The sequence below is a fragment of the Sphingomonas sp. BL-S-30 genome (assembly GCF_055521475.1).
Genome location: NZ_CM145481.1, coordinates 2884167 through 2999509, shown reverse-complemented (window position 1 = coordinate 2999509; position 115343 = coordinate 2884167). Strand labels below are relative to the sequence as shown.

The 115343-nt window shown below is 65.5% G+C and carries 105 protein-coding genes, 2 tRNA genes, 1 pseudogene and 3 riboswitches (2 of these 111 cut by a window edge); of the genes and pseudogenes, 36 read left to right on the top strand and 72 right to left on the bottom strand.

Features of this window, described 5'->3' with window-relative positions; all coding sequences use genetic code 11:
• From ACZ1I5_RS13905 to ACZ1I5_RS13850, 12 genes are all read right to left on the bottom strand, one after another.
• A protein-coding gene (locus ACZ1I5_RS13905; RefSeq protein WP_465169838.1) for a cobyric acid synthase crosses the window boundary here: on the bottom strand, positions 1-139 show its 5' end (the start). It extends 1331 nt beyond the left edge of the window; 139 of the gene's 1470 nt are visible here — the first part of the coding sequence; it begins with the start codon at positions 137-139; its stop codon lies beyond the left edge, outside the window.
• Complete coding sequence (gene cbiB / locus ACZ1I5_RS13900) at positions 127-1065, bottom strand: adenosylcobinamide-phosphate synthase CbiB (protein WP_465169837.1); 939 nt, start codon at positions 1063-1065, stop codon at positions 127-129. The genes ACZ1I5_RS13905 and cbiB overlap by 13 nt, the downstream gene beginning before the upstream one ends.
• Positions 1058-2029, bottom strand: a complete 972-nt coding sequence (locus ACZ1I5_RS13895) for an aminotransferase class I/II-fold pyridoxal phosphate-dependent enzyme (protein WP_465169836.1) — start codon at positions 2027-2029, stop codon at positions 1058-1060. The genes cbiB and ACZ1I5_RS13895 overlap by 8 nt, the downstream gene beginning before the upstream one ends.
• Positions 2026-2745: an adenosylcobinamide-GDP ribazoletransferase gene (locus ACZ1I5_RS13890; protein ID WP_465169835.1), complete on the bottom strand. Its 720-nt coding sequence runs from the start codon at positions 2743-2745 to the stop codon at positions 2026-2028. The genes ACZ1I5_RS13895 and ACZ1I5_RS13890 overlap by 4 nt, the downstream gene beginning before the upstream one ends.
• Entirely contained in the window at positions 2742-3311 is a 570-nt protein-coding gene (locus tag ACZ1I5_RS13885) for a histidine phosphatase family protein (RefSeq protein WP_465169834.1), read from the bottom strand. Before ACZ1I5_RS13885 ends, ACZ1I5_RS13890 begins: the two co-directional genes overlap by 4 nt.
• Positions 3308-4324, bottom strand: a complete 1017-nt coding sequence (gene cobT, locus ACZ1I5_RS13880) for a nicotinate-nucleotide--dimethylbenzimidazole phosphoribosyltransferase (RefSeq protein WP_465169833.1) — start codon at positions 4322-4324, stop codon at positions 3308-3310. The genes ACZ1I5_RS13885 and cobT overlap by 4 nt, the downstream gene beginning before the upstream one ends.
• The gene (locus tag ACZ1I5_RS13875; RefSeq protein ID WP_465169832.1) at positions 4321-4728 is read right to left on the bottom strand and encodes a DUF1636 domain-containing protein; all 408 of its coding nucleotides are present in this window, start codon (positions 4726-4728) and stop codon (positions 4321-4323) included. The genes cobT and ACZ1I5_RS13875 overlap by 4 nt, the downstream gene beginning before the upstream one ends.
• A gap of 22 nt (positions 4729-4750) precedes the next feature.
• Complete coding sequence (locus ACZ1I5_RS13870; protein WP_465169831.1) at positions 4751-5299, bottom strand: hypothetical protein; 549 nt, start codon at positions 5297-5299, stop codon at positions 4751-4753.
• Complete coding sequence (locus ACZ1I5_RS13865; RefSeq protein ID WP_465169830.1) at positions 5299-7257, bottom strand: TonB-dependent receptor plug domain-containing protein; 1959 nt, start codon at positions 7255-7257, stop codon at positions 5299-5301. Before ACZ1I5_RS13865 ends, ACZ1I5_RS13870 begins: the two co-directional genes overlap by 1 nt.
• 140 nt (positions 7258-7397) lie before the next feature.
• Positions 7398-7581: riboswitch (cobalamin riboswitch) on the bottom strand.
• A 46-nt stretch (positions 7582-7627) separates the two neighbouring features.
• A complete protein-coding gene (locus ACZ1I5_RS13860) occupies positions 7628-8320 on the bottom strand; it encodes a phytanoyl-CoA dioxygenase family protein (protein ID WP_465169829.1) in 693 nt (230 codons plus the stop codon).
• Positions 8317-9093 carry an ABC transporter ATP-binding protein gene (locus ACZ1I5_RS13855; RefSeq protein WP_465169828.1) on the bottom strand — a complete coding sequence of 259 codons (777 nt, stop codon included), beginning with the start codon at positions 9091-9093 and terminating at the stop codon, positions 8317-8319. The genes ACZ1I5_RS13860 and ACZ1I5_RS13855 overlap by 4 nt, the downstream gene beginning before the upstream one ends.
• Positions 9087-10079: a FecCD family ABC transporter permease gene (locus tag ACZ1I5_RS13850; RefSeq protein ID WP_465169827.1), complete on the bottom strand. Its 993-nt coding sequence runs from the start codon at positions 10077-10079 to the stop codon at positions 9087-9089. Before ACZ1I5_RS13850 ends, ACZ1I5_RS13855 begins: the two co-directional genes overlap by 7 nt.
• Positions 10080-10150: 71 nt before the next feature.
• On the opposite strand from ACZ1I5_RS13850, the gene ACZ1I5_RS13845 reads away from it, so the two are divergent.
• Positions 10151-10975: an ABC transporter substrate-binding protein gene (locus ACZ1I5_RS13845; RefSeq protein WP_465169826.1), complete on the top strand. Its 825-nt coding sequence runs from the start codon at positions 10151-10153 to the stop codon at positions 10973-10975.
• On the opposite strand, the gene bluB is transcribed toward ACZ1I5_RS13845, so the two are convergent.
• The 5 genes from bluB to ACZ1I5_RS13820 all read right to left on the bottom strand — a co-directional run bounded on the left by bluB (position 10962) and on the right by ACZ1I5_RS13820 (position 18121).
• Complete coding sequence (bluB, locus tag ACZ1I5_RS13840; RefSeq protein WP_465169825.1) at positions 10962-11612, bottom strand: 5,6-dimethylbenzimidazole synthase; 651 nt, start codon at positions 11610-11612, stop codon at positions 10962-10964. The two genes, ACZ1I5_RS13845 and bluB, sit on opposite strands and share 14 nt — an antisense overlap.
• Positions 11609-12217 (bottom strand): cob(I)yrinic acid a,c-diamide adenosyltransferase, encoded by a 609-nt coding sequence (gene cobO / locus ACZ1I5_RS13835; protein WP_465169824.1) that lies wholly within the window; start codon positions 12215-12217, stop codon positions 11609-11611. Before cobO ends, bluB begins: the two co-directional genes overlap by 4 nt.
• A complete protein-coding gene (cobN, locus tag ACZ1I5_RS13830) occupies positions 12214-15939 on the bottom strand; it encodes a cobaltochelatase subunit CobN (protein WP_465169823.1) in 3726 nt (1241 codons plus the stop codon). Before cobN ends, cobO begins: the two co-directional genes overlap by 4 nt.
• Entirely contained in the window at positions 15939-16973 is a 1035-nt protein-coding gene (gene cobW, locus ACZ1I5_RS13825) for a cobalamin biosynthesis protein CobW (RefSeq protein ID WP_465169822.1), read from the bottom strand. The genes cobN and cobW overlap by 1 nt, the downstream gene beginning before the upstream one ends.
• A 281-nt stretch (positions 16974-17254) precedes the next feature.
• Positions 17255-17493, bottom strand: a riboswitch (cobalamin riboswitch).
• 70 nt (positions 17494-17563) lie between these two features.
• Positions 17564-18121 carry a histidine phosphatase family protein gene (locus tag ACZ1I5_RS13820; RefSeq protein WP_465173968.1) on the bottom strand — a complete coding sequence of 186 codons (558 nt, stop codon included), beginning with the start codon at positions 18119-18121 and terminating at the stop codon, positions 17564-17566.
• Between the two features lie 32 nt (positions 18122-18153).
• Positions 18154-18314, top strand: a riboswitch (cobalamin riboswitch).
• Positions 18315-18333: 19 nt separating this feature from the next.
• Here ACZ1I5_RS13820 and ACZ1I5_RS13815 point away from each other — a divergent pair.
• Together ACZ1I5_RS13815 and ACZ1I5_RS13810 are read left to right on the top strand one after the other, a co-directional pair.
• Positions 18334-18561 carry a CbtB domain-containing protein gene (locus ACZ1I5_RS13815; protein WP_465169821.1) on the top strand — a complete coding sequence of 76 codons (228 nt, stop codon included), beginning with the start codon at positions 18334-18336 and terminating at the stop codon, positions 18559-18561.
• Between the two features lie 9 nt (positions 18562-18570).
• Positions 18571-19296: a CbtA family protein gene (locus ACZ1I5_RS13810; protein ID WP_465169820.1), complete on the top strand. Its 726-nt coding sequence runs from the start codon at positions 18571-18573 to the stop codon at positions 19294-19296.
• A gap of 400 nt (positions 19297-19696) precedes the next feature.
• Here the strand turns inward: ACZ1I5_RS13810 and ACZ1I5_RS13805 are convergent.
• The 6 genes from ACZ1I5_RS13805 to ACZ1I5_RS13780 all read right to left on the bottom strand — a co-directional run bounded on the left by ACZ1I5_RS13805 (position 19697) and on the right by ACZ1I5_RS13780 (position 26507).
• Positions 19697-19771, bottom strand: a tRNA-Glu gene (locus ACZ1I5_RS13805).
• Positions 19772-19833: 62 nt separating this feature from the next.
• On the bottom strand, positions 19834-20976 hold the full coding sequence (locus tag ACZ1I5_RS13800; RefSeq protein WP_465169819.1) for an L-lactate dehydrogenase: 1143 nt from the start codon (positions 20974-20976) through the stop codon (positions 19834-19836).
• Between the two features lie 68 nt (positions 20977-21044).
• Positions 21045-22205: a lactonase family protein gene (locus tag ACZ1I5_RS13795; RefSeq protein ID WP_465169818.1), complete on the bottom strand. Its 1161-nt coding sequence runs from the start codon at positions 22203-22205 to the stop codon at positions 21045-21047.
• 73 nt (positions 22206-22278) lie between these two features.
• On the bottom strand, positions 22279-23295 hold the full coding sequence (locus ACZ1I5_RS13790; RefSeq protein WP_465169817.1) for a hypothetical protein: 1017 nt from the start codon (positions 23293-23295) through the stop codon (positions 22279-22281).
• 201 nt (positions 23296-23496) lie between these two features.
• Positions 23497-24870 (bottom strand): class II 3-deoxy-7-phosphoheptulonate synthase, encoded by a 1374-nt coding sequence (locus tag ACZ1I5_RS13785; protein WP_465169816.1) that lies wholly within the window; start codon positions 24868-24870, stop codon positions 23497-23499.
• Positions 24871-25088: 218 nt separating this feature from the next.
• Complete coding sequence (locus tag ACZ1I5_RS13780) at positions 25089-26507, bottom strand: 8'-apo-carotenoid 13,14-cleaving dioxygenase (RefSeq protein WP_465169815.1); 1419 nt, start codon at positions 26505-26507, stop codon at positions 25089-25091.
• A 63-nt stretch (positions 26508-26570) separates the two neighbouring features.
• Here ACZ1I5_RS13780 and ACZ1I5_RS13775 point away from each other — a divergent pair, with 63 nt between their 5' ends.
• On the top strand, positions 26571-27149 hold the full coding sequence (locus ACZ1I5_RS13775; protein ID WP_465169814.1) for a TetR/AcrR family transcriptional regulator: 579 nt from the start codon (positions 26571-26573) through the stop codon (positions 27147-27149).
• A 287-nt stretch (positions 27150-27436) separates the two neighbouring features.
• On the opposite strand, the gene ACZ1I5_RS13770 is transcribed toward ACZ1I5_RS13775, so the two are convergent.
• Positions 27437-29029, bottom strand: a complete 1593-nt coding sequence (locus ACZ1I5_RS13770) for a hypothetical protein (RefSeq protein ID WP_465169813.1) — start codon at positions 29027-29029, stop codon at positions 27437-27439.
• Between the two features lie 262 nt (positions 29030-29291).
• Between ACZ1I5_RS13770 and ACZ1I5_RS13765 the strand changes: the two genes are divergently transcribed.
• Genes ACZ1I5_RS13765 through ACZ1I5_RS13745 form a run of 5 tightly spaced genes read left to right on the top strand, consistent with a single transcriptional unit; the run spans position 29292 to position 37641 of the window.
• On the top strand, positions 29292-31415 hold the full coding sequence (locus ACZ1I5_RS13765) for a multicopper oxidase family protein (RefSeq protein WP_465169812.1): 2124 nt from the start codon (positions 29292-29294) through the stop codon (positions 31413-31415).
• Positions 31408-33435 carry a tyrosinase family protein gene (locus tag ACZ1I5_RS13760; protein WP_465169811.1) on the top strand — a complete coding sequence of 676 codons (2028 nt, stop codon included), beginning with the start codon at positions 31408-31410 and terminating at the stop codon, positions 33433-33435. Before ACZ1I5_RS13765 ends, ACZ1I5_RS13760 begins: the two co-directional genes overlap by 8 nt.
• A gap of 38 nt (positions 33436-33473) precedes the next feature.
• Positions 33474-36128, top strand: a complete 2655-nt coding sequence (locus ACZ1I5_RS13755) for a LodA/GoxA family CTQ-dependent oxidase (RefSeq protein ID WP_465169810.1) — start codon at positions 33474-33476, stop codon at positions 36126-36128.
• 3 nt (positions 36129-36131) lie between these two features.
• Complete coding sequence (locus ACZ1I5_RS13750; RefSeq protein WP_465169809.1) at positions 36132-36548, top strand: hypothetical protein; 417 nt, start codon at positions 36132-36134, stop codon at positions 36546-36548.
• On the top strand, positions 36529-37641 hold the full coding sequence (locus tag ACZ1I5_RS13745; protein WP_465169808.1) for an FAD-dependent oxidoreductase: 1113 nt from the start codon (positions 36529-36531) through the stop codon (positions 37639-37641). Before ACZ1I5_RS13750 ends, ACZ1I5_RS13745 begins: the two co-directional genes overlap by 20 nt.
• Before the next feature lie 124 nt (positions 37642-37765).
• Here ACZ1I5_RS13745 and ACZ1I5_RS13740 read toward each other — a convergent pair whose 3' ends face one another.
• The 6 genes from ACZ1I5_RS13740 to ACZ1I5_RS13715 all read right to left on the bottom strand — a co-directional run bounded on the left by ACZ1I5_RS13740 (position 37766) and on the right by ACZ1I5_RS13715 (position 43049).
• Complete coding sequence (locus ACZ1I5_RS13740) at positions 37766-38572, bottom strand: DUF2189 domain-containing protein (RefSeq protein WP_465169807.1); 807 nt, start codon at positions 38570-38572, stop codon at positions 37766-37768.
• A 619-nt stretch (positions 38573-39191) separates the two neighbouring features.
• Positions 39192-40013 (bottom strand): alpha/beta fold hydrolase, encoded by an 822-nt coding sequence (locus tag ACZ1I5_RS13735; RefSeq protein WP_465173967.1) that lies wholly within the window; start codon positions 40011-40013, stop codon positions 39192-39194.
• Between the two features lie 144 nt (positions 40014-40157).
• Positions 40158-40505 (bottom strand): hypothetical protein, encoded by a 348-nt coding sequence (locus ACZ1I5_RS13730; RefSeq protein ID WP_465169806.1) that lies wholly within the window; start codon positions 40503-40505, stop codon positions 40158-40160.
• Positions 40502-41371 carry an alpha/beta fold hydrolase gene (locus tag ACZ1I5_RS13725; RefSeq protein WP_465169805.1) on the bottom strand — a complete coding sequence of 290 codons (870 nt, stop codon included), beginning with the start codon at positions 41369-41371 and terminating at the stop codon, positions 40502-40504. The genes ACZ1I5_RS13730 and ACZ1I5_RS13725 overlap by 4 nt, the downstream gene beginning before the upstream one ends.
• Before the next feature lie 154 nt (positions 41372-41525).
• Positions 41526-42422, bottom strand: coding sequence for a helix-turn-helix domain-containing protein (locus ACZ1I5_RS13720; protein WP_465169804.1), 897 nt, complete (start codon positions 42420-42422; stop codon positions 41526-41528).
• 93 nt (positions 42423-42515) lie between these two features.
• Complete coding sequence (locus ACZ1I5_RS13715; protein WP_465169803.1) at positions 42516-43049, bottom strand: hypothetical protein; 534 nt, start codon at positions 43047-43049, stop codon at positions 42516-42518.
• A gap of 482 nt (positions 43050-43531) precedes the next feature.
• Here ACZ1I5_RS13715 and ACZ1I5_RS13710 point away from each other — a divergent pair, with 482 nt between their 5' ends.
• The gene (locus tag ACZ1I5_RS13710; protein WP_465169802.1) at positions 43532-44116 is read left to right on the top strand and encodes a hypothetical protein; all 585 of its coding nucleotides are present in this window, start codon (positions 43532-43534) and stop codon (positions 44114-44116) included.
• A 115-nt stretch (positions 44117-44231) separates the two neighbouring features.
• Here ACZ1I5_RS13710 and ACZ1I5_RS13705 read toward each other — a convergent pair whose 3' ends face one another.
• A complete protein-coding gene (locus tag ACZ1I5_RS13705) occupies positions 44232-45167 on the bottom strand; it encodes a D-2-hydroxyacid dehydrogenase (protein WP_465169801.1) in 936 nt (311 codons plus the stop codon).
• Between the two features lie 187 nt (positions 45168-45354).
• On the opposite strand from ACZ1I5_RS13705, the gene ACZ1I5_RS13700 reads away from it, so the two are divergent.
• Positions 45355-45693, top strand: coding sequence for a hypothetical protein (locus ACZ1I5_RS13700; protein WP_465169800.1), 339 nt, complete (start codon positions 45355-45357; stop codon positions 45691-45693).
• 55 nt (positions 45694-45748) lie between these two features.
• Here the strand turns inward: ACZ1I5_RS13700 and cysS are convergent, their stop codons facing one another.
• A complete protein-coding gene (gene cysS, locus ACZ1I5_RS13695) occupies positions 45749-47182 on the bottom strand; it encodes a cysteine--tRNA ligase (RefSeq protein ID WP_465169799.1) in 1434 nt (477 codons plus the stop codon).
• A gap of 157 nt (positions 47183-47339) precedes the next feature.
• On the opposite strand from cysS, the gene rpsU reads away from it, so the two are divergent.
• From rpsU to galU, 8 genes are all read left to right on the top strand, one after another.
• On the top strand, positions 47340-47546 hold the full coding sequence (gene rpsU / locus ACZ1I5_RS13690) for a 30S ribosomal protein S21 (RefSeq protein ID WP_034160206.1): 207 nt from the start codon (positions 47340-47342) through the stop codon (positions 47544-47546).
• An 86-nt stretch (positions 47547-47632) separates the two neighbouring features.
• The gene (locus ACZ1I5_RS13685; protein ID WP_465169798.1) at positions 47633-48229 is read left to right on the top strand and encodes an FKBP-type peptidyl-prolyl cis-trans isomerase; all 597 of its coding nucleotides are present in this window, start codon (positions 47633-47635) and stop codon (positions 48227-48229) included.
• Positions 48230-48291: 62 nt separating this feature from the next.
• A complete protein-coding gene (locus ACZ1I5_RS13680) occupies positions 48292-48900 on the top strand; it encodes an FKBP-type peptidyl-prolyl cis-trans isomerase (RefSeq protein ID WP_465169797.1) in 609 nt (202 codons plus the stop codon).
• 122 nt (positions 48901-49022) lie between these two features.
• Positions 49023-50429 (top strand): cytochrome ubiquinol oxidase subunit I, encoded by a 1407-nt coding sequence (locus tag ACZ1I5_RS13675; RefSeq protein ID WP_465169796.1) that lies wholly within the window; start codon positions 49023-49025, stop codon positions 50427-50429.
• Positions 50426-51433 (top strand): cytochrome d ubiquinol oxidase subunit II, encoded by a 1008-nt coding sequence (gene cydB / locus ACZ1I5_RS13670; RefSeq protein WP_465169795.1) that lies wholly within the window; start codon positions 50426-50428, stop codon positions 51431-51433. Before ACZ1I5_RS13675 ends, cydB begins: the two co-directional genes overlap by 4 nt.
• Entirely contained in the window at positions 51433-51552 is a 120-nt protein-coding gene (locus ACZ1I5_RS13665) for a DUF2474 domain-containing protein (RefSeq protein WP_465169794.1), read from the top strand. The genes cydB and ACZ1I5_RS13665 overlap by 1 nt, the downstream gene beginning before the upstream one ends.
• Positions 51553-51651: 99 nt before the next feature.
• On the top strand, positions 51652-52680 hold the full coding sequence (locus ACZ1I5_RS13660; RefSeq protein WP_465169793.1) for an acyltransferase family protein: 1029 nt from the start codon (positions 51652-51654) through the stop codon (positions 52678-52680).
• A 116-nt stretch (positions 52681-52796) separates the two neighbouring features.
• Positions 52797-53666 (top strand): UTP--glucose-1-phosphate uridylyltransferase GalU, encoded by an 870-nt coding sequence (gene galU, locus ACZ1I5_RS13655; protein WP_465169792.1) that lies wholly within the window; start codon positions 52797-52799, stop codon positions 53664-53666.
• A 9-nt stretch (positions 53667-53675) separates the two neighbouring features.
• Here galU and ACZ1I5_RS13650 read toward each other — a convergent pair whose 3' ends face one another.
• Complete coding sequence (locus ACZ1I5_RS13650; protein ID WP_465169791.1) at positions 53676-54674, bottom strand: GDP-mannose 4,6-dehydratase; 999 nt, start codon at positions 54672-54674, stop codon at positions 53676-53678.
• 240 nt (positions 54675-54914) lie between these two features.
• Entirely contained in the window at positions 54915-55355 is a 441-nt protein-coding gene (locus ACZ1I5_RS13645; protein WP_465169790.1) for a FecR family protein, read from the bottom strand.
• Between the two features lie 585 nt (positions 55356-55940).
• Here ACZ1I5_RS13645 and ACZ1I5_RS13640 point away from each other — a divergent pair.
• From ACZ1I5_RS13640 to ACZ1I5_RS13615, 6 genes are all read left to right on the top strand, one after another.
• The gene (locus ACZ1I5_RS13640) at positions 55941-57233 is read left to right on the top strand and encodes a sugar transferase (protein ID WP_465169789.1); all 1293 of its coding nucleotides are present in this window, start codon (positions 55941-55943) and stop codon (positions 57231-57233) included.
• Positions 57234-57240: 7 nt separating this feature from the next.
• On the top strand, positions 57241-58512 hold the full coding sequence (locus ACZ1I5_RS13635; RefSeq protein WP_465169788.1) for a glycosyltransferase family 4 protein: 1272 nt from the start codon (positions 57241-57243) through the stop codon (positions 58510-58512).
• A 29-nt stretch (positions 58513-58541) separates the two neighbouring features.
• Positions 58542-59321, top strand: a complete 780-nt coding sequence (locus ACZ1I5_RS13630; protein WP_465169787.1) for a metallophosphoesterase family protein — start codon at positions 58542-58544, stop codon at positions 59319-59321.
• 197 nt (positions 59322-59518) lie between these two features.
• Positions 59519-60445 (top strand): UDP-glucuronic acid decarboxylase family protein, encoded by a 927-nt coding sequence (locus ACZ1I5_RS13625; protein ID WP_465169786.1) that lies wholly within the window; start codon positions 59519-59521, stop codon positions 60443-60445.
• Between the two features lie 18 nt (positions 60446-60463).
• Positions 60464-61942: an oligosaccharide flippase family protein gene (locus tag ACZ1I5_RS13620; RefSeq protein ID WP_465169785.1), complete on the top strand. Its 1479-nt coding sequence runs from the start codon at positions 60464-60466 to the stop codon at positions 61940-61942.
• 52 nt (positions 61943-61994) lie between these two features.
• Positions 61995-63023 carry a glycosyltransferase family 4 protein gene (locus ACZ1I5_RS13615; protein ID WP_465169784.1) on the top strand — a complete coding sequence of 343 codons (1029 nt, stop codon included), beginning with the start codon at positions 61995-61997 and terminating at the stop codon, positions 63021-63023.
• Positions 63024-63081: 58 nt separating this feature from the next.
• On the opposite strand, the gene ACZ1I5_RS13610 is transcribed toward ACZ1I5_RS13615, so the two are convergent.
• The 27 genes and pseudogenes from ACZ1I5_RS13610 to ACZ1I5_RS13480 all read right to left on the bottom strand — a co-directional run bounded on the left by ACZ1I5_RS13610 (position 63082) and on the right by ACZ1I5_RS13480 (position 92072).
• Positions 63082-63918 (bottom strand): glycosyltransferase family 2 protein, encoded by an 837-nt coding sequence (locus ACZ1I5_RS13610; RefSeq protein WP_465169783.1) that lies wholly within the window; start codon positions 63916-63918, stop codon positions 63082-63084.
• Between the two features lie 2 nt (positions 63919-63920).
• Complete coding sequence (galE, locus tag ACZ1I5_RS13605) at positions 63921-64913, bottom strand: UDP-glucose 4-epimerase GalE (RefSeq protein WP_465169782.1); 993 nt, start codon at positions 64911-64913, stop codon at positions 63921-63923.
• Positions 64910-65479, bottom strand: a complete 570-nt coding sequence (locus ACZ1I5_RS13600; RefSeq protein ID WP_465169781.1) for an LbetaH domain-containing protein — start codon at positions 65477-65479, stop codon at positions 64910-64912. The genes galE and ACZ1I5_RS13600 overlap by 4 nt, the downstream gene beginning before the upstream one ends.
• Before the next feature lie 2 nt (positions 65480-65481).
• A complete protein-coding gene (locus tag ACZ1I5_RS13595; protein WP_465169779.1) occupies positions 65482-66654 on the bottom strand; it encodes a glycosyltransferase in 1173 nt (390 codons plus the stop codon).
• Positions 66651-67913, bottom strand: a complete 1263-nt coding sequence (locus ACZ1I5_RS13590) for a glycosyltransferase family 4 protein (RefSeq protein ID WP_465169778.1) — start codon at positions 67911-67913, stop codon at positions 66651-66653. Before ACZ1I5_RS13590 ends, ACZ1I5_RS13595 begins: the two co-directional genes overlap by 4 nt.
• A 33-nt stretch (positions 67914-67946) precedes the next feature.
• Positions 67947-69074, bottom strand: coding sequence for a glycosyltransferase family 4 protein (locus tag ACZ1I5_RS13585; RefSeq protein ID WP_465169777.1), 1128 nt, complete (start codon positions 69072-69074; stop codon positions 67947-67949).
• Complete coding sequence (locus ACZ1I5_RS13580; protein WP_465169776.1) at positions 69071-69871, bottom strand: FkbM family methyltransferase; 801 nt, start codon at positions 69869-69871, stop codon at positions 69071-69073. Before ACZ1I5_RS13580 ends, ACZ1I5_RS13585 begins: the two co-directional genes overlap by 4 nt.
• Positions 69872-70054: 183 nt before the next feature.
• Positions 70055-71002: a glycosyltransferase family 4 protein gene (locus ACZ1I5_RS13575; RefSeq protein ID WP_465169775.1), complete on the bottom strand. Its 948-nt coding sequence runs from the start codon at positions 71000-71002 to the stop codon at positions 70055-70057.
• A complete protein-coding gene (locus ACZ1I5_RS13570; RefSeq protein WP_465173966.1) occupies positions 70959-73220 on the bottom strand; it encodes an acyltransferase family protein in 2262 nt (753 codons plus the stop codon). The genes ACZ1I5_RS13575 and ACZ1I5_RS13570 overlap by 44 nt, the downstream gene beginning before the upstream one ends.
• A 107-nt stretch (positions 73221-73327) precedes the next feature.
• Positions 73328-74629 carry a hypothetical protein gene (locus ACZ1I5_RS13565; RefSeq protein WP_465169774.1) on the bottom strand — a complete coding sequence of 434 codons (1302 nt, stop codon included), beginning with the start codon at positions 74627-74629 and terminating at the stop codon, positions 73328-73330.
• A gap of 27 nt (positions 74630-74656) precedes the next feature.
• Positions 74657-75475, bottom strand: a complete 819-nt coding sequence (locus ACZ1I5_RS13560; protein WP_465169773.1) for an FkbM family methyltransferase — start codon at positions 75473-75475, stop codon at positions 74657-74659.
• Positions 75476-75485: 10 nt separating this feature from the next.
• Positions 75486-76532 carry a glycosyltransferase gene (locus tag ACZ1I5_RS13555; RefSeq protein ID WP_465169772.1) on the bottom strand — a complete coding sequence of 349 codons (1047 nt, stop codon included), beginning with the start codon at positions 76530-76532 and terminating at the stop codon, positions 75486-75488.
• A gap of 42 nt (positions 76533-76574) precedes the next feature.
• Positions 76575-77915: an O-antigen ligase family protein gene (locus tag ACZ1I5_RS13550; RefSeq protein ID WP_465169771.1), complete on the bottom strand. Its 1341-nt coding sequence runs from the start codon at positions 77913-77915 to the stop codon at positions 76575-76577.
• Positions 77916-77979: 64 nt separating this feature from the next.
• Positions 77980-79047, bottom strand: a complete 1068-nt coding sequence (locus tag ACZ1I5_RS13545) for a tetratricopeptide repeat protein (RefSeq protein ID WP_465169770.1) — start codon at positions 79045-79047, stop codon at positions 77980-77982.
• A 149-nt stretch (positions 79048-79196) separates the two neighbouring features.
• Entirely contained in the window at positions 79197-81302 is a 2106-nt protein-coding gene (locus ACZ1I5_RS13540) for a GumC family protein (protein ID WP_465169769.1), read from the bottom strand.
• 158 nt (positions 81303-81460) lie between these two features.
• Positions 81461-82162, bottom strand: a complete 702-nt coding sequence (locus tag ACZ1I5_RS13535) for a polysaccharide biosynthesis/export family protein (RefSeq protein WP_465169768.1) — start codon at positions 82160-82162, stop codon at positions 81461-81463.
• Between the two features lie 161 nt (positions 82163-82323).
• The gene (locus ACZ1I5_RS13530; RefSeq protein ID WP_465169767.1) at positions 82324-83289 is read right to left on the bottom strand and encodes a GDP-L-fucose synthase family protein; all 966 of its coding nucleotides are present in this window, start codon (positions 83287-83289) and stop codon (positions 82324-82326) included.
• A 237-nt stretch (positions 83290-83526) separates the two neighbouring features.
• Positions 83527-84627: a GDP-mannose 4,6-dehydratase gene (gene gmd / locus ACZ1I5_RS13525; protein WP_465169766.1), complete on the bottom strand. Its 1101-nt coding sequence runs from the start codon at positions 84625-84627 to the stop codon at positions 83527-83529.
• A 168-nt stretch (positions 84628-84795) separates the two neighbouring features.
• Entirely contained in the window at positions 84796-85032 is a 237-nt protein-coding gene (locus tag ACZ1I5_RS13520) for a hypothetical protein (RefSeq protein ID WP_465169765.1), read from the bottom strand.
• A 170-nt stretch (positions 85033-85202) separates the two neighbouring features.
• Complete coding sequence (locus ACZ1I5_RS13515) at positions 85203-85952, bottom strand: HesA/MoeB/ThiF family protein (RefSeq protein WP_465169764.1); 750 nt, start codon at positions 85950-85952, stop codon at positions 85203-85205.
• The gene (locus ACZ1I5_RS13510) at positions 85949-86326 is read right to left on the bottom strand and encodes a hypothetical protein (RefSeq protein ID WP_465169763.1); all 378 of its coding nucleotides are present in this window, start codon (positions 86324-86326) and stop codon (positions 85949-85951) included. The genes ACZ1I5_RS13515 and ACZ1I5_RS13510 overlap by 4 nt, the downstream gene beginning before the upstream one ends.
• Positions 86326-86772, bottom strand: a complete 447-nt coding sequence (dut, locus tag ACZ1I5_RS13505; RefSeq protein WP_465169762.1) for a dUTP diphosphatase — start codon at positions 86770-86772, stop codon at positions 86326-86328. Before dut ends, ACZ1I5_RS13510 begins: the two co-directional genes overlap by 1 nt.
• A 95-nt stretch (positions 86773-86867) precedes the next feature.
• Complete coding sequence (locus ACZ1I5_RS13500; protein WP_465169761.1) at positions 86868-87251, bottom strand: VOC family protein; 384 nt, start codon at positions 87249-87251, stop codon at positions 86868-86870.
• Between the two features lie 63 nt (positions 87252-87314).
• Positions 87315-88486: pseudogene (gene coaBC / locus ACZ1I5_RS13495) on the bottom strand (bifunctional phosphopantothenoylcysteine decarboxylase/phosphopantothenate--cysteine ligase CoaBC).
• A 9-nt stretch (positions 88487-88495) separates the two neighbouring features.
• Positions 88496-89614 (bottom strand): hypothetical protein, encoded by a 1119-nt coding sequence (locus ACZ1I5_RS13490; protein ID WP_465169760.1) that lies wholly within the window; start codon positions 89612-89614, stop codon positions 88496-88498.
• Positions 89615-89794: 180 nt separating this feature from the next.
• Positions 89795-91330 (bottom strand): 2-polyprenylphenol 6-hydroxylase, encoded by a 1536-nt coding sequence (gene ubiB, locus ACZ1I5_RS13485; RefSeq protein WP_465169759.1) that lies wholly within the window; start codon positions 91328-91330, stop codon positions 89795-89797.
• A gap of 10 nt (positions 91331-91340) precedes the next feature.
• Entirely contained in the window at positions 91341-92072 is a 732-nt protein-coding gene (locus ACZ1I5_RS13480) for a class I SAM-dependent methyltransferase (RefSeq protein ID WP_465169758.1), read from the bottom strand.
• An 80-nt stretch (positions 92073-92152) separates the two neighbouring features.
• Between ACZ1I5_RS13480 and mutM the strand changes: the two genes are divergently transcribed.
• The 4 genes from mutM (at position 92153) to dnaA (ending at position 95484) form a co-directional block, all read left to right on the top strand.
• A complete protein-coding gene (gene mutM / locus ACZ1I5_RS13475) occupies positions 92153-92962 on the top strand; it encodes a bifunctional DNA-formamidopyrimidine glycosylase/DNA-(apurinic or apyrimidinic site) lyase (RefSeq protein WP_465169757.1) in 810 nt (269 codons plus the stop codon).
• Positions 92963-92978: 16 nt separating this feature from the next.
• Complete coding sequence (locus tag ACZ1I5_RS13470; protein ID WP_465169756.1) at positions 92979-93239, top strand: pentapeptide repeat-containing protein; 261 nt, start codon at positions 92979-92981, stop codon at positions 93237-93239.
• 134 nt (positions 93240-93373) lie between these two features.
• Positions 93374-93637 (top strand): 30S ribosomal protein S20, encoded by a 264-nt coding sequence (gene rpsT, locus ACZ1I5_RS13465; RefSeq protein WP_272627889.1) that lies wholly within the window; start codon positions 93374-93376, stop codon positions 93635-93637.
• 494 nt (positions 93638-94131) lie between these two features.
• Positions 94132-95484, top strand: coding sequence for a chromosomal replication initiator protein DnaA (gene dnaA / locus ACZ1I5_RS13460; protein WP_465169755.1), 1353 nt, complete (start codon positions 94132-94134; stop codon positions 95482-95484).
• Between the two features lie 39 nt (positions 95485-95523).
• Here the strand turns inward: dnaA and ACZ1I5_RS13455 are convergent, their stop codons facing one another.
• The 4 genes from ACZ1I5_RS13455 to secB form a co-directional block, all read right to left on the bottom strand.
• Positions 95524-96174: a DUF4136 domain-containing protein gene (locus tag ACZ1I5_RS13455; RefSeq protein WP_465169754.1), complete on the bottom strand. Its 651-nt coding sequence runs from the start codon at positions 96172-96174 to the stop codon at positions 95524-95526.
• Positions 96175-96331: 157 nt separating this feature from the next.
• On the bottom strand, positions 96332-97336 hold the full coding sequence (gene trpS, locus ACZ1I5_RS13450; protein WP_465169753.1) for a tryptophan--tRNA ligase: 1005 nt from the start codon (positions 97334-97336) through the stop codon (positions 96332-96334).
• Between the two features lie 12 nt (positions 97337-97348).
• Complete coding sequence (gene murJ / locus ACZ1I5_RS13445; protein ID WP_465169752.1) at positions 97349-98917, bottom strand: murein biosynthesis integral membrane protein MurJ; 1569 nt, start codon at positions 98915-98917, stop codon at positions 97349-97351.
• Between the two features lie 152 nt (positions 98918-99069).
• Complete coding sequence (gene secB / locus ACZ1I5_RS13440; RefSeq protein ID WP_465169751.1) at positions 99070-99579, bottom strand: protein-export chaperone SecB; 510 nt, start codon at positions 99577-99579, stop codon at positions 99070-99072.
• Positions 99580-99756: 177 nt separating this feature from the next.
• Between secB and ACZ1I5_RS13435 the strand changes: the two genes are divergently transcribed.
• Genes ACZ1I5_RS13435 through ACZ1I5_RS13425 form a run of 3 tightly spaced genes read left to right on the top strand, consistent with a single transcriptional unit; the run spans position 99757 to position 102267 of the window.
• Positions 99757-100401 (top strand): Tim44/TimA family putative adaptor protein, encoded by a 645-nt coding sequence (locus ACZ1I5_RS13435; RefSeq protein ID WP_465169750.1) that lies wholly within the window; start codon positions 99757-99759, stop codon positions 100399-100401.
• A 5-nt stretch (positions 100402-100406) separates the two neighbouring features.
• Positions 100407-101657 (top strand): murein transglycosylase A, encoded by a 1251-nt coding sequence (gene mltA, locus ACZ1I5_RS13430; protein WP_465173965.1) that lies wholly within the window; start codon positions 100407-100409, stop codon positions 101655-101657.
• Between the two features lie 25 nt (positions 101658-101682).
• A complete protein-coding gene (locus tag ACZ1I5_RS13425) occupies positions 101683-102267 on the top strand; it encodes a Smr/MutS family protein (protein ID WP_465173964.1) in 585 nt (194 codons plus the stop codon).
• 207 nt (positions 102268-102474) lie between these two features.
• On the opposite strand, the gene ACZ1I5_RS13420 is transcribed toward ACZ1I5_RS13425, so the two are convergent.
• From ACZ1I5_RS13420 to ACZ1I5_RS13405, 4 genes are all read right to left on the bottom strand, one after another.
• Positions 102475-105966 carry an autotransporter domain-containing protein gene (locus tag ACZ1I5_RS13420; protein WP_465169749.1) on the bottom strand — a complete coding sequence of 1164 codons (3492 nt, stop codon included), beginning with the start codon at positions 105964-105966 and terminating at the stop codon, positions 102475-102477.
• Between the two features lie 540 nt (positions 105967-106506).
• Entirely contained in the window at positions 106507-108114 is a 1608-nt protein-coding gene (locus ACZ1I5_RS13415; RefSeq protein ID WP_465169748.1) for a terminase, read from the bottom strand.
• Positions 108101-108568 carry a helix-turn-helix domain-containing protein gene (locus ACZ1I5_RS13410; RefSeq protein WP_465169747.1) on the bottom strand — a complete coding sequence of 156 codons (468 nt, stop codon included), beginning with the start codon at positions 108566-108568 and terminating at the stop codon, positions 108101-108103. Before ACZ1I5_RS13410 ends, ACZ1I5_RS13415 begins: the two co-directional genes overlap by 14 nt.
• Before the next feature lie 199 nt (positions 108569-108767).
• Positions 108768-108920 (bottom strand): hypothetical protein, encoded by a 153-nt coding sequence (locus ACZ1I5_RS13405; RefSeq protein WP_465169746.1) that lies wholly within the window; start codon positions 108918-108920, stop codon positions 108768-108770.
• Positions 108921-109207: 287 nt separating this feature from the next.
• Here ACZ1I5_RS13405 and ACZ1I5_RS13400 point away from each other — a divergent pair, with 287 nt between their 5' ends.
• From ACZ1I5_RS13400 to ACZ1I5_RS13390, 3 genes are all read left to right on the top strand, one after another.
• Entirely contained in the window at positions 109208-109852 is a 645-nt protein-coding gene (locus tag ACZ1I5_RS13400; protein WP_465169745.1) for a transposase, read from the top strand.
• Positions 109853-109881: 29 nt separating this feature from the next.
• Positions 109882-110535 (top strand): Rossmann-fold NAD(P)-binding domain-containing protein, encoded by a 654-nt coding sequence (locus ACZ1I5_RS13395; RefSeq protein ID WP_465169744.1) that lies wholly within the window; start codon positions 109882-109884, stop codon positions 110533-110535.
• A gap of 98 nt (positions 110536-110633) precedes the next feature.
• Positions 110634-110710 (top strand) — tRNA-Pro (locus tag ACZ1I5_RS13390).
• Between the two features lie 50 nt (positions 110711-110760).
• On the opposite strand, the gene ACZ1I5_RS13385 is transcribed toward ACZ1I5_RS13390, so the two are convergent.
• From ACZ1I5_RS13385 to ACZ1I5_RS13375, 3 genes are all read right to left on the bottom strand, one after another.
• Positions 110761-112068 (bottom strand): FAD-dependent oxidoreductase, encoded by a 1308-nt coding sequence (locus ACZ1I5_RS13385; protein WP_465169743.1) that lies wholly within the window; start codon positions 112066-112068, stop codon positions 110761-110763.
• A 181-nt stretch (positions 112069-112249) separates the two neighbouring features.
• Positions 112250-112795, bottom strand: coding sequence for a peroxiredoxin (locus tag ACZ1I5_RS13380; RefSeq protein WP_465169742.1), 546 nt, complete (start codon positions 112793-112795; stop codon positions 112250-112252).
• A 120-nt stretch (positions 112796-112915) separates the two neighbouring features.
• On the bottom strand, positions 112916-113710 hold the full coding sequence (locus ACZ1I5_RS13375; RefSeq protein WP_465169741.1) for a CsgG/HfaB family protein: 795 nt from the start codon (positions 113708-113710) through the stop codon (positions 112916-112918).
• A gap of 335 nt (positions 113711-114045) precedes the next feature.
• Between ACZ1I5_RS13375 and lepA the strand changes: the two genes are divergently transcribed.
• Positions 114046-115343 carry the 5' portion of a translation elongation factor 4 gene (gene lepA, locus ACZ1I5_RS13370; protein WP_465169740.1) on the top strand. 514 nt of this gene lie beyond the right edge of the window, so 1298 of the gene's 1812 nt are visible here — the first part of the coding sequence; the start codon lies at positions 114046-114048; its stop codon lies off the right edge, out of view.

Genomic DNA, 115343 nt, shown 5'->3' with positions numbered 1-115343 from the left:
CCGCCGCATTGTTCGACATGTTCTGGGGCTTGAACGGACGGACGCTGAGCCCGCGATTGGCGAAGGCGCGGCAGAGGCCCGCGACCAGCACTGACTTGCCGACGTCCGAGCCGGTGCCCTGGAGCATCAGAGCGCCCATGCGACGCCTCCCGCGATCAGCCAGAGAAGGAGGCACGCCCGCCCATAGATTGCGAGCGCGCGGGTGATGTCGCGCGTGTTCGCGTCAACGCGTCCGTCGCCGATCCAGGGCTTGTCGTGCATCACGCCGTCATAGGCGATCGGGCCTGCGAGGCGCAGCCCCAGCGCGCCGGCCATCGCCGCTTCGGGCCAACCGGCATTGGGCGAGGCGTGCTGAGCGGAATCGCGCCACAGCGTCCGCCAGCCGCCGGCACCGGCGATGCAGAGCAGCACGCCCGAGAGACGGGCGGGGATCAGGTTGAGCAGATCGTCGGTGCGTGCCGCCGCCCAGCCGAACGCGCGCCAGCGTTCCTCGCGGTGCCCGATCATCGAGTCGGCGGTGTTGATCGCCTTGTAGACCCAGACGCCGGGCAGGCCGAACAGCAGCAGCCAGAAAAAGGGCGCCGTAACCCCGTCGCAGAAGCTCTCGGCGAGGCTTTCGATCGCAGCGCGGGCCACGCCGGTCTCGTCCAGCGCAGCAGTGTCGCGGCCGACGATCATGCCGACCGAGCGGCGCGCGTTGGGCAGGTCGTTGGCGGCAAGGGCCCTCGCGACGGGGCGGACATGGTCGAACAGGCTGCGCTGGGCCAAAGCGGGCCAGGCGAGCAGGGCCACCGCAAGCCAGCCCCAGGCGCCGAGATGGCTCAGCAGCAGGTGCTGAGCGATCCAGGACGCTCCGCCAATCGGGACGATCAGGAGCAGGACGGTCGCAATGCCAAGCAGGCGTCGGATCTCGAAGCTGCGTTCATCCCGGTTCCAGCGTCTCTCGCAGGCCTGGATCAGCCAGGCGAAGAAGCCGACCGGGTGGCCGATACGGGCATAGAGTGCGCCCGGCCACCCAATCGCCGCATCCAGTGCCAGCGCAGCGAGCGTCACCGGTTCAGCCACGGCCGAGCGCCACTTCCAGCCGCGCCAGTGCGTCGTCGGTCGTCGGGAGGCCGATGCGCAGCCATTGCGGCTGGTCGGCGAAAGGGCGGGTAAGGATAGCGTGGCAGGCGAGCTGCTCGAACAGCTGCATGCCGTCCGCAGCGTTGATGAGGCGGAACAGCGGACAGGCGCCGATAGTCTCGTACCCGGCCCTGGCGAGCACCGCGTCGAGCGCGGCGGCATCCTGTTTCAGCTGGGTGCGGGTCTCGGCAATCCACGCCGCGTCGCGATAGGCGGCGGTGCCGATCGTGATTGCCGCGGCGGATACCGGCCAGGCGCCCAGCGAGCTGCGGACTTTCGCGATGAGCCCGGCAGGCCCGAGCACGAAACCGAGCCGCACCCCGGCAAGGCCGAAGAACTTGCCGAAGGAACGGAAGATGACGAGCCGGCGTGCGTCGGTGATCGCACCGGCGATGCTGAGCGCCGGATCGACATCGGCAAAGGCTTCGTCGAGCAGCAACCATGCGGCGTCCGCGCGGTGGTCGGACAGTTCGACCAGGCGGTCGGGCGCGAGCACGCGGCCATCAGGGTTGTTGGGATTGGCCAGGATGAGCGTCCCGTCATGGGCATCTAGATCATCGAGCGCGATCGGCGTGCCGGCGATCATCTCACCATGCGTGCGGTAGGTCGGTCCGAGAGAGCGGGCCGGGCCGCCGATCAGGCTACCGGCGAAGCGAAGGCCAACCTCGGTGCCCGGCACCGCGCAGACATGGCGCGGATCGAGGCCGAAGCTGGCCGCCGCGGCGGCTTCGAGCTCGGCGAGCGCATGGGCCTCGGGGAGGCGCTGCCAGTCGATCGCAGGCGCATTCACGACAGGCCAGGGATGCGGGTTGATGCCCGTAGAAAGGTCGAGCCAGTCGCTCCCGCCGAAATGCCGCCGCGCCGCTTCGAGTCCGCCGCCATGCCAGGTCCAGCTCGCACTCATATGAGCCTGGCCAGAATCAGCGCGGCGAGCAGCAGGCCGCTTTCGGTGATCTCGATCCCCGCACCATGGCCGTCGCCCGAAATTCCGCCGAGCCTGGCGCGGAGCCAGGCGCCCCAACCGAACAGGAAGAGCGGAGTCGTCAGCAGGCTCGGGGAGACCCAGGCCGCGACCAGCAGGAGCAGGCCCCAGATCGCGAAGTCGATCGGCCGCGCCACATTGCGGAAGCGCGAGGCGAGGCCGGAATGAAGATCGGGCAGCCAGCGTGACCAGAGCAGCGGGCCGATCCGCGCTGCGAACGGCACCAGCGCAATTGCCGGCCAGGCGCCGAGATCGACCAGCCCGTGCAACAGCACCAGCTTGGCGAGGAGCTGGACGCCGATCGCCACGGCACCAAAGCTGCCGAGATGCGGATCGGCGAGCACGGCGAGGACGCGCTCGCGGTCCTTGTGCGCCGCTCCGCAGGCATCGGTGACGTCGCCGAGGCCGTCGAGATGCAGCGCGCCGGTAACGAAGACCCACAGCGCGAGCCCGAGCAGCGCACCCGTCCAGGGATCGACGCGTGCGCCGGCCCAGGCACCGCCGGCGACGATGACGCCGACGAGGAGGCCGACCGTCGGGAACCAGCGCATCGACGCAGCGAACTCTTCGCTGCTGACCGAGAGGCGCGGCGTTGGCAGACGCGTCAGGAACTGGATCGCGATGATCAGCCCCTTCACGGGTAGACCCCCACTATCTGTGCGCTCGGCTGTTCGCCCGGCCACACCCGGAGCGAGACGAGCACGTTATACGGAAGGTCGAACGCCCAGAGCTGGCGCTGTTCGAAGCCGCACAACAGGTGCAGCGCCGCGCGGATCGCGCCGCCATGCGTCACCACGAGGGTGGTGGCCGGCTCCAGCGCGCCAAGGGCTCTCCCGACCCGCGCGACCAGGGCTGACCAGCGCTCGCCGCCGGGCGGGGGGTTGGCGTCGGGGTCTTCCCAGAACCGGCCGAGCGCGGCGGCATCGACGTCGCTCGCCGCCTTGCCGTCCCAGTCGCCGAAATCAAGCTCGCGCCAGCGCGGATCGATCGTGGCTGCAACCCCGCTTGCGCGTGCGATCGCATTGGCGGCACAGTGCGCGCGCTGAAGGTCGGAGGTTACCAGGCGTTCCAGGCCCAGGTCACTCGCCTGATCGACGCACGCGGCAATGCCCTCGGGTGACGATGCTTCGTCCGTGCGTCCCATCAGCCTGCCCGGCTGGGCCGGGGCGCCATGGCGCAGCAGATGGAGCGCGAAGGGATTCACAGCGAGGCGGAGACCTGGGCTTCGGCGAAGGTCGCCATCTGGTCGTGCGCGGCGAGCGCGGCACGGATCACGCCGACGGCGACCGCTGCGCCGCTTCCTTCGCCGAGCCGCATGCCGAGCGACAAGATCGGGTCGAGCCCGAGCGTCGCCAGCAACCGTGCATGGCCGGGCTCGGCCGAGCAATGGCCGGCAATGCAATGCGCGGTGATCGCAGGGTTGTCGGCTGCAAGCGGCGCGATCGCGGAACTGCTGATGAAGCCGTCGAGCACCACCGGGATGCTGAGCTGGCGGGCGCGCAGCACGGCACCAGCAATCGCGACGATCTCGCGCCCGCCGACCCGGCGCAGCGTCTCGAACGCATCGCCTGGCGCGTCGGCGTGAAAGGCGAGGGCAGTTTCGACAACGCGGATCTTGCGGGCGATGCCTTCGGCATCGACGCCCGTACCCGGGCCGACCCAGTCGGCGACGGCACCGCCGAAGCTGCGCGCGCTGAGCGCCGCGGCGGCGGTCGAGTTGCCGATACCCATCTCACCGACCGTGAGCAGATCGAGATCTTCGGCGACATTCACGGCGCCGACATTCAGCGCCGCGAGGCATTCTGTCTCGGTCATTGCCGGCGCGACCGTGAAATCCGCAGTCGGCGTGTCGAGGTCGAGCCCGGTCACCTGGAGTTCGAGCCCCGAGGCCTGGGAGAGCGCGTTGATCGCAGCGCCACCGGTCTGGAAATTCGCGACCATCTGTGCGGTGACGCTTGGGGGAAAAGCGCTGACCCCGTGCACCGTCACCCCGTGATTGCCGGCGAAGATTGCGGCGCGCGCTCGATCGATCCGCGGGCGGGAATTGCCGTGCCAGCCCGCGACAAAGACCGCGAGCTCTTCGAGCCGGCCGAGCGAACCCGCGGGCTTGGTCAGCTCGGCCTGTCGGGCACGAGCCGCTGCGATAGCATTCTCGTCGGGCGAGGAGAGGGCGGCGAGCGCGGCGCGGAAGGCGGCAGGAGAGGGAAATGGGGTCATTCGGCAACGAATCCCGGAGGCGGGGTGCGGGTGATGAAATGGCCCTTCACGCCCTGTGGCCAATTCTTGAACGGCACACGGCCATGCTCGCTCGCGGCATATTCGACGGCATAGTCGAGGATCGCGCGCGCCGCGTCCTCGTCAGGCGTGAAGCGGCCGAGCACATAGCCGACCTTGCTGGGTGCGCGCAGATGGACGGTACAGAAGTCCTGGCATGCGAACAGGCACGGCATCTCCTGCACCGCGACACCGGCATAACGAGGATCGCCTTCCTTCACCGCGCGCAGCGCCGCGACCAGCTTCTGGCCGCCGCGCACGCCCTCGGCATCCTCGCGCGCTTCGGTCGAATGCCTGCAGGTGTTGCAGGCGACGACCGCCGGCCCGTCCTCGACACGGGTCAGCATCGCTCGCGCTCCTGCTTCACGGTCATGCGACAGCCGCCCCGCGCCGCGGTGCGGGCACGCCGAGCGCAACCAGCACCCGATAGAGCAGGTAGAGACCGACCAGGATCGCGCCGTTGCGCAGCAGCTGGTTGAGCAGGATGCCCGGATTGAACGTGGTGGCGACGCCGCCGAGGAAGAAGGACCAGACCAGCACGGCCGCCTTGAAGGCGAGGAACGCTGCGGCATAGGCGACCGCCAGCCGGACCAGGACCGGCGCGCGTTCGACCGCCCGCAGTGCCGCATAAGCGCCCAGCGCCGACGCGACGGCGGCGGTAGCGAGCGCGGCACCCCAGGCAAGCGTCCTGGGATCATGCGGATAGTGGAGCATCGTGAAGCCAACGACCTGGCTGGCGAGCCAGGCGAGCAGCATCAGGGCGACGCCGTCGCGCTGGCGCATGTGCACCGCGGCGAGCGCCGCGAGCGCGGGAAAGGGCGTTGCGCAGGCGAGCGCCAGCGTGGTCGCGGTGCTCGCTGCGGTCAGCAGCACGATCCAGAGCGTCGAGGCGTTGCGGGCCGAAATCGCATTGGTCATCAGAACCTCCCCCGAATGCCGGCATAGATGCTGCGGCCGAGCGTGCCGTAGCGATAGGTAGTCATATATTGCTCGTCGAACACATTCTCGGCGCGCGCGAACAGCTTGAACCGCGGCGTGACCTCGAATTCGGCGCGCAGATCGACCAGCGTGTAGGGATCGAGCACCTGTGCGTTCGAGGCATTGTCGTAGCTCTTGCCCGACCAGCGGACTGCGGCGCCGGTCGTGAGGCCGAACGGGAAGCGATAGCTGACCGAGCCGTTGGCGGTATCGCGCGGCCGGCGCGGCAACCATTTGCCGAAAGTGGCGGTGCCCGGCGAGCGGTCCTCGGCCACGGTCCAACTGTAATTGCCGTCGATCGTGAAGGCGCCGAAACTGGCTGCCGCCTGCGCCTCAATCCCGTGTGCCTCGGCGCGCGAGACATTCTGGTAATAGCCCGAGCGGCGGGTCGTCGAGCCGGGCTGGAAGCACAAAGGCAGGGTCGAGGTGGCGGTGCAGCTGTTGAAGATAATCTGGTCGCTGGTCTTGCGCTCGAAATAGGTCCCGCTCAGGCTGACATGGCGGCCGAACAGATGCTGCTCGACACTCGCCTCCCAGCCATGGGCCTGTTCCGGGTTGAGCGTTCTGTTCCCGAACTCGGAGAAGAGTTGATAGAGCGTCGGCGCCTTGAAGCCTTCGCCATAGCTCGCGCGCAGTGTCGTGCCGGTCTCGAGGTTAAGCACGCCGCCGGCCTGGAACAGCGTCTTGCTGCCGAAGCGGCTGTGATCATCGTTGCGCACACCGCCAGTCAGCGTCACGCCCTTGAACGGCTGCGCGCTCAATTGTGCATAGAAGCTGGTGATCTCGGCCTTGCCGATTGCCGGCGCCGGCACGGGCGTGGCCAGCGATGCGGGCGGCGACACGCTGCGGAAACGCGAGCGCTCATTCTCGGCACCGGCGAGCAGGGTCCAGCCCTTGGCGATCGCGAAGGTGCCCTGATATTCGAGGCGCTCGTTGCGGCCGGCGGCATCGAAGGTCTGCGGTCGCGCCCGACTCGGATTGTAGTTTTCGCGATCGGTGTTGGTGTAGCCATAGCCGAAGCGGTTGCGGAACCGGCCACCGAGCAGGTCGATATTGGCGCCGGCATAACCGACGAATTCCTTGTTGAGCGAATACTCGGGCGTATCGCCGGTCGTCGCGTCGATGTCGGTGCGGCCGCTCGAATAATAGGAACGCAGGTCGAGGCTGATGTTGCTTGCCACGGCGACCTCTACGCGTGCCGACGCGTTTTGATTGGCATAACCGTCCGCTTCCTTGCCACCAAACGCCGGAGCGATGGCCGAGATGCCACCCGTGGTGAAGGTCTGGCCGCCGAACCGCCAGGTAACGGGTCCGGTCTTGCCGCCGATCGCGGCACGCGCGCTGACCGTCTCGCGCGAACCCGTCTCGATATCGAAGCTTCCCTCCAGCGCCTTTTCCGGCATCGCGGTCACGACATTGACCACGCCGCCGATCGCCTGGCTGCCCCACAGGATCGACTGCGGGCCGCGCAGCACTTCGATCCGCGAGGCGTCGCCGACCAGCAGATTGGCGAAATTATAGCCGCCGCCAGTCGAGGACGGGTCGTTGAGCTTGACGCCGTCGATCACCACCACGGTCTGGTCGGTCTCGGCGCCGCGGATGCGCACCGAGGTCGAGGTGCCATAGCCGCCGTTGCGCGAGATGCTCACCCCAGGCGTGCGCAGCAGCAACTCGCTGACGCCGATGTCCTGGCTGCGGTCGATCGCGGTCGTGTCGAGCACGGTCACCGAAGCGGCGACCTGATCCGCCGGGGTCGGGACGCGCATGGCGGTGACGACGATCTCGCCGGCGTCCGCATCGGCGGCCGCGTCGGGCGCCGGCGCTTGCTGGGCATAGGCGGTGGAGGCCGCGCCGAGCGCAGCGATGGAGACGGTAACGCGGAAAACGAATTTCAACATGCAAACCCTTATTCGACAGTGCCGCGGGTCGCGCGACCGATGCCGAGCCGTTCCAGGCAAGCGACATCGGCCGCGCGCGCGCGGTCGTTATCGTCGTCGCTCGGGTTTACCCCCGTCCGCCCGGAACACCCTGTCCGCACGAAGGACGACCGCGACGGGCAGGTCTCCTGGCTCGCGGGTCTATGCCGGTCCGGCCGCCTTCTCGGGATCGCTCCCAATGGCATATGGCCGGTGGCTCGCCGCTTACAGTTGCAGGGGCAGCCGGGTTCTTCCCGTTCCCATTTTAATCCCCGTCTCCAGGGAACCTGTCGCAAGGTGGGCCATACGCATTGCGCACGGCCAAGGCAATCGCTGCGGTGCAGCGTCGCGGTCAGGCCGCTTTCATCCAGACGACCAGCGCGAAGCGCGCGGGGCCCGCGGGAAGGGTACGATGCGGGGTGAAGCGGTCGAGCAGCAACACGGTACCGGCCGGGCATTCGGGCTGGAGCCGGGGCAGGCCGGCGATCGCCTCGTCGGGGATCTCGAAGCCCTTGTCGGTCAGGCGGGCAAGCGGTTCCGGGCGGCGGCCGGGAATGAGTTCGAGTCCGCCATTGTCGGGTCCGGCGTCGCTCAGCGGAATCCACGCCGTGGTCCAGACATTGCCACAGGAGGTGCCGTCGTCGCGCGCCACATCGGAATGCCAGGCATGGCGATGCTCGGGAAAGCTCGCAATGCTCGCCCGCACGCGAACGACCGAGCCGGAGAGGGAGCGTTCGCTGATCCGCTCGGCCTGGGCGAGCAGGCGCGGATCATTGGCGATTGCCTGAAGCCGGGGCCCGCGATGCGCGTCGGTGCAGATCGCGATACGCAGGAGATTGGCCTGGCTCTGGTCGGTCGCGAAGATCCGGTCGAGCCGCTCGTCGAGCGGAGCATCGGGACAGCTCTGCTCGAAAGGCAAATAGAGCGCGCGCGAGACGCGGTCGATATGCTCCGCGATGTCCGCCTGGGCAGCTTCGACCAGCGCGGGATCGAACAGCGGTACCGTCGCGTATCCCTGCTCGCGGTAGAAGGCCGCGTCGCTCATGGCCTGCTCCGCCCCAGCGTCGTAATTGACGGCCAGTCGCCACCCAGCTCGACGCGCGCGTCGATACCATAGACTTGTCGGAGATTAGCCGGGGTGAGCACCTCGGCGGGCGTGCCATCCCCGACCAGCGTGCCGCCATCGATCAGCACCAACCGGTCGCAATAGCGCGCCGCCATGGTGAGATCGTGCAGCACCGCAATCACCAGGGCGCCGGCACGGGCCTCGCCCTGGAGCAACTCCATCACATCGATCTGATGGCCGGGATCGAGGCTCGCGAGCGGTTCGTCCGCGATCAACGCAGGCGCCTGCACCGCGAGCGCGCGGGCGAGCAGGACGCGGGCGCGCTCGCCGCCGGAAAGTTCGGTGGCGACCCGCTCGCGCAGATACAGCACGTCCGCCCGTTCCATCGCGCGATCGATCGCGGCGGCGTCATGCGCCCCGATCCGCGACATGGGGCCGAGATGCGGCAGGCGACCGAGCCCGACCAGCCGCTCGACGGACAGCGGCCAGTGCAGGGTCTGGCCTTGCGGCAGATAGGCGAGCTGTCGGGCGAGCTCGACGCGCGTCATCGATGCGGCGTCCGTGCCTTGGACGAGGATCCGGCCGGAATAGGGCACCAAAGCCAGCATCGCGCGCGCAAGGGTCGACTTGCCGGCACCATTGGGGCCGACGATGCCGGTGAGTGTCCCGGGCTGCAGCTCGGCGCTCACGCCGCGCACGACACTCCGGCGGCCGAGACTCACCTCGACCTGTTCGAGGCGAATGCTCACCACAGGCGCCGCTCCCGCATCAGATGGACAAGGAAGACGGGAACTCCGAGGAACGCCGTGACCACGCCCAGCTTGAGCTCGTTGGAGGTCGCGATCAGTCGAACGGCGAGATCGGCGAGGGTGAGCAGCGCAGCGCCGCCGATCGCCGAGGGCAGCAGGATCGCCGAGGGGCTGCGATCGGTGAGCGGACGGATGAGATGCGGGACGATCAGCCCGACGAATCCGATCGCGCCCGAGACCGCCACCGCGCCGCCGACCCCGATCGCCGTGCCCAGCAGCAGGCGCAGCCGCGTGCGCTTGAGGTCGACGCCCAGCGCCTGCGCGCCATCTTCGCCCAGGGTCAGCGCATCGAGTGCGCGCCCGTTCCAGAGCAGCAGCGCCATGCCGATCGCGATGCAGGGCAAGGCGATCCAGACATGCTCGAATGAACGGTTCTCGAGGCTCCCGAGCAGCCAGGTCATGATCTCCATCGCCGCGAAGGGATTGGCCGAGAGGTTGAGCGCGAGGCTGATTCCGGCGCCGGCGAGCGTCGCCACCGCAATGCCGGCGAGGATCAGGGTCAGCGGGCTTTCCGATCGGCCGGCAAGGACGAACAGCAGGATAAGCGAGACCATCGCGCACAGTATCGCCAGCAACGGCAGGATCGCTGGATGAAGCTCGGACAGGCCGAAATACAGCGCAGCGACCGCGCCGAGCGCCGCGGCGTTGGAGGTGCCGAGCACCGAGGGTTCGGCGAGCGGATTGCGCAAATAGCCTTGCAGCGCCGCGCCGGCGAGCCCGAGCATCGCGCCGACCGAGAGGCCGAGCAGCGTGCGCGGCACGCGCAGGTCGAACAGGATCGCATGCGCGATCTTGTCGCCGTGCCCGGCAAGGGCCGCCAGCATCCTGGGGAAGGAAAGGCTGACCGGCCCGAGCAGGAGCGAGGCGATGGCGGCCAGCAGCATCAAACCGATCAGGCCGGCGAGGAGAAGGGAGCGGGAATTGGTCATGCGGGGACTCTGAGGCGCTTGCTGGCAGGATCGCGGCCGCTATGGAAGCGGTGATGTACTGGAATAGACTTGTGGCGCTTGCCTTGCCGTTGCTGGCCCTGGGTGGCGCCGGGCTTTGGGCGCGCGGGGGCACGGACCCTGCGCCGGCGGGCAAGCCCAGGCGGATTGTCTCGCTGAACCTCTGCGCGGATCAGCTCGTCCTCGCGCTGGCCGATCGCGATCAGATTGCCGGCCTCACCCATAATGCGGCGGACAAGAATATGTCCGCGGGCGCGGCCAAGGCGCGGGGGCTTCCGATCCTCTCGACCTCGGCGGAGCAGGTGCTCGCGATCGATCCCGATCTTGTGATCGGCATGCCGGCGCGGCGCAGCGCGGCGATGGGCGTGCTTAAGGGGCAGCATTACCATATGCTCGACCTCAAGACCGCCAACAGGCTCGAGGACATCTATGCCTCGATCCGCAAGGCAGCGGCAGCGGTCGGGCATCCCGAGCGTGGCGAGGCGATGATCGCGCAGATGGACGTCGAGCTCGCGAAGATTCCGCGTCCCGGTGCCGGCAAGGTCGCCGCCTATTACCAGCGCCGTGGCTTCATGACGGGCACAGGCACGCTGATCGACGACCTGATGAAGCGCGTCGGACTGGTGAACCTCGCGGGCAGGCTCCACAAGCCGGTGCTCGCGCAGGTCCGCATCGAGGAGATGGTCGCCGCCCAGCCCGACTTCCTCATCGTCGAAAGCGCTACCGATACGGTCACCGACCAGGGCACCGAGATGCTGCACCATCCGGCGCTGGCCGGCATTCCCCGGATCAGCATCCCCCAGGCCTGGACGGTGTGCGGCAGCGCCGCCTATGTTCAGGCGGCGCGCGCGATGGCGGAGCAGATCAGCGCACACTGACATTGCCGCGCCAATCGAGGCGTCCCTGCCAGCCGCGCCGCTCCAGTTCGGGAACGGGCAAATCCTCCACGGGGTGCCCGAGACAGAGCAGGGCGATCAATCGCCAGCCCGTCGGGACCTCGAGCAACCGTTCCACGAATTTGGGATCGAGGATCGACACCCAGCCCAGTCCGATCCCGCGGGCGCGGGCGGCGAGCCATAACGTGTAGATCGCCAGCACCACCGAATAGGCGCGGGTCTCCGTCATCGTTGCAGCGCCCAACCCGTGACCGGCCTGCGTCGTCTCGTCGCAGAACACGGCCAGGATTTCGGGCGCTTCGCGCAAGCCGTGGAGCTTGAGCGCGGCATAGGCGTCGTCCCGTCCGTTCACATAGGCCGCGCCCGCGCGTGCCACTTCGATATCGACATGATCGGCCAGGCACTCGCGCAGCGACGGCGAGCGTACCCGCACGAAGCGCCAGGGCTGCGCATTGCCCACGGACGGCGCCTGTTGCGCGGTCTCCAGCAGCGCCAGCACGGTCTCGTCGGATAAGGCGTCGGTACGGAAATGGCGCACGTCGCGGCGCCAGGCGATCAAGCTGTCCAACTGGTCGAGAAACGCTGCATCGAAACGCGGTGGCGCGGCGTGGGCGTTCAAAATTCGATCCCGGCCTGCGCCTTCACGCCCTGCTCGCGGAACGGATGCTTCACCAGGGTCATCTCGGTGACGAGATCGGCCACATCGATCAGTTCCTGTTTGGCGTTGCGGCCCGTGATGATGACATGGGTCATCTCCGGCTTGGCGGCGAGCACCTCGAGGACTTCCTCGACCGGCAGATAGTCGTAGCGCAGCACGATGTTGAGTTCGTCGGCGAGCACCAGCTTGTAGCTGGGGTCTGCGATCATGCGCTTTACTTCTTCCCATGCCTCGCGTGCGACGGCAATGTCGCGGGCACGGTCCTGCGTATCCCAGGTGAAGCCTTCTCCCATCGGCTTGAACTCGATCAGCTCGGGGAAGCGGTCGAACACCGCCTTCTCGCCAGTCGCCATCGCGCCCTTCACGAACTGGACGACGCCGACCTTCATGCCGTGCCCGATCGCGCGGACGACCATGCCGAGCGCTGCCGAGGTCTTGCCCTTGCCCGGGCCGGTATGGACGATGACCAGGCCTTTCTCGAGTGTCCGGGTGGCCAGCTTCTTCTCGTGCGCCGCCTGGACCTTTTCCATCTTGGTCTTGTGTTCTTCGTCGCTGCGCTGCTTCATGACGTTTCTCCAGCTAGCTCGGCGAGCAGGACGCCCGCGCTGTTCGATTTGGGCTTCCATAGCCCACGCGACAGCGCCTCGGCGAGGCGGCTGGCCGTCTCGCGCAGCGCCGCGGGGTTCGCATCGGCCATGAAGCCGCGCACGGCCTCGTCCTCGATAAAGGCGGCGTGGACCGCGTCGAAATGATGGTCGCGCACCGCATGGGTGGTGGCCGCGAAGGCGAACAGATAGTCGACGCTCGCGGCGATCTCGAACGCGCCCTTATAGCCGTGGCGCATCACGCCGGCGATCCATTTGGGATTGGTGACGCGGGCGCGGACGACGCGGCCAATCTCGTCCTCGAGCGTGCGCACGACCGGGCGCTCGGGGCGGCTATGGTCGTTATGATAGCTGAGCGGCTTGCTGCCCTTGAGATGCTCGACCGCCGCGGCGATGCCGCCCTCGAACTGATAATAATCGTCGCTGTCGAGCAGGTCGTGCTCGCGATTGTCCTGGTTTTGCACGACGGCATCGGCCTGGGTAAGGCGCTCGGCGAACAGGTCGCGCTCGGCATCCCCCTCGACCCCGGCGCCATAGGCATAGCTGCCCCAGTCGAGATAGACGTCGGCGAGATCGGCGCGGCTATGCCACAGCCGTTCGTCGATCATCGCCTGGAGGCCCGCGCCATAAGCGCCGGGCTTCGACCCGAATACGCGGAAGCCGGCACGCAGCGTTGCGGCCTTGGGCTCGACGCCCCGATCGATCAGCCTGGCCGTCTCGAGCCGGTGGCGCGCGGCGGCGGGATTGTCATGGTCGCTTTCGTCGAGCGCCATCACCGCGCGCGCCGCGCTGTCGATCAGGTCGATCTGCTCGGGGAAGGCGTCGCGGAAGAAGCCCGACACGCGGAAGGTGACATCGACGCGCGGGCGGCGAAGCTCGGTCACCGTCATCATTTCGAACCCGATCACCCGGCCCGAGGTCCAGTCCCAGCGCGGCCGCACGCCCATCAGCGCCAGCGCCTGGGCGATGTCGTCGCCGCCGGTGCGCATGTTCGCAGTGCCCCACGCGCTGAGCGCCATGGCTCTGGGATAAGCACCCTCGCGCTGGAGATAGTCGTCGACCAGCAATTGCGCGGAGCGCTGGCCGAGATCCCAGGCGGTCGCGGTCGGGACTGAGCGCGTATCGACCGAATAGAAGTTGCGCCCGGTCGGCAGCACGTCGGGCCGTCCCCGGGTGGGAGCGCCCGAGGGGCCGGGCGCGATGAAGCGCGCATCGAGGCCGGCGAGCAGCGCGGACTGTTCGGCATCGCCACAGGCGTCGACCCGCGCGGCGAGATCGCCGAGCACGGCCTGCAATACCGTCGCTGACGCGGGCCCCGGGGCTTCCATGCCCTCGACCAGCGCGATCGCCAGCAGTTCGAGGCGCTCGACGGTGTCCCCGAACGTCCGCCACAGGTCATTCGATATCTCAGCAAGCGGCGCCGGTTTCGGTCCGTCCCAGACATCGCCCATGATGCAATCGAGCGGATCGAAGCCGAGCCGCAGATCGTCCGCCATCGATCGCAGCAGCGAGGCCTGGCCGGGACTGTCATAGCCGCGCGGGGTGCGCGACAGCGCGATCAGCAGGTCGGTGCGCAGCCGGCCTTCGGGCGAGCGGGTGAAGATGTGCAGCCCGTCGCGGATCTGCATTTCCTTCAGCTCGCACAGATAATTGTCGAGCGCGGCGAGCGCATCGTCGCCATCGCCGACCGCGCCGGCATCGGTATCGAGACCCTGCGAGCGCGCGAGGTTGAGAATCTCGCCCTTGAGATGCGCGATCCGGCGCGGGTCCATGCCGGCGGCGAGATAATATTCGTCGACCAGCGCTTCGAGCTGCTTGAGCGGCCCATAGCTTTCCGCACGGGTCAGCGGCGGGGTGAGGTGGTCGACGATCGCTGCGCCGATCCGGCGCTTGGCCTGGGTGCCCTCACCGGGATCGTTGACGATGAACGGGTAGAGTTGCGGCACCGGGCCGGCGCAGATCTCGGGAAAGCACGTCTCGGACAGCGCCAGTGCCTTGCCCGGCAGCCATTCGAGATTGCCGTGCTTGCCGACATGGACGACTGCATGCGCGCCGAAATGCCGGTTCAGCCAGAAATGGAAGGCGAGATAGGCGTGTGGCGGCACCAATGCCGGATCGTGATAGGTCGCCTTGGGATCGACATTATAGCCGCGCGCCGGCTGGACCGCGACCGCGATATTGCCGAACCGGTGCACCGCGAGGCGGAAAGCACCGTCCCGCACGAACGGGTCTGCCTCGGCTGCGCCCCAGCGCTCGCTCACCGCGTTGCGCACGGCCTGGGGCAGGGTGTCGAAGGCTTGGGCATAGTCGGCGATCGCCAGTGCGATCTCGCCCGGCCGGTCGATCGAATCGAGCGCATTGGTGACGCCCGCCAGCATCGTGTCCATCAGCGCGACACCGTCGGTGGGCGCTGCGCCGATCGCGTAGCCTGAACCGCCGAGTGCGGCGAGGATCGCCGCCGCGCTGGCTGGCGTGTCGAGGCCGACGCCGTTGCCGATCCGGCCGTCGCGATTGGGGTAGTTGGCGAGGACCAGCGCGATCCGGCGTTCCGCTGCCGGCGTTCGGCGCAACCTCGCCCAATTGGCGGCGAGTCGGGCGACGAAGGCGACCCGGTCGGGAGCAACCCTGGGCACGATGATGCCGCATTCGGTGCGCGCGTCGAACCGCTCGGCGGCCTTGAACGCGACCGCGCGGCTGAACAGCCGGCCGTCGATTTCGGGCAGCGCGACGTTCATCGCGAGATCGCGCGGGCCGAGACCGCGTGGGGAGTCTGTCCAGGCCGATTGCTCGACACCGGCGAACACGGTCTGGAGGATCACGCAGTCCGCGGTCTCCAGTACGCCGCCGATCCTGTTCTCGCCCGGCGACGATGCGGCGAACGAGGTGGCGTTGAGGATGACGTCGGGCCGCAGTTCCGTAATCAGCCCGCGCAGCCAGTCGACCGCGAACGGTTCGCGCAGCGCCCGGACATAGACCGGGGCGACGTTCAGGCCCTGCGCCTCGAGTTCGGCGACCATGGCATCGACCGCGTCGAGCGTGCCGGCGATAGTCAGGGCGCGGTAGAAGACGAACAGGGCGACAGGCCGTCCTTCGGTCCAGCGCGCATGCAGATCGGCCAGGGCAGGGCGATCGACCCCCTTCACATACAATCCCGCATCGGCAACCGGAACCGGATCGTCGGGTGTGCCGATGTCTCGGGCGATCAGGCGAGCGGCGGTGCGCAGGAAACCGATTGCGTTGGCGACCCCGCCCTGGCGCAGATAGTCGCGCAGCCGGGCACAGGTCTCGGGCGGCAGGGTCGAGGCGGCGTCGAGCGCCGGATCGTCCTCGCGTCCATCGGCGATCGCGGCGAAGGCGATGCCGTGCGCGCGGGCAACCGCGGCGATCTCGTCGATCCCATAGGGCCAATAGGCCTTGCCGCCGAGCAGGACGACGCAGACGAACTTCGCCTTCGCGATCACCTTCTCGACATAGAGATCGACCGAATAGGGATGCTTGAGCTGGAGCAGGTTCGCCAGCCGGATACGCGGCGCGCCATCGCCCAGCGCCTCGGCCGCCCGCGCGAAACACGCCAGCTCGCTATCCGCCACGGTCAGGAACACGATATCGCCCGGCGACTGGTCGAGGTCGATTGCCTCGTCGCCGTTCGAAACCGTCCCCGGCGTGGCGGACAGCAGATGCATCAGCCGAGGACGCTCGCGAGTTCGGTTTCGATTCCCGCGCGGTCCAGCCCCTTCTGGCCGATCACCACCAGCTGAGTGCGGCGCGCTTCTTCGGGCTTCCACGCGCGATCGAAGAAATGCTGGACGCGCGGGCCGACCGCCTGGATGACGAGGCGGCTGGGCTTTCCCGCGACCGCGACCATGCCCTTGACGCGCAGTACATCGTGTTTGGCGATGACCTCGCCCAGCCGGGCGACGAGCGCGTCGAGATCGGCAACTTCACCGCCGGTCGCGACGAAGCTGTCGAAATCGTCGTGATCATGCTCCTCGCCATCGTCGATATGCGACTTGCGCGAATCGAGATCGTCCTCGGCTGCCGCGGTGATGCCGAGCAACGCGGCGATATCGACCGCGCCGTGATCGGCGCGCACGATCCGTACGCCGGGCCGCGTCTCCGCGTCGACCAGCGCCTCGACCCGCGCAAGCGTCTCGGCATCGACCAGGTCGGTCTTGTTGAGCACGACCATGTCGGCACAGCCGAGCTGCTCCTCGAACAGCTCCTCCAGCGGCGAATCATGGTCGAGATTGGGGTCGGCCGCGCGTGCAGCCGCCAGTGCCGCCTCGTCGGTGGCGAAGCGTCCGGCCGCGACCGCATCGGCATCGATCAGCGCGATGACGCCGTCGACGGTCGCACGGGTGCGGATGTCCGGCCATTGGAACGCCTTGACCAGCGGCTTGGGGAGCGCGAGCCCGCTGGTCTCGATGATGATGTGCTCGGGCGGGTTGGGCCGGTCGAGTAGCTTCTGCATCGTCGGCAGGAAGTCGTCGGCGACGGTGCAGCAGATGCAGCCATTGGCCAGCTCGACGATGTCATCTTCCGGGCAGGCCTCGTCATTGCAGCCCTTGAGCAGCTCGCCATCGACGCCGATATCGCCGAACTCGTTGATCACGAGCGCGATGCGACGCCCCTGCGCATTCTCCAGCAGATGGCGGATCAGCGTGGTCTTGCCGGCCCCCAGAAATCCGGTGATGACGGTAGTGGGCACTTTGCTCACGCTGCTTCTCCTTCTTCGACGTCGACAGGTGCGCGATCATGGATCGCACGCCAATGGGAAACTCTTGCGTCGCCCGCAGCCGCGAGGCGCCGCGCACGATCCGCGAAGGCGTCATGAGCAACATCGGTGGCGGGGGCGTGCCGTTCGCCTGGGCGAACGGTCGATGCACGACGACGGGCGGACGCCAAAAGCACCCGGCACCATGCACCGATGCGGCCCCAGCCGCATGGTTCGTCGCTCAGACGGAGTTCCGTGCCTTGGCCATTCCCTGGACCAGGGCAAGAGCGACCGGTGCGCTGGCAGGTCTCCTGGCTCGCGGGTCATAGCTTGATGCACGGCCTTCCCAGGCCTTCGCGCTCTCGCGCGATCGGCCCAGTGGCTTGCCTCTCGAAGAGAGGCGGTGTGCATCGCGCTCGCCGCTTACAGTTGCAGGGACAGCCGCGGAGTTGGGCGGCTGAAGCCGTCCGCACCGCATTCCCGATTAAGCCCCTTTCGGGGCACCGGCGCGATCACGAGGCGCGGGGGCAACCCCGTTCCTCAAGCGCGCCAATAGGCGGTTGCCAACCCATCGGCAAGATATGGAGATTTCTTTATCCGCTGCCGGTGACCGGGCCGAGCGACTGCAACCGCCAGATGCGATTGAACGACAAGACCGTCACCGAGAGGGGCGCGACATCGATCCGCCACGTCGCGCCGATCGGCAGCGACAGGGCAGCGGCGATCGCCGCGCGCACCACGGCCGGGTGAGTGATCGCCAGCACGGGCACATCCCGTCCGGCCTGGCTGGCGAGCCACTCGGCGACACGCACGCTGACCGCCGCCATCGTCTCGCCGCCGGACGCGCCCGCCCCGGGATCGGCGATCCATGCGGCAGCAGCCTCGGGATCGGCGGCATTGATCTCGGCAAGGCTTTTCCCGCTCCAGTCGCCATGATCGATATCGCCGAGCGCCGCATCGATATCGGCGGTCAGACCAAGCGCTTCCGCCGTCTGGCGCGCGGCCGACGCCGGGCTGGTGGCGACACGCCGTGGGGAGGGCCCCGGGATGCGCAGGCCGGTCGCTGCGCGCAGCCCCCCCGTGTCGAGCGGCTCGGCGGGATCGGCGAACCCGCCGACGCGGCTCATGGCGGTGGCGGCATGGCAGAGCAGGGTCAGTCGCGTGGCCAGGCGGGCCTCCCGATATCGTTGACGTTGCGCTCGGTTCCGTCCTAGGGCGATGCCGAAGGACCGAGGAAGAAGCCGGTGGAATTCCGGCACGGTCGCGCCACTGTTATCGGCAGCACCTCCCTGCTGTCGAGAGTCAGACCTTCCTCGCGACATTATCCCCGCGGGACGCGCACATCCCGGTCAAGGAGCTGAACATGCCGGCCACGACTCTCTTCGCCGACGACGTCTTCATCCCCGTCCGGGGCGAGACGGCCATTCCGATCGGCGAGATCCTGCCCTGGGCCGTCTTCGGCACGCTGCTCGCCCTGATCTTCCTTTATTTCGTCAGCACCGAGCAGGGCGCGGTGTCGCTGTTCAGCGGCAAATATGTGCACGAGCTCGTCCATGACGGGCGCCATCTGCTCGGCTTTCCCTGCCACTAAGCGTCGAACATGGCGCGTACCCTGTTGATCCGCGGCATGCTGGTGGGCCTGGTCGCTGCCTTGCTGGCGTTCCTGTTCGCCCGTGTCGCCGCGGAGCCACAGGTCGATCTGGCGATCGCATTCGAGGCCGCGCGCGACCATGCGATGGGCGCGATGGACGAGCCCGAGCTGGTCAGCCGCGCGACTCAAAAGGGGTTCGGCCTGATCATCGCCGTGCTGCTCTACGGCGCGGCGATCGGCGGGATCTTCTCGCTGGTGTTCGCCGGACTCTATGGGCGCTGGTCGCGGCTCGGGCCGCGCTCGCTCGCCTTGCTGCTCGCCCTGGCGGGTTTCGTCGCGATCGCCCTGGTGCCGGCCTTGAAATATCCGCCGAACCCGCCCGCGGTCGGCCTGCACGAGACCGTGGCGTTTCGGACGATCACCTATTTCGCGATGATCGCCTTGTCGGTGGTGGCGCTGATCGTCGCCGCGAAGCTCGGGCGCGGCCTGACCCGGCGTCTCGGCGCCTTCAATGCGATGCTCTGCGCCGCCGGCTGCTATGTCGTGCTGGTGACCGCGGTGCAGCTCGCCTTGCCCGCGATCAACGAAGTGCCGACGGATTTCCCGGCAGTCGTGTTGTGGAACTTCCGCATCGCGTCGATTGCCATGCAGGCGGTGCTGTGGACGGCGATCGGCATCGGCTTCGGCGCTGCGGCCGAGCACGCGCTGCGTCATGGGGCGAGCCGCCGCGGCTAGCGGCGCGGCGTCCGTCCAATTGGGCTCTTGATGACCAAGCGATGCAGCGGGAGGATACAGAAACGTCGCCATCCGCCCGGGAAGCTCACATGTCGAGGCCGCCTCGACGCCAAAAGCGTCGGCACATGTCTCAACTGGATTTCCATAGCCCGACCCTCGATGGAGCCCATGACGATGCTCATCGTCGCGGGCCTCGACACGTTCATCGAGCGCAATCTAGTCGAAGGGATATCCGCGAGGCAGTGCCCGCCGGGCAAGGAGCCGAGACGTCCGATTCGCAGCCGATTCCGTCTCCATTGGTCGCAGTTTACTGCTCCCAAAAACGGAAGTGCCATTCTGCACCAATATTCGACGGCGCGAGATTCTGTCTCGACAATGGCCCGTAAGCCAGTGAAATCGCTGGTGACCCCTACGAGAATCGAACTCGTGTTTTCGCCGTGAGAGGGCGACGTCCTAACCGCTAGACGAAGGGGCCATACCTTGCGGAGCGGCGCATCTACGGTGAGCGGGGCTCACCGTCAAGATGGCGCACGCCTGTCAGCGCAGAAGCATGTCCGGCGACAGCGTCTTCACATCGGTCTGGCCGGTCAGTGCCATCGCCACCGCCATTTCATGGCGCAGCAGCTCGAGCATCTGCGCCACGCCCGCGCCGCCCTTGGCCGCCAGCGCATAGGCCCAGGCGCGGCCGAGCAGCACGCCCTTCGCGCCCAGCCCCAGCGCCCGCAGCACATCGACGCCCGATCGGATACCGCCATCCATCAGCACGTCCGCCCGCCCCGCCACGGCGTCGACCACGCCGGGCAGCGCCGCGATGGAGGAGGGCGCACCATCGAGTTGCCGCCCGCCATGGTTCGACACCACGATCGCCGAGGCGCCGATGTCGCACGCGGCGACTGCATCGGCCGGGTCCATCACGCCCTTGATCACGATCGGCCCGTCCCAATGCTGGCGGATCCAGTCCATGTCCTTCCAGGTGATCGACGGATCGAAATTGCGCGCGACCCAGGCGGTGAACTGGTCGAGCCCGGCACCCTCGGGCATCACCGGGGCAAAATTGCCCAGGGTATGCGGTCCGCCGAACAGGCCGACATCGAACGCCCAATGCGGATGCGTGGCGATCTGGGTGAAGCGCTTGATCCGCGCGCCTAGGCCCTGCTTGCCGGTCAGGCTCGATCGCACGTCGCGGTACCGCGCGCTGTGCACGATCAGGTCGACGGTCAGCACCAGTGTCTCCACGCCGATCGCCTTGGCCCGCGCCAGCATGTCCTTCATGAACTCGCGGTCGCGGATCATGTAGAGCTGGAAGGCGAAGGGCTGGGTGACGCCCGCCGCTACCTCTTCCATGCCGCAACAGGCGGAGGCGGAGAGGATGAAGGGCACGCCCGCCGCCTCCGCCGCGCGCGCAGCCTGCACTTCGCCGCGCCGCGCATACATGCCCGCCAGCCCGACCGGCGCGAGCGCGACGGGCAGCGATGCGGGACGGCCCAGCAGGGTGGTGGACAGGTCGATCTGCGAGACGTCGGTCATGACCTTCTGGCGCAGCTTCAGCCGCTGCAGGTCCTCGACATTGCTGCGCATGGTCGATTCCGAATAGGAACCGCCGTCGATATAATCGAACAGGAACAGGGGCAGGCGCGCTTTCGCGAGCAGCCGGAAATCATCGATGCAGGCCGGTGTCACCGTGTCGATCTAGGTCGCGCGCCCGGCCCCCGCAATGTCATTGTTGCGCGGGAGCCGGGCCCATTTCCTTACCGGCTGCTCGGGGTTGCGATCGCGCCCGGTCGGGCGTCGAACTTCAGCGTCGCCGCGTCGTCGCGGGCCAGCGTCCGGCCGTTGAAGCGATAGACCTCGATGTCCTTGTCGACCGCGCATTGCAGCAGCACGGTCTTCGCATTGTCGCTGAAGGTCGCGCCCTGGCACCAGGCGCCGGTCTCGGTCTCGGTGATCGGGGTCAGCGTCATGCCCTTCACGCCATAGATCTTCAGCGCGCCATGCGGCCAGTAACCCGCCGAACCCGGCGCGCCGCCCGATCCGTTATGCACCACGACCGCGAGATAGCGCCCGTCGCGCGACAGGGTCAGATGCTCCGGCGTGAAGCCCACCTCGACCGGATTGACCTTGCCCGTCGCCAGCTCGACCGCAGTGACGGTGCCGACGCGCGGGCCGCGGGGCGGGGTGGTGCCGGCCGGCGGCGTGTTGCCCTGCAGGTTGGTATTATAGGCATAGCGCCCGTCGGGGCTGAACGAGATGCCATAAGGCTGAACGCCGGTGGAGATCGGCTCGCCGTCGAGCGTCACGCTGTCGCCCGATACGGACAGGCGCATCAGCTGCCCCGCGCTCTGCGCCACCGCGACGGCGCCCTTGCCGTTGGGCAGGAATGCCACGTCGGTCGGCCGTGCCTTGGCGGGCAGCTGCACCTTGCCCGCGGGCGTCAGGCGCTTGTCCTTGATCGTGAAGATCGAGACCGTGTCGTCGCCGGTGCTGACCACCAGCGCCAGCGTGCCGGCGCGGTTGATCGCGACGCCGCTCGCGCCCGGGCCCGCCTGTACCGTCTGCGCCAGCGCCGGCGCGGTCGGGTCGGCAAGGTCGATCACCGAGACGCCGTCGTTCAGTTCCAGCGTACCGTCCGTCTTCAGGCGCTGCGCGGCGGATACCAGCGCGAAGCCGCCATTGCGCGCGACCGCGACCGCCGCCGGCGGGCCGATCATGCTCGCGGGTGCCGCGACCGTGCCGATCGTCTTGGGCGGATAGCTGCGCAGGTCGATCACCGACACGCTGTCGGCGGTGCGCCCGGCGTCGCCGGGGCGCAGCTGCTTGCCGTCATTGGCCGACACGGCGAGCTGCGCCGAAACTGCGCCGGGCACGGCAAGTGCGATGACGGCGGCGGCAAGGCTGATGCTGGTCTTCATGGGCGTCCCTCTCTTCTCATGAAGCAGGCCGCGCCTCCCGGCGCGGCCTGCCGATGTCGGTATTCAGGTCGGATCAGAAGGGATCGGTGCGCTTGGTATAGGCACGGCCCTTGTCGGCAGCGGGTGAATCGCCGCCGGTGCAGATCATCACCCCGTCCTTGATCTGGTCGATCACGTCGCGCTCGCTGCACGAATTGAGGAAGCGCAGGCCGTTCGCCTTGGTCGCGGCGAGCACGCGCGCGCGCACCGCCAGCATCGATGGCGGATACCCCTCGAAGGTGGCGCCCGGCGCGCGCGGCTTGGGCGCGCCGACCAGATAGAAGCCGTGATCGCCCGGGCCCCATTCGGCAAAGGCCAGGCCCGGGGTGCGCACGGTCGATTCGACATTGGCGTCGGCGCGGGGATTCTCGATCTTCACGCCGAAGATCAGCTCGCCGTCCGGGTTGAGCGGCCATGGCTCGGCCAGGCGGAGATAGTCATTCTGGGAAACCCCCCAGATCTCCGAGGCGAAGGCCTGGCTGCCATTGCCGCGAAAGCCCTGGGCGAGGCCCTGCACCACCGGCGCGAAGGGATAGCGCGAAGCCTCGACCATGATCTTGGCCGCCTCGGGCGACTCGGCGTTGCACAGCAGGATGCCGTGGACGCCGGCGGCGAGCGCCTGCTGGATCATCCAGGCATTGGCGCGGACGGCGTCGGGCGTGCCCTGGATCGGCAGTGTGACGATCACGGCGGGGGTACGGTGCCCGGTACGGGTCGGCCCCGCATCGACCAGGCCGCGCATGAACTCGCGCAGCTCTTTGAAGTCGAGCGGGCCATGCTCCATCTCATAGGTGATGTAATCGGCCTTGGTCGCCGCCTGCTTCTTGCCCTCTTCATATCCGCCGCCGGAAATCTGGGTGTAATAGACCGGCTGGCCCTTCATCCACATGTCGATGATGCGGTTGATATGTTTGCCGGTGCGTGTGGTCTTGGCCGGCATCGCCGGCTGGGCATCGACCGCAAAGGCCTGGCCGGGCGCCTGTTGAGCATGGGCCGGCATCGACATCAGCGCGAGCGGCGCAGCGGCGGCAAGCAGGAACAACCTGTTCATATAGCATCTCCCCTGGTGTTGGTTCTTTACTGAACCCTATAGGATATAGCATGTCACGCACGACTCGCGGGCGCAATGGGGAGAATTGCATCCAAAATCGCTTTTTTGTGTACTTTATTTTTCGGGGCGCACGAAGCCGAGGCGCTCAAGTCTCGGACTCGAGCGCCTGACCGATGATTGTCGTTGCTTAACCTGAGCCGGTCAGGCCGCTGCCCGACGCCGCTCCGCCATTTCGACGTTGAGCATCTCGGCCAGCAGGAACGCGAGTTCCAGGCTCTGCCCGGCGTTGAGCCGCGGGTCGCAATGCGTGTGATAGCGGTCAGCCAGCGACTGCTCGGTCACGTCGACCGCGCCGCCGGTGCACTCGGTCACATTCTGCCCGGTCATCTCGGCATGGATGCCGCCCGCGATGCTGCCTTCGGCACGGTGTACCGCGAAGAAGCCGCGCACCTCGGCTAGGATCCGCTCGAAGGGCCGCGTCTTGTAGCCGTTCGACGCCTTGATCACGTTGCCGTGCATCGGGTCGCAGCTCCACACAACGGGATGCCCTTCGCGCTGGACGGCACGGATCAGCTTGGGCAGGCCGGCCTCGATCTTGTCATGGCCATAGCGGGTGATCAGCGTCATGCGCCCCGCAACGCGTGCCGGGTTGAGCGTGTCGAGCAGGCGCAGCAGCGCGTCGGGCTCGAGGCTCGGGCCGCACTTCATGCCGATCGGATTGCCGATCCCGCGCAGATATTCGACATGCGCCGAATTCTCGAAGCGGGTGCGGTCGCCGATCCACAGGAAATGCGCGCTGGTGTCGTACCAGTCGCCCGTCAGCGAATCCTGCCGGGTCAGCGCCTGCTCGTACTTCAGCAGCAGCGCCTCATGGCTGGTGTAGAAATGCGTCTCCGCCAGCTGCGGCACCGTTTCGGGGCTTATCCCGCATGCCGCCATGAACTCCAGTGCCTCACCGATCCGGTCGGCGGTCTCGGCGAACTTCTTCGCCCAGGGGCTGCGGCCCATGAAGTCATGAGTCCAGCGATGCACCTGCGCCAGATTGGCGTAGCCGCCGGTCGCGAAGGCGCGCAGCAGGTTCAGGGTCGCCGCCGATTGGCTGTACGCGCGGATCATCCGCTGCGGATCGGGCGCACGGCCTTCGGCGGTGAAGGCGATGTCGTTGACGATGTCGCCGCGGTACGCCGGCAGCTCGACGCCGTCCTGCACTTCGGTATCGGACGAGCGCGGCTTGGCGAACTGGCCCGCCATGCGGCCCAGCTTCACCACCGGCAGCTTCGACGCATAGGTCAGGACCACCGCCATCTGCAGGATCACGCGGAACGTGTCGCGAATGTTGTTCGCGCTATGCTCGGCAAAGGACTCGGCGCAGTCGCCGCCCTGCAGCAGAAAGGCCTTGCCCTCGACGACCTTGGCCAGGTCCGCGGTCAGGTTGCGCGCCTCGCCGGCGAACACCAGAGGCGGAAAGCTCTCCAGCGTCGTCGTCGCGGCGTCGAGCGCTGCGCTGTCGGGATAGGTCGGAAGCTGGCGGGCTTCTGCCTGAGTCCAGCTGTCGGGGGCCCATTTGGCGGCCATGATGCGAGTCCAGTGGTGAATGAGGGCGGTTCCCTTGCGGGAAATCGCCTCTTCGCGCAATCAAGGAAAACTATTCCTCCCCGGCACGGGGAGGGGGACCGCCCGCTTCTTCAGCGGGCGGTGGAGGGGCTTGGAGCGCGGAACACCCGTCCCGCGCTCCAATTTCCCTCCACCAGCTTCGCTGGTCCCTCTCCCCATCTGCGATGGGGAGGAACGAGTCAGGCAGCTACCCAATTCCCATGGAAGCCCGGCGGCACCCGGTGCGGGATACGGATGCTCGCCACTGGCGCGCCCCCGAAATCCTGCGCATCAAGGATCACAAGATCGGTCGTCTCGTTCGGCAGATCCACGACCAGCCCGATCATCCAGCCCTCGCCTTCAGCCGCCGCATCGGACGCCGGTACGAACACGAACTCACCGGGATAACGGCCCTCGCCGAAATCATGCACGGTGCGCGCGCCGGTCTCCAGATCGTGTTTCAGCAGGTAGCTCTCCCCGATGAACGCCTTGTCCGCCTCCGGCAGTCCCATCGTCCAGGCATAACGATAGGGCTGGCCGAGACGCCGTTCGTCCGGCCGCGGGAATTCCTGCGGCGTCGCGTCGATCGTACGCCGCTCGACCGTCTTCGCGACAGGGTCGATCGTCCAGCGCTCCAGCCCGCGGGATTTCGCGTCCGGCCCCTGCGAACTGTCGGCGAACATGGTGTTATAGACACAGGCGTCGAGGATCACCTTGCCGTCCGCCGTGTCGAACGCATTGGCGACATGGAAGATATAGCAGGGATCGACATCGACCCAGATCGTCTCGCCGCCGCTGCCGTTCCGCGGCAGCAACCCGATCCGCGCCTGATGGTCCGGGTTCCAGCGATAGGGAAAGCTGTGCCCGCCGATCAGCGCCTTCATCGAGAAGGTCACCGGCAGGTCGAGGATCAGCACGTACCGCGCCGTGATCGCGCAGTCATGGATCGACGGCCCGTGCTTCACCGCGATCGGCTCTTCGCGAACCACCTTGCCGTCGGGCGAGATCACCACATGGCGCACCATTTCGGGATTGGTCGCCTCATAGGCGATGGCATGCTGCTCGCCGGTCAGCGGGTCGAGATGCGGGTGCGCGGTGAAGCTGCCCAGCAGCGTGTCGTCGAACGGGTTGAAGGTCTGCTCCTCCAGCGTGTCGGACAATTCCACCGGATAGCTGCCCGCCTCGACCAGCGCGAAGGTGCGCCCGCCGATCGCCAGCACATTGGTGTTGACCGTCTCCGACATGCCGTGGCGCGGCCCCGGCGCCGCGGCCACGCCCATCGCGGCGGCAACCTTCTTCGACCGGATCCAGCGGTTGCGATACCACAGCGCCTTGCCATCCTTCACCGCCACGCCGTGCACCATGCCGTCGCCGGTGAACCAGTGATGCCCGGCGGGATCGGGGGCGATCGGGTTCGGCCCGATGCGCAGGTAACGGCCGTCGAGCGCAGCAGGGATCGTGCCGGTCACGGGCAGGTCCTCCAGGGTCAGCTCCTGGTCCATCGGCTTGTGGATGCCGGTCAGGAAAGGATGGTCGGTCGCCACCAGCCGCTTGCGATTATACTCGGCGACCACGCCGATGCCCTTCGTCACCGTGCTGCGGATTGCGGTTTCGATCATGCTTGCCATTATGGCCTCCACGTCTAGAAGTTGACGGTGTTCACATACGACTCGAAGGTAACAGTGTCAACATCTGAATCGACCGCGCCGAAAAAGGCCTATCATCACGGCGATCTGCGCGCGGCGCTGGTCGAGGCAGGGCTCAAGCTGCTCGAGACCCGTACCGCCGACGACCTGTCCCTGCGGGAAGTCGCCCGCGCCGTTGGCGTGAGTGCGACCGCGGTCTACCGCCATTTCCCCGACAAGGGCGCGCTGATGGCAGCACTGGCGGGGGAAGGGCTTGCCCGGCTCGCGGTGGCGCAGCATGAAGCGGCCGATGCGGTCGGCGGTGGTGTCGCCGGGTTCAACGCGACGGGCGCCGCCTATGTCCGCTTCGCGCTCGCCAACCCCGCGCTGTTCCGGCTGATCTTCGCCAATCCCCAGGCGATGCCGTCGCATTCCGGCAAGCATGAGGACGATGCGATGGCGTTTCTGCGCGCCAACGCGGCGCTGCTGGCCGAAGGCAAGGGAGGCGATGCGCAGGTGATTGCGCTGCAGGCCTGGGCGCTGGTGCACGGTTTGTCGATGCTGATGCTCGACGGCCAGATCCCGCTTGACGAGACGCTGATCGACCGGGTGATCGACGTCCGGGCAATCGGATAGCCCGTCGCCGCAGCATCCGCGAATGCGGCTTCCTTACCAAAACGAGCCAGTTCGTGCCGGAAACGGGGGCAGCTTGAGACCAGGTCGCGCACCGGAGTCGAAGCGCAATTTGTCCCGTTCGATCGGGCGAACGTCGTTAATGTCGACCAAGTATCTGATATGCAATACTATATTGGCATCCGTCAAAAAGGTGAGCGGCTGGAGATATGGGACAAGCTGGTGTCCCATATCTCCTGCCGCTCGTCCCTTCAGCCGATCTGCCGCGGGCCCCGTTCCAAAGTCCCGCGCTACTTCTTCGTCTCGGACAGGAAGATGAAGGAATAGTCCGCGGCATATTGCGGTAACCCGTCGACGCCTGCCTTTGGCACCTTGCGCAACCCGCCGGGCGCGGTCGCCTGCAGCATCGCCGGTGTCGCGATCGATGCGAAGACATGGCAGTCCATGCAGCTGTTGGTGGTCTGCTGGAAGGATTCCGCCGTCGTGTTCGCGACGATCTGGCCTGGCCCGCCGGCGCTGCCGCTCGGCGCCGGATGGCCCATGGTCAGCGGCACCCTCAGCCCCGGCCCGGGCGGCGTGCCGATATTGGCCTGCGGCCATTGCACGTTCACCAGCCGATAATAGTTGAACACCGATTGCGCCGGCAACAGGCTCCACACATAGGCCGTCACGCTGTTCGCCGGCTGGCCGACCTGGTTGATCCGGGTGATCTGCATCGGCGCCGAGTACGGCATGCACACGCCGCCCTTGCCGCACGGCACCGGCGGGACATTGTGCCGGCACTGATAGATCCGGTCCTTTTGCGGCGTGCATTTGGGATCGAAGAAGGTGAAGCCAGGCGATGGCCGCTGGTTCGGATTGGCCGGCAGCACAGGGGGCGCGAAGCCGCCGCCCGGCGTCTCGTCCGGCGTGTTGTCGATATGCTCGAACGTCGCCCATATCCAGGGCAGGCGCGGGAAAAGCTTGCGTGCGATGTGCAGCCCGACCAGCCCGACGGTCACCTGGCGCATCTTGCCCGTCGTCGGATCGCGGATTTCGGCGACCGCCGTCTTGTAGCGATAGTCGAGCGAATGGTCGGCCGGCAGCGGCGTCCAGGACGCCTTGATCTCCATCGCCCCGACCTGCTGGCCGAACGCGGCCCGGTTGCCGACGCAATCGGTATCGTCCCAGCCATTGGCAAAGCCCGCCGGGAAGTTCAGCCCGCCGCGCAATGGCCCCTTGGGTGGGGGCGGGGGCCCGTCGGAGATCACCTTGCCCGGCTGGGTCGCGCATTTGAGCTGGCCGGCGGCGGTGGTCAGGTCGAACCCGGTCTGCTTGGTGATGAACTCATACTCGTCCTGGTTCATCATCACTTCGTAATAGGTCACATCGCCGCGCTGGTTGGTCAGCCAATGGTCGCCGCCGCCCGCCTGGACGATGTTGGACAGGTCCAGACTGCCCAGCTTGGAGATGCGGCTCAGCGTCCTGACCGCCGGCCGCTTCTCCTGCCAGGTGCCTTCCAGTGGCTTCATGCTGCCGAACACGTCGGCGGCTTCGCGATAGCTTTCCCACACCGTCGGGCTGGTGTCGCCCGGCGTACCGAAGCTGCCCCAGGGCGCGCCCGGATCGGGGAAGCCGTTCTTCTTCGGGTCCGCCTTCCAGTTCAGCGCGATGAAGGCCTGCCAGGCGGAGCAATCCACCTCGGTCTGGTTGAGCCCGGCATTGGTCGGCAGCGCCGATGTCCTGTTCGGCGCCAGCGCGCCGCACGGATTGGTGGCGGTCGCTTGCGGCGCGGGAACGGGGGCGCTGTGGCAGCCGGCGAGTCCGATGCCGGCAGCGACCAGCGGCAGGACCAGCACGGCGATTGGAAAGCGGCGGTCGTTCCGGCGCGGACGTGAAGTCATGATCCGTCTCCCCCTGACGCGCGGTTGCGCGTTTTGCCGGCGCTCGCGGTGGGCCGCCCTGCCGGACGATGGCCAGCATCGCGCGAATGCCGGGTGAAGGAAACGGATTGCCGGCATATACCCCCATAACGACGATAACTCTTCCCGCTTCCCGTGTGCCGGATAGCGCCGTTCTGGCCTCAACTCGCCTCGACACGACCCGGCCGGCAACCCAAAACATGAACGGGGTTGGCCGATCCGACCGACACAGGGAGGGGATGTCATGTCGCTATTTACGCGCGTTTCACGTGCACGGCTGATGGCCGGCGCGATCGGCTTCGGGCTGGCCTTGGGCGCCATGCCCGCCAGCGCGCAGGAGGTGCCTGACGACGACGTCAGCAACCCGCCGCTGCTCAAGGCTCGCGCCGAGCCGCCCCGGCCTCTGCTCGCCCTGACGGTGGGTGCGACGCCGGGAATTGAAACGACGGCGGCGCAGCCCGTGCAACGCCGCGACAAGATCCTCGACCTGACCATCAAATATCTCGACGGGCGGATCCGCAATCCGGCGAGCAAGACCCAGCATTTCGACAAGGTGCATCTGCGCAGCTATGTCGGCACCGATACCGATCCGACGAACCCGTTCATCTCGCCGATGATCGAGGTGGCGCCCGGCGATACCGTCCGGATCGACCTGCACAACAAGCTCGATCCCGACCCCTCATGCCTCAGCATGAGCGATCACAATGCGGATACGCCGCATTGCTTCAACGGCACCAATCTCCACACGCACGGCCTGTGGGTGAACCCGGCCGGCAATGGCGACAATGTGCTCCTGTCGATCAACCCGGGCGTCGACTTCACCTATGAATACAACATCCCCTCGGATCATCCGTCGGGCACCTTCTGGTATCACACCCACCGCCACGGCTCGACCGCGCTTCAGGTGTCGAGCGGCATGGCCGGCGCGCTCATCGTGCGCGGCAACCGGCTGCCCACCACCAGCCGCCATGGCGACATCGACACTCTCCTGCAGGCCATGACCGAGCGCGTGCTGGTGATGCAGCAGATCCAATATGCCTGCCGCGGCGAGCCGAAGCCCGGCGAGAAGCTGGGCCCGATCAAGCAGACCAAGGAAGGCCGCTATATCTGCGACAAGGACGATGTCGGCGGGATCGAGGGCTATGATCAGTTCGGCCCCAATACCTGGCCGAACTCGGGCCGCTTCACCTCGATCAATGGCAAGGTGCTGCCCTTCTTCCGCGCGACCCAGGGCAGGATCGAGCGCTGGCGGATGATTCATGGCGGCGTGCGCGACACGATCAGCCTGCAATTCTTCAAGCTCCGGCCCGGTAAGCTCAAGGCGGCGCTGCCGACGCTCACGCCCGAGAATCAGGCCAAGGCGATCGCCGATCTGTGCAGCGGCACGCCGCTTCCCTACACGGTCATCGCCGCCGACGGGCTGACCATGGCGCACGGCCACCAGACCGCCATCACCACCTTCCAGCCGGGCTATCGCTACGACGCGCTGGTCGTGTTCCCCGAGGCCGAAGCCTATTGCGTGGTCGATTCGTCAGCGCCGAAATCCGGCACGGTCAATGGCATCCAGGTCGGGCCGCAGCTCCTCGGCATCGTCCGCGTCGCGCCGGGGACGGCGGTGCCCAATATCGGCGACTATGTCCGCGATGCGCTGGTGGCGAACGCGAAACAGGCGATGCCGGATGACGTGAAGACTGCCGTGGTCGACGATCTGACCAATGGGTTGAAATTCACCAGTTTCACCCCGCATCCGGACATCGCCGACGATGAGGTGACCGGCAAGCAGGAGCTGACCTTCTTCATCCAGGTCCCGCCCAAGCCGCTCCAGTTCCAGGTCGGCAACACGCTCGAAACCAAGGATGCGCAGCCCTATGATCCGAACCGCATCGACCGCAAACTGACGCTGGGCGGCGTCGACGAATGGACGCTGCAGTCGCATTATGTCAGCCATCCGTTCCACATCCACGTCAATCCGTTCCAGATCGTCTCGATCAAGGATCCGATGGGCAACGAGGTCAGCACGACCGGCTCGCAGGACAAGGGCGACGGCGTCTCGATCGATCCTCAATATGAGGGGCTGCAGGGCGTCTGGAAGGACACGCTGTGGATCAAGAGCCTGATCGGGGAGGAAAACCCGCCGCCCCCCGGCTCGTCGGGCATCTACACCATCAAGATCCGTACCCGTTACGAACGCTATATCGGCGAATATGTGCTTCACTGCCACATCCTCGACCATGAGGATCGCGGCATGATGCAGAATGTCGCGGTGGTGGTGCCGCAGGTGCCGCTGCGCGAAGCGCCGAAGACGCCGCCCGGTGCGCTTCCGCCTGGTGGCGCTGCCATGCCCATGCCGGACCACCATCATGACTAGCAAGGACGACACCGACACGGCCCTGTTCGGCTATGCCGAGGTTCAGGAAATCCTGCGCGGGGCGGCCGATGGCCAGGCGCGGCCGCCCGAGGATCCGCTCGGCGCTTTCTGGGACCTGCCGTTGCCGGCATTCCTGGCGCTCCGGCTCTCGGGCACGCCGCTGATCGAGCCGGCCGCGTCGCGCGGCGCCTGTTGCGGGGGCGGAGGTTCGGGGCGCGGTGCCCGCTCGGCGCTGGTGCGCGGCCTGCGCGGCCAGAGCCCGTTCGACGGCACGCAATATCCGCGCCTGCCCTGGGGCGGGGCGCCGGTGGCGGATGTCGATATCGACCGGATCGAACGTTGGATCGATGAGGGCGCGCCCGGGGCGGTGGTCGGCGCGCTGGAGATCGGCGAGGTCGAGATCGCCGGCAGCAGCCGGGTCGAGGTCAAGGGACTGGCCGGGCCGGTCTTTGCCCCCGCCACCGATCCCGCCGAATGGCGCTACCGTGCCGGCGAACTGCGCCAGCGCATGGACATCGACGCGATGGGCGAGGGGCAGATCGCCCGGCTGCGTCATGCCTTTCGCGAGATCTATAATCTCAACAAATGGCCGGGCGATTGGCGCAGCTACAATAACCTCGCCCTCATCCACCAGAATCACTGCCAGCATGGCTGGGAACGCTTCCTGCCCTGGCACCGCATCTATCTTTATGAATTCGAGCAGGTCCTGCAGGATTTCTGCCCTGACGTGACGCTCCCCTGGTGGGATTTTCCCGCGGCGCGCTATTGCCCGGACGATCCGCCGAGCGGCGAGCGCATCCCGCGCGCGCTGAAATGCTTCCTGACCGAGGCGTCGCTCCATTTTCTCGCCGGAAAGGGCATCCCGACGGACGGGCTGCGCGGCATGGTCGGCGTGCTCTATACCAGCCTGCACGATTTCCTTGCCGCCGTCGCCGACGCGATCGGGCCGGATTACACGAAGGGCGAGCCGCGCGAGCGTTTCATCGACGCGCTGCTCGAGTCCAATGCGCTCTGGTATCCGCTGCGCTATCCGGGCGAGTTCGGCCCCGGCCAGACGATCAACAGCCGGATTCATTATCATTACCCGACCGCCGCCGATCTCGACGAGATCCTTGCGCTGCGCACCTTCCGCGATTTCGGCGGCGGCAGTCTTTACGTCGACAGCTTCGGTTTCCTCGACCAGAACCCGCACAATACGATGCATATCTGGACGGGCGGCTTCAATCCGGACTTTCCCAAGCCGCCGCCCGAGGCGCTGGTCGATCGCAACCGCGCGGTCAGCGTCGCCGGGCGCAAGTTCCACCAGCGCGAGGATCTCTATTCCCAGCCGCCCACCGGCGACATGCTCAGCAATCTCACGGCCTCTTATGATCCCGTCTTCTGGCCGATCCACGTCAATATCGACCGGCTGTGGTGGCACTGGCAGCAGGAGCATCCCGAGGGTGTGCCGGCCGATCTCGATTCGGCGCTGACGCCGTGGAGCTATTCGGTCCGCGACACGCTCGACATGCACCGCTTCGGCTATGAATATGTGCGCGGCGGCTGCATCATCCCGGTCGGGCTGGGCACCACGGTCAGCCGCTTCGTCTCGGCGCCGGTCGCGGTGCCGGACACGGTGGAAAAGGGCTTCCGCTCGGCCGAGGTCCGGCTCCACCGGGTGCCGCAATTGCCGCGGTCGTGCTTCATCCGCGTCTTCCTCAACGTCCCCGATGCCGATGCGTCGACACCGCTGACTCATGAGGGCTATGCCGGCTATGCGGCGGTGTTCGGGCACGGCGACTGCTATGGCGGGCCGGGGCATTGCGACCTGCCCGGCGACCGCGGCCGCAAGTTCGACCTGCGCGAGCGCAGCATGAACACGCCGCGCAACCACCGTATCGACGTGACGCGCGCCGCGCGGCGCCTGCTCGCGGCGGGGGCCAGGACGATCACGATCAGCCTGGTGGTGATCGACGCCTCCTATCAGGAGGACCCCGACCTGCTGCGGCTCGACGGAGTGTCGCTCAACTTTCTCGACTGAACATGGGCGCGCGCCAGGGTGCGCGCGGGGAGATCAGCATGCCGGCGCCATCGGTCTATCGTATTCATCCGGCCATCGGCATCGCCCGCCTGGGCGACAGTCCGGACAGCTTCTGCATCTCGCCCGAGGGGCCGGCCCGCCTGCCGATCGAGTGCGACGGCGCCGGCAATCCGGTCCACAAGGACGAATCGACCAGCAAGTCGTTCAAGTTCAAGGACGCGGAAGGGCGGATCAAGCGCCAGGCCGCGCGGTTCCAGATCTATGTCTATGACGCGGAAAATCCCGAGGGGAAGCCGCTGCGTATCGGCGATCCGATCGAGGGCGGCGGCAATCAGGGCACGCTGGTCGACATCCAGTGGCGTGTGCAGCTCGCCAACAAGAAATCGGCCTGGTTCACCTTTGACGGTCTGCGCGGCGAGATCGGCTATCCGCCCGGCACGCCGCTGCGCAACCCGACGATCACGGATCCCCAGGCCCGGCAGAAGCTCATCACTGATCCGGGGCCACAAGCGGTCGATTGCGGGTCGCGCCGCAAGGCGAGCTTCAGCCGCGACGGCAACCCGATGTATGCGGCCAATTTCCCGCCGACCGGCATGGCGCCGCACGACATCGACACTTTGGGGGATCTGCTCACCGACGATCTCGGCCGGTTGCTCGTGCTGGGCGGCCATGGCCGCAGCGGCAGCTTCCTGACCGGCTTCGGCCATCCGCGCATCGATCAATATGCCAATAGCGATGGTTGGTTCGACGATATTTCGGATGGACCGGTGATGGCGCGGCTCGTCATGCACGCGGAAAATGTCGATCAGCTGCGCTATGTCGATGTCGAATATCCCGCCTGGGTGGTCGTCGGCTATCCGCGCTACGCGCCGCAGGTGCTCGACATGATCACGCTCGAGGACGTGGTCGAGGACATGTCGATCCGCGAATTCGCCTATCGCACCGACATGTTCGGCACCGCCGGCACCTTCGCCGATCCGCAGGCGATCGACCCGACCGATCAGGCCGCGCTGCTTCACTGGAAGGCGGGGTCGGTCGAATGGAATGCGGCCTATCGCCCCTGGTTCTGGCGCGACATCTGGCCGATCCTGTTTCGAGCCGACGAATTCTCCTATTTCACCAACATTCTCCAGCAGTCGAACTTCCCGCACAACCAGTCGACGCGCGGTTCGTTCGATCCCTATCAGCTCTGCCAGCCGCCCCGGGTCGCGCCGCGCCAGCTTGCCCGCAAGCAGCAGGCGGCGATCGAGGATCATGTGTCGGGCCGGCTGGTCGAGGCCGCGCTCGAGCCCGGGCTGATGCTGCTCGATGCCACCCAGGCGCCCGGCGCCTCGGCCGCGGCGGAGGCGGCGGCCGGACCGCTCGCTCAGGCCGCGGCGGTCTTCGCCGCGGCCGTCTGTCCGCCGGAGGCCGGGGAGGATGCGGCGGTCTATGCCGCGCGCTGGCACGCGGTCCATGTCGAGAATGCAGACGTGCCGTCGCCCTTCTACGCCGAGGCGAAAGCGGCGTTCGATGCGGCTATCGCCGCCGCGGTCGCGACCGTCGCCGATGCGGTGCCCAGGCCCAAGGCAATGCTGCTGGCGCTGGGGCGCAGCACGGCGCGGCAGGAACCCGCCGTACACGATCGACCGCAGGACCCGGACGAGCCGATCGAGCGGGTGCTGCAGAGGCTCGGGTTCGAGCACCGCGCGGGCGTGCTGCTCGACCGAGCGCTCGATCTCGCCGCCGCCGAGGCGGTCACTGATCCCGGCCGGCCCAAGCGCCAATATCTGTTCGACCTGCTGCGCAAGCCCGGCGAGGAGAATGTATTCCGGCTCGACGGCAACCCGGCGACGCGGACCTATCACCTGCCGCTGATGCCGCTGCTCGCCGGCGACAACCCGATCAACAACCAGGCGGTCAGCAAATTCCTGCGCCTTACCGACACGCAGCTCTTCCTGTTGCGGCAATGGGCCGACGGCCTGTTCATCGACGAGGTCGAGGCCGGCTTCGCGCCGCCGGTCGCCCCTTGGAAACCCTATAAGGGGTGGGTCGCGCGCACCGGGCGCGATCTCGATCGCGGCGTGCTCTCCAACCTGCTCGGCGGCGCCTTCTGCCCGGGCGGGGAGACGACCTGGATCATCCGCAACCCCGCGATCTGGCGCGAGCCCTACCGGCTCAGGGCCGATCCCGAATGGTATGGTTTCCAGCTCACCGCCGCGCAGCAGAATGCCAACCGCTGGGGACCGGGGCTCGGCGAGGAGGGCTATGTCGCCTATGCCAGCGATCCGCTCTCGCTGGGCAGCAATTTCAAGGTCGGGCTTCAGCCGGGCGACGTCACCAAGCTGTCGGGCCTGCCCTGGCAGGCCGATTTCAACGAATGCTCCACCCAGACGATCGACGTCACCTATGAGGAATGGAACAAGCTCTATCCGGGCAGCGTCGGCAATGATCTGCTCGTCAAGGAACAGCGCGTCTGGGAAACTTTGTGGTGGCCGGCGCATCGCCCGATGCAGGTCTATTTCCCGGTGTCCGGCGGCGGCAATCCGCAGATGCGCAACTGGGCGCGCGGCATTCCGCAGACCAATGCCGGCGACCTGAAGATGGTCACCGAATGGTCGAAGCTCGGCTTCGTCGTGCGCAATGACGGCGCCGGCATCGACGCACCGTCGCCATCCTACAAATATATCTGCGTCGAGGATTCGGAGGAGTGAATCATGGGAAACCTGTTCGCCGGTGATTGGACCTATCGCAGCCTGCTCAACGACCCCGATGTGCAGACCGATTTCAAGGATCTCGAATTCGGCCGCGGCACCTTGTCCTTCACCGAGCCGGCACCGGGCGAGATCGGCGGCACGATCGGCGGGCCGGGCTGGTCGCTCGCTCTGCATGGCAGCGCCGGCTATGGCTCGCCGGCGCAAATCCGCTTCCAGGGCAAGGGCGTCGTCGGCGGCGAGCAATGGATCTATGATTATATCGGCTGGCTCGTGCCGGTCTGGCCGAACAGCACCGATCAGCTCCAGACCGCCGCGATCGTCGGCTCGGTGACTCGCACCATTCCCCATTCCGGGAGCGGGGGCAGCACGCACCCGGCGGGCGTGGTCGCGTCCTTCTATGCCGTCCGCGCCAGCTGAGTCACCGCATGCCGCCGATGTCGCGATCATCGGCGGCGGTCCGGCGGGTGCCGCCGCCGCGCTGACTCTCAGGCGGCACGCGCCGGGATTGCGCGTGCTGCTGCTCGAGGCGGGCCGCTACGACGCGCCGAAGCTGGGCGAAGTCTTGCCGGCGCTGGCGCGTGGCCTGCTCGACCAGCTCGGCGTGATGCCGGCTTTCGAGGCGGGCGGCTTCGTTCCGGGCCGCGCGGTCGACTCCGCCTGGACCAGCGACACGCTGGTCGAACGCCCCGGCATCTTTTCGGCGCACGGCGCTGGCTGGCAGCTCGACCGTGCCCGCTTCGACCGATTGCTCGCCGAGGCTGCTGCGGCGGCGGGCGCGGAGCTTCGCCTCGCGTCGCCCGTGCGATCCGCCGCTGAGACCGCCACCGGTTGGCGCCTCGATCTGGCCGATGGCGGCAAGGTCGAGACAAGGCTGGTCGTCTGGGCGACGGGCCGGCGCTGGCGGCTGGCGCGCGCTTTCGGCGCTGCGCTGCAGGCAGGAGAGCCGCTCGCCGCCTTCGCCCGCTTCTTCGCCGGCGCGCCCGGCGATTCCCGCATCGTCATCGAGGCCCGGCCGGAAGGGTGGTGGTACAGCGCCGACCTGCCCGGTGCCCGCCGGGTGGTTGCCTGCATGACGGATCCCGACATCGCCGCCGGTCTCGGCCTGCGCGAAGCCGAAGGCTGGCACCGCGCGCTGGCGGCGACCCGCCATATCGCCGCCCTGGTGCCGCCGGGAGCTCGCGCTGACCAGGCGATCGTGCGCGCCGCCGGCACCGCCACGCTGGACCGCGCGGTCGGCCGGCGCTGGATCGCGACGGGCGATACCTTGTTCGCGGCCGACCCGTTGTCTTCGCGCGGGATCGTCCATGCGCTGCGCTCGGGCATCCTCGCCGCCTATGCCGCCGCCGACACGCTGGACGGCCGGGGCGAGGAGGCAGCCCGGCGCTACGCCCTGATCGCGGCGCACGGCATCACTGACTATCGCCGCGCCCTGGCCGATCATTATGCCGCCGCGGCGCGCTGGCCGGATGCGCCCTTCTGGCAGCGGCGCATGGCGGCCATGGCCGCCTGAGGGTTGAGCCATTGAGGCTGCCCTATCTCCGTTCGCCCTGAGCCTGTCGAAGGGCTGCTCTTTCTTTCATGGCGGAGAAGAACAAGGCTTCGACAGGCTCAGCCCGAACGGGGAGGAGTGGTTTTCAGCTGCCCGCCACGCTCCGATCCACCAGCCGGGTATAGAGATGCCAGCTCGCATAACCGAGCACCGGCAGCACGACCACCAGCCCCATGAACAGCGGAATGCAGGCAAGCGCGAGCAGCACCGCGACGATCAATCCCCAGATGGCGATCTCGACCGGGTTGCGCCACGCGGCGCGCAATGAGGTCTGGACCGCGAGAACGAAATCGACCGGCCGGTCGACCAGCAGCGGGAAGGACACCACCGTCGTCACCAGCGTGATCGCCGCAAAGACAAACCCGGCAAGGTTGCCGAACAGGATGAGCTGCCATCCCTCGGCCGTGGTGAAGAGCAGCCGGACGAAGCTGCTCAGCTCGGTCGGCTGAAGCGTGTCGAGCGTTTCCCGGTAGATCGCCCAGGCGATGCCGATCCAGGCAAGGAAGAGCAGGGCGAGGAAGGTGCCAAGTGCCGCGATCTGCGGTGCCGACGGTCCCCGGAACGGATCGAGGAAATGCACCCATTGCGTGTCGCGGCCTTCCTCGCGCCGCCGGGCCAGCTCGTAGAAACCGACCGCGATCAGCGGGCCGAGCAGCGACAGGCCGGCGATCAGCGGCAGCAGCAGCGGGAACAGCCTCGCCCCGAGCGCCACCCCGGCCACGACCAGCATCAGCACGGGGTAGAGGATGGCGGCGAGGATGATGTCGCCGCGCTTGTCGAGGAAGTCGGACCAGCCCTCGTGCAACGCCCAGGACAGGTCGCCGCGACTGATCTCGCGCACGACGGGGGGCTGTGATGACGACGCGGCAGGCGTAACGGGAATGGCAACCATGGCGAGCCTCTCCTAGCGAGGCAGAGCGGGCCGCCGCCCGTCTCGCGTTCAGGTTATTCCGTGGCCCCGATATGGCCACACGGCCCGGTCGCGAACGATACGCTTTTGGCGGGCGGAGATAAAGCGACGTTGCTCGCTGGCCGGTTCATCGGGCATGGCGACGGGACTCCGGTTTCCAGCCCCCTTCGGTGCGCACCATCTCGATGCCGCACCCGATGCAGGCACTCCGGAAATCCTGACCGTCATGTACGACGCGGCGTCCGTTGCGATGATGGCGTCCGAACAGGCACAGAAAAATCCGCGTAAAGCGCACCGATGCTCTCTCCCATTGTCGACGGCTCCGCTCCGGAATCGCTGCGCCGGCCATAGGCTTGATGCATCCGCGTCGCAATATAAACCGGCATTTGTTGTGCCAATTGTTTGCATCGCCACGAGTGCGCTTCGCAGCGACGATAGGTGTCATTTGCATCACCGGCGAAGAGTGCCGGGGAGGCAGGTTTGCACGCACGGCTGGCCGCACGTAACGTCGCCACCATTAAAGGACGCGGTGTCGTGCCGCGTGCCTTTGCGGGCTCAGTCAGCCCGCAAAGGGTCGGCGCTCCATTCGCGAGACGGCGCTTCAGGATTTCAGGAACGTCAGCAATTCCGCGTTCACCCGGCCCGCATGAGTCACGCACATGCCGTGCGGCGCGCCCGGTATCTCAACCAAAGTCCCCCTGGGCAGGATCTTGATCGACTTGCGCGACGCGATGTCGATCGGCACGACCTGGTCCTCGACGCCGTGCAGCAGCAGGGTCGGGATCGTCATCTTCTTCAGGTCGCCGGTGAAGTCGGTCTCGGACAGCGCGGCGATGCAGTCATATTGTCCTTCGATGCTGCCCATCATCGCCTGCGCGAAGAAGGAATCGATCTGCCCCTGCGAAACCTTCGCGCCCGGCTTGTTGTAGCCGTAGAACACCATCGGGAAGTCCCGGTAAAACTGCGCCCGGTCGGAGAGCAGGCCCGCGCGCAGCCCGTCGAACACGCTCATCGGCGCCGCGACCGGGTTGGTCGGGGTCTGCAGCATATGCGGCGGCACCGCGGAGATCAGCACTGCCTTGGCGACGCGCGCCGTGCCGTGCCGGCCAATATAATGCGCCACCTCGCCGCCGCCGGTCGAATGGCCCACCATCGTCGCGCCCTTGATGTCGAGCGAGTCGAGCAGGGTGGCGAGATCGTCGGCATAGCTGTCCATGTCGTTGCCGTGCCAGGTCTGGTCGGACCGGCCATGGCCCCGGCGGTCATGCGCGATCACCCGATATCCCTGCTTGCCCAGGAACATCATCTGCGCGTCCCAGGCATCGGCGCTCAACGGCCAGCCATGCGAGAATGTCACGACCGGGCCGGTGCCCCAGTCCTTGTAATAGAGTTTTGCGCCGTCTTTCATGGTCATGGTGGACATGGTCTTTGCTCCTGTCTTGATCGGTGCGGCGAATGCGTCGTGCGGCAGCGCCAGCGCGGCCGCCGCGGCGCCGGCGCCGGCGATCACCGCGCGCCGGCTGGGGGAGGGGGTGGTGCTCATCGGCGTTCGCCTTTCGATGGGGGATCAGTCGAGCGTCAGCAGGCCGAGCGGCCAGAGCGGCCCGATCGGGATCAGCTCGAACACCATCATGCCCGCCTCGCCGAGCGGCAGCGCCTCCAGCAGCGCATGCGCCTCCGCGGGGTCGGTCACGTTCATCAGGAAGACCGCGCCTTCGCCGTCCGACCGGGCAAACCACTGGTCGATCTTGCCGGCGAGCATCAGCCGCATCGTGTCGCGTGCCTCGAACGGCATCACAGGCCCGCGCTTTTCGGGCGGCGCCTTGTCAGTCCAGCGGCCCAGCGCGAGCACCCGGGTCACGGGCACATCCTGCAGGGCTTTGACGGTCTCGGGGCTCGGGGGATTGGTGTTCATGACAATATCTCCTTGGCGACCAGCGCCGGTTCGTCGGATTGCAGCCAGTGGCCGGCGGCCACCGGGTGGAAGGACCCGTGCTTGAATCGGGCCGCCCGTTCCTCGCCCATCGGCGCGGAGAAATAGGGGTCGTCGGTTCCCCAGATCACCCTGACCGGCATTTCCAACGCGGCGAGCTCGCTCAGCCGCCCGGCATTGCGCTTCAGCTCGGCATAGAATTGCGCGGTCATCTGCACGAAGGCCGGGGCGGAACTGGGCTGGGTGATGAAATTGTCGGCGATCAGGGGCCCGATGACGCGCTCGAAATGCGCGCGGTGCTCAGGTGAAAGCGCGGCGGCGAACCGCCCCTGTTGCCATTGCAGCAGCCAGCCGAACTGCGCCGGGCTGTGCCGCAACGCCTGGGCAAGCGCGGCGAGCGAGGGATCGCCGAACAGGATGATCATCTCCGGCCACACCGCCAGCGGCGAATCCTCGAACGCCGAATTGAGGATGCACAGGCCCGCGACCTTGCGCGGGTGCGCGATCGCGAAATTCACCCCGACGATGCCGGAGGAATCGTGTGGCACCAGGACGATATCGCCCAGATGCAGATACTGGACCACTGCCTCGAGATCGCCGAGCTGCTGATCGAAGCCGTAGGTCGCGCCGGCCGGCTTGTCCGACCCGCCGAAACCCAGGAAATCGAAGGTGACGACCCGGCGCCCCGCCGCGGTCAGATGGGGGATCAGGTCGTCATAGATGCCCTGATTGTCCGGGAAGCCGTGCATCAGCACCAGGGTCGGGCCGGCGCCCGGATAATCCCGGGCAAGGACATTGCCCTGGCTGGTCGGGATGCGATGCTCGTCATAGGCTAGCGGACTGGTCATGGGGTCCTCGCAGCCGGGCGATCCTTCCGGGATTGCTCGTCGACCGCGACTATCCGCTACGGTGCCGCCGGCTGTATTGGACAATCAGCCGGGCGGATTTTGGGATATTCCTGCGGTGCGAGGGCTCAGGAGTGCCTGGCGTCCGGACGTCCGGTCAGCGATGCCGCCGCCGCCAGCGCCCTGGTGTCTCACCCTCGATCCGGGCGAAGAGCCGGCTGAAATGGCTCTGGTCGACAAAGCCGCATGTTGCCGCGATGTCCGCCAGCGGCAGGTCCCCGGCCAGCAACAGCTCCCGCGCGCGTTCCACCCGCCGGCGGATCAGCCATTGATGCGGGGTGGTGTCGGTCGTCCGGCGAAAGGCGCGCGCGAAATAGGCCGGGGACAGGCCGCATTCCCGGGCAAGCTCGGCGACGGTCGGGTCGCCGTCCAGATGGGCGGTCATGAAGTCCAGCGCACGGCGCACCTGCCATGGGGCAAGGCGGTCGCCGTTCCGCGATGCGGGGGCCCGCCGTTCGCCGTAGACGGCGGTAACATGGGCATGGAAGGCGAGCCCGATATGGTCGATGAACAGCGTGCTTCGCTCGCTCGGCCGCTCGACGCTGTCGATCAGGGCGCTTGCCAGGCCGTGCATCACCCGGTCGTCAGCGCTCAGTTGCGGCAGCAAGGTCACCGGCCCCCGAATCCCGTGGTCGAACGCCAGCTCGTCGAGCGAGGCCTGCGAGATATAGAAACGCAGCGTATCGAACGGTGTGTGGAATTCGGACACGGGGTTGGAGGCCAGGTCGAACAGAAACGACCTGCCCGTCGGCACGGCAGCCGCGAAACGGTGTTGCCCGTCGATCCAGAGGTCGACCGATGACGGCGCGAGCGACACGTGCAGGCAATAGGCGCGCTCGGTCGGGACCTCCCTGGCCCGTTTATGGGCGGGGATATCGCTCTTCAGCCGGGCAAAGCCGATCGGCGCCACCGATGCGGTCCGCGCGAGCGCTGTCGGCACGCGCGGCAGCTGAAAACGCTCGCCCAGAACCATGCTGTCGTAACTGCCGGTCACTCGGACCTCCACAGCTGGATGTCGGGGTGCGTCCCCCTGCATTGACTAGCTGATTTTGGTCCCGACGGACAGCGCCAAAGCCCGTGCGCACGCTCAAACGGGCGCGCCGATTCCCTCGGTCCGGCGTCTCGCCCCATCGGCCGCGCGGCGGGAGCGGCTGCGCACCGGCGCCCAGCGGCAATTGTCCGGCTGGAAATCGTCATCGGGGTCGATCCGGACGAGGATCTGGCCGGCCGGGCGCTCCCCCAGATCGGCCAGGAACGACTCGAAATCGGCGCTCCAGCCAGGGCAGACGCCGATGCCGCGTCCGCCAAAATCGCGGTACCGCGGCGAGTCCCTGTTGGTGCAGAAAGTGTTGATCTCCTGCCATGCGCGATAGGTCGGGTCGTGGCGCTTCTTCGCGCGCCGGCCATGCTTGAGCAGCCGCGCCGCGCAGATTTCCCGGTGCAGACATCCGCAGCTGGCGGTCTTGCCCGCGCGCACCGCAGTGCCGTCGACGGTCGTCTCGTTGCCGCAGTCGCACAGGAAACGCCAATGCGCATGGCTGCCGGCGCGGTGGGAAAACTCGATCCCGACCAGGCGGCCGTACCGCAGGCCAGTCATGTCGATCCTGATCTTACGGGCCATTCGCCATCTCGTCGCCAACGGGTTGAGCTATATACAGCCATATATAGTTATTCGCCACAAGACCGGAGGCCCCCGCGATCGCGGAGGCTCCTGTGAGCGTCGAGCAAGGAAGGCGCGGCGCCGCCTCGCATTTCAGATTGTTCAGTAGCCCTGGCTGCGGCCCCATATGAACGCGAATTCAAAGCGATGAATGCTGCGACACCGCCTCCCGCGGGGAAGAATTCGAACTTCTTGATGTGAATGCGCGGGCGTCGCAACGTCGGAGAAGCTGGGTGCGGGTGCGATCGTTTCTGCTACAGATCCGATACAGTTGCAGTTTTGTATTTGAAGCATCCTGCATATGTTACACATATGAATGGAATATTGGTGGTAGTGAATCGCGAGATATTCATCCGCCCTGTCGAATCTTGGTATCGTCGTGTAAAGCTGTTTGATGGGGTCATTGTGAATGAGGATTTAACTGGTATCGTAAGGAGGAAGTCATGTCTGAGAGTAGCAATTACTTCGTGGCGAACGGTGCTGCGGCCATGGCCTTCAAGACTAACGGAGCGAGGATAGATTATGGCGTCAACGTCGAAGGGCGGCGTTGCGGGGTTTATGGTGGAAGCGGTGCCGAGTTCGGTCGCGAAGCGGTCACCGCCGGAGTGGGGGTCTGGGGCGCGGGCAAGGTCGAAGGCGTTCATGGCCGAGGCTCGTTCGCCGAAGGCTCCAGCAGCGTGGGGGTCAGAGGCGAGGGCACCATGTGCGGCGTGATCGGAACCTGCGCCGAGGGAGCTGCCGTCGAGGGCGTGAGCAGCCGGGGGCGGGGTGGTGTATTCGCGTCTTGGCGTGCCCAAATACGGCTCGTGCCCGAGAGGCGGGAGCAGCGGACCGAACGGCCGATCGACGAGTTGCTGCCCGCTGACGGCCAGACCCGTGATCTTCTCGCCCTGTCGACCGACTCCCTTGGAGCAAGCCTCTGGTTTTGCGACCGGGGTGCTTTCCAGGATGGCAATGAAACCGTTAACGCTCTCTGGAGACAGGTGGAACTCGGAACCGCCCTCACCGGTAAAAGGAGTTTTGATTGAGCGCCCCCGTCGTTTCTGACCTGTCGCGGAACGCGCGGGGCCTTTTAAGCTCGAGGCTCGACCGTGAAGGGGTCGACGAACGCGATCATGTCCGCTTCCTTTCCGGACGATCCCCTCAATACCCCGCCTCAAGATCCACCACGTTCCGCATCGCCCGCCCGCTCATGAACGCCTCCAGATTCTCCAGGAACAGCGCCGCCGCCCGCTGAAACATCTTGGTCTGGCTCCGCCCCGACAAATGCATGGTGTGGATCGTGTTCGGCGCATCCCATAGCGGATGCTCCGGCGGGAGCGGTTCCGGCGTCACCGTGTCGAGGAACGCGCCTGCGATCCGGCGTTTGGTCAGCGCTTCGATCAGCGCGTCCTGATCGACCATGTCGCCGCGCGCGATGTTGATCAGCCAGGCGCTCGGCCTCATCGCCGCCAGTTCGTCCGCGCCGATCAGGGCCTTGGTCTCGCCGGTCGAGGGCGCCGCCAGGATCACCCAGTCGTAATCGCCGATCCTGGAAGCCCAGGCATCGGGCGTCAGCGTGCCGTCACGGCCCGATCGGGTCACGCCGGTCACCTCGACGCCGAACGCCTTCAGCCGATCGCCGATCAGCGCGCCGATCGTGCCGTATCCGACGATCAGTGCCTTGGTCTCGAACAGCTCGATCTGCCCCGGCGGGGTCAAGGTCCATTCGTGGCGGTCGGCGATGCGCACCACTTTGTCGAATCGCTTGGCGGCGGCGAGAATGCCCATCACCGCGTATTCGGCGACCGCCAGCGCGTTGATGCCGGTGCCGTTGGTCACGATCGTGCCCTGACGGCGCAGCGCGGGCAGGTCGAGGAAATCGATCCCGGCCAGGATCGTGAACAGCCATTTGAGATGCTTGGCGCGCAGCACCGCTTCGCCGATCGTGCCGGTGCGCTGCATGTCGACCCAGGCGATGTCGGCGTCGACGATCATCTCCATCGCGTCCTCGCGGCTGGCGAACCAGGCGACATCGAGCCCGGCGGGCAGGCGCGGTTCGATCAGCGGACGGGCCAGGGCAGGGAGGACGGCTTTCATCGGGACACCTCTCATGGCCCCGGATGATCTTTCCGGGATCGCAGCCGGTTCATGCCGCGCGGCTTCCGCCGCGACAAGCCCGGCAGCCGCGCGGGCGGATCGATTCAATGCTCCACCGGAAGCGCGCAGGATGGGCCCGGGCAAAGTCTCCACCGACCGCGCACCTGCTCTTTGATATCGTCGACCAATGTTGGACGTTTTTGCCGCGGTTTTTGCCGCGGAACAGCGGAAGTTCGGCTGTTTCGCGGCGATTTTACCGCTGTTACGCGATAACAGGGAACCCGTCCGCAAGCCGTTGCAGCGCAAGCGAGAATCCGCATCGAAAATCCAACATAACAGCGGAAAGAAAAAATGCGCCGCCTATGACCGAGTCGTGTTGGAGAGCTTTAGGGCTGATGACCTGGGAACTGGGGCTGATGACCTGGGAACTGTTCGTTCGATACTATTGAATTGCGTCATGCTGAACTCGTTTCAGCATCCAATGCTCCACAAGCAGTGGCATTGGTTGTTGCGCCTTGGACGCTGAAACGAGTTCAGCATGACGGCAGGTTTGTCATGGAGCGAACGTCAGATTCAGCACACTAAAGCGTGGGCTTCCAGTCCCAGCCCAGCGGATCGCCGTCCATCACCTCGACGCCCGCCGCCGACAGTTCGTCGCGGATCGCGTCGGATCGCGCGAAGTCCTTCGCCGCCCGCGCGTCCTTGCGCTCGGCCAGCCGCGCCTCGATTTCCTCGGGCGAGATCGCCGTATCCGCCGGCTTCACCCGCAACGCTTCGCGCGTCAGCGTGGCGAGCTTCAGCCCGAGCACGTCGTCGAACACCGCCAGCGTCTTCAGCCGCGTCGCCGGCGACAGCTTCTTGTCGCCGAGCATTTCGTCGAGCACCGGCAGGGCGCGCGGCGTGTTGAGGTCGTCGGATACCGCCGCATCCAGCGCGTCGAGATAGCGCGACGCATCGCCCGACTCGGTACCGTCATCACGCGCGCGGAGGGCCTGCGCCGTCATCACCAGCCGCTTCAGCCGGGTCGCGGCGGCGGCGAGATTGTCCGGGCTGAACTCCAGCTCGCTGCGATAATGCGCGCTCAGGCACATCAGGCGATAGGCCAGGGGGTGGATGCCGGCATCGATCAGCGTCTGCAGCCGGGTGAAGTCGCCCGACGACTTGCTCATCTTGCCCTTCTCGCGCTCGACCAGGAAGTTGTTGTGCATCCAGATCGTCGCGCCGGTGTCCGCGCATTCGCAATGCGCCTGGTTCTGCGCGATCTCGTTGGGGTGATGGATCTCGCGGTGGTCGATGCCCCCGGTATGGATGTCGAAGCTTGGCCCAAGGAAATGCTGGCTCATCACCGAGCATTCGAGGTGCCAGCCCGGCGCGCCGCGGCCCCAGGGCGAGTCCCACTCCATCTGTCGGTTCTCGCCCGGCGGGGATTTGCGCCAGATCGCGAAATCCTGCGGGTTGCGCTTGCCGGCGACCGGATCGATCCGCCCTTCGCGCTCGTCATCGGCCACGCGGGCGAGCCGGCCGTAATCGGGCACAGTCGACACGTCGAAATACAGGCCGCTCTCCAGCTCGTAGCAATGCCGGGGCGCGATCTGCTCGGCAAAGGCGATCATGCCCTGGATATGGTCGGTCGCGAGCGGGAAGTGAGTCGGGGTGCGGATGTTGAGGTCCGCGATATTCTCCTTGAACGCCGCGGTATAATGCGCCGCGATATCCCAGATGCTCTGGGCGCTGGCCTTGGCCGCCGCTTCCATCTTGTCGTCGCCCGCATCCGCGTCGGAGGTGAGGTGGCCGACATCCGTAATGTTGATGACATGGGTGAGGGGATAACCCTTCCAGGTCAGCACCCGACTCAGCGTGTCGGTAAAGACATAGGCCCGCAAATTGCCGACATGGACATAGTTGTAGACCGTCGGCCCGCACGAATAGACTCGCACATTGGTCGGGTCGATCGGGCTGAACGACTCGAGCGAGCGGGTCAGGCTGTTGTACAAGGTGAGGGGCGTGCCGGTCATGCGGTGGCCATAGCCGCGAGGGCGGGCGCCCGCAAACCCGGTTGGCGACGTGCCAAATTGCTTGAAAATGCGCCTGAGCGCTGGTACGGGCCCTCCCACACGGCGCAAACCCATGTTTGCGACGACCTATTTCTATTGACCGGAGACCTGCGGGTTTATGCAAATCATCGTTCGCGACAACAACGTCGACCAGGCGCTGCGCGCCCTGAAGAAGAAGCTGCAGCGCGAGGGCGTCTATCGCGAGATGAAGCTGCGCCGTCATTACGAGAAGCCCAGCGAGAAGCGCGCCCGTGAGCGTGCCGCTGCCGTCCGCCGCGCCCGCAAGCTGGAGCGCAAGCGGCTGGAGCGTGACGGGGCGCGGTAAAACCGCCGGCTCGGGGGCTTGGCCCTCGCGCTTCCTGTCTTCTCAATCCCGGCCGCCCTTCAGGCGCCGGTTAAGGGTGCCTGACGATGTCCACGATCACCGCAGTGCCGCTGCAGCCTACGAAGCGTAGCGTTCTGGTGTATCTGTGGATCGGCATCCTGCTCGCGGTGCTAGCGGCGGGCTGGCTGGCGACTCGCGGCACGGCCGAGGTCGTCGCGCTCCGCGGCTCGAACGCGCAGTTCCTCGCCTGGAACAAGACTCGCCCTAACGTCGTCGAGACGGCGTCGGGCCTGCAATATCAGGTGCTGAAGCCCGGCGAGGGGCCGCGCCCGACCGCGACCGACCTCGCTGGTGTCATGTATGTCGGCAAGCTGCGCGACGGCACCGTGTTCGACGCCTCGCAGCAGCCCGTGCCGATTCCGCTGTCGGCGGGCGGCGCGCTTCCGGGTTTTGTCGAAGCGCTGAAACTGATGCCCAAGGATGCGAAGTACCGTGTGTGGCTGAAGCCAGAGCTGGCTTATGGCAAGCAGTCGCCCGACCCGGCGAAGATGCCGAGCGACTCGCTTCTCATCTTCGATGTCGACATGATCGGCTTCATGCCCGAAGCGGTCTATCGTCAGCGCGCGATGCAACAACAGCAGATGCAGCAACTGCCTCAGGGCGGCCCGCCCGCGGCGCCCTGATCCGCTGATCCCTTTTCCAGCCGCCGCGCGGGCCCCGCGCCGCGGCGCCCAGGAGCCTCCCCATGGCCACCACGCCCCCGACCGCCAAGAAGCCCTTCGACGCGAAGCCGATCCTCTATATCGCGCTCGGTATCGTCCTCGGGGTGCTCGCCACGCTCGGCGCGATTCAGGGCATCGCCTGGTGGAAAGTGCAGAACGAGCCGTCGGTCGTTTTCCTCAAGAAAAACCGCAGCAGCGACAAGACCGTGGTCGAGCTGCCCTCGGGTCTGCAATACAAGATCATCACGCCCGGCAAGGGCGGGCCGAAGCCGACCGAGACCGACGTCGCGCTGGTCAATTACGAAGGCAAGCTGACCGACGGCACCACCTTCGACAAGTCGCAGCAGCCGACCCCGATGAAGGTCAATGAGGTCGTGCCGGGCTTCTCCGAGGCGCTGAAGCAGATGCCCAAGGGCTCCAAGTACCGCTTCTGGATCAAGCCGAGCCTCGGTTACGGCGACAAGGTGACGGGCCCGATCCCCGCCAATTCGGTGCTGGTGTTCGACGTCGAGCTGCTCGACTTCCTGCCCGAAGCAGTGATCCGCCAGATGCAGATGCAGCAGCAGATGCAGGGCGCGATGCCTCCTGGTGCAGGCGCGTCCCCGCCGGCGGCACCCGCACCGAAGAAATAAGCCTGGCGCTAGCCGTCCGGCGTCGGGCGGCTGTACCTCGGCATAGGTCGACCTGGGCGTTCGGTCCACTTGCCCCAAGGTCGGATCGGGAGCAGAGCTGAGCGAACCAGGGGGAAGCGCTCATGTTCGATGCCGTCGATCCGATCGTGCTGGCCCGTGCTCAGTTCGCCTTCACCGTCAGTTTCCATTTCATCTTTCCGTCCTTCTCGATCGGCCTGGCGAGCTATCTCGCCGTGCTCGAGGCGCTGTGGCTGCGGACGGGCAAGCAACTCTATCTCGACATCTTCCGCTTCTGGCTGAAGATCTTCGCCGTCACCTTCGCGATGGGCGTCGTGTCGGGCATCGTCATGTCCTATCAGTTCGGTACCAACTGGGCGGTCTTTTCCGACAAGGCCGGGCCGGTGATCGGGCCGCTGATGGCCTATGAGGTGCTCACCGCCTTCTTCCTCGAGGCAGGCTTCCTCGGCGTGATGCTGTTCGGCATGGAGAAGGTCGGCCGCAAGCTGCACTTCGCCGCCACCTGCCTCGTCGCCATCGGCACCACTATCTCCGCCTTCTGGATCCTCTCCGCCAACAGCTGGATGCAGACCCCGGTCGGCTATGCGATCAACGCGCAGGGCCAGTTCGTCGTCGCGGGCTCCTGGGCGGCCGTGATCTTCAACCCGAGCTTCCCCTACCGCCTCGTCCATACCGTGATTGCTGCCTACCTCACCACTTCGCTGGTCGTCGGCGCGACGGGCGCGTGGCATCTGCTCAAGGACGGCAGCGATCCGCATGCGCGGAAGATCTTCTCGATGGCGATGTGGATGGCGGCGCTGGTCGCACCGATTCAAATCTTCGCCGGAGACCAGCATGGGTTGAACACACTCGAACACCAGCCGGCGAAAATCATGGCGATGGAAGGTCATTATGACAGCCACCCGGACGGCGCACCCCTGATCCTGTTCGGCATCCCGAACGCCAAGGAGAAGCGGATCGACTATGCGGTCGAGATTCCCAAAATCGGGTCGCTGATCCTGAAGCACGACCTGAACGCCCCACTCGCCGGGCTCGATACAATCCCTGCGGATCGCCAGCCGCCGGTGTGGATCGTGTTCTGGTCGTTCCGCATCATGGTCGGCCTCGGCCTGGCGATCTTCGGGCTCGGCCTGTGGAGCCTCGTCGCGCGGTGGCGGGGCAAGCTCTATGATTGGAAATGGCTGCACCGGGCTGGCGTCCTGATGGGGCCTGCCGGCTTTGTCGCGGTCATAGCCGGGTGGGTCACCACGGAGGTCGGGCGTCAGCCCTGGACGGTCTATGGCCTGCTCCGCACCGTCCATAGCGCCTCGCCGCTTGCCGCGCCGGCGGTCGGCGCCTCGTTGATCGCCTTCGTGCTCGTTTATTTCGCGGTGTTCGGTGTCGGCATCTGGTATATCCTGAAGCTGATCGACAAGGGCGTCGAGCGGGGCGAATCCGAACTCGGCAATGCCCCGATCCGGACGGCGGGGATCGTGCCCGGGCCTGCCCAACGTGGCGGAGGTGCGTCATGAGCCACAATTACGATCTCGCCACGATCTGGGCTTTCCTGATCGCCTTTGCCGTCTTTGCTTATGTCGTGCTCGACGGGTTCGATCTCGGTATCGGCATCATCTTCCCGGCCTTTGGCATCGGGGAGGAGCGCGACGTCGCGATGAACGCGATCGCGCCGGTCTGGGACGGCAACGAAACCTGGCTGGTGCTGGGCGGGGGAGGGCTGATGGCGGCCTTCCCGCTTGCCTTCGCCGTGCTGATGCCGGCCTTTTATCCGCCGATCATCGCCATGCTGCTCGGCCTGGTGTTCCGCGGTGTCGCCTTCGAGTTCCGCTGGCGCGATCCGCGGCACCGCGCCTTCTGGGATTTCGGCTTTACTGCCGGGTCGGTCGTGGCGGCGCTGGCGCAGGGTATCATTCTCGGTGCGTTGCTTCAGGGCGTGAAGGTCAGCGGGCGCGGCTATGGCGGCGCCTGGCTCGACTGGCTGACGCCGTTCACCCTGTTGACGGGCGCCAGCGTCCTCGCTGGCTATGCGCTGCTCGGCAGCTGCTGGCTGATCGCCAAGACCGAGGGGCAGGCCCAGCGACAGGCCTATCGGCTCGCCCGGCGCTACGGCGTGATCACGCTGATCGCCATCGCCGCGGTCAGCGCGGCGACGCCGTTCCTGGCGCATGATTATTATACGCGTTGGCTGACCATGCCGGGAATCCTGCTGACCGCGCCTGTTCCAGTGCTGGTCGCGGCGCTCGGATGGATGTTCTGGCGCGCGCTGGGACGGGGGGCGCAGTCGGCGCCGTTCCTGCTCGTGCTTGCCCTGTTCGCTTTGTGCTTCGTCGGACTGGGCATCAGCATGTATCCGTACATCGTGCCAGACCAACTGACGATCTGGGATGCCGCCGCACCGGAGAATGCGCAGGTCTTCATGCTGATCGGCGCCGGTGTGATGCTCCCGCTGATCCTCGGCTATACCGGCTGGGCCTATTGGGTGTTCCGCGGCAAGGTCGGCACGCACGGTTATCATTGATGCAGGCCGACACTGCGCCTCTGTGGAAGCGGCTTGCCTGGATGGCGGCGATCTGGACGGCGAGCGTCGCCGCCCTGGGCGCTGTGGCAGGCGTGCTTCGGTGGTGGCTCAAGGGCTGAGCTGTCTTTTTCCGGCGCTGACGCCGTGTTACTGGCATCGGGATGGGGGAACGACGGATGGACGGGGAAGCTGACGGACATCTCGTAAGACTCGACGTGTTGCGCTTTCCACTCATCGTGCTGATCGTCTATCTCCACGCTTGCGGCGTGACCGCCAACTTCGCCGAGGGCGCGCGCGGCATGACGGATGCGCGAACCGTCGAGAATGTCCAGCTTTTCACCGCCTCGATCGCGCGTATTGCCGTCCCGCTCTTCTTCCTGATGTCGGGTTTCCTGTTCTTCCGGGGCGCGTCCTTCTCTCCCGCAATCTATTACGCCAAGCTTCAGGCGCGGGTGCGCAGCCTGCTGGTCCCGTTTCTCTTCTGGAACATCGCGTTGCTCTTGCTCGTGGCAGTTGCTCAGTCAGTCCCCGCATTCGCGCCGCTCTTCAACAGCCAGAACCTTGCGGTGCGGGGTATGTCTGCCTTCCAGTTGATCGACGCGATCTTTGGTTTCACGCGCTATCCGATCGCCTACCAATTCTGGTTCATCCGCGACCTGATGATCCTCGTTGTCGCCTCGCCGCTGGTGTGGCTGGCGGCGCGCTATCTTGCCTGGCCGACGCTGATCGTCCTGCTCTGCGCCTGGGTGAGTGTGGTCTGGCCGTTGCTGTTGCCGGAAGGTGAGCCAGTCCTGTTCTTCTATCTCGGCGCGATGATTGCAATCCGGGGCGGCTCGCTGTTCGTCGTCGATCGTGCCAGCTGGTGGATCGCGCCGTTCTTCGTGCTCGGACTATGGGGCTTTTATGTCAGCCACGGCGCGGGGCTGCTCAACTATCTGTTACGACCGACGGTCGCGATTGGCGTGGTCATGGCGTTGAAGGCGAGCCGCTGGCTGGCGGAGTCGGATCGTTGGCGCGGGCCGCTTGCCTGGCTCGGCGGAACGTCCTTCTTCGTGTTTGCCGTACACGAGCCGCTGGTCACGGTCGGCAAGAAGCTGACGTTCCGCGCACTGCCGATGACGGCGGAGGCAGTGCTGACGGCCTATGCCGTACTGCCGGCGCTGATCATTGCCTTCGCTGTCCTGGCCTATTGGGTGCTGCTGAAGACGATGCCGGGCCTATTGCGTTTCGTCACCGGCGGCCGGTGAGTTCGTTGTGTCGCGATGCTGACGGTACTTCCCTTTCGCCTGCCGCCCGACTAGGGGCGGAGGAGTTGATTCCCACGATACGACGTCGTCGTTTCCAGCTTCATGAGTGAGACAGGATGCCGATCAAGCCGCTGCGCAAAGCCGTGTTCCCTGTGGGTGGTCTTGGTACCCGCTTTCTGCCGGCGACAAAGGCATTGCCGAAGGAGATGCTGCCGGTGGTGGATCGCCCGCTGATCCAGTACGCGGTGGACGAGGCGATCGAGGCGGGGATCGAGCAGATGATCTTCGTCACTGGTCGTGGCAAGTCGGCGATCGAGGACCATTTCGACATCGCCTATGAGCTCGAGACGACCATGGCCCATCGCGGCAAGTCGATGGAGCTGCTGCATCAGACGCGCCTGCGGCCAGGTGCTGTCGCCTATGTCCGCCAGCAGGAGCCGATGGGCCTGGGTCACGCGGTGTGGTGCGCGCGCGATATCGTCGGCGACGAGCCATTTGCGGTTCTGCTCGCAGACGACTTCATGGTCGGCAAGCCCGGTTGCCTGAAGCAGATGGTTGACGCCTATATGGAGGTCGGCGGCAACATGATCTGTGCGCAGGAAGTGCCGGACGATCAGACCCATATGTACGGCGTGATCACACCCGGGGTCCGCGCCGGCGCGCTGACGCAGGTCAAGGGCCTGGTGGAGAAGCCGAAGCCCGGCACGGCACCCTCCAATCTGTCGGTGATCGGCCGTTATATCCTTCAGCCGGAAGTGATGCGCGTGCTTGAAACCCAGGAAAAGGGCGCCGGCGGCGAGATCCAGCTGACGGACGCGATGGCGCGGATGATCGGCGATCAGCCCTTTCACGGCCTTACCTTCGACGGTCGCCGCTACGATTGTGGTGACAAGGCTGGGTATGTCCAGGCCAATCTGGCCGTTGCCATTGCCCGTGAGGATATCGGCTCTTCGGTGCGCGCGTTCGCGGTCGACCTGCTGCGCTGAAGCTGGTCCTCAGATGCCGTGGTAGTCGCGGTACCATTCGACGAATAGGGGTACGCCGGTCTCGAGCTTGGTCGAGGGCTCGAAGCCGATGTCGCGTTGGATCGCGCTGATATCGGCATAGGTCGCGTGGACGTCGCCGGGTTGCATCGGCTCCATGACCTTGATCGCCTCCCGGTCGCATGCGACCTCGATCAGCGCGATCAGCCGGTGGAGCTCCTCGGCACGGTGATTGCCGATATTGTAAATGGCGTGGGGCGCCACGCTGCCTCCGGCCTTGAGCGTACCGTCATCGCGTGGCGGCTTGTGCAGGCATGAAACGACGCCTGAGACGACGTCGTCGATGAAGGTGAAGTCGCGGCGCATGTCGCCGCCATTGAACACACGGATCGGGTCGCCGGCGAGTATCGCCTTGGTGAAGAGCCACATCGCCATGTCCGGCCTGCCCCAAGGGCCATAGACCGTGAAAAAGCGCAGGCCAGTCTGCGGCACGCGATAGAGATGCGCATAGGTCTCGCTCATCAGCTCGTCCGCCTTCTTGGTGGCGGCGTAGAGTGACAGCGGGTGATCGACACGGTCTTCGACCCGGAAGGGGAGCGCCGCATTGCCGCCATAGACCGAAGACGAGGAAGCGTAGACCAGGTGATCGGTCTTCCGGTTGCGGGCGAGTTCCAGGATGTTGAGATGCCCGGCGACGTTCGACGTGACATAGGCTCGTGGGTTATCGATCGAATAGCGTACGCCTGCTTGCGCGCCGAGGTGAACGATCCGGTCGAATTCCAGGTCGAAAAATGCCTCATCCAGGCTGCGCCAGTCCGAGAAATCAACCCGGGCGAACTGGAATCGGTCACCGCCCTGCTTGGCGAGTTGCGCCAGCCGCGCCTGCTTCAGCGCGACGCTGTAATAATCGTTGAGATTGTCGATTCCGATGACCGTATCGCCATCTGCGATAAGGTGTCGAGCCACGTGAAAGCCGATGAAGCCGGCCACGCCGGTCACGAGAATGCGCATCAGGTCATTTGCTCCCCACCTCGGGGCCTAGGAAGAGGTGGCCTGATTGGCAAGCGTCAGGCGGTAGTCGTAGCGCTTCAACCCGTTGCGATAGCCAGACAGCTAAGGCTAGGAGAGGAGGAAAATAGAAATATATTGCCACGTCGGCGGGGAGCACCGTTGAAAGGCAGCACCATCATCATACGAAAAGGGGCCGGATTTTCATCCGACCCCGTTATCGTTCGTTATCGGCTGCAGCGCTTACGGGCTGGCAGGCTTCGAATCGTCGTTCTTGAAGCCGAAATAGGCGCCGAGACCGGCCGCAATGATGCCAAGGCCGAGCACGACACCACCACCGGCACCGCCGCCGCCCGCGCCTTCTTCGCCCGAGCCGCCGTCCTGAGCGAACGACTTCGGAGCGGTCGCGCAGCTCGACGAACTGACCGAGAGCACGGAGGTCGGCGCCATGGTGTAGCTGCAACCTGGGAAGGCGACCTTGGCCTGGGCCTGGCCGCGCGTCACGACGCGATCACCGGCATAGAGCGACTGGCCGACGCTCGCCGGAATCAGCTTGCCCTCGCGCGAAACGAAGGTGCCTTGGCTGGCTGCCGTCAGCTTGCCGACCGACTGCTCAGCACCGGCAAACAGCGGTGAAGAAAGGCTCGCCATCAAGATGGCGGCGGTTACCCGCGAAAATTTCATATTCAGTCTCCTCCTGAACCGCTTGGAAGTAGGCTCACGGTCTGGGGTTAGCCTCAAGCCCGTATTTTGTCCACCCAAAACGTTCGCATCTGCACAGTGTCTCGAACTGATGCCGTAACGCCACACCGTGCAAAAGGTTTCCCGTAATGATGTGTGACGTCGTATGTCGTTTCTATACCAAACAAATGGTTAAGCCGTTTGATGCGGCTGTCATGAGCGTCCTCCGGATGGGCGCGCGGGTGTTCGAATCGCTTGGCAAGCGCTGGTTTCCGCCGCCTCTCGATTCGGAGCATCGCCTGTTGGCGTTCTTGGGGCCGGGGACGGCACCGACCGATCGGACATGCTCTGTCGCGGTGGCGACACGGTGATGATATAGAGGCGATCACCGCTCGATCGTTCTTCCGACCGATCGAGGCCTTGATGAGAATATCTCGCACTTGCGGGAGGTGGCTGGATTTGGCCGAAGATTTGGATCAAGGATGGGTGGCGGTGCGGGCGGATGACATATGCCTGGCATCCGCTCGTGTTCACGGCTGGAGTAGCGCGATGGCAATTGTTTCGGGGCGATGGGATCGGGCCTGATTCATGCTGATGCAACGCAATCTGTCCAGCCTTGTCGGCAACGCGCGGTGGATTTCGTCATTGCGGTTGCAGCTCTGTGTCGAGGTGTTCCTGGGCGTGCTCCTGCCGCTCGCCGCGCGCTACGGCCTGCATTCCAATTACGATCAGCATCCATCGGCTCCGGCCAGCCTTGTCCTTTCCCTTTTCAGCGTCGTCAGTGCGACATTGTTGTCGCGCCGGATCGGCGGCTTCCCGGGTACCCGCACCTTCATTTACGTGCTCCCGACATTCTCCATGTCGTTCGGGCTGGCGATCCTGACCGCCGTGGTCTTGCGGCTCGACTATAATCGAACGGTCTTGATCGCGAGCTTCACCCTCAGCGTGGCCGTGGCCTACGCCCTCGCCTATCTCAGCGCGCGCCGGGCGGTCCGGCGCTTCCATGTCGTGCCGGGTGGGCGAACGGGCTTCCTCGAGGATATCGAGGGGGCGGAATGGCTGCCGCTCGCTCGACCCGAGGTTCCTGTCGGACGAGACGTGATGATCGTCGCCGACCTGCACCACGATCTCGATTCGCCCTGGGAACGGATGCTTGCCCACGCCGCGATCAACGGCGTCCCGGTTTACCATGTGAAGCAAGTCCGGGAATTGCTCACCGGGCGGGTGCAGATCGAGCATCTGTCGGAGAACAGTTTTGGATCGCTTCTCCCCAACCTCGCTTATCGCAAGTTCAAGCGCCTGCTCGATCTCGCAGCTTGCCTCGTCGTTCTACCCCCGCTGGTGATCGCGATGGCGATGATCGCCATTGCCATTCGCCTGGATTCTCCAGGCCCCGTCTTCTTTCGCCAGCAGCGTATGGGGTATCGCGGTCGTTCCTTCACGATGATCAAGTTCCGCACCATGCGTCCGCGGAGCGTCGAGGCCGATCAGGACGCGCGACGCAGGAGCTCGATCACTCATGCGGATGACGATCGCGTCACCCGCATCGGCCGTTTCCTTCGCCGTACACGGGTGGACGAACTGCCACAGGTCTTCAATATCCTGGCCGGCGAAATGAGCTGGATCGGTCCGCGACCTGAGGCGATAGACCTGTCGACATGGTATGAGGCGGAGATACCCTTTTATTCCTATCGCCACATCGTCCGGCCGGGCATCACCGGATGGGCCCAGGTGAATCAGGGCCATGTCGCCGATCTCGCAGAGATCAACATGAAGCTTCAATATGATTTTTTCTACGTGAAGAATTTCTCCGCCTGGCTGGACGTGCTGATCACGATGCGAACCGTGGTCGTGATGCTCAACGGCTTCGGCTCGAAATAGTCGGCCCGTGGTTTCGGATTCTTCCAGGCGCCTGCCTGCGCGAGAGATCGCTGGTCGCCGCATCGTCTTCGTCAATCGCTTCTACGCGCCGGATCATTCGGCGACCGCGCAGATATTGACCGATCTCGCCGAATATCTGGCGGGGCAGGGCTGGGTGGTAGAGATCGTCACCAGTCGGCTGATCTATGGGACCGTGGGCGCAAGCCTGTCGCCGCGAGAGCGAATCAACGGCGTGACGGTCACGCGGGTCGCGACGGTGAACGGCACGAACCTGGGGATCATCGGACGGCTGCTCGCCTATGTGACCTTTTATCTCAGCGCCGGCTGGACTCTTCTGCGCATCCTCCGCCGGGGCACGATTGTGGTCGCCAAGACCGATCCGCCCCTGATCGCGCTCGTCGCGCTCGTCGCGTGCAAGGTGCGCGGCGCGCGGCTGGTAAACTGGGTTCAGGATCTCTACCCGGAAGTCGCGGTCGCAATGGGCATGAGCGCATTGCGCGGGCCGGTCGGCAGTGTACTAGGCGCCCTCCGTGACGTCGCGTTGCGGCGCTCGGCACTCACCGTCGCGATCGGCCGGCGCATGGCTGATCGGATTGCCCGCCGCGGCGTGGCCGCGGAGCGGATCGTCACTATCGCCAACTGGAGTGATGATGAGGCCATCGCGCCCTCGGCGTCGAACAGCCCGGCGTTGCGCGCCGACTGGGGTTTGCCGGCCGACGCGTTCGTCCTCGAATATTCCGGGAACCTCGGCCGCGCACATGAGGCCGATACGCTCCTTGCGGCCGCAGGGCTGCTCGCGCATCGATCGGATATCTGGTTCCTGTTCGTCGGCGGCGGCCATGCTCAGACCGAGCTTCGCCGCAACGCGGTCGCCGCGGGACGAGAGCGCTTTGTTTTCCAGCCTTATCAGCCGCGAGCGCGGCTGTCGGAGAGCCTTGCGGTGGGCGATGCCCATTGGTTGTCGCTCCGCCCCGAATTCGAGGGGTTGATCGTCCCGAGCAAGGTGTTCGGCATCGCAGCGGCGGCGCGGCCAATCGTTGCGGTGTGCGATCCGATGGGCGAGGTGCCGTCAATGATCGGTAGTCCGGGAGCAGGAATGGCGGTGGCGCCCGGCGATGCGACCGGTCTCGCCGCTGCGATCACCGGGTTGGCGGACGACCGGGCCGCGTGTCGCGCGATGGGCGATCGCGCCCGTGCGATGCTGCAACACGGTTACCGGCGCGATGGCGCACTGGAGCGATGGGCGCACGCGCTTGAGAGTCTCGTCGCGCGGGGCTAGCTGCGGCTACAAGGTACAAAAAGGCTCGAATGATGTTCTCGCGTTTCAGGCAATCGCGTGCCACGCGCAAAGCACCCACCGAATGGCGCGGCCCTTCGGGTGCCCGCGCCTATGCGATCGGCGATGTGCACGGGCGGCTTGACTTGCTCGAGCGCATGATCGCAACGATCGATCGCGACCGCCACGATAATGGTCGCGCCCGCGACTATCTGATTCTGCTGGGCGACCTGATCGACCGGGGCCCGGATTCGCGCGGCGTGATCGAATTCCTGATGCGATTGCCGTCGGAAGGGATCCGGCCCATCTTTCTGATGGGGAATCACGAAGAAATGATGTTGCGCGTGCTGGGCGATGAACCTGAGGCAGTGCATCAATGGCTTACCTATGGCGGCTACGAGTTCGCGCAAAGCTATGGCGTCGAGGTCGGACGCCTGGCCACCCTCGCACCGACTGAGGCCGCCGCCATGATTCGCACTGCCGTTCCGGCATCCCATTTCAGCTTCATTGAAGGGTTTGCCGACAGCTTCACTTTCGGCGATTTCCTGTTCGTCCATGCTGGGCTGAGGCCGGGCAAGTCCCTGGCTGACCAGGATCCGCATGATCTGCGCTGGATCCGGGAAGAGTTCCTGAACGACGAAACCGATCATGGTTGCATGGTGGTGCACGGCCACACGATCTCGGCAGCACCGGAGGAGATGGAGAACCGGATCGGGATCGATACCGGCGCCTATCAGACCGGCATCCTCACGGCATTGCGGATCGAAGGTGCGAAGCGGCGCATGATCAGCATTGACGAGCGCGATATATGATCTGGGCGGCTCAAACTGTGCAAACGCAGCATTTTGTGCCCATGCCGTCTGGTGCGACGGGGTTCGAGCCTGTAGCAGCGAGATAATTCGGGCCAGATCGGGCAAACGGTGCCCAGGTGCCGTCGAACAAAAGGCCTGTTTCACTAGGCGGGGACATCACGAACGTGGCAAGACTGTATAACAGCCGCAGGCGCATCATGGTCACCGGCGGAGCGGGGTTCGTGGGTTCCCACCTGATCGATCGACTGCTTGAGCGCGGTGACGAAGTGCTGTGTGTGGACAATCTCTTCACCGGCACGAAGCGCAACGTCGACCACCTGGCCGGCCATCCGCGCTTCGAGTTCATGCGCCACGACGTATGCTTCCCGCTCTATGTCGAGGTTGACGAGATCTACAACCTCGCCTGCCCGGCGTCGCCAGTTCATTATCAGCATGATCCGGTCCAGACGACCAAGACCTCGGTGCATGGCGCGATCAACATGCTGGGCCTGGCCAAACGCCTGCGCTGTAAGATCTTCCAGGCTTCGACGAGTGAGGTCTATGGCGATCCCAGCGTGCATCCGCAGACCGAGGCCTATTGGGGCAATGTGAATCCGATCGGCATCCGCTCCTGCTATGACGAAGGCAAGCGCTGTGCGGAGACCCTCTTCTTCGATTATCATCGCCAGCACGGGCTTGAGATCAAGGTTGCCCGTATCTTCAACACCTATGGCCCGCGCATGCACCCGGCAGACGGTCGTGTTGTTTCCAATTTCGTGATGCAGGCGCTGAACGGTGAGCCGATCACATTATATGGCGACGGCCAGCAGACTCGCTCCTTTTGCTATGTTGACGATCTGGTCGCTGGCTTCATGGCGTTCATGGATACAGCCCCGGAAGTGTCGGGACCGATCAATCTGGGAAATCCGGTCGAGTTTACCATCCGGGAGCTGGCGGAACTGGTCGTCGAGATGACTGGCTCGAAATCGGAGCTGGTGTTCCGGCCATTGCCGCAGGACGACCCGATGCAGCGCAAGCCCGACATCACTCGTGCCCGCGAGACTTTGGGCTGGGAGCCATCGATTCCGTTGCGGCAGGGCCTGATCAAGACGATCGACTATTTCTCCGAGCTTCAGAAGGGCTGAGGCACAGCCGCCACAATCATGGCAATTCGCCGCAACAGTTTCGTCAATCTGGCAGGCAGCCTTGTAGGGCTGGTGCTGTTCGCGACGCTGACGCCGCTGTATTTCCATGTCATCGGCAACGAACGTTACGGTATCCTGGCGATCATCTGGGCGTTCCTGACCTTCTTTTCCGCGTTCGACCTGGGGATGGGCTCGGCCCTCACCTATCGGATCGCGAGCGAGAGCAAGGATGATCGAAGCCGTCAGTCGGACTATTTCTGGACGGCAATGGCAATCAGCGTGCCCGTTGGTGCGGTGACGGGTGTCATCCTGTTCGGTCTGGTCGGCGGCGGTTTCGGCAACCTGTTCAACCTCAGCCCTGCGGTGAGCGACGAATTGTTGCGCTCGACGCCCGCTTTGCTCGCGATCGGGCTCTCGACAGTGCTGAATTCCACGGCGGGGGGGCTGCTACGAGCGCGCGAGTATTTCGTCACCAGCGCCGTGCTCGGGGCGATCAACCTGGCGCTGTCGATTACCATGCCGGTGCTGGCCGCAGTGCTGATCTCGCCATCGCTTGAATCATTGATCATCGCGACGCTGATCGGCAGATTGATACTTGTCATCGCTTCCATGACGATCGCTCAGGTAATCCTCCTGCAGAATGCGCGGCCCACCATATCGCTGGCGTCGGCGCGGGCGCTGCTTGGATATGGATCTTCGGTGTCGATCGGTGGGCTGCTCGAGCTGGCCATCTCGTCAGCCGACCGGTTGATTCTCGGCGCCGTGGCGGGCTCCGGCGCGGTCGCCTATTATGCGGTGCCGTCGAGCGCGATTTCCCGCGTGATGGTTTTTCCCGCCAGCCTGGGTCAGGCGGCCCTGCCGCAACTGGCCGCGCGTGCTGTCGAGGAAGAGAAAATTCTCGGGCAGAAGATGCTTCGAATGATCGCAGTGCTCAGCCCGGTCTTCGTTATCGGCATCTTTCTAACCAGGCCCTTTCTCACCCTGTGGATGGGGGCGTCGTTCGCGCTGCTGGCGACTTTACCCATGCAGATATTGCTGGCCGCGTTCTGGCTCGAGATGTTCTCCGGCTCGCTCTATTACCGCATCCTCGGGCAGGGACGGCCGGCCGCCAACATCTATGTCGCCGGCGTCATCATCGCACCCTATTGCGCCTTGCTGTTGGGCCTGTCGCATCTCTGGGGTGTCTCCGGCGCGTGCGTCGCTTATTTTGGCCGCAACATCATGTATCTCAGTGGCCGGGCATTCTTCACGAAATCGGGAAAGACCTTGCTTGTCACCATCGCGCCGGAAGGGAGTGTCGTTTTGGCGAGCCTGGTCGTCTGCCTCTTCGCGCTGCCTGAACAGCCACCGGTGGCTGTCGGCATCATCCTTTCGATTATTTCCATCGGCATTTTTGCCCGGCGCCGTCCGGTTGAATTCGACACACTAATTCATGATCTTATGGGGCGATTCCGGCTTTCCTCCTTCATTCCCCATTCCTTCCGAGAACGGTCATGAGGTCTGCCTGCCCAGACCAGGGACCTCTCTTCAATTTGGGAAAGAGCAGCGTTTGAAGATTATCTGGTGCGCCACGTCGTTCCTGCCGCGCGTCGGTGGAATCGAGAACATCGCCGACATGATGGCGCAGGCACAGGCGCTTGCCGGCGATGACGTGACCGTGCTGACTCTTTATGATGGCCCTCCAATGCCGGAGCGTGCCTATCGCCTGATCCGGAATCCCTCCATGCTGACGGTCTTTCGCATCTGTCGTGAGGCGGATGTCGTCATCATGCCCAATATTGGGCTGAAGCTGGCCATGTCGGTCGTTGCCTCGGGCACGCCGCTCTTCGTCTGGCACCAGCATGAATATCGGTTGTCTGACCGATCGGATCGGCAGCAATCCTATCCGACGCAACTAAAGGGCTTGCTTATCAAGCGTTATGTCACGGCCAATTTCGGGTGCAGCGATTACATCACCGCCACTCTGCCGCCGGGTCGGCCCCGCCTCACGTTGCTCAACCCCTATGACGCGGACGTGATCTACGAGGAAGAAGGCGTCGAGCGCGATCAGGATATCCTCGCGCTTGGTCGGCTTGTAGACGAAAAAGGTTTCGATGTGGTGCTGCGGGCGATGGCATTGCCGGGAGGCCCGCTAGATCACGCCAGGCTCACGATCGTCGGCGAGGGCTCAGCTGAAGGAAAATTGCGGGATCTGGCAGCATCACTGGGCTTGTCCGATCGTGTGGAATTTTTCGGCCCAGCGCGCGGTGCAGCGATCAGAAAATTGTTGAACGCACACAGGATTCTCGTCGTCCCCTCGCTCTGGCCGGAACCCTTCGGTATCGTTGCACTTGAAGGACTGGCGGGCGGTTGCGCCACCGTGGTCTCGGATGTCGGCGGATTGGCCCAGGCAGTGGGAACACAAGGGCGATTGTTCCGTTCGGGCGATCCCGTTGATGCGGCACGGGCGCTCGCGGCTGCGTTAAGCGAACCGCGCGACCCGAATCCGGCCGCGCGACAGGCGCATCTCGCACGGCACACGGCGCACGCCGTGGCGAAAGAAATGCGTCGACTGATGGTTTCTTTCCTGCCGGCGTAGAGCCTGGTCTGGGGATGCCGGACGGGCGATCTGCCGCGCCGTCGCATGGGCGATGCCGTCAGGGCTTGATGTTGCGCGCGGCGAAACGGCGTTCGATCAGGAAGAGGGCGATCATCGCTTCGTAGAGCGCGTTCATCACGCAATAATAAAGACCGACGCGGCCATCCAGAAAGCCCATGCGCAGCACCGTCATGTAGAAGAAGCGCGCAGGCGGCCGGGCAAGGGGAGGGAGCCTGTTTGCCATGCGTTTCATCGCCCGGCGCCGATTGGTCGAGCTGAGCTGGCCTGCTTCGTCCGGCGCCACCGCCTCGGCTCGTGATTGGACAATCTGATCGGCCTCCGCACGGGCATAGCCGACATGCTTGACGAACCAGTTTCTCAGCCCGTGGGAAAAAGCATAATGATTATAAGGCGTGTCGAGCGTGGCGACTTGGCTGGCCGTCAGGTTTTCGCGCTGGCCATGGCCATGTTCGTGGAAGGTACACAGGTCGCGGTCGCCGAGCCGCACCTGATAGACCGGATACATGCCCGATCGCCGAAGCCATTTGCCGAACAGGATCGTCCTGGACGGAATACGATATCCGTGGATGCTCGACGGTGGAACGAGCTGTTCGATCGCGGCCCTGAATTCAGGCGTCGCTTCCTCATCGGCGTCCAGGTGGAGCACCCATTGGTAACGGAGTTCGCCGTTCGCGAGCGCCCAGTTGCGCTGGGTCGAGAAATTGACCCAGGGATTGTGCATCACGCGCGCGCCATATTCCGCGCACAGCGCGAGCGTGCCGTCGGTGCTCCCCGAATCGACGACCAGGATATCGTCGCACCACGCCAGCGATTGCAAACACCGCGCAATGTTGCCCTCTTCATTGAAGGTCAGGATGACCGCCGAGACCTTCATCGTCAGGCCGTATGCCGCGCAGGATTGTCGGCGGCGCGCAGCCACGCCCAGGCGCTACGCATGATCGTGTCGATATCCGAATGCCGTGCCTGCCATCCGAGCGTCGCCAGCGCCTTTGCCGGATCGGCGACCAGCACCGGCGGATCGCCGGGCCGGCGTGGCTTGATGTCAACGGCGATATGGCGACCGGTGATGCGCTCGGCCGCAGCGACAAGCTCGCGGACGGACAGGCCATATCCCGTTCCCAGATTGATCGCGTCGAATCCGGCGGTACCGCTCAATCTTTCAAGGGCGCGACAATGGGCGTCAGCCAGATCCTCCACATGGAGGAAGTCGCGTACGCAGCTGCCATCGGGCGTGTCGTAATCGACGCCGAGGATGGAAAAGCGCTTCGCCGGATCCGCGGCCGCCTGAAGGATCAGCGGAATGACATGGGTTTCCGGATCATGCGCTTCCCCCAGATCCCCCTCCAGATCAGCACCCGCGGCATTGAAATAGCGGAGCGCGACGCAATCGATCTGGTGCACGGCGCTCACGCCGCGCATCATCGTCTCGCCGAACAGCTTGGTATCGCCGTAGGGGTTGATCGGGCGCTGCCGGCTGGCCTCGTCGATCGGCACGACGTCGGGGATCCCATAGGTTGCGCAGGAACTGGAGAAGACGAATTTGGCGACGCCGGCCTCCACGGCCGCTTCCAACACGTTGCGCGTTCCGCCGACATTGTTGCGGTAATATGCCAACGGCCTGGCGATGGACTCTCCGACATAGGCAGAGGCTGCGAAATGAATAATCGCGTCGGGCTGATGCCGCGCCAACGCAGCGTGAAGCGCGCCGACATCATTGATGTCGCCTTGCACCAACGGACCGAAACGGGCGAAGCCGCGGTGGCCCGTAGACAGATTGTCGAAGACGATCGGTTCATGGCCCGCCGCCGCAAGCTTCTTGCAGGTGTGACTGCCGATATAGCCGGCGCCGCCGGTGACCAGGATTCTCATCGCCGTCCGACCTCGCGCGCGGGGTTGCCCGCCATCACCGCACCAGCGGGCACATCACGCATCGCCACCGCCCGCGCACCAACCACTGCCCGCGCGCCAATGGTGACGTGCGGACCAACGAAGCTATCGGCGCAGAGCCATGCCTCATCTTCCACCCGGATCGTCGCCCGAATCAGGGGCATGTGGGGATCGCGAAAATCATGCGTTCCAGCACAGAGATGCGCGCCTTGCGAAACCGTGACCCGCTCGCCGATGCTGATCGCGGCCAGATTGTACAGGATCGCCCGGTCGCCTACCGACGACCAGTCGCCGATCTCGAGCTGTGACGGCATGAAGATCCGCACCGTCGGATAGATCTGGCAATGCCTGCCGATTCTGGCGCCGAACAGGCGCAGCCAACTTGCGCGAGCGGCGAAGAAGGGGCGGGGGATCGCCGCGAAAACCAGCCTGCCCATGCTCCAGGCGATCCGCGCAAGGCGCTCACGTCTCGTATAGTTCGAGGTGCGCCGGTTCGCCGCGATGTCGATGCGGCTCGGGACCCGTTCGGATGGAGGTGTATCCGCCATGATCAGCTCGCGATATGATGCGGGCGCGGCCCCCGGCCTGCCAGCCACGAGAACAGCCCGATGTGCTGATCCACGATTCGCTCCCAGGTGAAACGTTCCTCCACCAGCCGACGGCCGCGCTCGCCAGTCCTCACCAGAGCGGACGGCTGATCCAGATGATACTGCAGCGCGGTGGCCAGGGCGCCGGGCTCGTTGTCGATGCGACAGGCCGCGCCGGCAACAAACCCCTCCGGTATGTTGCATGCATCGGTCATCAGGACCGGCTTGCGGTGGGCCCATGCCTCCAGCACGGTCATGGGCATGCCCTCGCTATAGGATGGCAGGATGAACGCATCGCATTGGGCATAAGCGGCCTGCTTTTCCTGCCCGTACAAGGGGCCCGGGAATGTCACATTGCCGAGCTGTCGCTCCTCTGCAAGCCGCGTGAGTTGCTGGAGATGATTGCCGTCGTCCCATCCGGCGATCTGCAACTCCCAGTCGTCGCGGATGGCGCGCGACGCTTTCCCCGCGATCGCCCATGCTTCGATCAGCTCGGCGATTCCCTTTTTCGGGTGAATCCGCCCAAGAAAAAGCAGTTTCTTCCGCGACGGATTCGCGGATGAAGATTCCGGCTCGTCGGTGGGCAGCGCGACGCCATTGGGAATGACGGCGATCGGCACACCGAGACCCAGCGCTTCGATGGCATCGGCCTCCGCCCAGCACAAGGCACGCAGAACAGCGGCGCCGCGCAGATTGGCATTTTCGAACGCCCATTTCGCGACGCGCTTCTTCACATGGCTATTTCGCTGTGCCCAGGGGTCGAGCATGCCATGTGGCGAAATGACCAGAGCGCCCTCGTTCCGCCGGTTCCAGCGACGCGCGGCCACGGAAGAATAGTTCCAGAGGCCATGCAGGTGGAGAGCATCGTAGCGGTTTGCGCTGAGCTCGCGGCCCAATCCGGGGGCAAAGGCGAACCGTTTCGGCCCGACCACGGGAAACGCGCGAAAGCGATCCACCTTCCATGCATCGCGGCCGACGTTCAGGCCCTCGTCGACGACGCCGTACACCGACACGATGTGTCCGCGATCATGCATCAAATTCGCCGGGAGCCTGACCGATTCGAACAAGCCGCCGGCCTCCGCACTAAGCGATGCGGTCAGGATACCGAGGTTCAACGGGCGAATACTGCCGGTCATTGCAGCGACCGCCGCCACATTGCGAAACCGATCGCAATTCGCGCCATCGCTGATGGGCGCTTGCGCGGCGTTGCCACCGCGTAACGAGCGGCATCGGCCATACCCTGCCCGAACCGGCTAGGCTCCCATGCCGCGATCAGCGACCGGCTAGCCTCTCGCATGGCGGCCAGACTTTCGGTGGCCGCAATCGCCTTCATTCCCGTAACCAGTGCCTCTGTGTCGAACGGGGAGAAAGTGAATCCATTGACGCCGTCGCGAACGAGGACCGACGTGCAGCCGCACCGGTCCGAGACGAGAACCGGCAGACCCGACGCCATCGCCTCGTTCACTACCAATCCCCATTGTTCGACCGTGCTGGCGTGGACGAAGCACCCCGCAGTTCCGTAATAGGCCGGCAAAGCGTCATACTGCCGAAAGCCGGGCATATGAACATGGCCTTCGAGATGCAGCGTCGCGCGCTGCCGCTCCAGTTGCGCGCGAAGGTCTCCGTCACCGAGCAGGACCAACGGCCAATCTGCGGGGTCATCGGTACGGGCTTGCCGGAAACGGGCATAAGCATCGAGGACGACGGCGAGGTTCTTCTTGGGGATGAAGCGGTTTGACGCGAGGAAATAGCGACCCCGCGCCGCCTCGGGAAGGGGCTCGTCCCGATTGCCTAGGGGCATCGCAGCATCGCGGGCGGCATCTGCCATCCGCCGGAAATAGCCGTTGTCGACAATGTTATAACCGCGAAAAATCGCCCCGGACGGCAAGCCGAGTGTGTGGAGATACGCCGCCTGCCCGTCACTGCTGCAAAGGCCAGCGGTAAAATATTCGAAAACCTGCCGCTTCAGGAACTCGGTGGCCCATTTGCGCCGAAAATCCCATGGGTTCGTCTCGGACATCGTAATGACAGGAATATCGCGCGCGACCGCCCAGCTCGCGAGGGCAAGCGCCATCTGGGACGACCATCCGGGCACCGCGATCACGTCTGGCTTGAAAGGGCCTACCTTTTCATCGATCGCGGCAAAGATGTCGCCGGGGCGATCCGAGTTTTTTGTCGTGCGCAGCACGACCCGGGCGAGCCCTTCGGGAGCGTCAGGAGAATCCCACGCATAGAGACTGCTTGTCGACGACCGCTCGACGGCAAGAACATCGACCTCCTTCGCCGCCGCGGCGAGACGGGCGATATGATATGGGCCGAAATTGTCGAAGGCGATCGCTACGCGAATATTACCGCTCCCTGCGTACTCAAGGCTGGTATCGCGGTTTTGTTGCAACCGCGAGAGAAACTTTGCGGGCGATGACTTTGCTCAGGCAAACGCACCGAGATAGCCACGCAGCGTCGTTGCTGCCGCCTTCCAGGTGAAACCAACGCCGCGTTCCAGCCCCCGAGCGACCAGCTCGGCGCGGGCCGAATTGTCGGACAGGAGGCTGTCCAGCGCCGCCACATGTTGGTCTGGCGACGATGGATCGACCAGTAAGGCTGCGTTGCCCGCGACTTCGGGGATCGAGGAACTGTTGCTGGCTACCACCGCGGTGCCGCAGACCATCGCTTCGATCACCGGGATGCCGAAGCCTTCGTAAAGCGAAGGAAACCAGACGAGCTGGGCTGCGTGATACAGCGAGCAAAGCGTATCGTCGCTGACGAAGCCCGGCATGATGATCGATGCGCCGACCGCCCTTGCCCGCTCGGCATAGCCGGGGGTGCATTGTCCCGTAACGACCAACAGGAGATCGGGGTGCATTGCTCGCAATATGGGCCATGCCGCCAGCGCGACATCGGCGTTCTTGCGGTAGGACAGGCCACCCGGCAACAGGATGAACGACCGACCGCTCAGGCCGAGGCGTCCCAGCTCCGCCTGACCCGCTGCGTCCGGCGGTCGGAAGAAACGCTCGGTTACGCCATTGTGAACCACGCGGAGACGATCCCGCATTGCCGGATGGAAATGCGCGATGCGTTCGGCGGAGAAGTGCGAGACAGTGTGGAACATGTCCACCTTGCGTTCGAGCTTGCGGTACAACATCTGCCACTTCGCCTTTTGCCGGGCAAAGCCCGAATCGCGGGGCAGGGCGCTGGGCTCGAAATAAGACGCGTCGTGAAGCGTGACCGCGCTCTTCGCGCGTCGAGTCGGTACGTAGGATTCGCTGGTGCAGTAGACGATCTCGGCGTCCGGCCACCAATGCTCGGCACGCGGTCGATCGGTCGCGATCCACAGGGCTTGCTGCCAGGAGGTGTCCAGTGAAAAGTCGAGATAGCGATAGTCGCTCCACGGCTTCCCAACCTTTGGAATCACCTCGCGACGATCAGCCCGGTCGGCCAGGATTCTGATCTCGTCCCGGCCCAGGAGATCAAGCTGTTCCACGATGTTTCGTATGACGCGTCCTGCACCGGTGGCGTTATGAATCCGGCGCAGATGCACATAGGCGAGCAGCTTCATCGCGGTGTGGCTAGCCAATTCTCCAGCGCGATGCCCGATATTTCGTCGATCGCCGCGTGCGTCAGCGCGCCGCTGTCGGTCAACCGATAAAGGTCATAGCCAGCGTCAAGCAGCATCCGCGCCGGGTCGGCGGCGTCGAAGCCGGCACGCTCGGTCAAGGCCGGGCATACCTCGAAATAGATCGCCGCCGGACGAATCCTGTTCAGCACCTGCTGGGAGCCACGTAGGACGAGCGTCTCATATCCTTCGACATCGATCTTCAGCAAGCCGATGTCGGTGATCCCGTGCTTGGCGGCGAAGCTGTCCAGCGTCGTCGCCGGCACTTCAGCCGCATGGCCGCCACCATCCTTGCTGATGCTCGCTGTGCCGCGTTTGACCGGGTCGTTGTCGAACATCACCGTTCCATCCGCATCGGACACGGCATAGCGATGGCAGGACACCTTCTTCGCGCCATTGCGAGCGATATTGGCTTCGAGCGTTTCGAAGGTCGTCGGATTGGGTTCGAATGCGTGAATGGCCCGATCCGGGAACCGGCGCGCGAGCACGAGGCTGACCAGCCCGATATTCGCGCCGACGTCGATGATCGGCCCGTCGCCGAACGGGCTTTGCTCGAAGAAGCGCCGCTCGGCCGCGTTGATGAACTCGGGCACCGAGTGATATTCGGAGAAACTGGAGAAGCCGCCCACTTCGATGCCGTCAAGCAGATGCCGGGAGGGATTGCCCCCCGATCGGGCGGAACTGGCGATCCATGTCAGATATTCTCCGACCATCGCGGGATCGCGGGCAAGGCTGGCCACGTTGCGGGCCAGTTTTGAACCGAAGCCGGCCATCTCAGGCGAGACCTTCGGACCGGTTTTTGCAAGCATGGTCCATCGTGAGATTCTCCTGTCAACGCGTCTATATTAGCTGGAATTCGATCTGTCCTGCCTCAACTTCCTGGCCGCGCCTTCGAATCCAGGGCGGTCGGCAGATCGGTGTTTTCAGCCATCGCGCGAAAACTCCCGCAACGCGCCGACAAAGGCGTCTTCCCAGGCCCGTTCATCATACGCCATGAATTCCGCACGCGCTGACCGCGCCATCGCATTGCGTCGCGGCCGGTCTCCAACAATTGCCAGGATCGCGTCGGTCAGCGCATCCACATCGGTCGGCGGAACCAGGATTCCGCTCTCGCCATCGCTGAAATCGACCCCTGCCTCGCGTGTGGTGACGACCGGTAGTCCAGCGGATATCGCCTCGAGCACGACGCCTGCCGACCCTTCGGCCAGCGATGGGAAAGCGAGAATGTCGGCGCGCAGGAACTCGGCGCGCATCCTGTCGCGCGAGATATGGCCCAGTATCTCGATATTCGGGGCGCGAAGCTGCTCCGCCGCCGCAGCCGTCACCCCGCCGGCGAAAATGAACTGGATTGACGGATCGCTCCGCGCGATCTTCGCCGCGGCGAGCGCGAGATATTGTGGCCCTTTGCGGAGCTGGATCGAGCCGGCGAACAGCACGCGCTTGGGGATCGGATCGTTGGGTTGTTCGAAGGTGAGGCTGGACCCGTATCGAACCAGTCGGCATTTGGCTCGCGCTGCGGGATTATAGGTGGCGACATCGTCGATCACGCTCCGTGAAGGGCAGAACAGGCCGTCCGAACGGTCGATCATCGCCTGGCTGACCAAATCAAGGGCCGCGGCCGCCTCAGGCGAGTAGGGCGTCTCGCGCCACTGGGGGAATTTCTCTGCCTCGCGGTTCACGATCCGATGAGCCGAGGGCATGATGAATACGTCCGAAACGAACCTTGCGCCGTGCGTCGTCAATTCGTCGAACTGCAATCCACCAGCGAAATATTGAGAATAGATGACATCGGCTTCACGCAGGTCGCGCTCCCGGAACGCCCATCGTTCAGGCTCGTCGGGCGCGCGCTTCTTGGCGAGCAGAGAGCCCATCGGAAGGCGGCGCAGCGCTGAGCGCGGCAATCCAGAAACCACGCGCCGCGACAAGGGTTGTGCTTTTGAATGACCCGCCATCGCGGCCTTTACCAGAAATTGCTCGATCGACCCTTCCGCGACGGCAAAGTCGGTATAGAGCGCCTGCAGCGCGCCTGCCCTTTGAAGGAAGCGGGCAAGGGCATAGCCGTGCCGCGCGCCAGGCTGGATCAGGATCGTCTTCACCGGCGCGGTTCTCCTTGCGAGCGCTTTGAGGCAATCCAGTATCTTTCAACCAGGGCCCGAGCACATCGCGGGCCGCATGCAGCGAAAGATGGTTACTGTCGCTGTAGAGGGGGCGACCATCCGATTCCAGCGCGCAAACCACAGCGCAGAAGGGTGCCAGCAATGGCACGTAGAGAGCTCCTTGTCGCTTGGAGATCATGTCGAGGACGGTGCCGGCGGGGGCGTCAGCTAGTCGGGCACGTTCCATCGTGTTCAGCCGGACCTGTCCGACGCCGTTGTGGCGCGCGAGTGCCAGTATGGATGGTACGTCGAAGCTTGGTTCGGGAACGCTTCCGATAACGACAACCGTCTTACCCAACGCCCGCATCTGATGGATCGTGCGATCGAGCGAGCGTTCGAAGACCCGCAAGGTCTCTTGCGCGGTGGGGACACTCGTCATCTCGTCCCTGAGGAAGGTCCGCAACGTACCGCCGACCTCCGGCACCGTCCCGCTCACCAACGGAGCCCAGCGTCCGGCGAGGAAGACGGTATGGATCGAAGGCGAACGGGCGAGGTCGGCCAGGAAATGCTGACGGAAGGCGTCGCATGCCGGGTCATTCATCGGCACCATCTCCGCGCCGAGCAGCGGCGGGCATCCCTGGTACCACCATAGGGTGCCCCGACCTTTGCCCGCCATCGCATATTCGATCGCCGGACGCAGTGCCGCGGCATGCGAATCACCGATGATCACATAGCTGGGGTCTCCCTGGCCTGGGCCGAACCGGCATTCCCGTGAACGGCCGCCAGTCTCATAGCCGGTGCAGGGCGTACGCAGGGGGTCGATGTCGAGCGCCGCAGCCTGCGCCGCCAGCACGGGCGGGCTAAGGCGCGCCGGCAGGCCGTTAAAGCAAGTGACGACAAATCCGGCCGAGATCAGAACCAGGGCACCGCCCACCGAAAAGCGCGCGATCGCCTTTGCTGGCCATCGCCGGGCGTCTCGGAACGGGCGCTCGACGAAGTGCCAGCTCACCGTAGCCAGAACAAAGGAGGTGAGGAGGGCGCCGAGGATCGCTTGCCATCCGAGATCGATCGCTGCGGTGAGCATCCTCGCGAACGAAAAGATCGGCCAATGCCAGAGATAAAGGGAATAGGAGATCAGTCCGATGAATACCAACGGCTGCCAGGACAACAGGCGCGCGGTGACGGTTGACTGGACGCCGCTGTGCAGCAGCGCAGCAGCGCCGAGGCATGGCAAAAGAGCAACAAAGCCCGGAAAGGGCTGCTGGGCATTGATCAGGAATACCGATCCGACCACCGACGCCAACCCGGCCAGTCCGACCCATTCGCTCGCCCGACGCGTCAATGGCGGGACGGCACCTATGCCAAGCAAGGCTCCAATCAAAAGCTCCCAGATCCTGGCCGGCAACAGGTAGAAGGCTCCAAAGGGACGGGTAAACGACAAATAGACGCTTCCCGCAAAGGCGACGACAAGGAGCAGCCAAAGGGCTCGATTGATGTTCATGGGCGCGCCACGAACCAGAATCAGGATCAGGGGGAATAACAGATAGAATTGCTCCTCAACCCCCAGCGACCACGTGTGCAGGAGCGGAGCGAAATTGAGATCGGGCGCGAAATATCCGGACTGCCGCCAAAAAAAGATGTTGCTCACCGACAGGACGGCGGCAATGGCGGATTGGGCGAAGCCGTCATAGTGCGTCGCCAGCATCAGCCGGTAACCGATCAGGAAACAGGCCGCGATGACGACGAACAGCGCGGGCAGGATGCGTCGAGCGCGGCGCTCGTAGAAGCGCAAGACCGAAAATCGGTTTTCCTGGAGCTCCGTCCAGATAATCTTGCTTATCAGAAATCCGCTGATCACGAAGAATATGTCGACGCCGACAAAGCCCCCCTGAAACAGGGGAACGCCGCTATGGAAGAGCAGCACGGGCAGCACAGCAAGCGCCCTGAGGCCGTCGATGTCCCGTCGGTATTTGATCGTCGCACGACCCGCCATGGTCGTCACGTCAGGCCGCCAGCGACCGTCGAGAACGGGCGAAAAGCATCAGGTGAATATGCTGCGCATCGACATGTCGGTGCCTCCGCTCGAAATAGCGGTCAGGCTCACGATCCGCCCTGCAATTGGGGCGCAAGCTTCAGGCGTTTCCCTTCGGCAACGGTGATGCGCGCGTAGCGGAAGGGCAGCCAGACGACGAGCAGCAGGAACGGCAACGAGCAGATGAATTCCTGAAAGGCATGCGTAATGCCGTGGAGGCCGGTACCCAGCAGGGACACATAGAGATACTGATCCCTGAGGCCGCCCACGGATGCCATGCTGAACAGCCAGCCGAAGATCCCACCCAAGAGAGCGAAAGCGAAGACACCGAAATACCAATAGTCGAGAAAGGTGTCGGAAAAGCCCGTTCTGGTTGCGCCGGCGGCGTAGTAGCGGTTGCTTAGCGGATTATCCGCGGTCTTGATCATCACTGCATTTTTCGCCTCGCGCCCGAATATGAGCGCGGGAAAGTACCGGGACATCATGCCGTTATATAGCGATACGAAGGGGCGATAATCGCCCAGGTCAGTGGCGATCGCGATGTCCGTCACCGCGCCGGTGATCTCGGGCGCGGCAGCGACCTGCATATTCTTGCCATATTCGCCCGAAAGTACCTCGCCAGAGGTAAGCGCGCCAACCAGCGTCGTATCGTTGTTCTTTACATAGCCGCGCAACATGCCCGCCTGGTTGACAATGAAAGCGCCGATCAGGCAGGCTGCAAAGAGGAAGAACCTCGGCATGACGAAGTTGCGGACGAGAAAGAGGCTGCCGAAAACGATGATAGCGAATTCGAAGATGAATTCCCGTTTGACGGCGACGAGCAGGCCCGGGGAGAATATCCCCGCGGCGATTAAAAACAGGATCAGCGAGATGCGGCTTCTCGTCCTGAGAAAGATAAGGAAATTCAGCGCGGCGCCGAACACCAGCCCTTGGGCCAGCATCGCGTAGACGAGGACGATGCCGGTCCACCCGCCTTCATAGGTGGTTGACGCGGCGGTCCGCGTCATCATGAAGAATCCGGCAGCGCCGACCAGGATCAGGACCAGCGATGCCTGCGCCATGCGCTTCTCGCTGTACATCGTCGCGATTTCGGCCTGCTTCTTCTCGGCAGTCTGTTTGCCCAGCATGCGCCCGAGCTGATATCCTACGAAGAGAAAGATGATCGCAAGGGTCATATAGGTCCAGGCGATCGTTGGATCGAACGGATCGGCCAAGCCGTCCTTTTCGACCGCCCAAGCCTGCGGCAGAAGCCACACCGACAGGAACATGCCGACGACGAAGGGGTATTCGAACATCTTGCGCGGCGCGAGAAGGGGCACGGCGCCTAGTGCCAATATCAGCCCCGACAGGATCATCAGCGAAGGGCTCACAGGCGTTTCTCCACCATTGTCATGGGGTTATCGACGCGCAAGGAAGGACAGTGGGCCTTCCGCAAGATCGGCTCGAACGGCAATGAAGTTTGCCTGAATGAAATTGTCCAGCGCCGGCGCATATTCAAAATACTCGATTCTGTCACGCAACAGCCGGCCGATCCGCATCTGTGGCGCGAGCGACGTGAAGAAGTCGCGCAGAAAGGTTCGCGAGAAGATCGACATGTAATTATATTCGAACTGGATCACGTCGACTCTGCCAGCATCGATCAGGCTCCGGAAGCCCTCGATCACCTTGAGATCGTGCCCCTCGGTGTCGACCTTGAGGAACCTGATATGGGTGATGCCCAGTTCCGCGCAGACGTCCTCTCCGGTGCGACGCTGTACTTCGACGACTTCGCTCGCCATCGACATATCCTCGCCGATCGTCTCGATCGACGAAAAATGCGAATTGCCAGGCGTATAGTTGATTTCGACGGTGCCGACCGCGTTGGACAGGGCGTAGGGCAGGATTTCGGCCCCTCCACGCGCCAGATTGGCAGCGAGTCGCTCGCGGACCTGTGGCACGGGCTCGAACGCAATCAGCCTCGCGCCGGGCGCGTAGTCGAGCACCAGCCGGCTCCAGTCGCCGACATTTGCGCCGACGTCGACGAATACTGCATCCTTTTCCGGAGCGCGTTTGGCGATCGTCTCGACCAGCCAGCGCTCGCCATTCAGATCGATGTCGGTCTCGGCGTTGCTCCACGCCATCACATAGCGCCGGCAGAAGACGTAAAGGGCGTTGCTGAACGGCGCACGGGTCGCGGCATGCCACGACATCAGCTGGCGGATCTGTTTGGCGATCACGCGGTGTTTCCTAACTGATCCAAGGCGCCAGCGACGCCACGCGGTCGTCCCAACTTTCAAGGCGCGGGCGTCGCCCCCGCGCCGCGGCCGTCTTAGCAGAGCGAATCGATCGATCAAGCGCGTCACCCGGCGCGACGACGAAAATGCCATCCTGCCGCACGATCTGGTCGCAGGCATCGGTCGCGATGATCGGCTGGCCGATCGCGAGATGATCCCAGAGCCGCATCGGCGAGCAGAAATGGTTGAACCGGGTCGGCGCATAGGGGATCACGGCAATGTCGATCCCGGACATCCATGCATGAATTTCATCGTGTGGACGGGCGCCGAACCAATGGACCTTGGGGTTGTCGCGTAGCCGCGCGATCGATCCGTCGGGATCAGGGCAATCCTGTAGCGGCCCGACCAGGGCGAGCGAACCGACCTCGTCGGAACAGGCCAGGCGATCAAGAAAGCCGAAATCGATCCGGTCGTTGAACACGCCGACGGTGCCGAAGACGGGGCCTGGCAATCCGGCCAGTTCCACAGGGCGCGGGGTCGTGTCGATAAAGCGCGGCTCCGATGCATTGGGCGCTATGACGCAGGCGCTCGGATCGAGGCCATATTCAGCCACCGCGCGGTCGCGCAGGGCGGCGCTGACGAAGATGGACAAGGTGGCGATCCGGCAAAGCTCCGCTTCCTGCGTGATTGCCGCGTCACCGTCCCAGCCGACATAGCTGCGATAATCGTCGGAGCAATAATAGAAGATGCGGGCCTGGTGGCGAAGGCGTTTGGCAAGGGGAAGATAGTGGAAAGAAGTGAAGATCGCTGTGTCGATCTTCCCGCGTCGTGCCGCAGCCAGCGCGCTGGCCCGGCGGAGCAGGATCGGCATCGCCAGGATCGCGGTGCGGGTTGCCCAGCCCGGCGGCAGGGAGACGGGGGTCAGTCCGTCCTCCTCGGGCATCGCGCCGACAGATCTCCAGGCGCGGGGGGCGAACAAAAGCGTGTCCGGCTTGCGGCGTTGAAGCGCCTGGCCGAATTTCCGACGCCAGATGGTGTTCACGTCGAACTGCGCGATCACCGGGTATGCCCATCGCGGTGAAGAGCCGTCATTGCGGGGTGCTCATTCGGCCTTCAGGTGTCGACCACCTGATGAGGCTTCTTCGCTTTTCACGTCGGGCCTTGGCGCCATCAGCGCCAGACAGGCCGCCAAGATCGCCGCGATCGCACTCGTGCGCGCCGGATAATCGACCATGCTGTGCGCCAGGATGGCGGCGCTCGCGACCACCGCCGCGCGATCAATTCTGGTCGGCGCCCGGACAAACCATATCGTCGCTGCGCGGCGGGCCCACCAGAGAGCCAGGCAGGCTATTACCAGCACCCCGACGATGCCGCCTTCGAGGACGAACTCAATATAGTCAGAATGGGCGTGGTTGACGAAGAAATTGGTCACCATGCCCGGTTCTTCGAACAGCTTGAAGACCGGCACGAAGCTTCCGGGGCCGCTTCCCAGGGGCCAGAAATGCCAGAGGGCGTTTGCCGCGATCTTGTACATGGCTGGTCGCGACAATTGGCTTTGCGACAAGGCCGGATCGATGACGATAGCGGGGCCGATGACGATGACTGCGACAAGGTCTCCGATTGTCACGACCGCTATCGCGGTACCGATATAGCGTGCAGGCCCAAGCGAACGTGGCCTGGCGATCGCCCAGCTTGCGACGGTGACCGGCAGGGCAAGCACATAGGCTGCATAGGACTGCGAGATGGCGATACCCATCAGGAACATCGCCACCATCGCCGCGAAAAGCAGCTCCCGACCCTGGCCTTTGGATCCGACCGTCCTTTCCGAGCCGGCCAGCGATGCGACAAAAGGGATCGCGCATAGCATCAGCGTCGCCTGATGGTTCGCGTTCGCCATCAGGCCGACAGGAAGGCCCTGGTTGCTCGTGCTGTAGAAATACAGGGGGGATGTAACCCCGCCGATCAATTGGGCCACGCCGAGCAACAGCGATATTACAGCCAGAAGGGGAATGAGCCATCGGAGCCCGTTTGAATCGGCGGCGGGACGGGACAGGATCGCGGCGCCGATCGCCAAGGGCGGCAGCAAGGACGCCAGATGCGAGATCGTGCCGGCCGGATGCAGCGATAGCGGTAGCCAGGGCTGCGTATTTCCGCCCGCCGCGAGCCTCTGCACCAGAACATCGCGGCCCGGCGCCAGCACCCATATCGACGGGGGCAGAGGCAGCAGCTGCAGGCATGTCCACAGGAGCCAGCTCGCAACAATCACGATGAGCAATGTCGACGTCCGTGACAAGGGCGTCGCCCCGAAACGTGCCACGCTATACCCGAATAGGAGAGCAGCGATCAGTTGCAGCATCGCATTGGCCAGATGGCCGCCGCTGCTTGATCCACCCAGCAGGATACAGAGTGCCATGAAGCCGGGGATCAGCAACTGACCGATCATCGTCGCCGGTGTCGTGGCGACTGTGCGGGTCGAACGGCGAGTGGTGGATCTTGGTTTCATCGCTTCATTTCACCAGCTCGACCATGACCGACTCGAACAGCACGCTCGTGGTCCGTGGAAACTCGGCAGGCGACCCCATCAGAGCGAGTCGTTGCGCACCGCAATCGGCGGCCGGGACATCAAATTGGGTGGTGTAGCGTTGATGGTTACCGTTTAGGCCAGTGATCTTCATCGTTTGCAAAGGCTCACCGACACCCGGACAGGTTACCGTCCATGAAAGCTGGTTGTTTTCATCGGAGCCAGATGCGACCGCTGTCAGGCGATAACGGCCCGGCGACAGCAGCAATGTCTGTTCCGTAAGGGGCGTGGCACTACCACCCAGATAGGAAACGTTCAGCCCGTGCGGTTTGCTGAATTCGCTCGATCCCTCCGCACCGTCGGTCAATTGCCAATTGAATGGCAAAGGTCCAGGAAGCTTCTGGAACTGCGGATCATAGACCGGACCGAGCTGTTTGAGCGATGATTCAGGCAGGAAATTGATCCAAGCCAGATAGGCGCGCTCATATTCCTTGTTCTTCAGCAGCGACTGAAGCAGCGCTGCTTGTTCGAACAGCACCTGACTCTTGGCCGAGTCCTGCGGTGTCAGCTGATAGATGACGTCGGGCGACACGCCCTGCTGGTTGAGTGCGTACAGAAAGGTGGCGCGCCACGGCGGGTTGGTCGCCAGCTTGCGAGCCAGCGGCGCGCGGCTCGCGGGATCGCGGACAACGCCGGCCATCGCATTGATCAGCGCGGCGGTCCCGGGAGGACCGATCCTCACCAGCCGGTCGAAATGCTCGATCGCCGCGCGATAGTCGCGGTGGCGCAGATCCTGATCCAGGAGCCAGAGCCGAGCGCGAAGGGCGCGCCCGTCGCTGCGCACGGCCAGTGTCATCAGTGTCCGGGCGCGGATCGTGTCGCCCTTTCGGTCCGCAGCAAGCCCGAGATAGGTCAGTGCCACGGGATCGAGCGGGTCGGCGACCAGCAGCCGCTCGGCTCTGTCGGGAGCATTGATCGCGATATTGGGGCCGTTAGCTGGCGCGAGCTCGGCGGCAAGTTCATGACGCAGCGCCGCAACGCTGTCCTTCGCCAAGCCCGCCAACCCCGTCGGACGCGCATCACTCACCGATGCACTGACCAGATTAGCCAGGGCCGCCGCAAGTCCAACCGCCGCTGCCGACGCGCCGAGAAGCGCGAACCCGACCGACCTGGTCCTGCTTCCCCCTGTTGCCGTCATCCCGTTTACGACATCAGCTCGATGCGCCGCTGCCGATCCTTTTCGTTCTCGCCCTTATCGGCACCATAGCCGTAGCTGTAGCCGTATCCATAGCCGTATCCATAGCCATAGCCTTCGAACTTCGGGTTGAACTTGGTCAATACCACACCCATCACCCGGGCACCGGCAGCGCGCAGGTGCTTGATCGAGTTGAGTGCCGCAGGCCGGCGAATCGCGCCGGATTCAATGATCACCACCGTCCCGTCGCATGCCGCGCCAAGCAGCGGCGCGTCGGCCAGGCCAAGGATCGGCGGACCGTCCACCACGATCAGGTCGAAACGCTCCCGCATGATCGCGAGCAGCCGCGGCAGATTCTGGCTCGCCAGCAATTCGGCCGGGTTGGGCGGGATCGGCCCGCTGGGTAGCAGATGCAGGTTGGTGACGTTGGTCGACAGTATTTTCGGCTCCGCGAGATTGCCGCCCGCCAGGAGTGCGGACAGGCCAGTGCCGTCGCCCTCCTTGGCGGTGAAGGACGGTTTGCGCATGTCAGCGTCGATCAGGAGAACCTTCAGGCCAACCTTGGCGAAGCTTTGCGCCAGGCCGAGTGCCGAGCTCGACTTTCCTTCCGAAGGCTTGGTGCTCGTCACCAGCAGTACGCGAGGGGTGCCCTCGGGCGACGAAAACTGGAGCGAGGTCCGGGCGGTAAAATAGGCTTCGGATATCTTCGATCGCGAGACCGACAGTTCCTCGATCAGGGTCGTGTCGCGAGCCAGCTTCGGGATCACGCCGAGCACGCTGACCTTCAGCTTCGTCTCGACATCCTCCGGCACCTTGATGGTGTCGTCGATATATTCGATCGCCAGGATCACCGCGATGCCGAGCAGCGCGCCGATCAGCAGGCCCATGATCAAATTGGTACCAAGACGCGGGCTGAACGGACCGCCCGGCGGGATCGCGTGATCGACCACCGAAGCCTGGCTCTCGCCAATGCCGCCGGCGACGCCGATCTGTTTGTAGCGCTGGAGCAGCGCGTCATAGAGCGAGCGGTTGGTATCCACCTCGCGCTGCAGGATATTGTACTGGATACTGCGGTCGCGCAGATCCAGCACTGATCCCTTGAGTTCGTTCACGCGGCTCTTGAGCGCGGTTTCACGAGACAGAGCTGCCTCATATTCCGACCGGAGGGCGCTGGACACGGCCGCTCGCTCGCGCGCGATCTGCGCGTCGAGCACGCCGATGCGGGCCTGCATGTCCTTCATCTGGGGAAAGTCGGGTTTATAGATACCCAGCTTCTCCTGATAGTCGGCGGACAGGCGGGTACGCTCTCCCTGCAGCGCGCTGATCGTCGGGTTGGTGAGGGCCTCGGTCGTCATGCCGTTGCCGCGGGCCTCCCTGTACCGACCCTCGGCAGCCATCCGGGCGTCCTGTGCCGCGGACAGAGATCCATTGAGGGCGGTCAGAGAGGAGGCGTCGAGCGAGGTTCCAGTACCCTGACGGCCGTCCGGTCCCGGCGCGCTCTCGATGTTCACGATCCCCTGCTGGCGCGCATAGGCGACAAGCGCACGATCGGACTGATCAAGCGCTGCCTTCACTGCGGCGATGCGCTGCTGCAGGAAGTTGCGGGCATAAGCCGTCGCGTCATAGCGCCGCTCCAGCCCGCTCGATATGAAACTGTCTGCAAAGGCGTTGGAGATGCGCGCCGCCTCGTTACGGTCAGCGCTGACGAAATTCACGTTCATCAGGCGGCTGTTGCCGACCGGTGCCACACTCAACCCGCTGCGCAACCGTCCTACCGCGATGTTCTCACGCGCTTCGCGTGGAAGCGATTGGGGTGCGTAGGCCGGATTCGACGCCAGGTTCAGGCGCTGCGCTACACGCACTGCGAGGTCGCGGCTCTGCAACAGCCCGAACTGGGTCGCCATCGCCGCCGGGTCGTTGACCGCGACCGGCTCGAGCGAAGACTCCTTCATGATCTGCGATTCCTGCCGCTTAATCTCGATCGTCGAGGTCGCGCGGTAGAGCGGTGTCGCCAGCAATGTCATCGCGGTGGCAGCGGCGAGGCCAGCGACCACGAATGCCACGAACAACCAACGCCACTTCAGCAGGATTCGCAGGATCGTGCGCAGGTTCATTTCGAACTCTGGCGTCTCAGGCGGTGGAAGGGTCAGTGCGGTCGAAACCGCGCCGCCGGTCTGGGCGGTCGGAAGCGATGTAGGACCACTGCCGCGGAAAGCTTGGATCGTATCGGTCATAACGGGAAGCAATCCATTTCGTCTTTAAGATCGCGGACTTAGAAGGGTCGGAACAGGGCGAGCAATGGAATGGTCTGGACGACGTTCTTGAACGCGCTCTTGGATTCGGATCCGTCGACCACGACGATATCGTCCCCAAAGACGGGTGTGTCGGACATCTCCCCGCGACGGATCGACTTGAGATCGAACGCCGCGGCCTGGCGCTGACCGTTGATCTGACGGAAGATGACCACGCGGCGCGGGTTGGCATCTTCTGTCGTGCCCTTGGCCATCGCGACGGCCTGGAGCAGCGTGGTGGGGCCGGCGATCGGGTAGATGCCGGGCGCGCCAACGGCACCGTCGACCGTGATCCGTGCGCTGGACGCCGACTTGACGATGACCTGAACCTCGGGGTTGTTGATGTACTTCTCGCCGAGCTTTTTCTTGATATCGCCGGCGAGCTCCGCGGAAGTCTTTCCGACAGCGGTCATCTCGCCGATCAGCGGCATCGTGATCTTGCCGCTGGCGTCGACCGGCAACTCACCCGAAAGATCAGGAACACGGTACACGGTGATCGCGAGCTGATCGAGCGCGCCGATCCGGTATTCGACGTCCGCCGCCGCTGCCACCGGAGCATCCGGCCGCCCGAAATCCTTGACCTCATAGGGAACCGAACCGCCTCGCCCGGTCGAACAACCAGCCAGGACAACCGGGACGAGTAGGGCCACGACCATCGTGCGCAGACGATGCATGATTGTCATTCTGAATATCCTACGCGTGACGAATCGCGACGATTTATCGCCGCCGGTTTATGTGGTTATAGGCCCCTCGAACCTTTAACCGCGCGGCTCCGTCCGTCAACCCTGCCGCACGCTGCGTCACGGCGGGAAAGGCCGGTCGCGGGGCAATTTCGCGCCAGGAATCAGGCGGCTGTTGTGCCCATTCGCACGACGTTACCCGTATCCAAAAACCAGCGATAGGTGTCCGCGATCCCCTCACGCAACGAACGGTGCGCATTCCAGCCAAGCGCGTTCAGCTTGCCGGTGTCGACCAGCTTGCGCATCGTGCCGTCTGGTTTGGACGCGTCGAACACGATGTCGCCCTGAAAGCCGACGATGTCGGCGGTCATTCGGGCGAGCTCGCCGATGCTGATCTCGTCACCCGATCCGACATTGACGATCTCCTCGCCTGAATAGGATTTGGCGAGAAAAACCAGTGCATCCGCCAGGTCGTCGACATGCAGGAACTCACGCATCGGTGTACCGCTGCCCCAGACCGGCAGGGTTGCGGCGCCAGCCAGCCGCGCTTCGTGCGCCTTGCGGATCAGCGCGGGCAGGACATGGCTTCCCCGCAGATCGAAATTGTCGAAGGGTCCATACAGGTTGGTCGGCTGGGCCGAGATATAGTCGCACCCATATTGGCGGCGATAGGATTGAGCGAGCATGATCCCGGCGATCTTGGCAATCGCATACCATTGATTTGTCGGCTCGAGCGGGCCGGTCAGCAGCGCGTCTTCGCGCATCGGCTGGTCGGCGTGTTTCGGGTAGATGCAGGACGATCCGAGGAACACGAGCTTTGCTGCACCGGTGCGGCGCGCGCTCTCGATCACATTCGCCTCGATCATCATGTTGTCGTACAGGAATTCTGCCGGCAAGGAATCGTTGGCAGCAATTCCGCCGACCTTCGCCGCGGCGAGAAAGATCAGGTCGACCGGGCTGGCCGCCATCCAGGCAAAGGTCGCCGCCTGATCGCGCAGGTCGATACGCGTCGTGGGAGAGACGATCTCGCATTGTTCGTTCGCAAGGCGCCGGACGATCGCCCGGCCGACCATGCCACGCTCGCCGGCGACCCAGACTCGCTTGCCGGTCAGGGAAAACACTTCGCTCATCTTGATCTTGCCACATCCCTGTTCTGGTTGAAGGCGCCGTGCGCCTTACAGCAATTTCGCCTACTCGCCGATGATCGCCGCACGCGGATAGGCGCTTGCACAGGCGCCCGCAATCTCGCCTGCACGCCATTCGGCGAAGGCGCGGACGATGCCCGCAGCGGCATTCCGAACACCCTCGCGCCCGCGCGTTCGATCTCGCTGACTGCGGGCAGGTTGGTCAGCAGGTCGAGCGGATATTCAGCCCTTGATCGCGTACAGCGAGCTCGGTCGCTCCTCGTCGGGCCGGCGGGTCTCGGCCTCGCGCGCGATGACCTTCAGGTCCTCGCGGACCATTTCCGAGACGAGCTCGGCAAGAGTGGTGGTCGCTGCCCAGCCCAGAACCCGCTTGGCCTTGGCAGGGTTGCCGATCAGCAGATCGACTTCCGTCGGGCGGAAATAGCGTGAATCGACCTTGACCAGCGGATTGCCCGTCCTGGTGCATCGGCCAACCTCTTCGACGCCTGTACCGGTCCATTCGATCTCGATGCCGACTTCGGCGAAGCTCAGTTCTACGAAGGACCGGACGGTCTGGGTGTGTCCGGTCGCCAGCACGAAATCGTCGCCTTTGTCCTGCTGAACGATGCGCCACATGCCCTCGACATAGTCTCGCGCGTGACCCCAGTCGCGCTTGGCATCGAGATTGCCCAGCCAGAGAATATCCTGCAGCCCGAGATGGATCGCCGCGACGGCACGGGTGATCTTGCGCGTCACGAAGGTCTCACCGCGCAACGGGCTTTCATGGTTGAACAGGATGCCGTTCGACGCGTGCATGCCATAAGCTTCGCGGTAATTGACGGTGATCCAATAGGCGTAGAGCTTCGCCACGGCATAAGGAGAGCGCGGATAGAAGGGGGTCGTCTCCGACTGCGGCACCTCCTGGGCGAGTCCGTACAGCTCGGATGTGGAGGCCTGGTAAAAGCGGGTTGTCTCGTGCAGCCCCAGCAGGCGGAGCGCTTCGAGCAGGCGCAGCGTACCGATCGCATCGGCATTGGCAGTGTATTCCGCGGTATCGAAGCTGACCTGCACATGGCTCTGCGCGGCGAGATTATAGATCTCGTCGGGCTTTACCTCCTGGACGATCCGGATGAGGTTCGTCGAATCCGTCATGTCGCCATAATGGAGATGCAACCGCGCGCCCTTTTCGTGCGGGTCCTGATAAATATGGTCGATGCGTCCGGTGTTGAACGAGGACGAGCGACGCTTCACGCCGTGCACGTCATAGCCCTTGGACAGCAGCAATTCAGCCAGATACGCACCGTCTTGCCCGGTGACGCCGGTGATCAGGGCGGTCTTGGTCATCGATACAGCTCCATGCTTGGCGCGACCGCGATCGTACCAGTTCAGCCTGCCTTACCAATTTGGTGCATGGGGTCCAGTTCTACTGTCGGCGCCGAGCCGTTTGCGGTGCCCGCCGAGGCTGGCATGGGCTTGCCGATTGACCGGGTAGACGCCGCGGCGCGCAGCAGCTTATCGACGCGATCCGCGTACGCGCCGCTCGGGCGTGCCTTCTTCGCCGAACAGCGTGAGCTTGCGGGGCCGGTGATCCTCCGGCCTGGACTTGCGCCATTTGCCGGTCTTGGGATCGCGGAACAACTCCCCGGAGCAGACCTTGCACCGGGCGAAGACATTGCCTTCGAAACCGCGCCTGGACCCGGCTGCGGGCTTATGTTTGAACGCCATGCACCATAAGCCGAATATGCGCATGCGAGCCTTTTCCTCCCTATGGTTCTCGATCTGATTCGAGGTCGTTTACCGGTCTCAGCCTGCAACGTCGTGAATGAAAATCAATCTCCCGTCCATCAGGCCAGGCGGGTTTTCATTTCCGGACTCGACGAAGACGGACTCCCCTTGGCGCGAACGGGCTCAGGGTCATGCTAGCCGCAAGCGGCGCAGCCGGGGTCCTTGGGAAGGGTGAGAGTACGGAAGCGGAAGGCCAGTGCGTCCACCAACAGCAGTTTGCCCGCGCTGTCCTCGCCAAAGCCAATGATGGCGCGCATCGCTTCGAGCGCGGCGAGGCTGCCCAGCACGCCGGTCATCGCGCCGAGCACGCCTGCCTCGGCGCAACTCGTCTCGGGCCGGTCGGGATCGCCGCCGACGAAGCAACGATAACAGGGCTTGTCGGCTTCCCACCCGCGGAACAGGCCGAGCTGACCTTCGAACTGGCCCACGGCGGCCGAGACCAGCGGGATGTGCAGCGCGAGCGCGGCATCGGCGACGGCGAGGCGAGTGGCGAACGAATCGGTGCCGTCGAGCACGACATTGGCGCCGGCGATGAGGTCGCGGGCGTTGGTCGCGTCGATTCTGGTGCGATGTGTCTCGACCGCGACGCCGAGGTTGAGCCGCGCGACTGCGGCGGTGGCGGCCTCGACCTTGGGCGCACCGATATCGTCGGCGCCGAACAGGGTCTGGCGCTGGAGGTTCGACAGGTCGACATGGTCGTCGTCGATCACGACCAGCCGGCCGACACCGGCGGCCGCTAGATACTGGATCGCGGGCGACCCGATCCCGCCGGCCCCGATGATCGCGACCGTCGCCCGGCGCAGCTTTAGCTGGCCGGCTCCGCCGACCTCCTTCAGGACGATGTGGCGGGCATAGCGCTCCAGCTCGGCGTCAGTGAGGCTCATCCGCGCCAGTCATAGACGATGGTCGCGCGGTACCAGAGATCGGTCGCGCTGGCATGGGGCTGGGGATTGGCCCGGGCGGCGCCGACGACGAGGCCGGCGCTGTACTGCTCGACCGTCGGGCAATCGATCGCGCGGGGCAGCGAACGGCGGATCGACCCGTCGGTACCGATCAGGGCGGCAACATCGACCTTCAGGACATAATGGCCGTCGGCCGGCTTCGGCTGGACGCAGCGCCCAGCCGCGACTTCGTCCGCCACGAAGCGGGTGAGCGGCGGCGTCACCTGTGGCGCCATCGCGGCGGGCAGCGAAGGAAGCGTGGACCAGTCGGCCGGCACGGCCGGCGAGGCGATCTGAAGAAGGAGAAAGAACAGCATCAACGCCCAGTCGAGCCGAATCCTCCGGCTCCGCGTACGGTATCCTCCAGCGTCTCGACTTCGTCCAGCACGGCGCGTTGGACCGGGGCCGGAACGAGTTGAGCGATCCGGTCGCCGCGCGCGATGACGAAATCCTCCTGGCCGAGATTCGCGAGGATCACCTTCACTTCGCCGCGATAGTCGCTGTCGATCGTACCCGGCGTGTTGAGGCAGGTGACGCCGAACTTGAGCGCCAGCCCCGAGCGCGGGCGCACCTGCACCTCATAGCCCGGCGGGATCGCCACCGCGAAACCCGTCGCGACCGCGGCCCGCGCGCCCGGTGCGAGAGTCAGGTCCTCGGCGGAGACGACGTCCATGCCGGCGGCGCCCTCCGTCGCATAAGCGGGCAGGGGAAGGCCGTCGCCGTGCGGCAGGCGCTTGATGTGGATCGACAGGGAAGAGGTCATGCTCCCCTCCTACCGCTCAATCCGCCTTTTTGAAGGCGGTTCCGCTTCGCCGGGGCAAAGAATGGGTTGAACCGCTGCCCCGTCAAGTGCCCGCGTCACTGGTTGCACACCACCGCCAGCTTGTTGCCCGTCGGATCGCGCAGATAGGCGGCATACCATTTGGGGCCGTAATCCGGGCGCGGTCCCGGCGGGCCCTCGCAGCTACCGCCATGCACCATCGCCGCTGCGTGGAACGCATCCACCTCGGCGGGCGACTTCGCGTTGAAAGCCATCATCGTGCCGTTGCCCGCGCTGGCCGGCGCGCCATCGAACGGCTTGCAGATCCAGACCGTGAATCCCTCGCCGGTGCCGCGCTCGGAATAGGCGCGCCATTCCCCGAAGGACATGTGCGAGGACCAGCCGATGATCGCCAGCGTCGCATCGTAAAAGGCGCTGGATTTTGCCGAATCCAGGGCGCCGAGCGTCATGTAACCCGACATGATTCTTCTCCCTTATGTGCAGGGCGAAATACCGTGGCGAGCGGAACGGATCAAGAACAAATGCTATCGGGTCAGCGCCGCCGCAATCCTGTCGGCCAGCCGCGCCGCCACGTCTTCCTTGGGCAGCCGTTCCCAGCTCTCGACCCCGTCGGCGGTGACGATATGCACCGCATTGGCGGTGCCGCCCATCACATCGCCCGACACGTCGTTGGCGACGATCCAGTCGGCACCCTTGCGTTCGCGCTTGGCGGTCGCGTGCTCGATGACATGCTCGGTCTCGGCGGCGAAGCCGATCAGCAGGCTGGGCCGGTGGGGGCTCTTTGCCAGGGTGGCGAGGATGTCGGGATTCTCGACGAGATGGAGGACAGGCGGCATTACGCCCTTCTTGATCTTCTGGCCGGCGGTGTCGACGCGCCAGTCGGCGACGGCGGCGACCATCACGGCGGCATCGACCGGCAGCGCCCGGGCGACGGCATTGGCCATCTCCACCGCCGTCTCGACATCGACGCGGTCGACGCCGGGCGGCGTGTCGAGCGTCACCGGACCGGCGACCAGCGTCACGCGCGCGCCGAGCTTCGCGAGCGCGCCGGCAATGGCGAAACCCTGCCGACCGGAGGAGCGGTTGGCGAGGTAGCGGACCGGGTCGATCGGCTCGTGCGTCGGACCGGCGGTGACCAGGATATGCTTGCTCGCCAGAGTCACGAGGCGGCGAGCGCCTGCTGGATCGCAGCGAGGATCGCCTCGGGTTCGGGCAGGCGGCCGGGGCCATATTCGCCGCACGCCATCGGGCCTTCGTCGGGCTCCAGCACGGTGACGCCGTCGCCGCGCAGGGTGGCGACGTTGCGGCGGGTCGCGGCATGGCCCCACATGCGCACGTTCATTGCGGGCGCGGCGAGCACTGGCTTGTCGGTCGCGAGCAGCAGGGTGGTGGCCAGATCGTCGGCGATGCCGGCGGCCATCTTCGCCATCAGATCGGCTGTGGCGGGGGCGATCACCACCAGGTCGGCCTCGCGGCTGAGCTGGATATGGCCCATCTCGGCCTCGTCCTTCAGGTCCCACAGGGTGGTGTAGACCTGGTTCTCCGACAGGGCGGCAAGCGTCATCGGCGTAATGAAATGCTGGCTGCCAGCGGTGAGCACGCATTTCACCTCGATCCCGGCCTTGCGGCACAGCCGGATCAACTCGCAGGCCTTGTAGGCAGCGATGCCGCCGCCGACGATGAGCAGGATCTTCATCGCGCCATCCTATCTGACCATTCGCGTCACGATGATCCGCCGTCGGTGGAATGCGGCGGTGACCAAGTCGCGCAGGGCGTCGGGCACGAAGGCCAGGCCGACCAGGATCACGGGCGCGATCATCAATCCCCAATAGAAGGTGTCGGTGCGCCCGAACAGGCTCAGCAGCACGGCATAGGCAGCAAAGACGGCCACCGCCCGAAGCGCGAGTTCCTCCTGCCATCCGGCCCAGCCGAACAACGTCAAGGCAACGAGCAGAGCGGCGAGCCAGGTCGGGGCGAGGTTCAATGCGGTCGACAGCGACATGGTCTTCACGAAGAAACCGAAGCCGAGCATGCCCGACCAACCGGGCGAGGCGGGGTCGATCGGCCGGACGACCAGGCTGACGGCATGCGCGTGGAAGCCGACGACCACGGCCAGCGCAAGGATTGCAACGCCCCAGCCGATCGCCTCGCGGCGACGCCCCTCGGCGAGCGCGAGCACCAGCATGGTTCCGACATAGAGCGCCGCGGTCTCGCGGATCAGCATCGCGATCAGGCCGAACGCCACGGCCTCGACCCAGCGGTCGCGGCGCCGGAGCGCAAGCGACAGCGCGATCAGCAGACCCGCCCATATCTCGTGGAAGCTCGCCAGCTCGGGCTGGACGAACGCCATCATGCCGCCCGCGAGCAGCACCAGCGCGATGGCCAGCGGCGGCGCGCGGGCAAAGGCGGGGCGCAGCCGGACGAACCAGGCGAGCATCACTGCCGCTGCGAGCACATAGAGCAGGATCACCGTGCCGATCGGCGGTATCGCTGCCTGCAGGGTCGCGAGCGTCGGCAGGCGGAAGGTAACGAAGGGGCGAAGGGGATAATTGCCGCTGCGCAGCGCCTGCGCCGTCACCGCATAATAGTCGCCGCCGCCGCGCACGCCGGCGACGATCGTCTCGTACAGCACGACATCGGCTTCGTCGTCGGCGCGCTGGGCAGGATCATGGCTGACCGGCGGTGGCCCCGGGGCGACCAGCGCGGACATGCTCGCAACGAGCAGGATCGCGAGCAGTGCCAGAACGATCTGCGCGGTCGGCCGCTTCAGCGCTGCGAAGCGGGTGGGGCCGGTGAGCCAGAGCGGAGCCTGCGGGCGCGCCATTCTACTTAATCCCCTCCCCCTTGAGGGAGGGGTTGGGGGTGGGTGCGCGCGTCTGCGCGCCTACAAAGACTCGTCTTACCAAGCCCCGGAGCGCCGATCGGTGCATCGAGCCCCGCTCGCCGCTGCCCCACCCCTTGCCCCTCCCCTGAAGGGGAGGGGTGGGAAGATGAAGCGGCGAGATCACTGCAGCACCAGCCATGTCGTCGCGACCGCGATCGCGGCACTCACCACCGACACGACGACATAGCGCCAGCCGCCGCCGATGCGGACGACCTCGATCTCCTTGAGCGGCGGGGCAGGAGGTGCACCGCCGGGGGCGGGATAGCGCAGTTCGATATTGCGGATCAGGTCGGGCAGGCGCGCCAGGGTGCGAAGGTCAGTGATGAGCCGGTCGGCCACCGCCGCTTCCGGCCCAAGCTCGGTCCTGATCCATTCGCGCACGAACGGCGCGGCCGCATCCCACAAATTGATATCCGGATCGAGGCTGGTCGCCACGCCTTCGACCATCACCATCGTCTTCTGCAGCAGCAGCAGATGCGGCTGAGTCTGCATGTCGAAATCGCGGGTGATGTTGAACAGCCCGTCGAGCATCATGCCGATCGACATGTCCTTGACCGCAAGCCCGCGCATCGGCTCGCCGACCGCACGGAGCGCCGTCGCGAACTCGGCGACATTGTGGTGCGCCGGCACATAGCCTGCCTCGAAATGGATCTCGGCGACGCGTTTGTAGTTGCCGGTGATCAGCCCGTAGAGGATCTCCGCCAGCCACACCCGGGCGCGCCGGTCGATCCGCCCCATGATGCCGAAATCGATCGCGGCGATCCGCCCGTCGGGCAGCGCGAACAGATTGCCCTGATGCATGTCGGCATGAAAGAAGCCCTCGGCGATCGCCTGGCGCAGAAAGGCATGGACGAGGGTATTGGCGAGCTTGGGCAGGTCATACCCCGCCTCGACCAGCGCCGCGCGATTGGCGATCTTGATGCCGTCGACCCAGGCGATGGTCAGGACCTTGCTGGTCGTACGCTGCCAGTCGATCGCGGGCACGATGAAGTCGGGCTGGGCCTCCATCGCTTCGGCCAGTTCCGAGGCCGAGGCTGCCTCGCGCCGCAGGTCGAGCTCGCGCGCGGTCCAGCGCTTGAACGTCTCGATCACCAGGCGCGGGCGCAGGCGCGACAGCTCGCCGCCCAGTCCCTCGATCTGCGCCGCCGCCCATTGATAGGTGTCGATCGCCTTGGCGAACTCTTCCTCGACGCCGGGGCGCAACACCTTGACCGCGACATGCCGGCCGTCGGTGGTGATCGCACTGTGCACCTGGGCGATCGAGGCGGCACCGACCGGCACCGGATCGATCGTGGCGAACAGATCCTCCGGCGAACGCCCGAAGGCCCGCGTCATCGCCGCGTAGATCGTGTCATAGGGCAAAGGCGGCAGCGAATCCTGCAGCCGCATCAGATCCTTCGCCGCGGCCTCGCCGACGATGTCGGGGCGGGTCGCGAGCGTCTGGCCGAGCTTGATCGCGGCCGGGCCGATCGCCTGGAGCGCATCGGCATAGGCCGGCGTCTCGGGAACGCGTGCGCCCAGCCGGGCGACGCGGACGAGGCGGCGGATTCGCGTCGGCGTGTTCGGATCGCGCTCGATCCCGCGGAGCGCGCCGTGACGCGCGAGGATTCGACCCCATTTCAGGAGCCGCCAGAGATGCACGGCGGGTGCGGTCATGAGGACTGACTCAAATCTTCCAGCCGCTATGGATCGCGACCAGCCCGCCCAGCATGGGCTCGACACTGGTCTGCACGAAGCCGGCCTCGCCGATCATCCGCTCGAAGGTTGGCATGTCGGGGAAGCGGCGGATCGATTCGATCAGGTAGCGATAGCTTTCGGCGTCGTGCGCGAGCAACTGGCCGACCTTGGGCACCACCTTGTGCGAATAGGCGTCGTAGATGTCGGCGAAGCCCGGCCACAGCGTCGTCGAGAATTCGAGGCAGAAGAAGCGCCCGCCACGCCGCAGCACCCGGTGTGCTTCGCGGAGCGCCCTGGGGATGTCGGTCACGTTCCGGATGCCGAACGCGATCGTATAGGCGTCGAAGAAGCGATCCGGGAAAGCCAGCGTCTCGGCATTGGCCTCGGTCCAGACCAGGCCATCCACGCCGCGCTTCTGCGCCCGCTCCATGCCCACTTCGAGCATCTGCGGGTTGATGTCGGCGACCGTCACCGAGGCGCCGGACTTGGCCAGCCGGAAGGCGATGTCGCCGGTGCCGCCCGCCATGTCGAGGATCTGCTCGCCCTCGCGCGGCTTCACTCGGCGGACGAAACGGTCCTTCCAGACCCGATGCATGCCGCCCGACATCGCATCGTTCATGATGTCGTAGCGCGAGGCCACGCTGGAGAAGACTCCGCCGACCCGGCGCGTCTTCTCCTCGGGGGCCACGTCTTCATAGCCGAAGGAAACAGTGTCGCTCATTCGCGTCGCTCTAGCGGAGGGCGCGGCCAGCGCAAACCGTCACGTTTGACTTGTCTGTGCTGTTTCCGTGAAGAAGCCGGATGCCTGAGCTTCCTGAAGTCGAAACCACCGTCAACGGACTGCGCCCGGTGCTGCAGGATCAGCGGATCACTTTGGTCCAGATGCGGCGGCCCGATCTTCGCCGGCCGTTCCCCGCCGATCTGGGGCAGCGGCTCACCGGCGCTATGGTGACCGGACTGGGGCGCCGGGCCAAATATGGGCTGATCGATACCGATCGCGGTGACACGATGATCTTCCATCTCGGCATGTCGGGCCGATGGCGAGTCGATCCGAGCGAGGTCCTCCCGCACGATCACCTGATCCTGGAGACGGCGACGCATCGGCTGGCGCTCAACGATCCGCGGCGATTCGGCTCGCTCGACCTGGTGCCGACCGCGTCGCTCACCCGCTATCCGCCGTTCCTGGCGATGGGGCCGGAGCCGCTCGGGCCGGATTTCACCGCGCGCTACCTGCTCAAGGCGCTCGACGGGCGGATCGCATCGATCAAGCTGATGCTGCTCGACCAGCGAATCGTCGCGGGGCTGGGCAATATCTATGTGTGCGAGGCGCTGCATCTCGCGCGCATCGCGCCGATGCGGCCGGCCGGGCAAATCTCGCTGGCGCGGCTCGAACGGCTCGTCGCAGCGGTGCGCACCGTGCTCGAGGCAGCCATCGAGGCGGGCGGATCATCCTTGCGCGACTATGCCCGACCCGACGGCGAGCTCGGCTATTTCTCCAAGCAATGGCGGGTCTATGGCCGCGAGGGCGAACCCTGCGACTGCGGGGGGAAGGTCGCCCGTTACAGCGAGGGTGGACGGTCCACCTTCTGGTGCCCGAAATGCCAGCGTTGAACGAGAGGATCGGATGATGAGTGGACCACGATTCGAGAATCGGAATCTCGGCGGCATCCTGTTCGGCAACTGCAATCTCGCCGGGGCGAGCTTCGACGATTGCAACCTGTCGGGCTCGACATTCAACAACATCAACCTTTCCGGCACGACCATCACTGACGTGAACCTGTCGGGCGTGACGATCGATGCCGCCAATGTCGACGGGCTGACGATCATGGGCCACGATATCGCCGCGCTGATCAGGGCGGAGCATGATCGGGGCCGGTCCTGTTCCTGAGGAACGGGGGGAATCGTCACACGACCGTCATTCGGCCGGTTGACCGACTCAGTCTTCGTGGGTAAGAGGCCCGCTTTCCGGGGCTGCGGGCTTTGCCGTCCGCGCCCTTTCTTTATTTCAGATCAGAGGGCTTCATGGCGAACACGCCACAGGCGAAAAAGCGAATTCGGCGCAACGCACGTCGCGCTGAAGTTAACGGCAACCGGGTTGGCCGTATCCGGACCTTCGTGAAGAAGGCCGAGGCCGCGCTGGCGTCGGGCGACAAGGATGCCGCGAGCGCCGCGGTTGCAGCGATGCAGCCCGAGCTGGCCAAGGGCGTCGCGAAGGGTGTGCTTCACAAGAACACCGCTTCGCGCAAGTTCTCGCGCCTGACCAAGCGACTCACCGCGCTCGCCTGATCTCTACCGATCGGTCGGAACAAAGACCCGCCGGGACATTTCCGGCGGGTCTTTTGTCATGAGCACGCAACACGTTTATGGTGCCATGCAAGATTTGGTACCATTTTGGGTCCGCTCCGTACCCGAATCATGAAAAGTCAGGATTCCCCACGATTCGCAATAGTCGCGCTTGTTGCGATAGGGAATTATCGATGATTCACAGTATCTTGTAAGATTTTTGACGGGAATCCTTGGCGTATCCCGAGTCAATCCCGTTTATTTCGGTTTTGTTACGCGCGCGGCTCTTGCCCGACTCGCTTCGATCTTCATAATCGAGGTTTGCAGCGCGGACGTTCAGTCCCGCAGCCTTATTGAGACCTTCGAAGTCAGACGGACCGTGATTCCGGCTGGGGGGAGGCTTGTCTGGTTGAAGTCAGGCGGCCCGGGGCGACGTGCCCTGGTACCGGGAGAAGGATTGAGTGTTGGCGGGGACTGTTACCGGAGAGGCGGCTCGATTGAGCGATGCAGCAAGGGCGTGGAACACGGTACGAGGCCATCTGCGTGAATCTGCCGGGGTGCGCCTGTTTGATCAGTGGCTCAAGCCGATCGAGCTGATCGACGACGCCGAGTCGGACACGATTCGCCTCGCGCTGCCGTCCGCCTTCATGACGAACTGGGTCCGCAATCATTATGCCGACCGGCTGTTCCAGGAATTCCACGCGATCCTGCCGGATGTGCGCAGCGTCTCGATCGAGACTCGCTCGGCCAAGGCTACACCTGCGGTACTGACCATCGTCGCGCCCGTTGATCCGGTTCCGGCCTCAGCGGCTCCTGTTGCCGCGGCGCGCCCTTCGCTTGACCCGCGTTTCACCTTCGACCGGTTCGTGGTGGATCAGTCCAATCGAGTAGCGTTCAATGCGGCCCAGGCGCTGGCCGAGGCCGGCAAGCCTCGCTTCAGCCCCTTGTTCCTTCACAGCGGCACCGGGCAGGGCAAGACTCATCTGATGCACGCGATCGGCGCCGCCTATCTCGAGGCATGCCCGAGCGCCAACGTGGTGCTGATGTCGGCCGAACGATTCATGTTCGAGTTCGTCCAGTCGCTGCGCGCGCGCGACACCCACAGCTTCAAGGTGCGGCTGCGCGCCGCCGACCTGCTGATGATCGACGATCTGCAGTTCATTGCCGGCAAGGACGGGACCCAGGAGGAATTCTTCCACACCGTCAGCGAAGTGATGGCGGCCGGCAAGAGGCTGGTGATCAGCGCCGATCGTTGCCCCCAGGGACTCGACGGGGTCGAGGCGCGGATCACCTCGCGCCTGTCGGTCGGTCTGGTGGCGGACATCAAGGCGCCCGACCTGGCGCTGCGGCGCGCGGTGCTCGACCGCAAGCTGTCGGACGTGCCCGACGCCAGGGTCCCGGTCGAAGTGCTGGATCTGCTGGCGTCGCGTATCACCGCCAATATCCGCGACCTGGAAGGCTCGCTCAACCGGCTGGTCGCCTATGCCCAGCTGACCGGCGAAACCATCGACATGGATTTCGCGGTGGCCACGCTTGGCGAGGTGTTGCGCGGGGCCGAACGGCGCGTGACGATCGACGAGATTCAGCGCGCGGTTTCAACGCATTTCGACCTCAAGCCGATCGATCTGGTGTCTGCGCGGCGCGCGGTGGTGGTGGCGCGTCCGCGCCAGATCGCCATGTATCTGGCCAAGCGCCTGACGACCCGGTCGCTGCCCGAGATCGGCCGCAAGTTCGGTGGCCGCGACCATTCGACCGTGATCCATGCGGTGCGCCGCATCGAGGAACTACGCGACAAGGATCGCGAGATAGACGGTGCGGTGCGAACCCTGCTGCGCGAGCTTGAGGGGTGATCTTGCGCGCCCCTCCCTGAAAGGGAGGGGCGAAGAGGCCTATTTCTTCTCGGGCGCGATCGTGATCTTCACCGTCTCGCCCGAATTGCCCGGGAAGCCCGTGAACATCGCCTCGACCAGCCGCGGGACGAGATAGGGCAGGTCGTCACTGCGCGACTGGGCCTTGGCGGTGCCTTCGAACACGCTCTTGCCATTGTCGGCGCGGTCGATGCGCAGGTCCAGCTCGCTGGTATAGATGGTGAAGCTGCTTACATCATTGTCGAACAGGAACGGGTCGTAGAAACCGAAGGCGAAGCGGCTGCGGCCATAATAGCCGAAGCGACCGCCATAACCGCCATAGCGGCCAAAGCCCGGACCATAACCGCCATAGCCGAAGCCGCCGCCAAAGCCCGGCGTCGTCACGACCTTCTCGCGGCCCTTGTCGACGCCATAGCCGATCTTCACCACCAGATCGGCGCGCGTCGGGTCGGCCGCCGCCTGATAGCCCTGCGCCGCCAGCTTGGCCGACACGAGCTGGGCATATTGGCCGAACTCGATGCCGCCGTCGTTGCGCGGGTCGATGGCCTTGACCACGAAGCTCTGGCCCTGCGCCTGGGGCAGCTGCTGGAAGCGGGAGACCCGGGCGTTGAACGGCGTGGCGCAGCCGCCCAGCGCGAGCAGGGCGATAGCGGCGATCGAGAACATCTTCATGGGCTTGCGACCTTGAGCAGGAGAAGGCGAGAGATCGGGAGAAAGCGTCGGAAAGTCAGTCGGTTGCAATTGTGCTGCTGCCGTTATGAATAGCGCTTGAATGGCGCGATGCAAATCCCCCGGAAAACACCGGTCCAACCCAAGATGGGGAAGCCGATCAGACGTGCAAGCCCACAGCCCGTTGCGCCGCCAGAAGCGTCGGCGCGGCGATGGCATTTGCCCGCGCACCGCCCTTGGCCAGCGCCGCGCTGACCGCCGCACGGTCACCCAGCAAGGCCGTCAGCCGGTCGCGGATCGGCCCGAGCTTGGCCACCGCCAGATCGGCCAGCGCCGGCTTGAACGCGCCGAAGCCCTTGCCGCCATACTCCGCCATCACCGCATCGGTGGTGGTGTCGGCCAGCGCCGAATAGATCGTGACGAGGTTCTTCGCCTCGGGGCGTTCGGCCAGTTCGGCGAAGGTCGCGGGCAGGGGCTCGGGGTCGGTCTTCGCTTTCTTGAGCTTCTGCACGATCGTGTCGTCGCTATCGATCAGGTTGATGCGCGACGCGTCCGACGGATCGGACTTGGACATCTTCGTGCTGCCGTCGCGCAAGGACATGATGCGCGGCGCCGCCTTGGAGACGAATGGCTCGGGCAGGGTGAACAGCTCGACCCCGTAATCATTGTTGAACTTGGTCGCGATGTCGCGCGCCAGCTCGAGATGCTGTTTCTGGTCCTCGCCGACCGGCACGTGAGTCGCCTGGTAGAGCAGCACGTCGGCGGCCTGCAGCACCGGATAGGTGAACAAGGCGACGCTCTGGCTCTCGCCGCTCTTGCCCGCCTTGTCCTTCCACTGAGTCATGCGGTTGAGCCAGCCCATGCGCGCGGTGCCGCCCAGGATCCAGGCAAGCTCGCTATGCGCTGGCACGCGCGCCTGGTTGAACAGGATCGCGCGGTCGGGGTCGATGCCGCACGCGAGCAGGGTCGCCGCCATCTCGATCGAGTTCGAGGTCAGCTCGGCGGGCACGACCGGCTGCGACAGGGCGTGGAGATCGGCCAGGAAGAACAGGCAATCCTCGCCCGGCTTCATCGAGTCCTGCATCGCGACCCATTGCTTGATCGCGCCCAGATAATTGCCGAGGTGGAGATTGCCGGTGGGCTGGATGCCGGAGACGACGCGCATGATGTTCTCGTGTCAGGGGGCGCGTTTGCGCCGCAGGAAAGCAAGATCGTCACGAGTGAAGGCACCCAGGACGAAGGTGGCGACCGCATAGACGAAGCCGCCCGTGGCGACCAGCGCAAGCATGGCGCCGGTGCGGATCACCCAGCTGCCATGGAGATAGGGGGTCAGCAGCCCTTCGAGCAGCCAGAGGATGCCGCCCATCACCAGGGCCGCAGCACCGAGCCGCCAGGCGCGGTGGAGCAGACGCCGGTCGGGCTCGAAATGACCGCGCAGACGCAAGGTGCGATAGAGTAGGAACACATTGACGGTCGAGGCAAGCGCGGTCGCCAGCGGCGGGCCCATATGCTGGAGCGGCACGATGAGGGCGAGGTTGAGCACGAGGTTCACCACCATGCTGATCGTTGCGTAGCGCACCGGTGTCTTCGTATCCGACCGGGCATAATAGCCCGGCGTCAGCACTTTCACGAGAATATAGCTGGGCAGGCCGATCGAGAAGGCGGACAGCGCCTGGGCCGTGAAATAGGTGTCCTGCGCCGTGAACTTGCCATGTTCGAACAGCGCCGCGACGATCGGCGCGCCGCACAACACCAGCGCCACGGTGGCGGGCAAAGTGAGCAGCAGGGCGAGCTCCATGCCGCGATTCTGCGATTCCATCGCGGCTTTCTCCTCGCCCGCGCCGAGCTGGCGGGAGATGAGCGGCAGCAGGACGGTGCCGAGCCCGATGCCGATCAGGCCGAGCGGCAACTGGTTCACCCGGTCGGCGGTATAGATATAGGTCACCGAGCCGTGCGGCAGCAGCGAGGCGGCGAGCGCGGTCGAGACGACCAGGTTGATCTGCACCGCGCCGGCGCCGGCGGCGGCGGGCCAGATCAGCGCCATCAGCTTCTTCACGTCGGGGCTGAACCGGGGAAGCTTGAGGCGGAGCCTGACCCCGTTCGACCAGCAGGCATGGGCCAGCCAGAGGAATTGCAGCACGCCGGCCACGCTGACCGCGATCGCCTGGTTGCGCGCGGTCAGATACGGATCATGGTTGTGGAAGAACAGCAGCGCGGCGATCAGCGTGAGGTTGAGCAGGATCGGCGCCGCGGCATTGACCCAGAATTTGTGCAGCGAATTGAGGATGCCGCCGAGCAGCGACACCAGGCTGATGAACAGCAGATAGGGAAAGGTGAAGCGCGACAGCTCGACCGCGAAGGCGAACTGATCGTTGCTGATCCCGTTGAACTTGCCGGACAGCGCCAGCGTGACCGGCCAGGCGAAAATCTCGACGATGATCGTCATCACGATCAGCACCGGCAGCAGCACCGACAGCGCGTCCTCGGCAAAGGCGACGCCGGCAGGAAGGCCGGGGCCGTCCTTGTCCGCCACCTTGCGGTTGAACATCGGGATGAACGCGGCCGAGAAGGCGCCTTCCGCGAACAGCGCGCGGAACAGATTGGGCAGGCGGAAGGCGACCAGGAAGGCGTCCGATGCGAAGCTCGCGCCGACGAAGCGGACGAACAGCGAATCGCGCACGAGCCCCAGCACGCGGCTGGCGAGGGTGAGACCCCCGATCGATCCCAGCGCGCGCGTGAGGTTCATGGAATAGCCTGTCCTGTCACCGTTCGTCCTGAGTAGCCGCTGAGCTTGTCGAAGCGGCGTATCGAAGGATATGCCCGGCCCATCTCCTTCGATACGGGCCTTCGACAAGCTCAGTCCCTACTCAGGACGAACGGAAGAGATAGAATTCGGAATCAGGCGGTGCCGATTTCCCCGGCGGCGGCCTGATCGCGTGCTTCTGCCTGCTGCATGTAGATCGCGGCGAAGTCGATCGGCTCGAGCAGCAGCGGCTGGAAGCCGCCGTCGCGGACCGCATCGGCGAGCACACGGCGCGCGAACGGGAAGAGCAGGCGCGGTGCCTCGGCCAGCAGGAAGGGCTGGACATGCTCCTCGGGGATGTTGCGCAGGCCGAAGATGCCGGCATAGGTCAGCTCGACGATGAACGCGACCTGGCCCTCGGTCTCGGCGCGGACCTCGACGCGGAGCACCACTTCATGGACCTCCTCGCCGACCTGGGCAGTGCCGATGTTGAACTGCACGTCGATCTGCGGCGGGGTCGTGATCTGGAAGATCGCCGGCGCGTTGGGATTCTCGAACGACAGGTCCTTCACATATTGCGAGATCAACCCGGCCGCCGGCGTCGTGTCGGCACCGTTGGGGAGGGGCTCGGTGCCCGTGATGATACCGTCGTCCTGCTCGCTCATCGAAAGTCCATTCCTTGAAGATCGAAATATCGGCCGCCCCCTGTGGCGTGCCGGCGACCGCGCGCCTAGCAGGGGGCGGCGGGCAGTTCAACGGCTGCTGCCCCTATCTTGCGTTGGGCCATTTGAAACGTTGGCGCGTTACGCCTATGTAGGCCATTAGCCGAAAATGGAGGCAAGGTGCTCTTTGTAGTTCTTCTCGCGATGGTCGCCGCCTTTCTGGCGTTGCGTCTCTATATGGTGCTTGGCAAGCGGACGGGGCATGAACAGGTCCTTCCCAAGCCCGCCGAGGAGCGCGCGCCGGTAACGCCGCTGCCGCGCCCGATCGAGATCGCGCAGGAGCCGCGCGAGGTTTCGACTCGCAATATCGACCCGCGTGCCGAGGCCGGCCTTCGCGCCATCGTCGCGGCCGAGCCCGGTTTCGACGTCGCCCAGTTCCTCGAAGGCGCCCAGTCGGCCTATCGCATGATCCTCGAAGCCTATTGGAAGGGCGAAGAGGATACGCTCGGCTGGCTGGTCGACGACGAGGTCCGCGGTGCCTTTGCCGAAGCGATCGCCGAGCGCGCAGCCGCCGGCCATGTGCTCGACAACCGGCTCGTGTCGATCGAGCGCGCGCTGATCTCCGACGCCTCGGTCGAGAATCGCCAGGCGCGCATCACGGTGCGCTTCGACGCCGATATCGCCGCGGTGACGCGCGATGCCGACGGCAACCTGGTCTCCGGCTCGATGAGCGACGCCGTCGAGACTCACGACATCTGGACCTTCGCCCGCACGCTGAAGAGCAGCGATCCGAACTGGAAGCTCGCCGACACCGACGAAGCGTGATCGTCATGCGGCGCGGGGGGACGGTCGCGCTGGCGCTGATGCTGAGCGCCTGTAGCAGCGGGGTCGTGCCGCGCCCCGCCGGACCATCGACCATCGCCGAGCCGCCTGCGCGCAAGCCCGTCGCGGCAATCCCGATCGCGCCGGCGCCGGCGGTGGTCGCGCCGGGCACCGCCACCGCCGCCGGGGCGGGTGTGCTGGCCGGTCCGCCGCTTACCTCGCTGCCCCTTACCGAAGCCCAGGCCGTGCGGGCACTGACCGCGTTCCGCACCAGCTGTGCCACCCTGCAACGCCGCACCGATGCCTCGGGGCTGACCCGGGGCGCCGACTGGCAGCCTGCCTGTTCCGCCGCGGCGACCCTAGGCGCGGCCGGCGCGCGAGGCTTTTTCGCTGACTGGTTCGAGACGGTGCAGGTCGGCGACGGCAAGGCCTTCGCCACGGGCTATTACGAGCCCGAGATCGCCGGGTCGCGCGAGCGCCGGACCGGTTACGACGTGCCGATCTATGGCCGGCCAGCCGATCTGGTCGATGTCGATCTTGGCCAGTTCAGCGCCGACCTGAAGGGCAAGAAGATCCGCGGCAGGGTCGAAGGCAGTAATTTCGTGCCCTATTTCGACCGCACCGCGATCGAGCAGGGCGCGCTGGCGCAGCGCGCGCCGATCATCGCCTGGGCGGCTGATCCGGTCGAGCTGTTCTTCCTGCAGGTCCAGGGGTCGGGGCGGCTGAGGCTGCCCGACGGATCGGTGATGCGGATCGGCTATGAGAGCCAGAATGGCCGCGACTATACCGGCATCGGCGCGCTGATGAAGCAGCGCGGGCTGCTCGGACCCGGCCAGACATCGATGCAGGGCATCGTCGCCTGGCTGCGCAGCCACCCCGTGGAGGGCGCCGCGATCATGCGCGAGAACAAGAGTTATGTGTTCTTCCGCGAGCAGCAGACGCCGCCGCTCGGCGCGCTGGGCCTGCCGGTGACCGGCGGGGTGAGCGCTGCCGCCGACCCCCGGTTCGTGCCGCTCGGCGCGCCCGTCTTCCTGTCGATGGACCGCACCGACGCGACCGGGCTGTGGGTGGCGCAGGATACCGGCGGCGCGATCCGCGGCAGCAATCGCTTCGATACTTTCTGGGGCGCCGGCGACGACGCGCGCGCGATCGCGGGGGGCATGTCGGCGCGGGGCACGGCCTTTCTGCTACTGCCGACCGGCACCCTGGCGCGGCTCGCAACGGAGAGGGCCAGTGGCGGAGCGCCCGTTAACCCCTGACGAAGCCGCGCTCTGGGCGAAGGTGATGGCGACGGTGCGGCCGATCCGGCCCGCGCCGAAGGCCGCGCCCAAGGCTGCCGTGCAGGCACAGCCTTCCAAACCCCTCCCCGTCAAGAAAGCGGTTCGGCGTGGGGCGAGCGAAACACCCGGTTTGCTGATTACCGGGGCGGTGGGTTCCAAGAGCAAGAGTCTTTCGAGCGCGCAGACGCGCGTGCCCATCCCTGCCCCTTCCCCCGAAGGGGAAGGGCTTAAGAAAGGGGGAACGCTCGACGGCAGCTGGGACCGGCAATTGTCGCGCGGCCTGGTGTCGCCTGACGACACGATCGATCTCCACGGCCATAATCTCGCCTCTGCGTACGCGCTGCTCGATTCAGCGCTCGACCGGTCGATCCGCGCGGGCGACCGGCTGATCCTGCTCGTCACCGGCAAGCCGCCGCGCGCCGAGAGCGAGCGGCCGCACGCGCGCGGGGCGATCCGCGCGGCGGTGGGCGACTGGCTGGCCGGATCGCGCCACGCCGCCGCGATCGCAGCGGTGCGCGGCGCGCATCCGCGCCATGGCGGCGCGGGGGCGCTGTACATCGTGCTGCGCCGGGCGCGGGGTGGGCGTTAATCAGAGACACAATCCGGTTGGCTGAGATATTCCCTCTCCGTTCACCCGAACGGTAAGAACTTCTCGACGATGGCAAAGAGCGCGCCGACACGACCGGCGCGGGATGCTGTGCCAGATCCAGCGCCCTGGTTGAATCGATGCCAGGACAAAAGAAAGGGGCCGCTTCCGGATGTAGAAGCGGCCCCTTTGCGGGTCAGGAACGGGCCATCAGAAGGAGAAGGTGACCGTCCCGTGATAGCTCTGGTTGGTGACGTCCTTGCGGCCGATCGTGGTGTTGGCGCCGACCGAGAGGCGGAGCTTGTCGCCGGCCGCGATGCTCAGGCCGCCGCTGATTTCCCCCCAGTCGCGGTCCGAGGTCGCCACCGCGAACAGCGCATTGGGGCCGACCCCTCCGACGAAGTTGGCGCCGATAAAGCCGGGCTGGCGGCCGAAATCATGCACCCAATAGGCGGACACATAGGGCTTGACCGTCGCGCTGGTGCTGTGGGCGTTGAACCCGGCGCGGGCCTGGGCGCTGTCCAGGGTGCCCGGCTTGTAGACCAGCGCCGGGCCGCCGCCCGTTTCGTTGATGGTGTCGAACATGATCCGCGTGCCGCGGATCGAGACGCGCGGATCAAGGGCGATCATGCTGGCGACGGGAACGGAGCCGCCGACCCCGACCTCGCCCGACATGAAGAGCGACTGATCGTCACCGACCAGGCGATAGCTGGTCCCGGCCAGGCTGACGTTGCGCACGGTGTGCGAGTCGAACACGCCCGCGCTGAACGTGCCGTCGACGAACAGGCCGCCCGGAGTCCTGAGCTTGCCGTACAGCGTGCCCTGGAACAGCTTGCTGCGCGCTTCCTGGCCGGCGAAGGACGGCGTGGAGTCGAGATCGGTATAGGCGAAGGAGAAGCCGAGCAGCCCGCGCTCGCCGACCTCGGCCTCGAGACCAGCGGCGACGAACCAGCCGTTGAACTGGTCGCGGCGGGCGACCGGAACCGCGGTCGGCATGGATTCGCTGTCACCGTCGATATAGCCGCCCGCGAGGAACGCGCTCATCGTCTCGGGCAGCTTGCCTTCCTGCGTGACCATGCCGCCGCCCGCGTCCGTGCGGCTTTCCTGCGTGCCGGGTAGGCCGGACGAGGCGAGCGCCGCGATCTGGAACGGCTTGCCGATCATCGCGACCGAGCCGCCGAGATTGCCGACCTCGAGCGCGGCGAGGCGATCGCGGTAGAAGCGGCCGGTATTGTCGACCGACGCGGTCGCCAGTGCCTGGCGAGTGGTCGCGGCGCGCGGCGCCAGGCCTTCGAGCGTGGAGCGGATGGTCGCCGCGCTCTGCAGGTCGAGGATTCCGTAGAGGTCGCGCAGCCCGTTATAGACCACGCGGTCCTGGTCGAGCAGCTTCGCATAGGCCGTCTGCACCGGCGTATTGCCGACGACATTGGCATAGAGCCCGGCATCGATCGTCACCGACACCGACTGCGCCTGATAGGTGAGGCGCGGCGTCAGGATGGCGCTGAGCGCTGCCGGCGTGGCGAACCTCCCTTCGATCGGCCGATCCGCCGTGAGGAAGGTATAATTGTCGCCGGCGCGGATGATATAGCCGGCGGCCGGGGCGAAGGTGACGAAGCCGCCCAGGCTGGCAATGCCGTTGGTCGGCACGTTGCCGGTACCGAAGGTCGTCGCCTTGACCGCGATCTTGTCCGATACGCCGTTCGCGCCGAGGTTGATCGCCACCAGGCTGCCCGACGACAGGATGATATTGCCTTCGAAGGTGAGCGTCCCGGTGGTGGTCGAGGTGCCCGGCGAGATCGTGCCCGCCACGTTGGTGAAGAACGGGCTGCGGATGGTGCCCGCGCCGCTGAGGCCGCCGGTCATCATGAAGAAGTCGCCCGGCGTCCGCAACAGGCCGTCGACATTGATCGTGCCGGCAAACTGGTTGATGTCCATCAGGCTGGTCAGCGAGCCGGCCGAGGTGATGTTGAGCGCTGCCGCACCGCGGATGGTGAAGCGGTCGACCGTCACCGCGGTATCGAGCGTGGTCGTGCCAGCCGCCGACAAGGTCACGTCGAAATAGCGCGACAGGATGTTGTTGAGACGATCGCCGTCGCTGTTGTTGGGCACGAAATTGGTCGCGCCGGGCAGGCCGTTGGCGAGCGTCGCGGACGGCAGCGCCGCCACGGCGACCGCCGCGCTGGTCTGGGAATCGCTGGCGCTCTGGCTCCCGGCGCTGCCGGTCAGGTCAGCGACCGACGCCGTGCCGCGATCGTCGCTCGCGACGCCGGGCGTGTCCTGGCCGATCGGGCGCACGACCACCTTTTCGGTGCCTGTCGCGATATCGAGACAGTCGCTCACGCCGCCGCTCTCGAAACAGGCCTGGCCGAAACCGGGCTGTTCGGCGGTGCCGGCACCGGGGCTGGTCGGCACGCCGTTCACCAGCTGGCCATTGGGGCCGATGATCTGGTAATTGGGATCGAGTTCAGTCACCCAGTGCGCCGCGTCCGACCATTTGCCGTCGCCGGCCTTGGCCGAGACATAATGATAGGGGTTGTTGGCGGCGATCCAGTCCCAATAGAGATAGAGCGGCTGGTAGAAGCTGGCCGTGCCATAGCCGTTCGGCGCCTGGCCGTTGAAGAAACGGGTATAGCCGCCGGACAGCACGCCGATCACGACCTGCTTGGCGAAGGTCTTGTCGAGGATCAGCGGACCGCCCGAATCGCCGCTCGCGGTGATGCCTTCGCTGGGCAGCGCATTGTCGCGCCACGCGTTGAAATCGAACGGGCTCGCCTGAGCGGTGCCGCGACGGGGATCGTCGAAATCGATCCAGTAGAGATTCTGGTGAAGGCCGTTCGGCTCGCCGAAGATGAAGGTCTCGAACTCGTCGAGCGAGGCGAGGGCGCCGAGCGTGTTCTCGGCGATGCGCCGCCGGTAATCGATGCCGCCGGTCGAGCCGGTGGTGCCGGTGCCGTTATTGCCATAGCCGTCGATCACGACATGATAGCCGGTGCCGGCGGCGGTGATCGTGGTGGCGGGCAGGGCGGAGAAGAGCAGCGCCCAGGTCGGGATGTCCTCGGCCGGCGTATCGAGCGAGGCGAGCGCGACGTCGCCATAAAGGAAGCCGGCCGACTCCGGCTCGAGCGACAGCGGGTTGTAGCGGACCTGGTTGACGTCATACATGTAGCGCGAGACGTTGGTCGCGTAATTGCCCAGCCAGCCGCCGAATGCGCTGGCGCCCGCGACATTGTTGTTGTTGCCGAAACCGAAGCCGATCGGTCGCCCGCCCGAATTCTGCCCATAGCTGGTGGCGGGCATTTCGTTCACGCAGTGCGCGGCGAAGATCACCGTGCGCGGGTTGATCAGCGTGCCGGTGCACAGGCCGATAAAGCCGTCCTGCGTGTCGACGATCATCTGGCCGACGCCGGTGACGTTGTTCGGGTCGCGCGCAGTGGTCGGCGTGCCCGGGTTCGCGATCACGATCTGCGGCTCCAGATAATCGCTGACCGGCGCACTGATGCGATTGTCCTGCGCCTCCAGGAATGCGCTGGTCGGTGCGCCCGCGCCGCCATCTTGCGCGCTGAGATAGCTGTTGGTGGGAAGCTCGACATTCGAGCTCTGCGCCTGGGCGGAGCCTGCAATGACGATCGACATCGTGGCGGCCGTAGCGAGCAGGACCGCGCGCGAGCGTGCGGATAACGCGAGAGAAGCGGTCTTAGTCATTGATAATCCCCCGTTTTCGGAACGCGTCCGAAACCTTTCATTTAGATGAACAAAAGCTATTCCCATGTTTTCGAAGGTCAAGTGAGGATATGACCGTTACGGCCATGTAAGCCGGCAGGGCGCATATTCGCCCGGAAGTGTGGCGCGCCGGCAACAATGCACATCAAGGCCGGCGTGGCACGTCATGAGTCGAGGACGGCATCATCCGGCGGGCTTCGCTAACCGAAGGTCGCGGCGCTAGCGGGGTTCAGCCCCCACCGTTTGGGGGGTTACCAATCCTCCCCGGAACGGGGAGGGGCGCGTTCTCCCTCTCCCCTTGTGGGAGAGGAGCGTCGGGTGAACAGCGCCCCGCGCTGTTCAGGTCATGCCGGGGGCATGACCGACCCGACGCTGGGCCCGCTGCCGAAGGCAGTGGGAAGGGTGAGGGGGACATTCGTCGTTGCGGCCCCGAACCTCACTCCCCCTCACCCGACCTCGCTTCGCTCGGCCACCCTCTCCCACAGGGGGAGAGGGAAGGGAGGATGAAACGTCCCGCCAGGCTCACTCCGCCTCCCGCAGCTCGCGGTAGAGATCGTAGCCGTCGTCCAGGTCGCGGTAGAGATCCTCCTCCTCGTCCCGGCTCCGCCGCTGCTCCGTCACGCCGTAGCGCGACGGGTCGAGCCAGCTCGGATCGCGGTGCAGCACCGGTTCGGCGAAGGTCAGCGCCAGCGCGTCGGCATCGTCGGGGGAGCCGAGCCCGCGCGCCTTCATATGCTCCTTCTTCTCCAGCAGGATCGACACCTGGTCCGCGGCATAGCCATATTCGACGCCGGTCAGGTCAGCCGCCAGCGCCTCCTCGTCGGGGATCGCCCCGCCGGACAGCCAGCCGCGCATGTTGGTCCACATCTCGGAACGCTTGTTGGCACATTGCACCCGCATCTCGCCGGCCCAGATCGCCTCGCGACCCTTGCCGCCGAACCACACCTCATGCACGTTCGGCACGCCGAGCTGGCGCAGCCGGTCGACCACCGCGCCGCCGATATTGCCGGCATCGACGAAGATCGCATCGGGATGGAAGCCCTGCACCTGCAGCGCGACGTCGCCCGCCATGGTCATCGCATCCACCCCGTGCCAGCGTTTCCACGGCCGCGTCCGCGCATCCCGCCCGCAGCGGATGGCAAGCGTCGAATGATCGTCGCCGAAGCGCGCGCAATCCAGCCCGAAGATCACCGGATCCCAGGTCACCCCGCCGAACAGCTCGCGCGCCCGCGCCGCCGCGACAAGGTCATGCCCGATGAACTGCATCGAGGAGTTGGAGGGGAATTGCCCGCGCACCCGCACCCGCACCACGTCGCTGTCCTCGCCGTAGGTCGCGACCAGCTCGTCGAGATAGGCGCGGTTGACCCCCTCGACCGAGCGGCTGTCGATCTGTCGCCCGTTCCACAAATGCCGGTGCCGCCCGAAACAGTCGCGAAACGGGCCGGTATTGTGCGTCGGGTTGCCGAAGGCGAGGAAGATGATCTCGGTCCCCTCGTCGGTCAGTGCCCCCAGCGCCACCTCCCACACTTTGGGCGCGATGCCCGATGCTTCGTCGAAGATCAGGATGATGCGCTTGCCCTGGTTGTGGAGGCCGGCGAACGCCTCGGTATTGGCGACGCTCCAGGTGACGAGATCGGACCGCCAGCTCTTGTCATGCCCCGCCACGGTGGAGACGAGCGACGTCGCCGTCGCGCTGAACCAGTCCTTCGTGATCGACAGGTTATGCCATTTGACGATCTCCGGCGCGGTCTTGGTCAGCAGCTGCACTTCGGTATTGGCGGTCGCGACGATGCGGGTGTCGATGCCGGTGTCGAGCCCCCATTTGATCAGCATCGCGATCAGCGCCGATTTGCCGATGCCATGGCCGGAGGCGCGGGCGATGCGGCACGGCATGTGCCGCGTGGCGGGATCGGACAGATGCGCGCCGATCGTCTCCATCACCTCGCGCTGCCACGCGCGCGGGCCGGTGACGCCGGCGAGCGGGCCTTCGCCCCAGGGATAGGCGAAGCGGGCATGGGCGAGGGGATCGTGCCTGAATGCGGCGACATGAGCTTCGACCGCCCCCGGGACGTGCCGTTTCTCCAGGGCGGAAACGGGCGTGATCGCGCGCGGCGGCTTAATCCGGGACATAGGGCACCTGTCTGTCGGCGACGCGGGCCATCGCCTTGCGCAGGCGTTCGACCAGGCCATCGGCGTCGCTATCGCCTGCGCCGAGGCTGCCCCATGCCTTCGGATCGCGGACACGCAGCCATTGCAGCCCGGCGCGGATATCGGCCCGGACTTCGCGGGCATAGCGGAAGATGATCGGGGCCGTGTCGCCGGCAGGCAGGAAGACGCGCACGGCCTCCTCCTCATAGCCGATGGCGCGTTCGTAGAGCGCGCGCTCGACACGCTCGTTCGCCTTCGCCTTGCCGAGCGCGGTGGCCTCGGCGAAGTCGGGATAGGCAGCGCGCCAGCGGAAGATGGTGCTGCGCGAGACGCCGAATTCGGCAGCGAGCTCGCGATCGGTGAAGCCGTGAGCATATTGCTCGCGGGCGCGCCGGGCATAGGCGGCTTTGTATGTGGTGGGGCGGGTTTCGGTCATGCAGCGCGGTTTAACCGCGCGGTTTGGTAGTTTGAATCAAGCGGCATGGCGTGTGGTAAAGGGTTTTGCGGGAGATATGGGACACCAGCTTGTGTCATATCTCCTGCGCCGCATTACCAAGCTGTCGCACGATTAAATTGTTATATTTCAATTAGATGTTCGGGCTCAATCCATCGCCCAAGCGGCGATGGCGAAAGGCTCAGGCGGCGGCGGTGCTCAGCGGGCGCCGTGCCGGGCGGGCGATGCGGATGCTGTCGCCCACGCCGCTGCGTTCCATCCGGCGGCGCAGCTTCTCTGCGAGGACTCTGCCGACAAGTTCGTGATCGGCGCGGAAGTAAATGGTACCGTTCATGTCAGTCTCCGTAACCTTCGCTCAGTCAATCCTCAATTCAGAGTGGTTAATCCCACTTCCTGCACATCTCGTCTCATAACGCGGCGGAACTACGCTTTGTTCCGAATCCGCATCGAACGCGAGTCGTGTGCGACCGGGCATCGACGAAATGGGATGGCCAAGGTGACGGTCAGAGGCTGATCCCACATTTAATTAATAAACTGTCACCGAAATAGCGGTTTCGGTGACAGTTTACTAATTAGCCAATTCCGGCTACCAATAAGGATATGGCGCGCCTGGCCAGAGTCGTGATCCCTGGAGTTCCGCACCATGTCACGCAGCGGGGCAATCGGCGCGATCCGACCTTCTTCGAGGACGCCGACTATGCGCTCTATCGCAAGCTGCTCGGCGAGGCGGCGGGCAAGGCCGGCGCGGAGGTGTGGGCCTATTGCCTGATGCCGAACCATGTCCATGTGATCCTGACGCCGTCGGACCCGGATGGACTGCGCCGGACCTTTGCCGACCTTCATCGCCGTTACACCAGCATCATCAACGCGCGACAGGGCTGGACCGGGCATTTATGGCAGGGGCGGTTCGCTTCGGTTGCGATGGATGACGCGTATCTGGCCAGCGCCGCGCGGTATGTGGCGATGAACCCGGTCCGGGCGCGCCTGGTCGAGAGGCCGGAGGACTGGCGCTGGTCGAGCGTCGCCGCACATCTGGCGGGCAGGGACGACGGCGTGGTCAAGGTGCGGCCGCTGCTCGAGCGTACGGGGGACTTCCGGGCCTTTCTGGGGGATGAGGAGGATGCCGCGGCCTATGCCGCCCTGCGGCAGTCGGAGACGACGGGCCGGCCCCTGGGGGGAGCGGCGTGGATCGAGGCGGTCGAGCGGCAAACCGGCCGCAGCCTCGCGCCGCGACGACGGGGACCGAAACCAAAGGCCGTTAATTAGTAAACTGTCACCGAAATAGGATGGGCGGGATGACGAGGCTTCTTGTGGCGGGCGCTACCGGGTTGGTCGGCACGGCGGCGCTGGCGCTGTTGCTGGACGATGCGCGGGTGACTCAGGTGGTCGCGCCGACGCGGCGGGCGCTGGCGCCGCATGCGAAACTGCTGAACCCGATCGTGACGAGCGGGAACCTGCCGCTCGACGCGGCGTGGTGGGCGGTCGACGGCGCGATCTCCGCGCTGGGCACGACGCGGGCGAATGCCGGATCGGCCGCGGCCTATCGCGCGATCGATTACGACTATGCGCTCGCCATCGCGACGCGAGTCCGTGAAGGCGGCGCGACCGCCTTTGCGCTGACCTCGTCGATGGGGGCAAATGCGCGCTCCTGGTTTCGTTATCCGCGCACCAAGGGCGAGCTCGAGGAAGCGATCGATCGTCTCGGCTTCCCGTCGCTGACGATCCTGCGGCCGGGTTTCCTCGGCGGGGCGCGCAGCGAGCACCGGCCGATGGAGAAGACCATCGCCCGGCTGCTGGACATGGCCGCGCCGATCCTGCCGGCCAGCGCGCGGACCAGCCCGGCCTCGACCGTCGCGGCGCTGCTGGTCGAGGCAGCGCTGCAGGGCAAGGCGGGCCGGCACGTGATCAGTTCGCGGGAGATCGCGCTGGCAGCCGAAGGCCGGCGTTGACCAGCGGCCGGGAAGACTGCGCGCGCGCAGCAGGCCGCCGATCTTTTTGGCTTGATCGCCGGTCGCTGGCCCGCTAGGCGCACCCCCCTGCAATGTGTCGGGGCGTGGCGCAGTCTGGTAGCGCACTGGTCTCGGGGTCCAGGGGTCGTAGGTTCGAATCCTATCGCCCCGACCATTGCAGCTTTCTTTCCCGGCGGTCTTTTCGCGGGAAGATGAATTCCCCGATCAGCCTCTCGCGCCGAGCATGTCCTCGATACTGGTGAATTTCTCGCGCGGGGCGCCGTCGCGGGCGCGGGCGATTTCGGCGGCTTCGATCTTCTGCCAGTCGCGGAAGGTGACGACATCGACGTTCCGACTGGCGAGCAGCGAATCGAGCCCCGCGCGGCCGGCCTTGCCGCTGTCATCGCCAAGGTCGGCGGCGATGTGCTCGGCGATCAGGAAGCCGTCCGGACGGTTGGTGCCGATCGTGCCGGTCGGCCCACGCCGTGCCCAGCCGACCGCGTAGAGGCCCGGGCCGATCCGCCCGTCTTGGTTGGCGAAGCGGCCGAGCTTGTCGTCATAGGGCACGCCGTGGATCGGCGGGGTGCGATAGCCGATGCAGCTCACCACCAGGCCGGCGGGGATGGCATAGGTCTCGCCGGTGCCCAGCGCGCGGCCTTCGGCGTCGATCGCGGTGCGCTCGACGATGACGCGCTCGGCCCTGCCCCCATTCTCACTGCTGCCTTCGACGCGGACGGGCATGGCATAGAAGTCGAAATCCACCTCGATCTGCCCGCGATCAGTGCGGGTCGCGAAGTCGCGCAGGTGCGCGACCGCCTTGCGCTGGCCGGGGTCGAGCGCGGCATCCTCCTCGATCGGCGGGAGATCGGCCGGGTCGACATGCGGCACGGCGCGGGCGAGATGGCCGAGCTCGCCCAGTTCCTTGGGGGTCATCGCGATCTGGTGGGGCCCGCGCCGGGCGAGGATGGTGATGCGGTCGTGAGTCGCGGTGCCGAGATGGTCGAGCGCATGGCCGACAATGTCCGATCCGGCGAACTCGCTCTCCGCCTTGGCGAGGATGCGGGCGACATCGAGCGCGACATTGCCCGCGCCGACCACCACCGCGCCGGGGCCGTGGAGCGAGGGGTTGAGCCCGGCGAAATCGGGATGGCCATTGTACCAGCCGACAAACGCCGCCGAGCCGACCACGCCGGGGAGATCGTCGCCGGGCACGCCGAGCGGCTTGTCGGCCGGGGCGCCGGTCGCCAGCACCACCGCGTCGTAGAGGTCACCCAACTCGGCGATGGTCACGTCGCGGCCGACGCTGACATTGCCGACGAAGCGGACATTATCGGTGAGCGCGACCGCCTCGTAACGGCGCGAGACACCCTTGATCGATTGATGGTCGGGCGCGACGCCGGTGCGGATCAGGCCGTAGGGGACGGGCAGGCGATCGATGATGTCGACGCGGACCGCGTCGCCGAAAATCTTCTGGCAGGCTTCCGCGGTGTAATAGCCGGCCGGTCCGGAACCGATGATCGCGATGTGACGCAAGCCCGCTCTCCTGTCTTTTGCCCGATGCTAGCGGACATGAGCGGCAGAACAAGCCGCCACGGGTCGCGCCGGGGCGGGGAGGGTGAGAAAAGGTCTTGTCCCGCAACCGGTTCGACCCGGGCCGACCCATTGCACCAGCAATGGGCCTGGTTGAATCGACCGGTGCGGGAGAAAGATGGCGTCAGCCGCGGCGCTTGGCGCGCCAGGCCTTGACCGCCGCCATGGTGCCGGTGACGTGGCCGGCGGGGCTCATCTCCGAATGGACGAAGATGATCTTGCCGTTGGGCGCGATGACATAGGAGGTGCGGTTGGTCATCGTCTTGCCCTTGGCGATGTGCACGTCATAGCCGCTGACGGTTTCGGGCTTGGCCACGCCGACCGGGAAGGCGTCGCGGCATTCGACCTTGGAGAAATCGGCAAGCTTGTCGATCGGATCGGCGGAGAGGCCGATCAGGGTCGCGCCGTTCTTCTGGAACTCGGCGGTGGCGAGGGCGAACTCATGCGCCTCGATCGTGCAGCCCTTGGTGAAGGCGGCGGGGAAGAAATAGAGGACGACCGGGCCTTTGCGCAGCGCGGATTTGAGCGCGAAGTTGAACTGCTTGCCGCCGAGCGCCGCCTGGGTGGTGAAATCGGGCGCCTTGGCCCCGACGGGGAGTGCGGCGGTGGCGGGGACGGCGAGAGCGAGGGTAGCGAGCAGGGCAGCGGTGAACCGGGGGGCGTGCTTCATGTGAGTCTTCCCTTGGAGAGTCACCGGCATCCTAGCCCGCCCGACGATATGGCACCATCAGGAAAAGGGGCCGCCGCGCTAGGGACGCGACGGCCCGCTCCAGGCCCGAGGGTTCGGGCTTTACTTGGCCAGCGGCGCTGCGTCCGCGGCGTTTTCAGGGAGGCCGCCGAGCTGGTCGACGAGCTTGATATAGGCATCGAGATAGGCGAGCACGATGACCTGGCCGATCGCGGTATCCTGATAGCCGCCGCCGCCGGCACCGCCGAACGCGCCGCCGCCGAACACCGCGCCGCCGCCGCCGAAGCTGACATCGGACTTGCGGGCATGGCCCTCGGTCAGCGCCTCTTCCTCGGTGGTGCGGGCGTTGACCACCGACAGGGTCACCGCCGCTTCCTTCTTGTTGACGTTGATGCCGCCGGCGACCGCACCGAGGCCGCCGAGCAGGCCGCCGCTACGGCCGAGAAAGCCGCCCAGCGCCGCGCCCGCGCCGCCGCCGCCCGAGCGGTTGTTGGCGGTGACGATATCGGGCTGGAGGAAATAATCCGCTGCCTTGACCTGGCCCTTGCCGAGGTTCGAGCCGTCCTGCAGCTCGCCCGAATCCGCCATGGCGCGTTCCATGTTGCGGCTGGCCATCGAGCGGCCGCGATTGACCAGGCCGAAGCAGCCGGATTTCTGGACGAACACCTTGATGATCGCCTCCGGGCTGCCGAGATTATATTCGCGCCACCACTGGCTGTCCGGCTCGACGATCGCGATGGTGCCGATCCGCTTGCGACAGACCGGAATGTTCAGCTCGCCATTCTTCTGCATCTGATAGGCCGACGAGCCCTTGTCCTTGGCGAGGGCGGGCGTGGCGGTGAAGGCACTGGCGGCGGCGAGCGCGCAGAGTGCCGCGCCTGTCAGGAAAGTTCGCATGGTGATCCCCTAAGTCTTCGCGCGCCCTGTTCTTGCCGGTGCGAGCGTTCAACGATGGTGCGACCCCGTGACGGCGCCGATATTAGCACCGCCCCGATAGCCGCGCTAGGCACTTCGGACCCGATCAGGGCGCGGGAGACGATCGCCGTCCCCTTAACCATCACCGTCGAAGCGCCTCTGCCCGGCGTCGTCACATACGGCTCTAGCCGCCCGGCGGATGCGCGGTGAAGGCAGGTGCGACGGAGAGTCGACGGGCGCGCGATGGGGGCGACGAAGAGCGGGCGCACGCGACCCCCTTCGCAGACGCCGCCGCGCCTGCTAACGCGCGTCCGATCATGTCGACCGACCTTTCCCGAATCCGCAACTTTTCGATCATCGCCCATATCGACCATGGCAAGTCGACGCTGGCCGATCGCCTGATCCAGGCGACCGGGGGCTTGAGCGACCGTGAGATGTCCGAGCAGGTGCTCGACAATATGGACATCGAGCGCGAGCGCGGCATCACCATCAAGGCGCAGACCGTGCGTCTGCGCTACAAGGCGAAGGACGGGCTCGATTACGAGCTGAACCTGATGGACACGCCCGGCCATGTCGACTTCGCCTATGAAGTGAGCCGGAGTCTCGCCGCGTGCGAAGGCGCGCTGCTGGTGGTGGACGCCGCTCAGGGCGTCGAGGCGCAGACACTCGCCAATGTCTATCAGTCGATCGAGCACGACCATGAGATCGTGCCCGTCATCAACAAGATCGACCTGCCCGCCGCCGACCCGGACAAGGTGAAGGCCGAGATCGAGGAAGTGATCGGCCTGGACGCGTCCAACGCCGTGCTGACCTCGGCCAAGGCGGGCATCGGCATCGCCGACGTGCTGGAGGCCGTGGTCACGCGCATCCCGCCGCCCAAGGGCGATATCGACGCGCCGCTGAAGGCGATGCTGATCGACAGCTGGTACGACCCCTATCTCGGCGTCGTCATCCTGATCCGCGTGATGGCCGGCGTCCTGAAAAAGGGCCAGCAGATCAAGTTCATGCAGACCGGCACGCTGCATCTGGTCGACCGCGTCGGCTGTTTCCGGCCGAAGATCGAGCAGCTGAACGAGCTGGCGGTGGGCGAGATCGGCTTCATCACCGCGCAGATCAAGGAAGTGGCGCAGACCCGGGTCGGCGACACCATCACCGACGCCAAGCGCCCGGCCGAGGAGCCGCTGCCGGGCTTCAAGGAAGTCCAGCCGGTGGTGTTCTGCGGGCTGTTCCCGGTCGACGCCAACGACTTCGAGAAACTGCGCGAGAGCATTTCCAAGCTGCGGCTGAACGATGCGAGCTTCAGCTTCGAGATGGAGACCAGCGCGGCGCTCGGCTTCGGCTTCCGCTGCGGGTTCCTCGGGCTGCTGCACCTCGAGATCATCCAGGAGCGGCTGACCCGCGAATACGACCTCGACCTGATCACCACCGCGCCGTCGGTGGTCTATCAGATCGAGCTGGCGCACGGTGCGGGGCATCTCGAGCTGCACAACCCGGCCGACATGCCCGACCCGAGCCGCATCGCGAGCATCGCCGAGCCGTGGATCGAGGCAGTGATCTATGTGCCCGACGAATATCTCGGCTCCATCCTGAAGCTGTGCCAGGACCGGCGCGGCAT

Coding starts and splice junctions, on each gene's coding strand:
- ACZ1I5_RS13895 (WP_465169836.1), bottom strand. CDS start 2,029: ATGAGTGCGAGCTGGACCTGGCATGGCGGCGGACTCGAAGCGGCGCGG.
- cobT (WP_465169833.1), bottom strand. CDS start 4,324: ATGACCCCATTTCCCTCTCCTGCCGCCTTCCGCGCCGCGCTCGCCGCC.
- ACZ1I5_RS13875 (WP_465169832.1), bottom strand. CDS start 4,728: ATGCTGACCCGTGTCGAGGACGGGCCGGCGGTCGTCGCCTGCAACACC.
- ACZ1I5_RS13870 (WP_465169831.1), bottom strand. CDS start 5,299: ATGACCAATGCGATTTCGGCCCGCAACGCCTCGACGCTCTGGATCGTG.
- ACZ1I5_RS13865 (WP_465169830.1), bottom strand. CDS start 7,257: ATGTTGAAATTCGTTTTCCGCGTTACCGTCTCCATCGCTGCGCTCGGC.
- ACZ1I5_RS13860 (WP_465169829.1), bottom strand. CDS start 8,320: ATGAGCGACGCGGCCTTCTACCGCGAGCAGGGATACGCGACGGTACCG.
- ACZ1I5_RS13850 (WP_465169827.1), bottom strand. CDS start 10,079: ATGACCAATTCCCGCTCCCTTCTCCTCGCCGGCCTGATCGGTTTGATG.
- cobO (WP_465169824.1), bottom strand. CDS start 12,217: ATGAAGCAGCGCAGCGACGAAGAACACAAGACCAAGATGGAAAAGGTC.
- cobN (WP_465169823.1), bottom strand. CDS start 15,939: ATGCATCTGCTGTCCGCCACGCCGGGGACGGTTTCGAACGGCGACGAG.
- ACZ1I5_RS13815 (WP_465169821.1), top strand. CDS start 18,334: ATGCCGGCCACGACTCTCTTCGCCGACGACGTCTTCATCCCCGTCCGG.
- ACZ1I5_RS13810 (WP_465169820.1), top strand. CDS start 18,571: ATGGCGCGTACCCTGTTGATCCGCGGCATGCTGGTGGGCCTGGTCGCT.
- ACZ1I5_RS13795 (WP_465169818.1), bottom strand. CDS start 22,205: ATGAAGACCAGCATCAGCCTTGCCGCCGCCGTCATCGCACTTGCCGTG.
- ACZ1I5_RS13790 (WP_465169817.1), bottom strand. CDS start 23,295: ATGAACAGGTTGTTCCTGCTTGCCGCCGCTGCGCCGCTCGCGCTGATG.
- ACZ1I5_RS13785 (WP_465169816.1), bottom strand. CDS start 24,870: ATGGCCGCCAAATGGGCCCCCGACAGCTGGACTCAGGCAGAAGCCCGC.
- ACZ1I5_RS13780 (WP_465169815.1), bottom strand. CDS start 26,507: ATGATCGAAACCGCAATCCGCAGCACGGTGACGAAGGGCATCGGCGTG.
- ACZ1I5_RS13770 (WP_465169813.1), bottom strand. CDS start 29,029: ATGACTTCACGTCCGCGCCGGAACGACCGCCGCTTTCCAATCGCCGTG.
- ACZ1I5_RS13765 (WP_465169812.1), top strand. CDS start 29,292: ATGTCGCTATTTACGCGCGTTTCACGTGCACGGCTGATGGCCGGCGCG.
- ACZ1I5_RS13760 (WP_465169811.1), top strand. CDS start 31,408: ATGACTAGCAAGGACGACACCGACACGGCCCTGTTCGGCTATGCCGAG.
- ACZ1I5_RS13755 (WP_465169810.1), top strand. CDS start 33,474: ATGCCGGCGCCATCGGTCTATCGTATTCATCCGGCCATCGGCATCGCC.
- ACZ1I5_RS13750 (WP_465169809.1), top strand. CDS start 36,132: ATGGGAAACCTGTTCGCCGGTGATTGGACCTATCGCAGCCTGCTCAAC.
- ACZ1I5_RS13745 (WP_465169808.1), top strand. CDS start 36,529: ATGCCGTCCGCGCCAGCTGAGTCACCGCATGCCGCCGATGTCGCGATC.
- ACZ1I5_RS13740 (WP_465169807.1), bottom strand. CDS start 38,572: ATGGTTGCCATTCCCGTTACGCCTGCCGCGTCGTCATCACAGCCCCCC.
- ACZ1I5_RS13735 (WP_465173967.1), bottom strand. CDS start 40,013: ATGTCCACCATGACCATGAAAGACGGCGCAAAACTCTATTACAAGGAC.
- ACZ1I5_RS13730 (WP_465169806.1), bottom strand. CDS start 40,505: ATGAACACCAATCCCCCGAGCCCCGAGACCGTCAAAGCCCTGCAGGAT.
- ACZ1I5_RS13725 (WP_465169805.1), bottom strand. CDS start 41,371: ATGACCAGTCCGCTAGCCTATGACGAGCATCGCATCCCGACCAGCCAG.
- ACZ1I5_RS13715 (WP_465169803.1), bottom strand. CDS start 43,049: ATGGCCCGTAAGATCAGGATCGACATGACTGGCCTGCGGTACGGCCGC.
- ACZ1I5_RS13710 (WP_465169802.1), top strand. CDS start 43,532: ATGTCTGAGAGTAGCAATTACTTCGTGGCGAACGGTGCTGCGGCCATG.
- ACZ1I5_RS13705 (WP_465169801.1), bottom strand. CDS start 45,167: ATGAAAGCCGTCCTCCCTGCCCTGGCCCGTCCGCTGATCGAACCGCGC.
- ACZ1I5_RS13700 (WP_465169800.1), top strand. CDS start 45,355: ATGTTGGACGTTTTTGCCGCGGTTTTTGCCGCGGAACAGCGGAAGTTC.
- cysS (WP_465169799.1), bottom strand. CDS start 47,182: ATGACCGGCACGCCCCTCACCTTGTACAACAGCCTGACCCGCTCGCTC.
- rpsU (WP_034160206.1), top strand. CDS start 47,340: ATGCAAATCATCGTTCGCGACAACAACGTCGACCAGGCGCTGCGCGCC.
- ACZ1I5_RS13685 (WP_465169798.1), top strand. CDS start 47,633: ATGTCCACGATCACCGCAGTGCCGCTGCAGCCTACGAAGCGTAGCGTT.
- ACZ1I5_RS13680 (WP_465169797.1), top strand. CDS start 48,292: ATGGCCACCACGCCCCCGACCGCCAAGAAGCCCTTCGACGCGAAGCCG.
- ACZ1I5_RS13675 (WP_465169796.1), top strand. CDS start 49,023: ATGTTCGATGCCGTCGATCCGATCGTGCTGGCCCGTGCTCAGTTCGCC.
- cydB (WP_465169795.1), top strand. CDS start 50,426: ATGAGCCACAATTACGATCTCGCCACGATCTGGGCTTTCCTGATCGCC.
- ACZ1I5_RS13665 (WP_465169794.1), top strand. CDS start 51,433: ATGCAGGCCGACACTGCGCCTCTGTGGAAGCGGCTTGCCTGGATGGCG.
- galU (WP_465169792.1), top strand. CDS start 52,797: ATGCCGATCAAGCCGCTGCGCAAAGCCGTGTTCCCTGTGGGTGGTCTT.
- ACZ1I5_RS13650 (WP_465169791.1), bottom strand. CDS start 54,674: ATGCGCATTCTCGTGACCGGCGTGGCCGGCTTCATCGGCTTTCACGTG.
- ACZ1I5_RS13645 (WP_465169790.1), bottom strand. CDS start 55,355: ATGAAATTTTCGCGGGTAACCGCCGCCATCTTGATGGCGAGCCTTTCT.
- ACZ1I5_RS13640 (WP_465169789.1), top strand. CDS start 55,941: ATGCTGATGCAACGCAATCTGTCCAGCCTTGTCGGCAACGCGCGGTGG.
- ACZ1I5_RS13630 (WP_465169787.1), top strand. CDS start 58,542: ATGATGTTCTCGCGTTTCAGGCAATCGCGTGCCACGCGCAAAGCACCC.
- ACZ1I5_RS13625 (WP_465169786.1), top strand. CDS start 59,519: ATGGTCACCGGCGGAGCGGGGTTCGTGGGTTCCCACCTGATCGATCGA.
- ACZ1I5_RS13620 (WP_465169785.1), top strand. CDS start 60,464: ATGGCAATTCGCCGCAACAGTTTCGTCAATCTGGCAGGCAGCCTTGTA.
- ACZ1I5_RS13610 (WP_465169783.1), bottom strand. CDS start 63,918: ATGAAGGTCTCGGCGGTCATCCTGACCTTCAATGAAGAGGGCAACATT.
- galE (WP_465169782.1), bottom strand. CDS start 64,913: ATGAGAATCCTGGTCACCGGCGGCGCCGGCTATATCGGCAGTCACACC.
- ACZ1I5_RS13600 (WP_465169781.1), bottom strand. CDS start 65,479: ATGGCGGATACACCTCCATCCGAACGGGTCCCGAGCCGCATCGACATC.
- ACZ1I5_RS13595 (WP_465169779.1), bottom strand. CDS start 66,654: ATGACCGGCAGTATTCGCCCGTTGAACCTCGGTATCCTGACCGCATCG.
- ACZ1I5_RS13585 (WP_465169777.1), bottom strand. CDS start 69,074: ATGAAGCTGCTCGCCTATGTGCATCTGCGCCGGATTCATAACGCCACC.
- ACZ1I5_RS13575 (WP_465169775.1), bottom strand. CDS start 71,002: ATGGGCTCTCTGCTCGCCAAGAAGCGCGCGCCCGACGAGCCTGAACGA.
- ACZ1I5_RS13570 (WP_465173966.1), bottom strand. CDS start 73,220: ATGGCGGGTCGTGCGACGATCAAATACCGACGGGACATCGACGGCCTC.
- ACZ1I5_RS13550 (WP_465169771.1), bottom strand. CDS start 77,915: ATGATCGGTCAGTTGCTGATCCCCGGCTTCATGGCACTCTGTATCCTG.
- ACZ1I5_RS13540 (WP_465169769.1), bottom strand. CDS start 81,302: ATGAACCTGCGCACGATCCTGCGAATCCTGCTGAAGTGGCGTTGGTTG.
- ACZ1I5_RS13535 (WP_465169768.1), bottom strand. CDS start 82,162: ATGACAATCATGCATCGTCTGCGCACGATGGTCGTGGCCCTACTCGTC.
- ACZ1I5_RS13530 (WP_465169767.1), bottom strand. CDS start 83,289: ATGAGCGAAGTGTTTTCCCTGACCGGCAAGCGAGTCTGGGTCGCCGGC.
- gmd (WP_465169766.1), bottom strand. CDS start 84,627: ATGACCAAGACCGCCCTGATCACCGGCGTCACCGGGCAAGACGGTGCG.
- ACZ1I5_RS13520 (WP_465169765.1), bottom strand. CDS start 85,032: ATGCGCATATTCGGCTTATGGTGCATGGCGTTCAAACATAAGCCCGCA.
- ACZ1I5_RS13515 (WP_465169764.1), bottom strand. CDS start 85,952: ATGAGCCTCACTGACGCCGAGCTGGAGCGCTATGCCCGCCACATCGTC.
- ACZ1I5_RS13510 (WP_465169763.1), bottom strand. CDS start 86,326: ATGCTGTTCTTTCTCCTTCTTCAGATCGCCTCGCCGGCCGTGCCGGCC.
- dut (WP_465169762.1), bottom strand. CDS start 86,772: ATGACCTCTTCCCTGTCGATCCACATCAAGCGCCTGCCGCACGGCGAC.
- ACZ1I5_RS13500 (WP_465169761.1), bottom strand. CDS start 87,251: ATGTCGGGTTACATGACGCTCGGCGCCCTGGATTCGGCAAAATCCAGC.
- ACZ1I5_RS13490 (WP_465169760.1), bottom strand. CDS start 89,614: ATGGCGCGCCCGCAGGCTCCGCTCTGGCTCACCGGCCCCACCCGCTTC.
- ubiB (WP_465169759.1), bottom strand. CDS start 91,330: ATGACCGCACCCGCCGTGCATCTCTGGCGGCTCCTGAAATGGGGTCGA.
- ACZ1I5_RS13480 (WP_465169758.1), bottom strand. CDS start 92,072: ATGAGCGACACTGTTTCCTTCGGCTATGAAGACGTGGCCCCCGAGGAG.
- mutM (WP_465169757.1), top strand. CDS start 92,153: ATGCCTGAGCTTCCTGAAGTCGAAACCACCGTCAACGGACTGCGCCCG.
- ACZ1I5_RS13470 (WP_465169756.1), top strand. CDS start 92,979: ATGAGTGGACCACGATTCGAGAATCGGAATCTCGGCGGCATCCTGTTC.
- rpsT (WP_272627889.1), top strand. CDS start 93,374: ATGGCGAACACGCCACAGGCGAAAAAGCGAATTCGGCGCAACGCACGT.
- ACZ1I5_RS13455 (WP_465169754.1), bottom strand. CDS start 96,174: ATGAAGATGTTCTCGATCGCCGCTATCGCCCTGCTCGCGCTGGGCGGC.
- trpS (WP_465169753.1), bottom strand. CDS start 97,336: ATGCGCGTCGTCTCCGGCATCCAGCCCACCGGCAATCTCCACCTCGGC.
- murJ (WP_465169752.1), bottom strand. CDS start 98,917: ATGAACCTCACGCGCGCGCTGGGATCGATCGGGGGTCTCACCCTCGCC.
- secB (WP_465169751.1), bottom strand. CDS start 99,579: ATGAGCGAGCAGGACGACGGTATCATCACGGGCACCGAGCCCCTCCCC.
- mltA (WP_465173965.1), top strand. CDS start 100,407: ATGCGGCGCGGGGGGACGGTCGCGCTGGCGCTGATGCTGAGCGCCTGT.
- ACZ1I5_RS13425 (WP_465173964.1), top strand. CDS start 101,683: ATGGCGACGGTGCGGCCGATCCGGCCCGCGCCGAAGGCCGCGCCCAAG.
- ACZ1I5_RS13420 (WP_465169749.1), bottom strand. CDS start 105,966: ATGACTAAGACCGCTTCTCTCGCGTTATCCGCACGCTCGCGCGCGGTC.
- ACZ1I5_RS13415 (WP_465169748.1), bottom strand. CDS start 108,114: ATGTCCCGGATTAAGCCGCCGCGCGCGATCACGCCCGTTTCCGCCCTG.
- ACZ1I5_RS13410 (WP_465169747.1), bottom strand. CDS start 108,568: ATGACCGAAACCCGCCCCACCACATACAAAGCCGCCTATGCCCGGCGC.
- ACZ1I5_RS13405 (WP_465169746.1), bottom strand. CDS start 108,920: ATGAACGGTACCATTTACTTCCGCGCCGATCACGAACTTGTCGGCAGA.
- ACZ1I5_RS13395 (WP_465169744.1), top strand. CDS start 109,882: ATGACGAGGCTTCTTGTGGCGGGCGCTACCGGGTTGGTCGGCACGGCG.
- ACZ1I5_RS13380 (WP_465169742.1), bottom strand. CDS start 112,795: ATGAAGCACGCCCCCCGGTTCACCGCTGCCCTGCTCGCTACCCTCGCT.
- ACZ1I5_RS13375 (WP_465169741.1), bottom strand. CDS start 113,710: ATGCGAACTTTCCTGACAGGCGCGGCACTCTGCGCGCTCGCCGCCGCC.